This window comes from Pseudomonas sp. KB_12 (assembly GCF_052114545.1).
GTDB lineage: Bacteria > Pseudomonadota > Gammaproteobacteria > Pseudomonadales > Pseudomonadaceae > Aquipseudomonas > Aquipseudomonas brassicacearum.
In genome coordinates, this window is record NZ_JBFREY010000002.1 from 115344 (window position 1) to 224178 (window position 108835).

89 protein-coding genes are annotated in these 108835 nt (G+C 62.1%); 38 read left to right on the plus strand and 51 right to left on the minus strand.

The window, feature by feature from the left end:
* Nucleotides 1-113 precede the first annotated feature (113 nt).
* From AB4Z20_RS01665 to AB4Z20_RS01750, 18 genes are all read right to left on the minus strand, one after another.
* A complete protein-coding gene (locus tag AB4Z20_RS01665; protein WP_442089197.1) occupies nt 114-470 on the minus strand; it encodes an acyl carrier protein in 357 nt (118 codons plus the stop codon).
* Nucleotides 471-1577: an IpaD/SipD/SspD family type III secretion system needle tip protein gene (locus AB4Z20_RS01670; protein ID WP_442089198.1), complete on the minus strand. Its 1107-nt coding sequence runs from the start codon at nt 1575-1577 to the stop codon at nt 471-473.
* Nucleotides 1578-1590: 13 nt separating this feature from the next.
* Entirely contained in the window at nt 1591-2688 is a 1098-nt protein-coding gene (locus AB4Z20_RS01675) for a cell invasion protein (RefSeq protein WP_258690667.1), read from the minus strand.
* A 24-nt stretch (nt 2689-2712) separates the two neighbouring features.
* Nucleotides 2713-4482 (minus strand): type III secretion system translocon subunit SctE, encoded by a 1770-nt coding sequence (gene sctE / locus AB4Z20_RS01680; protein ID WP_442089199.1) that lies wholly within the window; start codon nt 4480-4482, stop codon nt 2713-2715.
* A 2-nt stretch (nt 4483-4484) separates the two neighbouring features.
* Complete coding sequence (gene sicA, locus AB4Z20_RS01685) at nt 4485-4967, minus strand: type III secretion system translocator chaperone SicA (RefSeq protein WP_442089200.1); 483 nt, start codon at nt 4965-4967, stop codon at nt 4485-4487.
* Between the two features lie 338 nt (nt 4968-5305).
* Entirely contained in the window at nt 5306-6340 is a 1035-nt protein-coding gene (locus tag AB4Z20_RS01690) for an EscU/YscU/HrcU family type III secretion system export apparatus switch protein (RefSeq protein WP_442089201.1), read from the minus strand.
* Nucleotides 6315-7118 (minus strand): type III secretion system export apparatus subunit SctT, encoded by an 804-nt coding sequence (sctT, locus tag AB4Z20_RS01695; RefSeq protein ID WP_442089202.1) that lies wholly within the window; start codon nt 7116-7118, stop codon nt 6315-6317. The genes AB4Z20_RS01690 and sctT overlap by 26 nt, the downstream gene beginning before the upstream one ends.
* Nucleotides 7119-7122: 4 nt before the next feature.
* Nucleotides 7123-7377: an EscS/YscS/HrcS family type III secretion system export apparatus protein gene (locus AB4Z20_RS01700; RefSeq protein ID WP_014337351.1), complete on the minus strand. Its 255-nt coding sequence runs from the start codon at nt 7375-7377 to the stop codon at nt 7123-7125.
* An 8-nt stretch (nt 7378-7385) separates the two neighbouring features.
* Entirely contained in the window at nt 7386-8045 is a 660-nt protein-coding gene (locus tag AB4Z20_RS01705; RefSeq protein ID WP_024618104.1) for an EscR/YscR/HrcR family type III secretion system export apparatus protein, read from the minus strand.
* Complete coding sequence (locus tag AB4Z20_RS01710) at nt 8038-8961, minus strand: FliM/FliN family flagellar motor switch protein (RefSeq protein ID WP_442089203.1); 924 nt, start codon at nt 8959-8961, stop codon at nt 8038-8040. The genes AB4Z20_RS01705 and AB4Z20_RS01710 overlap by 8 nt, the downstream gene beginning before the upstream one ends.
* Nucleotides 8958-9854 carry a SpaN/EivJ family type III secretion system needle length determinant gene (locus AB4Z20_RS01715; RefSeq protein WP_442089204.1) on the minus strand — a complete coding sequence of 299 codons (897 nt, stop codon included), beginning with the start codon at nt 9852-9854 and terminating at the stop codon, nt 8958-8960. Before AB4Z20_RS01715 ends, AB4Z20_RS01710 begins: the two co-directional genes overlap by 4 nt.
* On the minus strand, nt 9851-10306 hold the full coding sequence (locus tag AB4Z20_RS01720; protein ID WP_214508857.1) for a type III secretion protein: 456 nt from the start codon (nt 10304-10306) through the stop codon (nt 9851-9853). The genes AB4Z20_RS01715 and AB4Z20_RS01720 overlap by 4 nt, the downstream gene beginning before the upstream one ends.
* Complete coding sequence (gene sctN, locus AB4Z20_RS01725) at nt 10290-11576, minus strand: type III secretion system ATPase SctN (protein WP_442089205.1); 1287 nt, start codon at nt 11574-11576, stop codon at nt 10290-10292. Before sctN ends, AB4Z20_RS01720 begins: the two co-directional genes overlap by 17 nt.
* Nucleotides 11573-11980, minus strand: coding sequence for an Invasion protein B family (locus AB4Z20_RS01730; protein ID WP_442089206.1), 408 nt, complete (start codon nt 11978-11980; stop codon nt 11573-11575). The genes sctN and AB4Z20_RS01730 overlap by 4 nt, the downstream gene beginning before the upstream one ends.
* 14 nt (nt 11981-11994) lie before the next feature.
* Nucleotides 11995-14046 (minus strand): EscV/YscV/HrcV family type III secretion system export apparatus protein, encoded by a 2052-nt coding sequence (locus AB4Z20_RS01735; protein WP_442089207.1) that lies wholly within the window; start codon nt 14044-14046, stop codon nt 11995-11997.
* Nucleotides 14047-14069: 23 nt separating this feature from the next.
* Nucleotides 14070-15176: a type III secretion system gatekeeper subunit SctW gene (gene sctW / locus AB4Z20_RS01740; RefSeq protein WP_258690657.1), complete on the minus strand. Its 1107-nt coding sequence runs from the start codon at nt 15174-15176 to the stop codon at nt 14070-14072.
* Entirely contained in the window at nt 15173-16768 is a 1596-nt protein-coding gene (sctC, locus tag AB4Z20_RS01745) for a type III secretion system outer membrane ring subunit SctC (RefSeq protein WP_442089208.1), read from the minus strand. Before sctC ends, sctW begins: the two co-directional genes overlap by 4 nt.
* Nucleotides 16769-16826: 58 nt before the next feature.
* Nucleotides 16827-17564 (minus strand): helix-turn-helix domain-containing protein, encoded by a 738-nt coding sequence (locus tag AB4Z20_RS01750; protein ID WP_253472798.1) that lies wholly within the window; start codon nt 17562-17564, stop codon nt 16827-16829.
* 180 nt (nt 17565-17744) lie between these two features.
* Between AB4Z20_RS01750 and AB4Z20_RS01755 the strand changes: the two genes are divergently transcribed.
* The 8 genes from AB4Z20_RS01755 to cobA all read left to right on the plus strand — a co-directional run bounded on the left by AB4Z20_RS01755 (nt 17745) and on the right by cobA (nt 29475).
* Nucleotides 17745-18956, plus strand: coding sequence for a CmpA/NrtA family ABC transporter substrate-binding protein (locus AB4Z20_RS01755; protein WP_253472795.1), 1212 nt, complete (start codon nt 17745-17747; stop codon nt 18954-18956).
* A 14-nt stretch (nt 18957-18970) separates the two neighbouring features.
* Nucleotides 18971-19546, plus strand: a complete 576-nt coding sequence (locus tag AB4Z20_RS01760) for an ANTAR domain-containing response regulator (RefSeq protein ID WP_003199539.1) — start codon at nt 18971-18973, stop codon at nt 19544-19546.
* 360 nt (nt 19547-19906) lie between these two features.
* Complete coding sequence (locus AB4Z20_RS01765; RefSeq protein ID WP_253472792.1) at nt 19907-21118, plus strand: nitrate/nitrite transporter; 1212 nt, start codon at nt 19907-19909, stop codon at nt 21116-21118.
* Between the two features lie 9 nt (nt 21119-21127).
* A complete protein-coding gene (locus AB4Z20_RS01770; RefSeq protein WP_258690654.1) occupies nt 21128-22798 on the plus strand; it encodes a bifunctional protein-serine/threonine kinase/phosphatase in 1671 nt (556 codons plus the stop codon).
* Between the two features lie 426 nt (nt 22799-23224).
* Nucleotides 23225-25678, plus strand: a complete 2454-nt coding sequence (gene nirB / locus AB4Z20_RS01775) for a nitrite reductase large subunit NirB (RefSeq protein ID WP_320390104.1) — start codon at nt 23225-23227, stop codon at nt 25676-25678.
* Entirely contained in the window at nt 25675-25992 is a 318-nt protein-coding gene (nirD, locus tag AB4Z20_RS01780) for a nitrite reductase small subunit NirD (protein WP_018605256.1), read from the plus strand. The genes nirB and nirD overlap by 4 nt, the downstream gene beginning before the upstream one ends.
* Nucleotides 25992-28709: a nitrate reductase gene (locus tag AB4Z20_RS01785; protein WP_253472783.1), complete on the plus strand. Its 2718-nt coding sequence runs from the start codon at nt 25992-25994 to the stop codon at nt 28707-28709. The genes nirD and AB4Z20_RS01785 overlap by 1 nt, the downstream gene beginning before the upstream one ends.
* 10 nt (nt 28710-28719) lie before the next feature.
* On the plus strand, nt 28720-29475 hold the full coding sequence (cobA, locus tag AB4Z20_RS01790; protein WP_442089209.1) for a uroporphyrinogen-III C-methyltransferase: 756 nt from the start codon (nt 28720-28722) through the stop codon (nt 29473-29475).
* A gap of 653 nt (nt 29476-30128) precedes the next feature.
* Here the strand turns inward: cobA and AB4Z20_RS01795 are convergent.
* From AB4Z20_RS01795 to ppsA, 8 genes are all read right to left on the minus strand, one after another.
* The gene (locus AB4Z20_RS01795; protein WP_214510862.1) at nt 30129-31163 is read right to left on the minus strand and encodes an OmpA family protein; all 1035 of its coding nucleotides are present in this window, start codon (nt 31161-31163) and stop codon (nt 30129-30131) included.
* A 108-nt stretch (nt 31164-31271) separates the two neighbouring features.
* Nucleotides 31272-31862 carry an RNA polymerase sigma factor SigX gene (gene sigX, locus AB4Z20_RS01800; protein ID WP_003183614.1) on the minus strand — a complete coding sequence of 197 codons (591 nt, stop codon included), beginning with the start codon at nt 31860-31862 and terminating at the stop codon, nt 31272-31274.
* Between the two features lie 91 nt (nt 31863-31953).
* Nucleotides 31954-32778 carry a mechanosensitive ion channel family protein gene (locus AB4Z20_RS01805; RefSeq protein WP_003199523.1) on the minus strand — a complete coding sequence of 275 codons (825 nt, stop codon included), beginning with the start codon at nt 32776-32778 and terminating at the stop codon, nt 31954-31956.
* Between the two features lie 2 nt (nt 32779-32780).
* Nucleotides 32781-33026, minus strand: coding sequence for a hypothetical protein (locus AB4Z20_RS01810; protein WP_003199521.1), 246 nt, complete (start codon nt 33024-33026; stop codon nt 32781-32783).
* 63 nt (nt 33027-33089) lie between these two features.
* A complete protein-coding gene (locus tag AB4Z20_RS01815; RefSeq protein ID WP_214510861.1) occupies nt 33090-34085 on the minus strand; it encodes a zinc transporter ZntB in 996 nt (331 codons plus the stop codon).
* A 25-nt stretch (nt 34086-34110) separates the two neighbouring features.
* The gene (gene rraA / locus AB4Z20_RS01820; RefSeq protein WP_003199517.1) at nt 34111-34602 is read right to left on the minus strand and encodes a ribonuclease E activity regulator RraA; all 492 of its coding nucleotides are present in this window, start codon (nt 34600-34602) and stop codon (nt 34111-34113) included.
* A 126-nt stretch (nt 34603-34728) separates the two neighbouring features.
* On the minus strand, nt 34729-35718 hold the full coding sequence (locus AB4Z20_RS01825) for an alpha/beta fold hydrolase (RefSeq protein ID WP_320390100.1): 990 nt from the start codon (nt 35716-35718) through the stop codon (nt 34729-34731).
* A 182-nt stretch (nt 35719-35900) separates the two neighbouring features.
* Nucleotides 35901-38276 (minus strand): phosphoenolpyruvate synthase, encoded by a 2376-nt coding sequence (ppsA, locus tag AB4Z20_RS01830; protein WP_214510859.1) that lies wholly within the window; start codon nt 38274-38276, stop codon nt 35901-35903.
* A gap of 184 nt (nt 38277-38460) precedes the next feature.
* Between ppsA and ppsR the strand changes: the two genes are divergently transcribed.
* A complete protein-coding gene (ppsR, locus tag AB4Z20_RS01835; RefSeq protein WP_014337326.1) occupies nt 38461-39279 on the plus strand; it encodes a posphoenolpyruvate synthetase regulatory kinase/phosphorylase PpsR in 819 nt (272 codons plus the stop codon).
* A 70-nt stretch (nt 39280-39349) separates the two neighbouring features.
* Here ppsR and AB4Z20_RS01840 read toward each other — a convergent pair whose 3' ends face one another.
* Nucleotides 39350-40195: a type 1 glutamine amidotransferase domain-containing protein gene (locus AB4Z20_RS01840; protein ID WP_258690649.1), complete on the minus strand. Its 846-nt coding sequence runs from the start codon at nt 40193-40195 to the stop codon at nt 39350-39352.
* Between the two features lie 102 nt (nt 40196-40297).
* Between AB4Z20_RS01840 and AB4Z20_RS01845 the strand changes: the two genes are divergently transcribed.
* The gene (locus AB4Z20_RS01845; RefSeq protein WP_258690648.1) at nt 40298-41194 is read left to right on the plus strand and encodes a LysR family transcriptional regulator; all 897 of its coding nucleotides are present in this window, start codon (nt 40298-40300) and stop codon (nt 41192-41194) included.
* Between the two features lie 172 nt (nt 41195-41366).
* On the opposite strand, the gene AB4Z20_RS01850 is transcribed toward AB4Z20_RS01845, so the two are convergent.
* The 4 genes from AB4Z20_RS01850 to AB4Z20_RS01865 form a co-directional block, all read right to left on the minus strand.
* Nucleotides 41367-41594, minus strand: a complete 228-nt coding sequence (locus AB4Z20_RS01850) for an MbtH family protein (RefSeq protein ID WP_079305605.1) — start codon at nt 41592-41594, stop codon at nt 41367-41369.
* 84 nt (nt 41595-41678) lie between these two features.
* Nucleotides 41679-43091 (minus strand): aspartate aminotransferase family protein, encoded by a 1413-nt coding sequence (locus AB4Z20_RS01855; protein WP_442089210.1) that lies wholly within the window; start codon nt 43089-43091, stop codon nt 41679-41681.
* A gap of 214 nt (nt 43092-43305) precedes the next feature.
* Entirely contained in the window at nt 43306-44637 is a 1332-nt protein-coding gene (locus AB4Z20_RS01860; RefSeq protein ID WP_253472761.1) for an ATP-binding protein, read from the minus strand.
* Entirely contained in the window at nt 44634-45314 is a 681-nt protein-coding gene (locus AB4Z20_RS01865) for a response regulator (protein ID WP_013692602.1), read from the minus strand. Before AB4Z20_RS01865 ends, AB4Z20_RS01860 begins: the two co-directional genes overlap by 4 nt.
* A 175-nt stretch (nt 45315-45489) precedes the next feature.
* Between AB4Z20_RS01865 and dsbD the strand changes: the two genes are divergently transcribed.
* The 3 genes from dsbD to dsbG are packed head-to-tail and all read left to right on the plus strand — an operon-like array spanning nt 45490 to nt 48829.
* A complete protein-coding gene (gene dsbD / locus AB4Z20_RS01870; protein ID WP_253472758.1) occupies nt 45490-47217 on the plus strand; it encodes a protein-disulfide reductase DsbD in 1728 nt (575 codons plus the stop codon).
* Nucleotides 47217-48086: a prolipoprotein diacylglyceryl transferase family protein gene (locus AB4Z20_RS01875; protein WP_442089211.1), complete on the plus strand. Its 870-nt coding sequence runs from the start codon at nt 47217-47219 to the stop codon at nt 48084-48086. The genes dsbD and AB4Z20_RS01875 overlap by 1 nt, the downstream gene beginning before the upstream one ends.
* The gene (gene dsbG / locus AB4Z20_RS01880; RefSeq protein WP_253472751.1) at nt 48062-48829 is read left to right on the plus strand and encodes a thiol:disulfide interchange protein DsbG; all 768 of its coding nucleotides are present in this window, start codon (nt 48062-48064) and stop codon (nt 48827-48829) included. Before AB4Z20_RS01875 ends, dsbG begins: the two co-directional genes overlap by 25 nt.
* Before the next feature lie 170 nt (nt 48830-48999).
* Here the strand turns inward: dsbG and AB4Z20_RS01885 are convergent, their stop codons facing one another.
* Nucleotides 49000-49806 carry an alpha/beta fold hydrolase gene (locus AB4Z20_RS01885; RefSeq protein WP_442089212.1) on the minus strand — a complete coding sequence of 269 codons (807 nt, stop codon included), beginning with the start codon at nt 49804-49806 and terminating at the stop codon, nt 49000-49002.
* Nucleotides 49807-49974: 168 nt separating this feature from the next.
* Here AB4Z20_RS01885 and AB4Z20_RS01890 point away from each other — a divergent pair, with 168 nt between their 5' ends.
* On the plus strand, nt 49975-50241 hold the full coding sequence (locus AB4Z20_RS01890) for a hypothetical protein (RefSeq protein WP_024619516.1): 267 nt from the start codon (nt 49975-49977) through the stop codon (nt 50239-50241).
* A gap of 101 nt (nt 50242-50342) precedes the next feature.
* Here AB4Z20_RS01890 and AB4Z20_RS01895 read toward each other — a convergent pair whose 3' ends face one another.
* Complete coding sequence (locus tag AB4Z20_RS01895) at nt 50343-63329, minus strand: non-ribosomal peptide synthetase (RefSeq protein ID WP_442089213.1); 12987 nt, start codon at nt 63327-63329, stop codon at nt 50343-50345.
* Nucleotides 63330-63612: 283 nt separating this feature from the next.
* Between AB4Z20_RS01895 and AB4Z20_RS01900 the strand changes: the two genes are divergently transcribed.
* Nucleotides 63613-64161, plus strand: a complete 549-nt coding sequence (locus tag AB4Z20_RS01900; RefSeq protein ID WP_024619408.1) for an RNA polymerase factor sigma-70 — start codon at nt 63613-63615, stop codon at nt 64159-64161.
* Nucleotides 64162-64306: 145 nt separating this feature from the next.
* Here AB4Z20_RS01900 and AB4Z20_RS01905 read toward each other — a convergent pair whose 3' ends face one another.
* The 3 genes from AB4Z20_RS01905 to AB4Z20_RS01915 form a co-directional block, all read right to left on the minus strand.
* Nucleotides 64307-65320, minus strand: coding sequence for a GNAT family N-acetyltransferase (locus AB4Z20_RS01905; RefSeq protein WP_214510848.1), 1014 nt, complete (start codon nt 65318-65320; stop codon nt 64307-64309).
* 70 nt (nt 65321-65390) lie between these two features.
* Nucleotides 65391-66167 (minus strand): substrate-binding periplasmic protein, encoded by a 777-nt coding sequence (locus AB4Z20_RS01910; RefSeq protein ID WP_320390516.1) that lies wholly within the window; start codon nt 66165-66167, stop codon nt 65391-65393.
* Between the two features lie 117 nt (nt 66168-66284).
* On the minus strand, nt 66285-66911 hold the full coding sequence (locus AB4Z20_RS01915; protein ID WP_253472742.1) for a TetR/AcrR family transcriptional regulator: 627 nt from the start codon (nt 66909-66911) through the stop codon (nt 66285-66287).
* Nucleotides 66912-67091: 180 nt separating this feature from the next.
* Here AB4Z20_RS01915 and AB4Z20_RS01920 point away from each other — a divergent pair, with 180 nt between their 5' ends.
* The 6 genes from AB4Z20_RS01920 to ppnP all read left to right on the plus strand — a co-directional run bounded on the left by AB4Z20_RS01920 (nt 67092) and on the right by ppnP (nt 74963).
* On the plus strand, nt 67092-68924 hold the full coding sequence (locus AB4Z20_RS01920; protein ID WP_258690641.1) for an acyclic terpene utilization AtuA family protein: 1833 nt from the start codon (nt 67092-67094) through the stop codon (nt 68922-68924).
* Between the two features lie 143 nt (nt 68925-69067).
* On the plus strand, nt 69068-70684 hold the full coding sequence (gene atuC, locus AB4Z20_RS01925) for a geranyl-CoA carboxylase subunit beta (protein ID WP_258690640.1): 1617 nt from the start codon (nt 69068-69070) through the stop codon (nt 70682-70684).
* A gap of 33 nt (nt 70685-70717) precedes the next feature.
* Complete coding sequence (gene atuD / locus AB4Z20_RS01930) at nt 70718-71875, plus strand: citronellyl-CoA dehydrogenase (RefSeq protein ID WP_442089214.1); 1158 nt, start codon at nt 70718-70720, stop codon at nt 71873-71875.
* A 134-nt stretch (nt 71876-72009) separates the two neighbouring features.
* Nucleotides 72010-73980, plus strand: a complete 1971-nt coding sequence (locus tag AB4Z20_RS01935) for an acetyl/propionyl/methylcrotonyl-CoA carboxylase subunit alpha (RefSeq protein WP_442089215.1) — start codon at nt 72010-72012, stop codon at nt 73978-73980.
* Between the two features lie 62 nt (nt 73981-74042).
* Nucleotides 74043-74585: an exonuclease domain-containing protein gene (locus AB4Z20_RS01940; protein WP_253472731.1), complete on the plus strand. Its 543-nt coding sequence runs from the start codon at nt 74043-74045 to the stop codon at nt 74583-74585.
* A gap of 93 nt (nt 74586-74678) precedes the next feature.
* Nucleotides 74679-74963 carry a pyrimidine/purine nucleoside phosphorylase gene (gene ppnP / locus AB4Z20_RS01945; RefSeq protein ID WP_014337306.1) on the plus strand — a complete coding sequence of 95 codons (285 nt, stop codon included), beginning with the start codon at nt 74679-74681 and terminating at the stop codon, nt 74961-74963.
* A 236-nt stretch (nt 74964-75199) separates the two neighbouring features.
* On the opposite strand, the gene AB4Z20_RS01950 is transcribed toward ppnP, so the two are convergent.
* Both AB4Z20_RS01950 and AB4Z20_RS01955 read right to left on the minus strand, forming a co-directional pair.
* Nucleotides 75200-76009, minus strand: coding sequence for an MOSC domain-containing protein (locus tag AB4Z20_RS01950; RefSeq protein WP_253472729.1), 810 nt, complete (start codon nt 76007-76009; stop codon nt 75200-75202).
* A 71-nt stretch (nt 76010-76080) separates the two neighbouring features.
* Entirely contained in the window at nt 76081-77004 is a 924-nt protein-coding gene (locus tag AB4Z20_RS01955) for a chemotaxis protein CheV (protein ID WP_003183670.1), read from the minus strand.
* Nucleotides 77005-77486: 482 nt separating this feature from the next.
* On the opposite strand from AB4Z20_RS01955, the gene AB4Z20_RS01960 reads away from it, so the two are divergent.
* The 3 genes from AB4Z20_RS01960 (at nt 77487) to AB4Z20_RS01970 (ending at nt 79740) form a co-directional block, all read left to right on the plus strand.
* Nucleotides 77487-77957, plus strand: a complete 471-nt coding sequence (locus AB4Z20_RS01960) for a hypothetical protein (protein ID WP_253472727.1) — start codon at nt 77487-77489, stop codon at nt 77955-77957.
* A 233-nt stretch (nt 77958-78190) separates the two neighbouring features.
* On the plus strand, nt 78191-79084 hold the full coding sequence (locus tag AB4Z20_RS01965; RefSeq protein ID WP_214510877.1) for a sensor histidine kinase: 894 nt from the start codon (nt 78191-78193) through the stop codon (nt 79082-79084).
* The gene (locus tag AB4Z20_RS01970) at nt 79081-79740 is read left to right on the plus strand and encodes a response regulator (RefSeq protein WP_214510838.1); all 660 of its coding nucleotides are present in this window, start codon (nt 79081-79083) and stop codon (nt 79738-79740) included. The genes AB4Z20_RS01965 and AB4Z20_RS01970 overlap by 4 nt, the downstream gene beginning before the upstream one ends.
* Here the strand turns inward: AB4Z20_RS01970 and yegS are convergent.
* Complete coding sequence (gene yegS / locus AB4Z20_RS01975) at nt 79724-80641, minus strand: lipid kinase YegS (protein ID WP_253472725.1); 918 nt, start codon at nt 80639-80641, stop codon at nt 79724-79726. The two genes, AB4Z20_RS01970 and yegS, sit on opposite strands and share 17 nt — an antisense overlap.
* Nucleotides 80642-80990: 349 nt before the next feature.
* Between yegS and AB4Z20_RS01980 the strand changes: the two genes are divergently transcribed.
* The gene (locus tag AB4Z20_RS01980; RefSeq protein ID WP_250886185.1) at nt 80991-81299 is read left to right on the plus strand and encodes a hypothetical protein; all 309 of its coding nucleotides are present in this window, start codon (nt 80991-80993) and stop codon (nt 81297-81299) included.
* A gap of 59 nt (nt 81300-81358) precedes the next feature.
* Here AB4Z20_RS01980 and AB4Z20_RS01985 read toward each other — a convergent pair whose 3' ends face one another.
* The gene (locus AB4Z20_RS01985; protein WP_253478461.1) at nt 81359-82546 is read right to left on the minus strand and encodes a molybdopterin molybdotransferase MoeA; all 1188 of its coding nucleotides are present in this window, start codon (nt 82544-82546) and stop codon (nt 81359-81361) included.
* 22 nt (nt 82547-82568) lie between these two features.
* Nucleotides 82569-83108, minus strand: coding sequence for a molybdenum cofactor biosynthesis protein B (moaB, locus tag AB4Z20_RS01990; RefSeq protein ID WP_053120541.1), 540 nt, complete (start codon nt 83106-83108; stop codon nt 82569-82571).
* A 78-nt stretch (nt 83109-83186) separates the two neighbouring features.
* Here moaB and mobA point away from each other — a divergent pair, with 78 nt between their 5' ends.
* Together mobA and AB4Z20_RS02000 are read left to right on the plus strand one after the other, a co-directional pair.
* A complete protein-coding gene (gene mobA / locus AB4Z20_RS01995) occupies nt 83187-83789 on the plus strand; it encodes a molybdenum cofactor guanylyltransferase MobA (RefSeq protein ID WP_258690636.1) in 603 nt (200 codons plus the stop codon).
* 75 nt (nt 83790-83864) lie between these two features.
* Complete coding sequence (locus tag AB4Z20_RS02000) at nt 83865-84086, plus strand: YgdI/YgdR family lipoprotein (protein WP_003199454.1); 222 nt, start codon at nt 83865-83867, stop codon at nt 84084-84086.
* Nucleotides 84087-84511: 425 nt separating this feature from the next.
* Here the strand turns inward: AB4Z20_RS02000 and AB4Z20_RS02005 are convergent, their stop codons facing one another.
* From AB4Z20_RS02005 to AB4Z20_RS02015, 3 genes are all read right to left on the minus strand, one after another.
* Complete coding sequence (locus tag AB4Z20_RS02005) at nt 84512-85402, minus strand: pseudouridine synthase (protein ID WP_214510835.1); 891 nt, start codon at nt 85400-85402, stop codon at nt 84512-84514.
* A gap of 71 nt (nt 85403-85473) precedes the next feature.
* A complete protein-coding gene (locus AB4Z20_RS02010; RefSeq protein ID WP_024618375.1) occupies nt 85474-85794 on the minus strand; it encodes a hypothetical protein in 321 nt (106 codons plus the stop codon).
* A 69-nt stretch (nt 85795-85863) separates the two neighbouring features.
* Nucleotides 85864-86115: a glutaredoxin family protein gene (locus tag AB4Z20_RS02015; protein ID WP_253472716.1), complete on the minus strand. Its 252-nt coding sequence runs from the start codon at nt 86113-86115 to the stop codon at nt 85864-85866.
* A gap of 189 nt (nt 86116-86304) precedes the next feature.
* Between AB4Z20_RS02015 and AB4Z20_RS02020 the strand changes: the two genes are divergently transcribed.
* Complete coding sequence (locus AB4Z20_RS02020) at nt 86305-88017, plus strand: cation:proton antiporter (protein ID WP_253472713.1); 1713 nt, start codon at nt 86305-86307, stop codon at nt 88015-88017.
* Between the two features lie 8 nt (nt 88018-88025).
* On the opposite strand, the gene AB4Z20_RS02025 is transcribed toward AB4Z20_RS02020, so the two are convergent.
* Nucleotides 88026-89234, minus strand: a complete 1209-nt coding sequence (locus tag AB4Z20_RS02025) for an ammonium transporter (protein ID WP_442089216.1) — start codon at nt 89232-89234, stop codon at nt 88026-88028.
* A gap of 339 nt (nt 89235-89573) precedes the next feature.
* Between AB4Z20_RS02025 and AB4Z20_RS02030 the strand changes: the two genes are divergently transcribed.
* From AB4Z20_RS02030 to AB4Z20_RS02045, 4 genes are all read left to right on the plus strand, one after another.
* Nucleotides 89574-89888, plus strand: a complete 315-nt coding sequence (locus tag AB4Z20_RS02030; RefSeq protein ID WP_003199441.1) for a DUF883 family protein — start codon at nt 89574-89576, stop codon at nt 89886-89888.
* Between the two features lie 2 nt (nt 89889-89890).
* Complete coding sequence (locus AB4Z20_RS02035) at nt 89891-90280, plus strand: phage holin family protein (RefSeq protein WP_003199439.1); 390 nt, start codon at nt 89891-89893, stop codon at nt 90278-90280.
* Nucleotides 90277-90612 carry a hypothetical protein gene (locus AB4Z20_RS02040; RefSeq protein ID WP_253472708.1) on the plus strand — a complete coding sequence of 112 codons (336 nt, stop codon included), beginning with the start codon at nt 90277-90279 and terminating at the stop codon, nt 90610-90612. The genes AB4Z20_RS02035 and AB4Z20_RS02040 overlap by 4 nt, the downstream gene beginning before the upstream one ends.
* Nucleotides 90613-90814: 202 nt before the next feature.
* On the plus strand, nt 90815-92143 hold the full coding sequence (locus AB4Z20_RS02045; protein ID WP_003199435.1) for a deoxyguanosinetriphosphate triphosphohydrolase: 1329 nt from the start codon (nt 90815-90817) through the stop codon (nt 92141-92143).
* Nucleotides 92144-92382: 239 nt separating this feature from the next.
* Here the strand turns inward: AB4Z20_RS02045 and AB4Z20_RS02050 are convergent, their stop codons facing one another.
* On the minus strand, nt 92383-92511 hold the full coding sequence (locus AB4Z20_RS02050; protein ID WP_258690633.1) for a hypothetical protein: 129 nt from the start codon (nt 92509-92511) through the stop codon (nt 92383-92385).
* Between the two features lie 77 nt (nt 92512-92588).
* Between AB4Z20_RS02050 and AB4Z20_RS02055 the strand changes: the two genes are divergently transcribed.
* The 3 genes from AB4Z20_RS02055 to AB4Z20_RS02065 all read left to right on the plus strand — a co-directional run bounded on the left by AB4Z20_RS02055 (nt 92589) and on the right by AB4Z20_RS02065 (nt 99911).
* Nucleotides 92589-93215, plus strand: coding sequence for a response regulator transcription factor (locus tag AB4Z20_RS02055; protein ID WP_003199430.1), 627 nt, complete (start codon nt 92589-92591; stop codon nt 93213-93215).
* 10 nt (nt 93216-93225) lie between these two features.
* Nucleotides 93226-96846: a transporter substrate-binding domain-containing protein gene (locus AB4Z20_RS02060; protein ID WP_442089217.1), complete on the plus strand. Its 3621-nt coding sequence runs from the start codon at nt 93226-93228 to the stop codon at nt 96844-96846.
* A 116-nt stretch (nt 96847-96962) separates the two neighbouring features.
* The gene (locus AB4Z20_RS02065; RefSeq protein WP_253472702.1) at nt 96963-99911 is read left to right on the plus strand and encodes an HD domain-containing phosphohydrolase; all 2949 of its coding nucleotides are present in this window, start codon (nt 96963-96965) and stop codon (nt 99909-99911) included.
* 125 nt (nt 99912-100036) lie between these two features.
* Here AB4Z20_RS02065 and AB4Z20_RS02070 read toward each other — a convergent pair whose 3' ends face one another.
* Together AB4Z20_RS02070 and AB4Z20_RS02075 are read right to left on the minus strand one after the other, a co-directional pair.
* On the minus strand, nt 100037-100519 hold the full coding sequence (locus AB4Z20_RS02070) for a GAF domain-containing protein (protein ID WP_014337288.1): 483 nt from the start codon (nt 100517-100519) through the stop codon (nt 100037-100039).
* On the minus strand, nt 100516-101406 hold the full coding sequence (locus AB4Z20_RS02075; protein WP_003199422.1) for an ATP-binding protein: 891 nt from the start codon (nt 101404-101406) through the stop codon (nt 100516-100518). Before AB4Z20_RS02075 ends, AB4Z20_RS02070 begins: the two co-directional genes overlap by 4 nt.
* A 163-nt stretch (nt 101407-101569) precedes the next feature.
* Here AB4Z20_RS02075 and AB4Z20_RS02080 point away from each other — a divergent pair, with 163 nt between their 5' ends.
* Nucleotides 101570-103891, plus strand: coding sequence for a response regulator (locus AB4Z20_RS02080; protein WP_442089218.1), 2322 nt, complete (start codon nt 101570-101572; stop codon nt 103889-103891).
* Here the strand turns inward: AB4Z20_RS02080 and AB4Z20_RS02085 are convergent.
* The 3 genes from AB4Z20_RS02085 to msrB form a co-directional block, all read right to left on the minus strand.
* Nucleotides 103875-104336, minus strand: coding sequence for a MarR family winged helix-turn-helix transcriptional regulator (locus AB4Z20_RS02085; RefSeq protein ID WP_057451054.1), 462 nt, complete (start codon nt 104334-104336; stop codon nt 103875-103877). The two genes, AB4Z20_RS02080 and AB4Z20_RS02085, sit on opposite strands and share 17 nt — an antisense overlap.
* Nucleotides 104333-104818 carry a glutathione peroxidase gene (locus tag AB4Z20_RS02090; RefSeq protein ID WP_214510824.1) on the minus strand — a complete coding sequence of 162 codons (486 nt, stop codon included), beginning with the start codon at nt 104816-104818 and terminating at the stop codon, nt 104333-104335. Before AB4Z20_RS02090 ends, AB4Z20_RS02085 begins: the two co-directional genes overlap by 4 nt.
* A gap of 122 nt (nt 104819-104940) precedes the next feature.
* Entirely contained in the window at nt 104941-105333 is a 393-nt protein-coding gene (gene msrB / locus AB4Z20_RS02095; RefSeq protein ID WP_063322309.1) for a peptide-methionine (R)-S-oxide reductase MsrB, read from the minus strand.
* A 220-nt stretch (nt 105334-105553) separates the two neighbouring features.
* On the opposite strand from msrB, the gene AB4Z20_RS02100 reads away from it, so the two are divergent.
* Both AB4Z20_RS02100 and htpX read left to right on the plus strand, forming a co-directional pair.
* Entirely contained in the window at nt 105554-106765 is a 1212-nt protein-coding gene (locus tag AB4Z20_RS02100; protein WP_003199412.1) for a pyridoxal phosphate-dependent aminotransferase, read from the plus strand.
* A 301-nt stretch (nt 106766-107066) separates the two neighbouring features.
* Nucleotides 107067-107954, plus strand: coding sequence for a protease HtpX (gene htpX, locus AB4Z20_RS02105; RefSeq protein WP_003199411.1), 888 nt, complete (start codon nt 107067-107069; stop codon nt 107952-107954).
* The last annotated feature ends 881 nt before the right edge of the window (nt 107955-108835 follow it).

Genomic DNA, 108835 nt, shown 5'->3' on the forward strand with positions numbered 1-108835 from the left:
GATGTTGTCTGCTGAGCGCTCCCCTTCGTCTTGCTCCGAAAAAGTGATTTCGCATAGCTAAATTGGCCTCTTTTTTTTGCAAAACCAGCCTCCCTCATCAGAAACACATGCTCCTACATTCTCAGCGTTTTCCCGCTACAGACTGAGCATCCAACTACAATATCCTGAACCGTCTTCCACTCGCCCACCATTTCCCCAGACAGTTCAATACCAAGCATCTCATTCAACGCCATGACAACCTCAACAAACCCTAATGAGTCAACATATAAATCCTCAACCAACCGCAAACCAAGCTCAATCTTCTTACAATCACTCGAAAAAGCAACCGACAACATTTTTATAATCTGCTTTTCAATATCAAACACACTTGCATCACCCAGCATCCACCCCCCCAAGAAAAAATAATCAATATTGGCAAATATGAACCCATACAAAACATCGTGAGCAATTAGCCGACTTTCTGACATCATTCAAAAATTCAACATCGCCCTCAACATATCCGCAAACTGATTCAAATGCGCCGACAACGTTTTATTAAAATTGTCATGATAAGCGTTGGCATTCGAATACTTCTGCACAAACGACTGCAGCATGTTTTTCATGCGTTCCTCCTGGGCGTTGAAGCCGGTTTGCCAGGCGTTGAATTTGGCGGTATCCCAGGTCACCGTGCCGCCGCCCGACGGTAGACTACTTTTCATCGTTGTCAGTGGCCCGGTGTCGATGACGACACACCAAGGACCGTTCGGGGCGGGATTCTGCTTGAGGCAACTTGCAGGTAGGCCGAGTGCCTTGAGCCAGTTTTCTGCCTCTTCCTTAGTGGCGCCTGTTTCAGGTGGTTTGGGAAAGAGGATGGCAGCGGAGTTGGGTAGGGAATATTTTGCGATCAGTCTATCCAATGCATTGCGCAACGCGCCCACATTCAACGTGACCTCCTTGCCGTCGTTCGCCCCTTCGATCCAGTCCTTCATCATCGCGGTGATTTCGCTGTTGAAGTCGGAAAAGAAGTCCGAATAAGCCGCAATGATGTGCTCGTAGCCGGCGAGGTAACCGTTCTTGATCAGGTCGATCAGTTCGAGCAGTTTTTCAAAGAAGTCATTCGATGAGTTGATCGTCGCATCCAAAGCCTCCGTGATCTCACGGGGCTTGTTCTCTTCCAGATGTTCCTGGAGGGCGCGAAGGATCTTGCTTTGTTCGTCATTGAGCTGCTGGCGCTGGCTTTCATCCAAGAGCCCTGTTTTCTGGCTGTGGGTCATCACGGCACCGCACTGGCGCACCTGCACTGCCCACATTTGCGCTCGGTCACGCTTGGAGTGGATCTGTTCGACGAACTCCGCGACGAGGTGTTGTGCTGTGGTCTCGGCGGCCGTGCCTTCCAGAGGCTTGGCGATGATTGACGGGCACTTGAGCAAATGGCCCAGGCTGCGATTCATTGCGTTCATGGACCTTTCGAGCAAATGCACCGGAGGACTGACCGTTTGGATCTCGACAGGTACCTCCGCAGGCGGCGCGGTATCCGTGACGGCCTTCAGGTTCGGCAACAATGGGACTGGCGAATGAAGGGTTTGGGTGATTTCCATAGATCTGTTCCTCTTATCCCCTCAGGGCACCGATAACTTCGCTACGCGATTGAAAAAGCTGCATCACCATGTCCATCAGTTTCTGCAACAACGCCGCCTCGGCCGCGTCTTTCTGGCCGACCTCATCGCTCAGGCTCTTCTGGCTGTTCTGCGCGCTTTGCATCAACACTTCTTTTTCACGGGCGGCGTGCTCGTTCATGCGCACGATGTTCGCCACCACCTGGCTCATGCTCATCGACATGGCATTGAGCGCGCGGCCGATTTCCAGTTTCTTTTCGATACCCTTGCTGCCCATCTGGCTCAGCCAATCGGAGGTTTGACCGACCTTCTGGGCCTTGAGGATTTCCCCGTCGAACCAGGCCTGCTCCTGGTTCGTCAGTGTCGAGCCCTTGGGTTTGAAGTCGACGGTGGTCGGCCGGGCAAAATCATCGAGGGTCTTGATCTTGTAAGTGGTGTCCGGGCTCCACTCATTGCGATTGCGCTCCAGCTTGAGGTCGCGTTCGAGATTGCCCGCGTCCATGGCGTTGCGGCGATGCAGGTCGATGTCCGCATGCTTCATCGCCTGGCCCTGGAAGGTCTTGACCATGGCGAACCCGGCGATGGCGCCGGACACCACCGCGGCGGTAATGGCGCTGTTCAGCGCCGCCTTGCCGGACTCGATAATGGCCGCGCCTTGGGACTTCGCCGCGTCGGCGGCCATGACGCTGAAGTGGCCGCGCAGTTGCGCATTGGCGACTCGTGCGATGTTCAGGGCGATGATCGCGGCCACCAGTACGTTGGCGTGTTTCTCCCAGGCGCCCGGGTCGAAAACCAGATCGTTGCGCACATCATCGCCGACCATGGACTTGGCTTCAGAGAAGTCCTCCCGATCCGCTTCGGTGGGCTGATAGGCATTGATCCGGCTTTCCAGCTCCGCAGCAGAAGGGGCCGCGAAGGGGCCGTTCTGGAGTATCTGCTTTGCAGCGATCTGGTCGAGGATCGACGCCCCCTCAAGAGACTTGCGCTTTGAAAATTGCTCTTGGGCAATCAACTCGCCCAGCCCGGCGTCATTGATCCGGTCATGGTCAATGACAGGGGATGCGATTGTGGTTGGAACGTGAATAGTGGTCATCGTGGATACCTGTTGTCCGTGATTTCAAACATGCCGAACCATTTGCAGGCTGACGGAATGGCTGCGTTGCATATCGGCAAACACATGCTCTATTTGCCGGGTTCGCTCCTGCATCGCCTGTCCATAGTTCTCGACCACCTGGGTCAGGTAGGCGCTGATTTCCTCACTGATGGCCATGCGTACCCGCACATCGGCCAGATGCACGGCGGCCTGGGCCTGGTGCTGGCCGCTCTTGATTTGCAGCCCACCCTGCACCGCCACGTTGCCGAACTCGGTAACGGCCTGGGCGATCTCCAGGTTGGCGGCGTAACGCGCCAGCAATACCGGATCAGCACCATTGGTGATGAACCCGCGCAACTGGGTGAGCATCTGGGTCAAGGTGTTGCCGACCGAGGTTGCCACTTGCCTCATCGCTTGCATCGCGGCAGGCGTGGCCTGAGCGACCACCGAGGCCAGTTTCGAAGCGATGGCACTGACCATCGGCCCGATGACCTGCACCCCGACCACGGCCACCAACGCGACAGCCGCCAAGGTAGAAGCGATGCCCTGGATCATGCCGGCGATCTGCGCGATTTTCTTGGCCGTGTCTTCATCAACGCCCAGGCCGATCAGCAACTTGGTGTAGATCTCGGTGAACAGCTTGATGGCTTCTTGCATGACAATGGTCAGCGGCTTCATGGCTTCAGCCATGAACGACACGCCGGTTTTGTCCTGGATCACCGAGTCGGCAATCATCACGGCCGCGCCGACCACGCCCACGGCGATGAGCACCGGGTTGGCGGTCAGGACCCCGGCGGCGATGGTTGCGACCGTCAGGATCGCCCCGACGATCTTGCCGATGCAGCCCATGGTTTTTTGCAAGGCCTCGGCCTTGCGCACTTCCTCCAGGTATTTTTCCGACTCACGCTCCATGTGTGCCTGGAGCCTGGCCTGCAACTCCTGGAACAGCTCCTGGTTGAGCTCTTCCTTGTTCTGCGCCGACTCGCCAAGCAGTTCGATGATTTTCAAGCGGTTCAACAACGCCAGCGCACTGCTGCTGAGGGCCTTTTCATCGGTTGGCTTGGGGGTCGAGCTGTTCACGCTGGATGAGACCACTTTCGCGAATACCGTGCCCACAGCCTTGGCGCAGGCGGTGGCGACCTCGATCAGCTTCAGATGCGCATCGGTCGCCACATTGAAGGCTTGGGTATGGTTCGCCACTTCGCCTTTTAGCTGGTCGCGACGGGCCAGCTCCTGTGCATATTCGGGCGATTCAGGGTCCAGTTGCGCCAGCCGCGCCTCGCTTTCATCCAGCAGTCCCTGGAAGTGCAAGACCCGATCGCGCAGTTGTTCGAGGTGTTCCTGGCTGCTGCCGACATTGCCCTCGGCGGCCTCCATCGCCTGGACGGCAGCGGTGTATTCAGCCGAGAGGTTTTCATGGGCCTGTTGCTTGGCGCCAGCCATGCTCTGCAGCATCGCCAGGCGATTTTTCAGTTTCTTGACGTCGACCTCGCCGATCAGCTCGCTGATCATCGCCATCAATAACGTGAACAGATCGCCGCTGGTTTCCTGTTTATTGCCATCGGCCCGCGGTGCTGGCGGGTGCAATGCGGGCCGGCCGGTACTGGCGGTGGACGGGCCGTCGTGACCTTCGTATTTCACCGACATCAGGTCCGCCAGCGCTTTCTGGCCGGCCTCCTGAAAATCCGCGGTCCTGGCGGCCTTGCTGGCCGCTGCGCCGTATTTTTCAAAGGCCTCGCTGCGGCTCATCGCGCCGTGAAGCGCCGGGTTGAAAGCAGTCCTTATTTCACTCATGTTCAGTCCTCCGAACAGTGCTGTTCCATGTGGGCCAGGGTGTCGAGATACACCTTGGCTTGCTCGCGCAGATCGTCTTCCCTGGCCTGCTCGAGCACGTATTCGAAACACAACCGGGCCTTGCCGACCTTGCCCAGGGCCAAGTGACATTGGCCGGTGTACAACATCGGTCGGTAGTCGTTCTTGCCTTGGGCGAAAGCGATGGCATACAGGTCGATTGCTTTCTGGTGGTTTTGCTTGAGTTGGTGCACCGCAGCCAGTCCCATCCAGTAATGGCTGTTGTAGAAGTCGTAGATGCACAGGAAGTGAAAGAACTTCTCGGCATCGTCCAGCCGCCCCTGTTCGTAGAACTGGAAGGCGAAGGCATAGAGACTGCCCATGTGCTCGTCGCTGATGCCTTGCACGTCTTTCAACGCCGCACCACCGAGCATTGCATCGACGACGTCCAGGGCCACCTGCTCGTCTTGTTTGTTATCGCGACTCATCAGCCACACTCCTGAAAAAACGCCAGCGTCGCTGACCGGTGCATTGAGCCAAAACGCCGGCAAGCACGCTGCCAAATTGCGCTCATGCCACTAAAAACCCAGGCCGACGAGACGACTCTTGTGGCAAAGCCGCTTTTGTGGCGAGGGAGCTTGCTCCCGCTGGGGCGCGAAGCGGCCCAAAAAAGCCTGGCGGCACGTTACTTCAGATGGAATGAGTGACCTTTTGGAGGGGGCTGCTGCGCAGCCCAGCGGGAGCAAGCTCCCTCGCCACAGGGTTATTCTTCAATCGAACGGAGTCGCACAATCCTCCTCCCTCGCCACAAGGACCGTGCCTGGCCTCACGCCTGCTCAACCTGCTCAAGCCAGATCAGCAGCCGCAGCACCTCCTCGATTTCCTGCACCTGGAGGAAGCTGTAGCGCTGGTGGGTTTTGAAGATGCGGCGGGCCAAGGTGATGTCGTTGATCACCGGCACCCCCACTTCCTTGGCGTACGCTCGAACCGCCAGGGCGCGCTGGTTGGTTTCCATCAGGGAGATAAACGGCAGCAACGTGATCTCCGGGCGGAAATACACGCCGATGGCAATGTGGGTGGGGTTGGCAATGATCATGCGCGAGCTGCGCACATCGGATTTGACCTGCTCCGACAACAGCTCCATGTGCAAGTCGCGGCGACGGCCCTTGATCTGCGGGTTGCCGTCCTGCTCCTTGTGTTCACGCTTGACCGAATCCTTGTCCATCATCTGGTCTTTCATGAACAACCAGTATTCGCTGAGGGCATCGAGCACGACGATCAGCAGGACGCAGGCCAGGAATGCCAGCACCAACACCAGCAGCAAACGCCCCCAGATCGCGAATAACGCCGGCGCCTGGGCGAACAGTTGGGCGAACAGCAATTGCCGCTGGGTCAGCCAGACAATCCACAGCGCCATGGCGAAACTGCCCAGGTACAACAGCGCCTTGAAGGTGTCCTTGACGGTGCGCAGGCTGAACAGCTTCTTGAAGCCATTGACCGGGTTCAACGCACCCAGATTCAGTTTCAACGCTTCGCTGGCCAAGGCAAAACCGCTTTGCAGCAAGGCCGGCAAGGCACTGGTCAGCACGCACACCAGCAACAACGGCAGCAACGCCTTGAGGCCGACCAGCACCAGCATCGCCGAGTAGGCTTGCAACTCAGTGTCAAAATCGCGGGCGATGATGCGCCGGTAGACCTCCATGATCTCGATCAACGAGCTGTTGAAGACCATGTAGGTGATGCCACACAGGGTCAGGCAGGTGATGACCAGGTCCTTGGCCTTGAACGTCTGTCCTTTGCGCGCCGCATCCCTGAGGCGCTTGGCGGTGGGCTTTTCAGTCTTCGAGGCGCTGGATGACATCTCCGCCCTCCCCGCCATCCAGATACTGCGCCAAGCCGTCGGACAGCATGCCCATGCGCAGCACTTCGTCCGGCAGATGCACGCCGAAATACAGCATCAAGACCACCAGCGCCACCAGGCTCTTGACCGTCAGCGACACCGAAAAAGCATTCATCTGCGGCGCATACCGCGAGAGCAACCCAAGCAGCGCCTCGCTGACCAGCAAGGTCGCCACCACCGGCGCACTGATGACCAGGGTCTTGCTCACCAGTGCATCGAGCAATGAATAGAGTGCAGGCAGGTGCAGCTCACAACTGCTCGCTGGCGCGCAAAGGCGATAACTGTGGCCGACGGTTTCGAGCATCAACAACAGGCCGCCACCTTCGAGATAAACCGCCGCGGCAAACAACTGGAGAAAATTCGCCAACTCCGAGGTGTCGACACCGTTGGCCGGGTCCACCGTGCTGCTGAGCATGGCCCCGCGCTGGTTGTCGATCAGGTTGCCCATGGCATGCAGCACCCAGAACGGCCAGCCCAGCAGCACGCCCAGCAGCACACCAATACCCGCCTCGCGCAGCACCAGACCGGGGAACGCCACGCTGTCGAGGGCTGGCGTAGGCACGCCGACGTAGCGCCAGAAGCCCAGCGCCACCAGCACGATCACCGCCTGGCGCGTGACACCGGTCAGCACGCTGCCATTGAGAAACGGCAACATGAAGAAAATCGGCGCCAGACGCGCCACGCCCAACACCGCCGCAGCGAACCAGGCGTACAGCTCGAAGAACAACGTCAACGACATCGGCCTAACTCAACGCCAGGCGAATGACTTCACGACTGAAATCCAGCAAGGTTTCGCCGTACCAGCCCGAAAGCAGGAACAGGCACGCCGCCACCGCCAACAGCTTGAAGCCAAACGGCAGCGTCTGCTCCTGCAGCTGCGTCACGGTCTGGATCAACCCGACCACCAGGCCGACCACCGTGGCAACGATGATCGGCCAGGCCACCATCAGCAGGATCAGGTACAGGGTTTTGTTGCCGGCATAGACCAGATCGTTCATCGGTGCACCTAGGCCAGCAAGGTCAGGTATTGCTTGACCAGCCCGGTCGACAGCAACGCCCAGCCGTCCAGTGCGACAAACAACACCAGTTTGATCGGCACGGAAATAATCACCGGGCTCATCATCATCATGCCCAGTGCCAGCAGGATGCTGGAGATCACCAGGTCGACGATCACAAAGGGCAGGTACAGATAGAAGCCGATCTTGAAGGCACTTTTGATTTCACTCAGCGCATAGGCCGGCAGCAGCGAAAACAGCGAGGCCTCAACCTCTTCATCGGCAGGCAGGCCCGCGTCGGTTTCAGCCTGGAACGCCTGGGCCCGCTCGAAAAACTGCGCCAGCTCCGGGTCGGTGTACTTGCGCAGGTAATCCTTGTAGCTGCCCAGGCCGTTCTCGGCGAAGTCCACCACCGACGCAATGTCGGTAAAGGTCACCGCCTCGGTCTTGTAGTAGTCATGGCCCTGCTTCATGACCGGCGTCATGACGAAAATCGCCAGCATCAGGGCAATCGCATTGAGCGCCATGTTCGATGGCACCTGCTGCAGGCCCAACGCGTTGCGCACGATGACGAAGACGATGGAGAACTTGATGTAGCAGGTGCCCGCCGCCACCAGGAACGGCAGCAGCGAAGCGAACCCCAGCAGCGCGATCAGCGAGACGTCATTCATCGGCGCCCGCTCGATAGACCTTGAACAACTCGACCCCCAACTGGCCGTCCAACTGCACCAGTTCCCCTTGGGCCACCGGCTTGCCGTTGGCGCGCACCTCGATGTGCCGCGCGGCATCTTCGGCCAACGGGATGAGTTGTCCCTCGATGATGCGCGACAGCGTTGCCAGGTCGGTTTGATGGGTGGCGAGCAGGAATTCCAGGCGCACCGGCAGCGCGCCCAGGTCGATGGCCGCGCCAGACTCCGGCGGCTGCTCTGGATCGGCATCGGTCACAGTCGGTTGCATGTGTAGCCCCTCTTGGGTAAAGGTAAAAGTGCCGAGGCAACGGTCGGCCAGGCAGCACCGTTGAGTGCACTGGACGACGCGCAGGACATCGCCCTCACCCAGGCGTCTGCGGCTGGCAAGACTCAGGTGGCTGACGCCGAGAACCAGTTCCAGGTGCAACGGCAATTCATCCAGCCATGAGTCGGCGTCCAAGCGCTCGCTGGCGAGACGTGCCGGCGGCAGTTGCAGCAACCAAACCCGTCCCCGAGGGGTGTCCAGCCATGGCAGGTCGCGGGTTGGCAATCGCGCCGGGGCGACGCCGTCGATGTCGGACAACGCCCGGTAGTGCAGCTCATCCACCTCCAGCAGCAAGGGACGCGGCGCGGCGCGAAACAATCCGAGGACATTCGTCCACGACGTTTCGCTCGTCAGCAAAGACCGCAACTGTGGAAGCGCGCGATGCAGCCAATCATGGGCCACGATCAGCCCCTGCCACTCGCCGCCGTCACCCTGGGCGCAAAACCGCAAATAGCCGGAGCGCTCTGGCACCTTGCCCAACCCCGCGTCGCGCCCGGCACGCCGCCAGCGTTGAATCGCCTGGGCCTGGGCATGCGCCAAAAGGTCGACCCGCCGTAACTGCAACGCGCTCATGCCGGACGCTCGCCCTGTTCGTCCTGCTCCTCATCCGGCGCCTGATGCGAGCCCTGGCGCGGCTGCTCGCCGCCACTGTCAGCCAGGCGCCAGGCTGGCTCCCGGGCCAGCTCGAAAGGTGCCTTGAGCTGCTCGAGCACCAGGGCATTGCTTGGGCTGAGCGTCAGGTTCCGAGTGGGCTCTTCAGGCAGCCGGCTGATCGTGATCTGTCCACTGGCGGCCCCTCGACTGAACGGTATTTGCAGCAAGCCCCGGCCCGTGTCCGGCAAGGCCTCGACCATGGCCTCAAGCGCTGGCGGCGGCGCTGGCGGTAGCGCTGGTGCAGGCAGCGCCGACGGTGCAACCGGTGACCCATGGCGCGCGCCCTGAAAACTCAACGGCGCTTGGGGCAACTGTTCGTCGATACGGGGGGCCGACCGTGCACGGGGAACAATGACAGGGGCCATTGGTTGCGGCTCGATCGACACCCCATCCCTCGGCACTGTGGCTTTATCGATGACAGCAACAACAGGCTGCAGGCGTTGCGGTAACGGGCGTTGCGTGGGCTCGCTGAACATTGGACCTGCTTGTGGCACAGCCATTGTTTCCCGGGCGGGCAATCGTCTGCCATCGGGTTCAACCGCCCGCGTTTCCCGGGCAATCGGCTGCGCTTCATCACGATCGAGCGCCTGCGTTTCCTGCCCCACGCTCATCGCCTGCCAGGCCGGCACACGGGCGGTTTCCATCGGGGGCCGCTGCTGCCGAACCAGCGCAACCACAAGGTCCAGCACGCCTTGCGGCAGCTCATCCTCCGCCACCGGGATGAGCAGGTCTTGCAGCTCATCCAGCGGGTCTTCGTCGACCGGTTCCAAGGCGTGGACCAGACGGGTTGGTGGCACACAGACCTCTTTCATCGCCGAACTCCAATCAACTCTTCCAGCTCTCGTTCTTCGCGACGCACCGCCTCCAACCGTTGCCCACGCAACAGCTGCTGAACAGCGCGCTCATAGTTGTCGTGTTTGCGTTGCAGCCCGCGCAGTTGTTCGCGCTGCACCTGCAGCTGTTGCTCGACCTGTCGGCGCTGTTGATCCACGCGGTCACGCTCGACGCGCAGCAGATCGATGCGCCGCCGAATGACCGCCTGGGTGCGCAACAGCGCCAACAACTGCCCGTGATCCAGCACACAGTCATTGGCCCGATGGCTGCTCAACAAACGTTGCAGCGCAGCCTCCTGTTCCTCGAAACCGGACTGTTCCTGCAACAGCGGCTGCAACTGACGCTGGACACGCAACAGCGCCTGCTCGCCGCGTTGCCGACGAAACTGACTGAAGGCCAGCAGGCGCCGTCGATCAAGCAATGAGTTCATGCAGGCTCCGCAAGGTTTCATCCGGTTCAACGCATTGATCCGTCGGCTGCCGCAGCCACTGGCTGAGGGCTTCGCGACGTTGCAGCGCGTGGTCATTGGCCGCGTCCACGCCCGGGCTGTACTCACCCATGTCGAGAAACACCTGCAGTTGTTCCAGACGCGCCAGGGTGTCCCGGGTCGCGGCCGCCAGTTGCCGGACCTGTGGCGAGGTGACTTGCGTCGCCACCCGGCTGACGCTGCGCAAGACATCGATGGCCGGGTAGTGCCCCTTGGCAGCCAGGGCCCGGCTGAGGTAGACGTGGCCGTCGAGAATGGAGCGAATCTCCTCGGCGATCGGGTCCGGCTCGTCGTCACTTTCCAGCAGCACCGTGTACCAGGCGGTGATGCTGCCCGACGCGGTCACACCCGGACGTTCGAGCAAGCGCGGCAAGGCATCGAACACCGAGGCCGGATAACCGCGCCGCGCCGGTGCTTCACCGGCCGCCAAGGCCAGGTCGCGGCGAGCGCGGGCGTAGCGCGTCAACGAGTCCAGCAACAACACCACGCGCCGGCCCTGGTCGCGAAAGTACTCGGCAATGGTGGTGGCCTGCAGCGCCGAGTTGCAGCGATCCACCGAGGAAAAATCCGACGTGGCGTACACCACCACGCAACGGGAATGCTGGGGCGACTGGCGCAAATGCTCAATGAACTCGGTCACTTCGCGCCCGCGCTCGCCAATCAGGCCGATCACGAAAACATCCGCGTCGGTGTGTTCGATCAGCATGTTGATCAAGGTGGTTTTGCCGGAGCCGGCGGCGGCAAAAATGCCGATGCGCTGGCCGACACCGCAGGTCAGTAAACCGTCGATGACCCGAATGCCGGTGCGCAAGGGCTCCGCCACCGGGCGCCGTTGCTGGTACGACGGCGGGTCGGCATCCACCGGACAGTCCCGCAAGGCAACCGCTGTCGACGGCGCCAGGCGCTCGACGATAACGCCCTGGGGATCGACCACACTGCCGAGCAAGGCGTCACTGCAGGTCAGTTGCAGGGTCGAACCAGTGGGCACGATCATCGACTCCCGGGACAAGCCTTTCGCCTCGCCCAGCAAACTGAGCAGCACCGCACCAGGCTTGAAGCCGATGACCTGCGCCCGGGCGGCAACCTGGGGCGAACGCCAATGCCGGCGCACTTCACAGATTTCGCCGACCACCACCTCCCGCAGCGCCGCTTCGATCAATGGGCCGCTCAAGCGCAAGGGATGGGCCGCGAGCCGTTCCAGCCGCAGGCTCATCGACGCAGGATGTCCAACAGCCGTTCAATGGCTTGCACGAAGGAATCCAGCGCTTGGGCCAAGTGCTCGGCAGCGTTCAAGGCATAGGCGCTGGCCATAAAACGCAACTCCAGCCGCCCTTCGACTTCGCACAAGTGCAATTGCCCGGTACGGGAAAACGGGTTGCCTTCGAGCAGGAACTGCAGCAGGTCGAAAGCACAATAATTCAATGACGATGGTGTCGCTTCGGCGACCGCTGCCCAGACCCACACATCACCTTCCACCTCAGCCACACTGATATCCGGCAGATTCTTCATCTGCATTTCTATCGTGCTGTGGCTGTCGAAATGCCCTATTTGACTGTCTACGCAGCCGCTGTGTCGCAGCGCTTCGCGTAATAGACCGGCGATATCCGTTGGTACCATTGGCAAAATTTCCTTTAAAGCGTCTTGATGACATTGACCGAGACCGTCTCGGAAACCTCACCGAACGACATCACGTCCAGCTCCCGGAAACGCCCCTCGATCAATTTCTTGATGTAGCGCCGCACATCGACCGAACACAGCAGCACCATGTCCTTGTGGGCGATGTGCACGCTGTCCAGGCCGACACTGAGGCGGTCCATCAGTTCTTCCGATTCGGCCGGTTCCAGGTTGAGGAAACTGCCGCCCGAGGTTTGCCGGATACCCCGGCGCACCACGTCTTCGAACTCCGCCGACAGCAGCAGCACGCGCAGATCGTTGCCCCGGGCAAACTTGTTGCTGATGTAGCGGGCCATGGCGCCGCGAACGTGCTCGACCAGCGCCAGCACATCCTTTTCCCGGGAGGCCCAATGGGCGAGGGTTTCGAGGATCAGCTTCATGTTGCGCACGGAGATGCGCTCGCCGATCAAGCGTTGCAGCACTTCGGCGATCTTCTGCACCGTGACGTGGCGATAGACTTCCTTGAGCAGGTCGGGGTAGCGCGCTTCCATTTCGTCGAGCAGCTGCTTGGTTTCCTGCACGCCGAAAAACTCCTGGATGTTGCGCGCCAGCAGCGTGACCAGGCAGCGATAGCATTCTTCGTCGGCAGGTCGCAGGTGATAGCCCAACTGCTGCACGCGCTCGCGGTCGGCGGCGGTGACCCAGACACCACCGAGGCGATTGCTGTCGTTGCCACGCACCAGGGCAAAGCCCAACGGCTCCAGCTGCGGCGAATAGTCCAGCAGGCGCCAGTGATCGAAATGAATATCGAACTGCTCGGCGCGCACTTCATTGATCAGCACTGCCACTTGATGGGCCGGCAACGCCTCGCTGGCCCGTAGCCGCGGTTCGGGAATGCGCAGCCCGTAATCGACGAAGAACTGGCTGCGAAAGCGCGCCGCCCAACGCTCCTTCTCCAACGCTTGCAGGCGCGCTGGGGGCACCAGTAGCATCAGGGCGATGGTTTCAGTGGCAACGTTGTCGACGTCGTCGAGCAATCCCGATTCACCCTGCGCCGCGCCTGGCTCGGCAGGTTCGCTACGGCTTTCGCCCGGGCTGGCCTGGCGCAAGGACTTGCGGTGGCGCACAAACACCACCAACCCCAGCACACTGGCAATCGAGAGGAAGGTCAGCAGCGGAAAACCGGGCAACAGGCCCACGCCCACCGCCAGCAACGCGGTGACACCGAGCACGAACGGGTTGCCCAGCATCTGGGCAAGCATGTTGCGCCCCAGGTTGCTGTCATCACCGTTGACCCGGGTGACAATGAAGCCGGCACCGATGGCAATCAGCAGCGCGGGGATCTGCGCGACCAGGCCATCGCCGATGGTCAACAGCGTGTAGGTGGACAAGGCCGTGGACATGTCCATGCCCAATTGCCCGACGCCGATAGCCATGCCGCCGATGAAGTTGACGAAGATAATGATGATGCCGGCGATGGCATCGCCCTTGATGAATTTCATCGCCCCGTCGAAAGAACCGTACAACTGGCTTTCACGCTCCAGCACGCTGCGTTTTTCCCGCGCCTGGGCCGCATCGATGGCACCGGCCTTGAGGTCGCCGTCGATACTCATCTGCTTGCCGGGCATGCCGTCCAGGGAAAAGCGCGCCGCCACTTCGGCGACCCGTTCCGAGCCTTTGGTGATCACGATGAACTGGACAATGGTGACGATGGAAAAAATCACGAAACCCACCACCAGGCTTTCGCCGATCACGAAGTCGCCGAACGACGCGATGATCTCGCCGGCATCGGCCTGGCTGAGAATCAGTCGGCTGGTGCTGATCGACAGCGCCAGCCGGAACAAGGTCGTCAACAGCAGCAGCGCCGGGAACGTCGAATAGCTGAGGATCCGTTCGATGTAGAACGAGCCCATGAACACCAACAACGAGATGACGATATTCAGGCCGATAAGAAAATCCACCAGCACCGTCGGCAAGGGGATGATCAGCATGGCGATGATCATCACCATCAAGGTGAGGATCAGCAGTTCCGGGCGCGCGCCGACATTGCGCAAGAACACGTTGAGCATTCAGGCCTGGCTCCGGGACAAGATCATGGGCGGTCACCGGGCAGTCGCTGCTCGATGAGTTCGTGGGCATAGGCGACGTCGGCCAGGCGGGTGAACTGGATGGCCAGGCGTTGCGGCGCCTCTTCATCGGCAAACAGCGGCGTCGGCAATTGCAGGCTGAGCCGACGCACGGCCTGCAACACCGCCGAGCGCTCCCGGTGGGCACTGAGCAACACCCCCTCCCCCAACGCCCCGAGCAACAGCTGGTCGAGGTCATCGGGGTAGGTCAACACGCCGAACATGAACACCAGCCAGTCGGCCTCGTGGGGGTTATGCCGGCAGAGCAGTGCATCGCCGAGCACGGCGCCGATAAACAGCGCATCGGCCGAGCGCAGGCGCTTGAGGTCGGTGACCCGGGTCAACAGTTGGCCGAACTCGATGCGTGAGCAACTGGGGTCCTGGGCGCTGATGTCGGTCAGCAGCGCGGCTTCGATGAAGGCCAGCACATTCGTGCGCTGTGCCGGGCCGTACAGGGCAATCCAGTCCTGGTAGCAACTGAGCGGGCCTTCGTCGGACTCGAGAAAATCCCGGTAGGTCTCGCGCAGCAAACCGGCCCGCACCGCCATGCTCCTGCCGAACATTCTGGCCTTGAGCGCCGCGTTGATCCCGGCGTTCATGCGCTTGGGCGAACCTTGGGCAACCACCGTCTGCAACAGCGTTTCGAGCCGCTGGCGGGTGCGGGTTTCCAGGTTCCGGCGGCGCAACAACGCCCGCAGCACCAGCGCCAAGTCGCTGTCGTCGGGGAACAGGCTGCGCGCCATTTGCAGCAACCAGGCCACGGGCTTGTCCGCCAGCCGCGCCAGGCTCAGCACCTGTCGTGCCTTGGGTACGGTGTCGTCCTCGAGCACGCGTTCGAAGGTGTCGGTCAGCGTCTCGGACTTGAGTTCGAACAAGCGCCGGCCACGGAACTGCGTCAGCGCCGCCGACAGCTCGTCGCTGATCTGCACGATGCGCTGCGCCACCGCCGCCGTTGCGCTGTCGTCCAGCCCCGCCTCGGCGTCGACTTGCGGTTGTGGATGTTCGGCGGCCTTCTCGGCGTTCAGCCGCGCCTGGGCAACCCGGCCACCGCTGGAAACCGTTGGCAGGATCATCGCTCTGACATCCGGAAGTACATTCGACGCACACGTTCGTGCTGCTCGGGAGTCAGCAACGGCATGCCCGTCTCCACGGGTTCAAGGGCGTCGCGGATTTCCTTGGGCTGGATCAGGAACACCCGCACCGTGTTGGCCGAGCGGTCCTGGCGATAGCTGAACAAGCGGCCGATCCACGGAATCGATCCCAACACTGGCACGCGTCCGATCTGCTCGCCATGGTCATCACGGGTGAAACCGCCCACCAGCAGGCTCTTGCCCTGGGGCACCCGCGCCACGGTACTGATGCGCGTGCGTCCGACCGTCGGCAACGCACTCTGTTGCTCACCCCGGCCGGGGTTCTCGACTTCGTTGCCGTCCTCGATATTGAGCGACATCTCGATCTCGTCCGCCTGGGCGAAACGCGGCAGTACGCTGACCAGCGTGCCGTAGGTGATGTGCTGCAGGTCAACGCTGCGCTCCCCCACCAGCGGGGCGTAGAACGTGCGGTTGTTGTCGAAGATCGCCGGCACGTTTTCCTGCGTCAGGATCACCGGTCGCGAGACCACGTTCGCCCGGTGGGTGCGCTCCAGCGCCATGACCTGGGTCACGAACGAGGCGCCGTCGAGGGTGGTGGCCGAACCGGCGTTGAGCGAGGCACTGAATTGCCCGCCGGACTTCACCGCGCCTTGCCAGTTGATACCCAACTGATTGAGTTCATCCTTGTGCAGATCGATGATCCACAGCGACAGCTCGACATGGCGTTTCGGCGTGTCCAGGGCATTGACCAGGTTCTCGATAAAGCGCACCTGCTCGGGCAGCCCCTTGACCAACAGGCTGTTGGTGTCCGGGTAGGCGACCACCCGAATGTTGCCGGCGGCCACCTCGCGCGCAATGATTCGCGGTGCCGTCGGGTCCTGGTCCGAAGAGCTGTTCGCCAGGCCTTCGAGGGGAAACACCGGCATCGCGCCTCGTGGCTGCTGGGTGGAAGGTTGGGCCACCGTTGGCTCGACCTGCTGCTTCTCGCCGCGCAACAGCGCTTCGATCACGGTGGCCAGCCCGGGAATGGTCACCTTGTCGTCGCGCAGCTCATATTTACGGTCGCTGACGAAGGTGTTGCGCACATGGATGACGCCAATCTGCTGCTTGCCCAGCAACAGCTCCGAGCGCTGGTTGTCCATCAACCCGGCCGCTTGCACCACCAGGTCGACATACATCGGCGGACCCGACACATGGAAGGTCCGCAAACCGTCGTGGCGCAGCGGATAACGCGCATCGTGCAAGCCCGAACGCCCCAGGAACGCCTGGAGCTTGGCGACGGTCAGGGTCTGCAGCGACATCATCGCGCTCTTGATTTCCGAGGCGTCATACAAATAGATCGCCTGGCCATCGCTGTACCAGATCAACCCCATCTGCACGCTGACTCGCTCGAAGGTCCGTTGCGGCGTGCGCAGGTCGAACGTACCGCCAATGCGCTTGGCCGCCGCGGCCTTGCTGACGATCACCGGCTTGCCCAATGACCCGGACAGCTCGCTGAAAAAGGTCCGCGCGCTCTGTTCGCGAGCCTCGAAGGTATAGACATCGGCCCTTGCGGCACCGGATGCGAGCAGCATCACAGCACTAAGGCAGACGAATAAAAGGGATGGGGATAACGGTTGGCGGCTCATCGGCTCACTTGCCTGGAAGGTAGGTGATATCCGCCAGGCTGCTGGGTGCGAAACCCACCAGTTCGCGGATCTCCTTGGAAAAATGTGACGACGAAGCAAAGCCGAACTCCAGCGCGACATCGGTCAACGAGCCGTCCTGAAGGCTCATGTTCAACAGCGCCTGGGCCGTGCGCCAGCCACGCAAGGCCGGCTTGGCGGCAGAGCCCAGGGCTTGGCGACAGAGCCTGCGAAAATGCGAAACCGATACGCCGTAGCGTTGCGCCAGCGTGTTCAGTTTTTCGCTGTGGGTGCCTTGCTCCAGAAGGAAACGCACGAGCCCGTAGCTCTCGTGATGACGCAACAGACGAGCAACGGCGTGATAGGCCGCGGCACCGTCCATCGCCTGGCCGATGTACCAGCGTTCGAGCCGTTGCGGCGAACGGACGGTTTCGCCCGCCACCGGCAACAAGGCCCATGGCTCCGCGTGCAGCCGTTGCCCGGCATCCACCAGGACATCGCTCATGTCCAGGAACGCCTGCAGCTTGACCAACGTCGCTTCGCAAACCGGCGTGACATGCAACTCGCCGCCACTCAAGCGTAGCGAATCGCTCTGCACCACCAAACCCTCCCAACCGACGGGCAGGCAGTGACTGCGGCCCAACCGCCCGGCGCTCAGTTGAACCTGGGCCCGGGCCACGCGCAGGTGCAGCACGCGCTCACCCAGATCGGGCAATGCCGTGGCGCGAATTGTTGTGTCCTGCATGCCGTCTCCTTTGCTACGTGGCGTTGGAAGGACCGACAGGATGAAAGACCCGATGCCTGGAATCTTGATGGGAAGGTGATGAGAGCTCGGCTGGCATATGCCTTGCACCATTACTGCTCATCGGCGCCGGTGCCAAAGGCCAAATGAGTGCCAGACTGATTAAGTGGAAGGTGATGCGCGATGAATGAAGTTCCAGCCAACCCCCTGGCCTGGGTCAACGGCAGCGATGCCCCGGAAAAGAGCGCGGTCAACCTCGGGTTCATGGCCTTGAGCGACTGCGCCCCGGTCGTCGTGGCCGCTACCCAGGGCTTCGCCCAGCCCTATGGCCTGACCCTGAACCTCAAGCGCCAGGCGTCCTGGGCCAACCTGCGCGACAAGCTGGTCAGCGGTGAAATCGATGCCGCCCACAGCCTGTATGGCCTGATCTACGCGGTGCACCTGGGCATCGGCGGGGTCGCGGCGAGCGACATGGCCGTGCTGATGGGGCTGAACCAGAACGGCCAGAGCATCAACCTGTCCCATGGCTTGCAGGCCCAAGGCGTGACCAGTCCTGAAGCACTGGAACGGCACGTGCACCAAACTCGCCCGAAACTGACCTTCGCCCAGACTTTCCCCACCGGCACCCACGCCATGTGGCTCTATTACTGGCTCGCCGCCCAGGGCATCCACCCGTTGTCGGATGTCGACAGCGTGGTCGTGCCTCCGCCGCAAATGATCGCGCACCTGCAAGCCGGGCGTATCGACGGGTTTTGCGTCGGCGAGCCCTGGTGCGCCAGCGCGGTGAAGCAGAACCTCGGTTTCACCCTGGCGACCACCCAGACCATCTGGCCCGATCACCCGGAAAAAGTCCTCGGTTGCACCCGCGCGTTCGTCGAGCAATACCCCAATACCGCCCGGGCCCTGGTGATGGCGATCCTCGAAGCCAGCCGCTTCATCGAACAAAGCAGCGAAAACCGTCGCAGCACCGCGCAACTGTTGACTGCGCCCGAATACCTCGACGCCCCGCTGGACTGCATCGAGCCGCGCCTGCTGGGGATTTATGCCGACGGCTTGGGCAACAGCTGGCAGGATCCCCACGCCATGCGCTTTCATGGCAACGGCGAGGTGAACCTGCCGTACCTGTCGGACGGCATGTGGTTCATGACCCAGTTCCGCCGCTGGGGCCTGCTGCGCGAAGACCCGGATTACCTGGCCGTGGCCCAGGGCGTCCAGCAACTCAAGCTGTACCGCGAAGCCTGCGCGGCGCTCGACATCGCGTCCCCGCGCCAGGACATGCGCAGCAGCCAACTGATCGACGGCACCACCTGGGACGGCTCGGACCCGGCCGGGTACGCCCGCAGCTTCAAACTGCACGCCTTGAGCGATGCGGCTCCCCTTCTCGCCAGCCGCTGACAGGAGCCACGACCATGCTGCGTATCCTGCTGATCAACGACACCGCGAAAAAAGTCGGTCGCCTCAAGGCTGCCCTGATTGAGGCCGGGTTCGAAGTGATCGACGAGTCCGGCCTGACCATCGACCTGCCAGCGCGCGTCGAAACGGTGCGTCCGGACGTGATCCTGATCGATACCGAGTCACCCGGGCGCGATGTGATGGAGCAGGTGGTGCTGGTCAGTCGCGACCAGCCACGACCGATCGTCATGTTTACCGACGAGCACGACCCCAATGTGATGCGCCAGGCGATCAAGTCGGGCGTCAGCGCCTACATCGTCGAAGGCATCCACGCCGCGCGCCTGCAACCGATCCTCGACGTGGCCATGGCCCGCTTCGAAAGCGACCAGGCCCTGCGCGCCCAACTCCTGGCCCGGGACCAGCAACTGGCCGAACGCAAGCGCATCGAACTGGCCAAGGGCATGCTGATGAAGATGAAGGAATGCAACGAGGAACAGGCCTACACCCTGATGCGCCGCCAGGCCATGAGCCGCCAGCAGAAACTGATCCAGGTGGCGGAGCAGATCATTGCCATGAATGAGCTGCTGGGCTGAAAGCCTTGTAGCGCCAGCCCTACTAATGATCGTTCCCACGCTCTGCGTGGGAATGCCGCCAGGGACGCTCCGCGTTCCGCTTCACAAGGTGACGCAGAGCGTCACGAGATGCATTCCCACGCAGAGCGTAGGAACGATCATGACAGACCTGGCACAGATCTCGCTTAAGCAAACCCACAGGTAACCAACGGCGGTTGCCCCACCTACGACAAAGACGTCGCACACCCTTCTTGCCTCTCTGGCGATCCGGGTTGCGGCGTTTTTTTGTTTTGGCCCTTCGGGACCGGTGGTGCGACCACAGACGGCGCACTGCTCAAAGCACTGACTCATTTCTCGAGACTTTTACAGCTGAGGTGCGCGATGAATTCAAGCTTCTGGAAATCCGGCCATACCCCGACTCTGTTCGCGGCCTTCCTCTACTTCGACCTGAGCTTCATGGTCTGGTACCTGCTCGGTCCACTGGCGGTACAGATCTCTGCCGACCTGCACCTGACCACCCAGCAACGCGGCCTGATGGTCGCGACGCCGATCCTGGCTGGCGCCGTGCTGCGCTTGTTCATGGGTCTGCTGGCCGACCGGATCTCGCCAAAAACCGCCGGCATGGTGGGCCAGGTGATCGTGATCAGTGCGCTGTTCTGCGCCTGGAAACTGGGCATCCACAGCTACGAACAAGCCCTGCTGCTCGGCCTGTTCCTGGGCGTGGCCGGCGCTTCATTCGCCGTGGCCCTGCCGCTGGCCTCCCAGTGGTATCCGCCACAGCATCAGGGCAAGGCCATGGGCATCGCCGGGGCCGGTAACTCGGGCACCGTGCTCGCGGCACTGATCGCACCGGTCATGGCCGTGGCCTTCGGCTGGACCAACGTGTTCGGCTTCGCGCTGATCCCGCTGGTGCTGACCCTGGTCATCTTCGCCTGGTTGGCCAAGAACGCCCCCGAGCGGCCAAAAGCCAAATCCATGGCCGACTACCTCAAGGCCCTGGGTGACCGCGACAGCTGGTGGTTCATGTTCTTCTACAGCGTGACCTTCGGCGGCTTCATCGGCCTGGCCAGCGCCCTGCCCGGCTACTTCAACGACCAATATGGCCTGAGCCCGGTCACCGCTGGCTACTACACCGCCGCCTGCGTCTTCGGTGGCAGCCTGATGCGTCCATTGGGCGGCGCCCTGGCGGACCGTTTCGGCGGCATCCGCACCTTGCTGGGCATGTACACCGTAGCGGCCGTCTGCATCGCCGCAGTGGGTTTCAACCTGCCAAGCTCCTACGCCGCCCTGGCCCTGTTCGTCTGCACCATGCTCGGTTTGGGTGCGGGCAACGGCGCGGTGTTCCAACTGGTGCCACAACGCTTCCGCCGCGAGATCGGCGTGATGACCGGCCTGATCGGTATGGCCGGCGGCATCGGCGGCTTCGCCCTGGCGGCGGGCATGGGCGCGATCAAGCAAAGCACCGGTAGCTATCAACTGGCACTGTGGTTGTTTGCCAGCCTCGGCGTCCTGGCCTGGTTCGGCCTGCACGGCGTCAAGCGTCGCTGGAGAACCACTTGGGGTTCGGCAGCTGTCACCGCTGCTCGGGTATAAGCTGCAACCATGAGCCTGCAATTGAGTTTCGCCGAAGCCAGTGCCATCGGACCGCGGGAGGAAAACCAGGACGCCCTGCGCCTGGTCACCCCCGCCCCGGCCCTGGCCGCCAGCAAGGGTTACCTGTTCGCCATCGCCGACGGCGTGAGCCAATGCGCCGATGGCGGACTGGCCGCCCGTTCGACCTTGCAAGCGCTGGCCCTGGACTACTACTCCACGCCGCAGACCTGGGGCGTGGCCCAGGCGCTGGACCGGCTGTTGCTGGCGCAGAACCGCTGGCTGCAAGCCAACGGCGGCGGGCAACCGCTGCTCACCACCGTCAGCGCCCTGGTCCTGCGGGGCCGGCGCTTCACCCTCGCGCATGTCGGCGATTGCCGGGTCTACCGCTGGCACGCCGATCACCTGCAACGGGTCAGTGAGGATCACGTCTGGGAACAGCAAGGCATGCAACATGTGCTCAAGCGCGCCCTGGGACTTGATCAACACCTGATCCTCGACTTCCTCGACGGTGAACTGCGCACCGACGAAACCTTCGTATTGCTCAGCGACGGTGTCTGGGCAGTCCTGGGGGACACGGCCATCGCCGGCATCCTGCGCGACCAACCGGACCTGGGCCTGGCCGCGCAAACGCTGGTCAACGCCGCGCACCTGGCCGGTAGCCAGGACAACGCCAGCGCCTTGTTGGTGCGGGTCGATGCCGTGGGTGAAGCCAGCATCGGCGATGCCCTGATCCAGTTGCAGCAATGGCCCCTGCCGCCTGCGCTGAAACCGGGCCAGGTGTTCGAGGGCTGGCAGATCGAAAGCCTGCTCGGCCATAGTCAGCAATCGTTGCTCTACCGGGTACGCGACGGCCAGGGCCAACCCTGGCTGCTGAAAACCTTGCCCGTGCAGCTACGGGACGATAGCCGCGCTGGGCAGGCCTTGCTCTCGGAGGAATGGTTTCTCAAGCGCGTCGCCGGGCGGCAGTTTCCCGAGGTCCATGGTGTTCCCCAGCGCCAGCATTTGTACTACGTGATGCGAGAATATCCGGGTGCGACCCTGGCCGAGCTGTTCCACCAGGCCGGGCCGCTACCCCTGGCCCAGTGGTTGGACCTGGCGCAACGGCTGGTGCGGGCGGTAGGCCTGTTGCATCGAAGGCAGATCTACCATCGCGACATCAAGCCGGAAAACCTGCACCTGGGCGACGACGGGGAATTGCGCCTGCTGGATTTCGGCCTGGCCTACTGCCCGGGCCTGTCCGAGGACCAGGCCAACGTCTTGCCCGGCACCCCCAGCTACATAGCTCCGGAAGCTTTCGGCGGCACCGCACCCACGGCGCAGCAGGATTTGTATGCCGTCGGCGTGACCTTGTATTTCCTCCTGACCGGGCACTATCCCTACGGCGAAATCGAAGCCTTCCAACGCCCGCGCTTTGGCGTGCCGGTCAGTGCCAGCCGCTATCGGCCAGACCTGCCCGAATGGCTCGGGCAAAGCCTGGACCGCGCCGTCGCAGCGGATCCGGAGCAGCGTTTTGAAACCGCCGAGGAATGGTTGTTGCTGCTGGAACAGGGCGAGCGCCGCAGCTTGAGCGTCAGGCCCAGGCCGTTGCTGGAAAGAGAGCCGCTGAAGGTCTGGCGGACGTTGGCGCTGGTGTCGTTGGTGGTGAATCTGGTGCTGTTGTTTCTAGTGTTTCACTCATAACAACCGTGGCGAGGGAGCTTGCTCCCGCTGGGCTGCGAAGCAGACCCAAAAAACAGGCAACCGCTGCGCGCTTGAGCGGGAGCAAGCTCCCTCGCCACAAAAGCTTTCTCGCCAGCCCTTCCACGCTCCATTACCGGGCAACACGCTTTGATACGGTGCAATAAATCCCTCCCCAATCCGCTCAAGCAGCCCGCGGCTCAATAAATCCGCACCTTCGAGCCAGTTGGCACAACCACTGCATACCCCCTATCAACATACATAAGGCAACGCCTCCAACGATGAAGGCGGTGCTTCCCGAGAGAACGGGACCAGGACAAAGGCGTCCTCGCTAGCTTGCTAGCGGGACGCCTTTTTTTGTTTTCGTAAAAATGACCGAGCCAGTCCGATCGCCGTGATAAAGCGGACCTGAGCTTGCGGAGAACCCTGATGAAGAAACTCAAACTGGTGATGATCGGCAACGGCATGGCCGGGGTTCGAACCCTCGAGGAACTGCTCAAGCTGAGCAACGAGCTGTACGACATCACGGTGTTCGGCGCCGAGCCCCACACCAACTACAACCGCATCCTGCTCTCGCCGGTGCTGGCCGGTGAGCAGACGTTCGAAGAGATCGTGCTCAACGACCTGAGCTGGTACCTGGACAACAACATCAAGCTGCTGCTCAACCGAAAAGTGGTGGAGATCGACCGGGTCAAGCGTCGGGTCATCGCCGAAGACGGCAGCGAAGCCGAATACGACCGCCTGCTGATCGCCACCGGCTCCACACCCTTCATCCTGCCGATTCCTGGCAACACCCTGGAAGGCGTGATCGGTTACCGCGACATCGCCGACACCCAGGCGATGATCAATACCGCCAAGACCCACAAGCACGCGGTGGTGATCGGCGGTGGCCTGCTCGGCCTGGAAGCGGCCAACGGCTTGAAGCTGCGGGGCATGGACGTGACTGTCGTCCACATCGGTGAATGGCTGTTGGAACGGCAACTGGACAAGACCAGCGGCCAACTGCTGCAGACCGCCCTGGAAAGCCGTGGCCTGAAATTCCGCCTCAGCGAACAGACCCAGGCCTTGCACGACGCCGGCAATGGCCGGGTCGGCTCGGTCCAGTTCAAAAACGGCGACATCATCCCCGCCGACCTGGTGGTGATGGCCGCCGGCATCCGTCCCAACACCGAACTGGCGGAAAAATCCGGCATCCCGTGCAACCGCGGGATCCTGGTCAACGACACGATGCAAACCTACGACCCGCGCATCTACGCCATCGGTGAATGCGCCAGCCACCGCGGCACCGCCTACGGCCTGGTGGCGCCGTTGTTCGAACAGGCCAAGGTCTGCGCCAACCACCTCGCGCAACTGGGCTTCGCCACTTACAAGGGTTCGGTCACCTCGACCAAATTGAAGGTCACCGGCATCGATTTGTTCTCCGCCGGTGACTTCATGGGCGGCGAAGGCACCGAGACCATCACCCTTTCCGACCCCATCGGCGGCGTCTACAAAAAGCTGGTGATCAAGGATGACGTACTGGTCGGCGCCTGCCTGTACGGCGATACGGCAGACGGCGGCTGGTATTTCCGCCAGATCCGTGAGAACCACGGCATCAGCGAGATCCGCGATCACCTGATGTTTGGAGAAAACGCACTCGGAGACGTCGGCCACCAGGGCCAGGACAAAGCCATGAGCATGGCCGACACCGCCGAAGTCTGCGGCTGCAACGGCGTGTGCAAAGGCACCATCGTCAAGGCGATCCAGGAACACGGGTTGTTCAGCGTTGATGACGTGAAAAAACACACCAAGGCCGCCAGTTCCTGCGGCTCCTGCGCCGGCCTGGTTGAGCAGATCCTGATCAACACCGTCGGCGGTGCGGCGGACGTCAAGCCGAAAAGCGAGAAAGCCATCTGCGGTTGCAGCGACCTCAACCATGGCCAGATCCGCCAGGCGATCCGCGACCAGCATTTGCTGACCATCGCCGGGGCCATGAGCTACCTGAACTGGCGCACCCCCAACGGCTGCGCCACCTGCCGCCCGGCGTTGAACTACTACCTGATTTCCACCTGGCCTGGCGAAGCTCACGACGACCCACAGTCGCGCCTGATCAACGAACGCGCCCACGCCAACATCCAGAAAGACGGCACCTACTCCGTGGTCCCGCGGATGTGGGGTGGCGTGACCAACCCTTCGGAACTACGGCGCATCGCCGACGTGGCCGACAAGTACAACGTGCCCATGGTCAAGGTCACCGGCGGCCAGCGCATCGATTTGCTGGGAATCAAGAAGCAGGACCTGCCCGGCGTGTGGAAAGACCTCGACATGCCGTCCGGCCACGCCTACGGCAAGTCCATCCGCACGGTGAAGACCTGCGTCGGCAGCGAGTTCTGCCGCTTCGGCACGCAGAACTCCACCCAACTGGGCATCGAGCTGGAGCACGACCTGTTCAACATGTGGTCACCGCACAAGGTGAAACTGGCCGTCTCCGGTTGCCCACGCAACTGCTCGGAAGCCGGCATCAAGGACGTCGGCATTATCGGCGTCGACTCCGGCTGGGAGATGTACATCGGCGGCAACGGCGGGATCAAGACCGAAGTCGCGGAGTTTTTCGTCAAGCTCAAGACTGCCGAAGAAGTGCGCGAATACAACGGCGCCTTCCTGCAGCTGTACCGCGAGGAAGCCTTCTACCTCGAACGCACCGTGCATTACATGCAGCGGGTCGGCATGGAGCACATCAAGAAAGCCGTGCTGGAAGATCCGGTTCGACGCAAGGCGCTCCATGAACGCCTGAAGTTTTCCCTGTCGCTGGAACAAGACCCGTGGAAACAGCGCCTGGAACAACCCCAGCTGAAGAAAGAGTTTGAGGTCATTCCCGTGAAAAACCTGGAGGTGCCGGCATGAACTGGCTGGATATCTGCGCACTGGAAGAGATCAATATCCTTGGTTCGCGCATCATCAACGGCCCGAAAGGCGACATCGCGATTTTTCGTACCAGCGACGATGAAGTGTTCGCCCTCGATGATCGTTGCCCGCACAAGGGTGGCCCACTGTCCCAAGGGTTGGTCTACGGCAAGCGCGTGGCCTGCCCGCTGCACAACTGGCAGATCGACCTGGAAAGCGGCCAGGCCCAGGCCCCGGACGTGGGCTGCGCCCATCATCATTCGGCCCGGGTCGAGAACGGCCGGGTGCAGTTGGCACTGCGGGACGCAAGCTGATGAACCGCCAGACCACTGCCTCGACCTGCTGTTATTGCGGGGTCGGTTGCGGCGTCCTGATCGAGCATGACGACGAGCGCATCCTCGGCGTCAGCGGCGATCCCGCCCATCCGGCCAACTTTGGCAAACTGTGCAGCAAGGGCTCGACCCTGCACCTGACGGGCGACCTCGCCGCCCGCGCGCTCTACCCCGAGTTGCGCCTGGGCAAAGGCCTGGCCCGGGCCCGCACCAACTGGGACAGCGCCCTGGATCACGCCGCCAGCGTCTTCGCCGAGACCATCGCCGAACACGGCCCGGACAGCGTGGCGTTCTACATCTCCGGCCAATTGCTGACCGAGGATTACTACGCCTTCAACAAGCTCGCCCGGGCATTGGTGGGCACCAACAACATCGACAGCAATTCGCGGCTGTGCATGTCCTCCGCCGTGGTGGGCTACAAGCGCAGCCTCGGCGCCGACGCCCCGCCCTGCAGCTACGAAGACCTGGAATTGAGCGACTGCGTGATGATCGTCGGCAGTAACATGGCCTACGCCCATCCCATCCTCTTTCGCCGTCTCGAAGAGGCTAAATCCCGCCGGCCGCAGATGAAAATCATCGTCATCGACCCCCGGCGCACCGACACTTGCGACCTGGCGGACCTGCACCTGGCGATCCTACCGGGCACCGATGTCGCCTTGTTCCATGGGATTTTGCACTTGCTGCTGTGGGAAGACTGGGTCGATCGCGACTTCATCAAGGCCCACACCGAAGGCCTGGCCGACCTGAAAAATCTGGTACGTGATTACACCCCGAGCATGGTCGCCCAGCTGTGCGGTATCAGCGTCGAGCAACTGCAGCAGTGCGCCGAATGGGTCGGCACGTCGCCGAGTTTCCTGTCGTTGTGGTGCATGGGTTTGAACCAGTCCACCGCCGGTAGCGCGAAAAACAGCGCCCTGATCAACCTGCACCTGGCCACCGGGCAGATCGGCCGTCCAGGTGCGGGGCCGTTCTCGTTGACCGGTCAGCCCAACGCCATGGGTGGACGAGAAACCGGCAGCCTGTCGAACCTGCTGCCGGGCCATCGTGAAGCCGCCAACCCGGAGCACCGTGCCGAAGTCGCCCACTACTGGGGTGTCGAGCAACTGCCCGCCACCACTGGCTTGAGCGCCATCGAGCTGTTCGAGCAGGTGCGCAGCGGCAAGATCAAGGCCTTGTGGATCGCCTGCACCAACCCTGCCCAATCGATGCCGGACCAGACCGCGGTACGTGAAGCCCTGCAAGCCTGTCCATTCGTGGTGTTGCAGGAAGCTTTCCGGACCACCGAAACCGCCGCGTTTGCCGACCTGCTGCTGCCAGCGGCCAGTTGGGGCGAGAAAGAAGGTTCGGTGACCAACTCCGAACGGCGCATTTCCCACGTCCGCCGGGCCATCGCCGCACCGGGTGAAGCACGTGCGGACTGGGCAATCACCGTGGATTTCGCACAACGCCTGGAAAAACACCTGCGCCCGGGCCAGCCCAGCCTGTTCGCCTTTGAAAGCCCGGCCCAACTCTTCGATGAATACAAACAGCTGACCCGTGGCCGCGACCTGGACTTGTCCGGCATCAGCCATGCCCTGATCGATCAACTCGGCCCTCAGCAATGGCCCTTCCCGGACGGCGCCACGGTCGGGACGGCGCGCCTGTACGTAGACGGGATTTTTCCGACCGACAGCGGCCGGGCACGGTTTGTGGCCGACCCCTATCGCGCCGCCAAGGAACTGCGTGACGCCCGCTACCCGTTGACCCTGAACACCGGCCGCCTGCGCGACCAATGGCACGGCATGAGCCGTACCGGTACTGCCGCGCAGTTGTTTGGTCATGTGAACGAAGCGGTGCTCAGCCTGCACCCCGACGAACTGCAACGCCATCGCCTGCAAGCGGGCGACCTGGTCAGCCTCAAGAGCCGTCGCGGCAGCGTGATCGTGGCCGTGGACAGCGACGACAGCGTGCGTCCCGGCCAGGCCTTCCTGCCCATGCACTGGGGCGACCGGTTCCTCAAGGGCGGCGTGAACACCCTGACGCAACCAGCCTTCGATCCCTTGTCGAAACAACCGGAACTCAAGCACAGCGGCGTGCGCCTGGAACCGGTGAACCTGCCTTGGCAGCTTTTCGCCTTGATCGAAGGCGATGTTCAACAACATCTGGAGGCCCTGCGCCCCCTGTGTGAGGCATTTTCCTACGTCAGCCTGAGCCTGACTGGTCGTGAGCGTCCCGCGTTGCTGATTCGCGCTGCCAGCGCCGTTGCCCCTGAACCGCAACTGCTCCAGGCCATCGACGAACAACTGGGCCTGATCGATGGGCCGGTGCTGGCCTATGACGACCCGCGTCGCGCCATCGGTAAACGGGTGCGCATCGAAAACGGCCGCATCACCGCTATTCGCCTGGCCGGCGAAACCTTGGCCCGCCACTGGTTGCAAAACCTGTGGCTGGAAGGTCGTGCCGATGAACAACTGCGGCGCTGGCTGCTGGCGCCTTTGAGCGCGCCGCCGGGCAACGTCGGCGCCGCAACGGGTGGCAGTAAAACGCTGTGCAACTGCATGAACGTCAGCCAGCGTGCGATCTGCGCAGGCATCGAACGTGGCCTGGACTTGCAGGGGCTCAAACAGGAACTGGGCTGTGGCACGCAATGCGGCTCCTGCGTACCGGAAATCAAGCGCCTGCTGGTTGCCACTGCGCAACCGCTGGCGGCTATCTCGTGAGGAAAACACTATGAACGCAAAAGTCTGGCTGGTGGGTGCAGGTCCCGGTGACCCTGAATTGCTGACCCTCAAAGCCGTGCGCGCCCTGGGCGAGGCCGACGTGGTGCTGATCGACGATCTGGTCAACGCCGCGGTGCTGGAGCATTGCCCCGATGCGCGCATCATTGCCGTGGGCAAGCGCGGCGGCTGCCGCTCCACGCCCCAGGCCTTCATTCATCGATTGATGCTGCGTTATGCCCGCCAAGGCAAATGCGTGGTGCGTCTCAAGGGCGGCGACCCGTGCATCTTCGGCCGCGGCGGTGAAGAGGCGCAGTGGCTGCGCGAGCAGGGTGTCGAAGTGGAGATGGTCAATGGCATCACCGCCGGCCTCGCGGGGGCGACCCAGTGCGATATTCCACTGACCCTGCGCGGGGTTGCCCGGGGCGTGACGCTGGTGACGGCCCACACCCAGGACGGCAGCAGCCTGAACTGGCAAGCCTTGGCGCAAAGCGGCACGACGCTGGTGGTGTACATGGGCGTGGCGAAGCTGAGCGAAATTCGTGAGCAATTGCTGGCCGGCGGCCTGGCGGCGGACACACCCGTGGCCATGATCGAAAACGCCTCCCTGCCCCACCAGCGTGACTGCCGCAGCGACCTGGCCTCGATGGAAGCCGATGCCAGCACCTTTCAACTCAAGAGCCCGGCGATCCTGGTGATTGGCGCAGTGGCCGGCGCTGCCGAACGGGCCGCCTCCCCACCGGCCTGGGCCCAGGTTTCAGCTCTCTGACATACAACCCCTACCAAATGTGGGAGCGAGCTTGCTCGCGATTGCAATGTATCAGCAGCCTGGATGGTGACTGACACACCGCAATCGCGAGCAAGCTCGCTCCCACAATGGGATCGGAGTACGACTGGGAGAGCCAGGTCGGCTGTCAGGCCGCTTTCGCGAGCAAGCTTTGCTCCCACAGATCGGATGGGTGTACGACCGGGAGAGCCAGGTCGGCTATAAGGCCGCCTCGGGGTGGACGTTGATCTGGGGCGCCCCGTTAACCACGCTGGCCGAACGCAGGTATTGCGTAGTGGGCATCCCGGCATGGATGCCGGGATAGCCGCGCTGGGCCATGGATGGCCCTTCGCGGCGGGCCCACGGAGCAATGCCTTCGTTCGGGCATGCCGAGCCTAGGCGAGGCACCGAGTGGTGGGGCAGAAGCGCTTTGGTTACTTTCGCGCTTTTCGAAAGTGACCCGCCGTCAGGGCGGAACCCTAAGCAGCCGTTACCGCAGCAATGGATATGTACTCAAACCAAAAATCCTGGTTAACCGTAAGGCCGCCATCGCGAGCAAGCTCGCTCCCACAGGTTCAGTGATCCAGCCCTGAGTCATAAATCCCAGGCAAAGAAAAGCCCGGCCTAGGCCGGGCTTTTCCAAAGCTGTGGGCTAATTACTTAGCTTGGGCTTCAACCTGCGCTTCTACGCGACGGTTAACTGCACGACCAGCTTCAGTGGCGTTGTCAGCAACTGGGCGGGATTCGCCGTAGCCAACAGACTGAACGCGGGACGATTCAACACCGTACTGGTTGGTCAGAACTTGCTTAACGGCGTTTGCACGACGCTCAGACAGTTTCTGGTTGTAAGCGTCAGGACCGACGGAGTCAGTGTGACCTTCAACAGTGGTGCTGGTGGATGGGTACTGCTTCATGAAGTCAGCCAGGTTCTTGATGTCGCCGTAGCTGTTAGGCTTGACAACCGACTTGTCGAAGTCGAACTTCACGTCCAGCTCAACACGTACGACTTCAGCAACAGCTGGGCAGCCATCAGCGTCAACGGTTACGTTGGCTGGGGTGTCAGGGCACTTGTCGACGTTGTCGCACACGCCATCGTTGTCGCTGTCGGAGCAGACTTCAGCCGGAGCTGGAACTGGAGCAGCAGCAGGCTTGGAGCCGCCACCGAAGTTCACACCGATACCGACGCTTGGAGCCCACTCGGTGTCGCCCTGGTCGATGTTGTACTGAGCTTCAACGCCGGCACGGGCGTAGAAGTTCTCGGTGAAGTACAGCTTGGCGCCGCCACCAACGTTAGCGAAGGTGGAACGGTTACGACCGCTGGAGCCGTTCTGACCGATGCTCTGGTCGGAGAAGCCAGCCGATACGTACGGACGCAGCATGTCACCTGGGTTGTTGAAGTGGTACAGGGCATCCAGAGCGGTGTTGGCGCCCTTGATGTTACGACCGTCGTCGGAACGTGCGTTGTGCACTTCGTCGTAGGCCAGACGCAGTTCAACGTCGTCGGTCAGGAAGTAACCAACCGAACCGCCGAACAGGTTGCCGTTGTTCTTGAAGTTACGAGCGCTGTCGAATTGTTCTTTCTTGGCGAAGCCTTCGATTTCAACTGCGCCTTGGCCTTGTGCCAGAGCGCCGAACGAAGTGGCAGCAATCAAAGAACCAATGGCAAAGCCCAAGGTGTTTTTCAGTTTCATCCGTTAAATCCCCATCTGGTGATTGTGAAGCAGTCCCGCAAACCGGGGGACAACTCGGCGGCAAGTCTATCAGAACTTGCCTACACGTAAGAGATATTTGCGCCGAACTTAAGTTTCAGCAATGCCTGCAAATTTCTCACGCAATTTGTCAAGCGCGCGCTTGTAACGCATTTTTGTCGCGCTCAAACCCATATGCATTATGTCTGCGATCTCCTGGAATTCCAGCTCTGCGACAAATCGTAGCACCAGAATTTCCCGATCGATCGGGTTCACATAGACCAGCCAACGATCGAGTCCCCCCTTCTCCTCGGGCTTGGGCGCCTTATCTTCCGACGCTTCCTCCAGAGGATCCAGGCTCAAAGCGTCCATCAAGCGACGCTTTCGCCGTTCCTTGCGATACTGCGTGATGCATTCGTTGTAGGTGATGCTGTAGAGCCAGGTCTTGAACTTCGATTTCCCCTCGAAGTTCTTCAGCCCATACAGCACCTTCAACATCACCTCCTGACAGACATCGTCAGCATCGCGATCGTTCCCAAGATATCGTGCACAAACGTTAAATAATGTTCTCTGGTAACGGCGCATCAATTCTTCATAGGCGCGCGTTACGTGAAACAGCTCGGTATGCGCGCGCGCGACCAACTCCTCATCAGAGAGATCACGGGGGTCGTAGCGCGTAGATAGCGATTGGGGTTTGTTCAAAACAAGTCGGGCCGACAGTCTAGGTCAATGTGCGCCGCAGCCTGCGATAGCAGGCATTTTGCGGCGGCATACATTAGCAGGGTTTGCCGGGTTAGCGGCTACTCACATGCTGTTCCAGCAGGATCCGATTGGAAAGCGACACCAGCTCGCCCTCCTCGGTCAGCAATGTGGTCTTCACCGTGCCAATCTCTTCGATCTGGCCTTCGACCTCGCCAACACGCACTTGTTGCCCAACCTCATACAATTCACGCACATAGATTCCCGCCAGGATCTGACCGGCGATTTCACGACTTCCCAATCCCATTGCCAGCGCAACCGCCAGACCAACGGTAATCAAAACGATCACGATCACGTGGTTGAGCAGGTCTGTCTTGACCTCCAACTGGCTGATCGCCACCGAAATACTGATGATGATCACCAGGCCCTGGGCAATTCGCCCTACGCCAGCGGCGTAGTCCAGCCCAACGCCTTCGGCCGCGCCGCGCACCAGCCCATTGGCCAGTTGCGCCAGCAGAACGCCGACCAGCAACACCAGCGCAGCACCAAAAACCTTCGGCAAATACAATGCGAGCATATCGAGCGTAGCCGAAACTCGCTCAAGGCCGAGGGATTCTGCTGCCGAAACCAGGAAAATCAGCAATACGAACCAATACACGATCTTGCCGACCAGGGTCGAGATCGGTACCTGGATGCCGCCACGGGACAGCAATTTGGTCAGGCCGGTGCCGCCCATCAGGCGATCGAGGCCCAATTTGGCGAGCAACTTGGACAGCAGCGTGTCCAGCAGCTTGGCCACGACAAAGCCCAACAGCAGCACCACCAGGGCGCCGAAGAGGTTCGGGATGAAGTTAGCTACTTTGGTCCACAACGCAGTCATCGCCGTGACGAGGCTCTGGGTCCAGAGATCAAGTTCCATATTCAATCAGCCTTATCAGCGGTGCGAGTAACAGGTTTACGGCGGGAAACCGGCGAGAGATGGGCCGATCCGTTATTCAGGGCGATCATCAGCGCGGGCAACCAGCGGCCCAGCAGGCTGAACAGATCGCCCGCGCCGACCTGGCGGTTGGCGGTTTTCAGTACACGTCCCAGGCATGCATCGTCGTCCCGGCTGGACGGCGAAGCCTTGAGCATGTCGCGCAAAGACTGTTCAAACGGATCGTGCATACGCACCTCTCGTGATGTCTGTGGAAGACGCGATCAAATTTCGTCGGGTCACATGAAACCCCATCACACCCAGCGCAAACGGCGAAACAACCACCACTGGCCCAGCGCCACGCAGATCATCAGCAGGCAGGCGACCATGAAACCGTAGGGGCTTGCGGAAAACGGAATGCCGCCGACATTGATACCCAGAAGGCCGGTGAGAAAACTCATCGGCAGGAAAATCCCGGTGACGATACCGAAGCGGTACATGGTGCGGTTCATGCGCACCGAAAGACGTCGGTCTTCGGCCTCCAGCACAAGCCCCACGCGCTCTCGAGTCAATTCCAGCTCCTCGAGGTAACGGGTCAGGCTGTTGTTCAATTCGTTCCAGTAGTCACCGTCATCGTCGCAGAACCATGGCAGTTTGAGCCGCGTCATCTGGCCGAAAATGTCCCGCTGTGGCGCCAGGAATCGCTTGAGCCCGGCAGCCCTTCGACGGATGTGCAAAATGGCGTCGTGCTCGGGAGTATACCGTTCGTCGGTATCGAGTTTTTCTTCCTCGCCATCGACGATTTCGGAGAGACAGGTGACCAGGTCCTGCACCTTATTGGTGAGGTATTGCGCCATGTAGAGGATGAGTTCGGACGCCGTCTTCGGGCCCTTGCCCTCGGCCAGCTGCGCCAACAGCTCATCGGTGGCGCGCAACGGACGCAGGCGCAGGGAGATCACCCGCTGGGCGGACGCAAAGATCCGTACCGACACCATGTCTTCAGGTTCGGCGCCCGGGTTGAGATTGATCCCCCGCAGGAACAGCAGCAGCTCGGCATTGGGCAACGGCAACAGCCGCGGCCGGGTGTTTTCTTCGAGCAGCAGGTCGCAGTTGAACTCGCTCAGGCCACTGGATTTGCGCAACCAGGTGTGGGTTTGCGGATGACTGCGATCCCAGTGCAGCCACAGGCTTTCATGGGCCTGCAACTGCAAATCGTCGAGTTCGGTCCGGGCTATGGAACGCGCGCCGCCTTTACCGTCCAGCACCAGGGCATGCACCAGCCCCCACTGCGCGTTTTCTTCCTCGAACATCCTCATCCCTTATGGCTGTACTGCTTCATTCAGGCATTTTCAGCGGGCTTGGCGAGACGATCACGCCGTTATTGTCCGCATAGACATACTCGCCCGGGCGAAACGTCACGCCGGCAAAGGTCACCGGCACATTGAGTTCGCCAACGCCGCGCCGGTCAGTCTTCATCGGGTGACTGGCCAGGGCCTGAACCCCGAGATCCGTCTGGGCAATGATGTCGACGTCGCGGATGCAACCGTAGACCACCAGCCCTTCCCAGCCGTTTTTCGCGGCTTTTTCCGCCAGCATGTCCCCCAGCAGCGCCCGACGCAGGGAACCGCCGCCATCGACCACCAGCACCTTACCGTTGCCCTTGAGTTCAACCTGCTCCTTGACCCGCGAGTTGTCCTCGAAGCACTTGATGGTCACGATTTCGCCGCCGAAGGAATCGCGACCGCCGAAATTGCTGAACATCGGCTCCAACACCTGCACCAGTTCCGGGTAGGCGTCGCACAGGTCGGGCGTGAGGTAATGGTTCATCGAACAACTCCTGAAAGGCTGGAACGTCGGACTGAATGAGCAACCGTTTGTGACTGGAACCGCTTGAAGCGTCATATCTTAGCCGCAAGCCGACCAGAGCGAAATGACCTTGTCAGAGCCTTCGCCTCAAACCGCCTCGGCCAACTGGGGCTGTTCGGCCAGCAAAGGGGCCTGCTGATCCTTGAGCCAACGCGCCACCAGCGGCCAGACCTCAAGGTGCGCGGCCTTGCTGACCAGCATCTCGACGTGACCGAAGTCTTCGGTGAAACCCTGTCCCCGGCCCAGGCAGACAAACTGCTTGTGCTCGGAACCGATCTGATCGAAGAGTTTGCGGCACGCCCAGGTCGGGTCCTGGTGATCGCCTGCGGCACTCACCGCCAACACCGGCAACTGGACATCAGCCAACCCGGCCCACCAGTTCTTCTCGGCATCGCCGAAACGTCCGAACAGGCCGTACCAGCGCATGCTTTCCAGGGCCAGGCCGATGGGCTCGTCCTCGGGGCCGCGCTTGAGCCTTGAACCGGACAATTGGGCAAAACGCTTGAGTATGAAGCGACCGCTCCACTCCACTGGCGGAATCTTCAGCGGCCAGTAGGTACGGCTGACCTGGGTACCAAAAAACGCCGCCGACGCCACCGCCGGCTCGCCCAGGTAATGACCGCCCAGGGCGGCCGCCAGGGTGATGCCCCCCAGGGAGTGACCGATCCAGTGGGGCACTTGCCCGCTCTGCTCACGCACGAAGGCGCCAATGGCCGGCAAGTCGTAGCGGGCGTAGTCGGCCACGCGATTGTGGCGATAGCCCAGGTTGCGCTGGGACAACCCATGGCCGCGCATCTCGGGGATCCAGACATCGAACCCCAGGCGTGCCAGGTACGCGCCCAGGCCCAGGCCCTTGGGGGAATACCAGAAACGCCGGTTGGAAAAACTGCCGTGCAACAGGATCACCGGGACCCCACGGGTCTCGCAGGCATCGGCCATGCCCAGCCGGGTGACGGCCAGTTCGACGCTGGCGTCCGGGCTGTTGCCGGGTTTCAAGCGATAGACATCTTCGCTCAGATCACCGCGCCGCTCGGCGCTGATCAGGGCGACAGGAAAGAGGTTGCTGCTGCTTTGCATGATCTTCTTGCACAAAAAAGGGCGGCATCCTTGTGGAGCCCGCCCTACAACCACAGAACCTGTGGGAGCGAGCTTGCTCGCGATGGCAGAGTGTCAGTCAGCATTAAATTTTGCTGACCCACAGCTATCGCGAGCAAGCTCGCTCCCACAAAGTCAACTCACAGGCTTTAGTCGATCAAAGATCAGACCGCCGCCTGACCCTCAGCCAGGAAGAACCAGGTTTCCAACACGGAGTCCGGGTTCAACGAAACGCTTTCGATGCCCTGCTCCATCAGCCACTTGGCCAGGTCCGGGTGGTCCGACGGGCCCTGGCCGCAGATGCCGATGTACTTGCCAGCCTTGTTGCAGGCGGCAATGGCGTTGGCCAGCAGCTTCTTGACCGCCGGATTCCGCTCATCGAACAGGTGCGCGATGATCCCGGAGTCGCGGTCCAGGCCCAGGGTCAGCTGGGTCAGGTCGTTGGAACCGATGGAGAAACCGTCGAAGAACTCGAGGAATTCTTCAGCCAGGATCGCGTTGGACGGCAGCTCGCACATCATGATCACGCGCAGGCCATTGTCGCCACGGGCCAGGCCGTTTTCCGCCAGCAGGTCGACGACCTGGCTCGCTTCGCCCAGGGTCCGGACGAACGGCACCATGATCTCGACGTTGGTCAGGCCCATTTCGTTGCGCACACGCTTGAGGGCGCGGCATTCGAGCTCGAAGCAGTCGCGGAACGATTCGCTGATGTAGCGCGAAGCACCACGGAAGCCCAGCATCGGGTTCTCTTCTTCCGGCTCGTAGAGCTTGCCGCCGATCAGGTTGGCGTATTCGTTGGACTTGAAGTCCGACAGGCGCACGATGACCTTTTTCGGCCAGAACGCCGCCGCCAGGGTGCTGATGCCTTCCACCAGCTTCTCGACGTAGAAACCGACCGGATCGTTGTAGCCGGCAATGCGCTTGTCGACGCTGTCCTTGATGTCCTGCGGCAGGCCGTCGTAGTTCAGCAGTGCCTTGGGGTGCACGCCGATCATGCGGTTGATGATGAACTCCAGGCGGGCCAGGCCCACGCCAGCGTTCGGCAGTTGCGCGAAGTCAAAGGCGCGGTCCGGGTTGCCGACGTTCATCATGATCTTGAACGGCAGGTCCGGCATGGCGTCCACGGAGTTCTTCTTGATGTCGAAGCCCAGTTCGCCCTCGAAGATGTAGCCGGTATCGCCTTCGGCGCAGGACACGGTCACGCCCTGGCCGTCCTTGAGCAGTTGGGTGGCGTTGCCGCAACCCACCACGGCCGGGATCCCCAGTTCACGGGCGATGATCGCCGCGTGGCAGGTACGCCCGCCGCGGTTGGTGACGATGGCGCTGGCGCGCTTCATCACCGGTTCCCAGTCCGGGTCGGTCATGTCGGAGACCAGTACGTCGCCGGCCTGGACCTTGTCCATCTCCGAGACGTCCTTGATGATCCGCACCTTGCCGGCGCCGATGCGCTGGCCGATGGCACGGCCTTCCACCAGCACGGTGCCGGTTTCCTTGAGCAGGTAGCGCTCCATGACGTTGGCCTGGGTGCGGCTCTTCACGGTTTCCGGACGGGCCTGCACGATGTACAGCTTGCCGTCGTCACCGTCCTTGGCCCACTCGATGTCCATCGGGCACTTGTAGTGCTGCTCGATGATCATCGCCTGCTTGGCCAGCTCGCTGACTTCGGCATCGCTGAGGCAAAAACGCGCGCGCTCGGCCTTGTCCACGTCGACGGTCTTCACCGAACGACCGGCCTTGGCTTCGTCGCCGTAGATCATCTTGATGGCCTTGCTGCCCAGGTTGCGGCGCAGGATGGCCGGACGACCGGCTTGCAGCGTGCCTTTGTGGACGTAGAACTCATCCGGGTTCACAGCGCCCTGCACGACGGTTTCACCCAGGCCGTAGGCGCCGGTGATGAACACCACGTCACGGAAGCCCGACTCGGTGTCGAGGGTGAACATCACGCCGGCGGTGCCGGTTTCGGAGCGGACCATGCGCTGCACACCGGCGGACAGGGCAACCAGCTTGTGGTCGAAGCCCTGGTGCACGCGGTAGGAAATGGCACGGTCGTTGAAAAGGGAGGCGAAGACTTCCTTGGCGGCACGGATGACGTTTTCCACGCCACGGATGTTCAGGAAGGTTTCCTGCTGGCCGGCGAAGGAGGCATCCGGCAGGTCTTCGGCGGTGGCCGAGGAACGCACGGCGACGGCGATGTCGGGATTGCCTTCGGACAGCTTGGCGAAAGCGGTGCGAATCTCGGCGTTCAGTTTCTCGGGGAACTCGGCGTCCATGATCCATTGGCGGATCTGGGCACCGGTCTTGGCCAGGGCATTGACGTCATCGACGTCCAGGGCATCGAGCGCATCGTGGATCTGCTTGTTCAGGCCGCTCAGTTCCAGGAAATCACGATAAGCCTGGGCGGTCGTGGCGAAGCCACCTGGTACCGATACACCGGCACCGGCGAGGTTGCTGATCATCTCGCCCAGGGATGCGTTCTTGCCCCCCACATGCTCCACATCATGGACGCCGAGCTTATCGAGGGAAACTACGTACTCTACCAAGGTGATCTCTCCACTAACTGTGTTGGAAAAGCTCAAGGCACCGGTGGCTCCAGGGGAGCGATGACCGGCGATATGGCCTGGACCTGGAAAATAAGTGAGAATGCGGACCACTGGCGGCCAGCAAATCGCGCCTATCATATCCAAGAATCGTCACTAGCTCACTAGCTTAAGGCCCAAGGCGCAAATGAAACGATCTGCTTTCTTTATCTCCGACGGCACCGGCATTACGGCCGAAACGCTAGGCCAAAGCCTGTTGGCACAGTTCGAAAACATTACCTTCGCCAAGTTCATACGACCGTACATCGACAACGTCGACAAGGCGCGGGCCATGGTACAGCAAATCAATAAAGCCGCCGAAACCGACGGTTTCCGCCCGATTATCTTCGATACCATCGTCAATCAGGACATCCGTGAGATTCTCGCGACGTCCAATGGTTTCATGATCGACATTTTTTCCACGTTCCTGGCGCCCCTGGAACAGGAACTGAGCGAGCACTCGTCCTACTCGGTCGGCAAATCCCACTCCATTGGCCACAACTCCAACTACATGGAGCGGATCGAGGCGGTCAACTTCGCGCTGGACAACGATGACGGGGCCCGCACGCATTATTACGACAAGGCCGACCTGATCCTGGTGGGCGTGTCGCGCTGTGGCAAGACGCCGACGTGCCTGTACATGGCGATGCAGTTCGGCATCCGTGCGGCCAACTATCCGCTGACCGAAGACGACATGGAGCGCCTGCAGCTGCCCAGCGCCCTGCGTGCCCACCAGCACAAGCTGTTCGGCCTGACCATCGACCCGGACCGCCTTACCGCGATCCGCAACGAGCGCAAGCCCAACAGCCGCTACTCGAGCTATGCCCAGTGCGAGTTCGAAGTGCGCGAGGTGGAAAACCTGTTCCGGCGGGAGAATATTCCACACATCAACTCCACGCATTTTTCCGTGGAGGAGATTTCGGCGAAGATCCTGGTGGAGAAAGGGGTGGAGCGGCGGTTCAAGTAAGGTAGAGGCCTTAAGCCAAAACCTGTGGGAGCGAGCTTGCTCCCACAGGGGAATCGGTGGTGGTGCTGGGTCAGCGCTTCAACCGCTCGACCAACACCTGCCCCACCTCCAGCGCCGACGCCGGGTTCTGGCCGGTGATCAACTCCCGGTCCATGACCACATGGGACATCCATGGCGATGTGTTGCTACGGTATTGCCCACCCGCCTGTTCCAGTGCGGTTTGTGGATAGAACTTCATGCTCCCGCCGCCCAGAAGCCCCTTGGCCAGTTCTTCTTCCTGATTGCTGATTACCGTCATCTTGTACCCGGCGTAGATCCAGTCGGCCTTGGCCGAGGCCTGGCCTCTGGCGGCCAACTGGTCGACGAAGCCCCTGGCATCGGGCAGGGTCGACAGCAGCGCTATCGGCCCGTGGCAGACCAGCGCGGTGGTCTTGCCCTTGTCATGAAAATGCGTCAGCACCCGTCCCAGCGGCGCGCTGGTCAGCAAATCCTGCATCGGCGCGTGCCCGCCGGGGATGTACAGGGCGTCGAACCGCTCCAGGCCGATCTGCTCGACACGGGCCAGGCTGATCACCGGTGAGTCCTTGGCCGAGGTGATGTTCAACTGCGCCAGCAACGCCTGGTAGCGCTCCAGCTCCGCCGAGTCATTGTTGAAGTACATCTTGTCCACCGAGGAACGGTCCAGCGTCGGCGCCTTGCCCTCGGGCGTTGCGAACGTCACTTGGTGACCCGCCTCCAGCAACAGTTTCACCGGTTGCAGCAATTCGTTGAGGTAAAAGCCGGTGGAGAAGACCTGGCCATTTTTCAGATCCAGATGATCGGCGTCCGACAGGACCACCAGCACGTTATCGGCATGGGCCGCGACGCTGATGCCTGCCAGAACGACAGACGTTGCCAAGGTAGTGAGCTTTTTCATGATGACTCCAGAACGCTTCGATAAAAGATGGCTCACTGTATTGATGCGTTTACCGGCGATAAACTGGCCACCCGGAACATCACCTGGCCTCTGGAGGCAATAATGGCTCGTCGTTTCGATCATCTGGCGGACGTGGAAGCCTTCGTCACGGTCGTGGAAAAAGGCACCCTCAGCGCCGGCGCCGTGGCGCTGGGGACCACGCCTTCGGTCCTGAGCCGCGCCATCTCCCGCCTCGAAGCCCGGCTTGGGGTGCAATTGTTACGACGCACAACCCGGCGGCTGAACCTGACCGATGCCGGCACGGTGTACCTGGAACAGTCGCGCTCGGCCTTTGCCCTGATTGACGATGCCGAGCGGCGGATCCAGGGCCAGGACGGTGTCCTGACCGGTCGCGTACGCCTGAGCGTGCCGACGACCTACGGTCATTACCGCCTGCCGTCGCTGTTGTCGCGTTTCGCCCAGGCGTGCCCGCAAGTGCGGGTCGAGCTGAGCATCACCAACCGCAATGTCGACCTGGTGGCCGAGGGGTATGACCTGGCGATCCGCCTCGGGCCATTGCCGGACAGCGGGCTGGTCGGCCGCAAGCTCGAAGACGCCCGCCTTTGCCTGGTGGCCGCGCCGCACTACCTGGCACGCGCCGGAACGCCCCGGCACGTCGATGAACTGGCTGCACACGCCTGCCTGCCCTTCGTGATGCCCAGCAGCGGACGCATCGCCCCCTGGCTGTTTCGCGAAAATCATCAAGATCGGGAATGGCTGCCGGTGGGCAATGTGCAGGTGTCCGACGATGTATTGGGCATCGTGTCCCTGGCCCAGGCCGGGATGGGGATCTGCCAGACCTATGAGTTCATTGTCCGGGAGCGAATCGAGCGCGGGGAACTGGTGGCTTTGCTGGAAGACTTCGGCGGACGCAGCCGGCCGTTTTCAATCATCTATCCGCCGCACCGACAACTGCCGGCGGCGGCACGGGCGTTGATTGATTTTTTGATCGCGCAATAGCCCCTGTGGGAGCGAGCTTGCTCGCGATGGCGGAGTGTCAGCAGCATCGATATTGCTGATCCGCCGCCATCGCGAGCAAGCTCGCTCCCACAGGGGTTCTGATGTGACTGCAGGATTTTTATTCTCCCGCAGCCTTCCTGTGGAAGCTTCCTTACTGCCACAAGCTCTGCATTTAGTGAACCGCAGCCGCCTGCTCGTCCATCTTCTTGCGCAGGCTCAGCGGGCGCATGTCGGTCCAGACTTCTTCGATGTAGGCCAGGCATTCCTTCTTGAACCCGCTTTTGCCGACGGTGCGCCAGCCTTCGGGGACGGCCTTGTAGTCTGGCCAGATCGAATACTGTTCTTCGTGGTTGACCACGACCTGAAAGACGATGTCCTCGCGGTCGAATACTGAAGTCATGGGTGTCTCTCCATCTTTGCTCGAGGTTCGCTGCGGCGCATGCGCAGCCAGGATATGAAAGGAACGTACGGGCCCGAGTGAAAATTAGGCCTCGACAACCGCCGCCTGCAGGGCACGCCCGAAAATCTCGGCAACCCGGTCGATTTCCGCCTTTGTGATGATCAGCGGCGGCAGGAACCGCACCACGCCGCCTTGCCGGCCACCCAACTCCAGGATCAGCCCGCGCTTGAGGCATTCACGTTGCAGCCGTGGCGCCAGCCGTGCATGCACCGGCGGATGGCCCAGCGCATCGGGTTTACCCGCCGGGTTCACCAGTTCGACGCCGAGCATCAACCCGCGACCGCGGATATCGCCCAGTTGTGGGAAGTCTCGCTGCAGGATGCGCAGGTGCTCGCTCAAGCGTTCGCCCATGGCGGCGGCGTGGGCCGGCAAGTCGTGCTCCTGCAGATAGCGCATCACTGCGGAACCGGCGGCCATGGCCATCTGATTGCCACGGAAGGTCCCGGCGTGAGCACCCGGCAGCCAGGTGTCGAGCCAGTCGCGATAAACCACCACCGCCAGCGGCAGGCTGCCACCGATGGCCTTGGACAGCACGACCACGTCCGGGATGATCCCGGCGTGCTCGAACGCAAACATCTTGCCGGTACGGCCAAAGCCGCTCTGGATTTCGTCGACGATCAACGCCACCCCCGCCTGCTCGGTGATCCGCCGCAAGCCGCGCAGCCAGTCCAGATCAGCGGGAATCACCCCGCCCTCGCCCTGCACTACTTCGACGATGACGGCTGCCGGCAATTGCACGCCGGCCTCGGGGTCATTCAGCAGGTTTTCCAGGTAATGCAGATTGGCCTTCACGCCCGCCACACCGCCCAGCCCGAACGGGCAGCGGTAATCGTAGGGGTATGGCATGAACTGCACGCCGCTGCTGAGCAAGGCGCCCAAGGGTTTCTTCGGCCCCAGGCTGCCCATCAGGCTCAACGCCCCTTGGCTCATGCCGTGATAACCGCCCTGGAACGACAGCACGGTGCTGCGGCCGGTGGCGGTGCGCACCAGCTTGAGGGCCGCTTCCACGGCGTCAGTACCGGTGGGGCCGCAGAACTGGATCTTCGCCTGGGCGGCCAGCTCTGCCGGCAACAAACCGAACAGGTCCTGGACGAAGCGGTCCTTGACCGGCGTGGTCAGGTCCAGGGTATGCAAGGGCAGCTCATCGGCCAGCACCTGCTGGATCGCTTCGATCACCACCGGATGGTTATGCCCCAGCGCCAACGTGCCAGCGCCGGCCAGGCAATCGATGAAGGTGCGCCCCTCGACGTCCTCGACATACAGCCCCTTGGCACGCTTGAGGGCCAAGGGAATCCGCCGTGGGTAGCTGCGGGCATTGGACTCCTGCCGACTCTGGCGGGCCAGCAGCGGCGACTCATTGAACTGGTAGAGCGTCTCGGCCGGCGCAGGACTGACCCGGGCCGGCTGTGCTTCGATAAGACTGTTGGCGACTGACATCCCTCGACCCCGCAATACACTGAAGTAATGACCCAACGACACACCGCACAGGTGCATCTCCGGTCGGAGCGCACATGCAGGTTTCCTGTTGTGGAAACGCATCAGCAATGCAGGGATTTACTCTCGGGCAGAACTTTCTCCGTCAGCGCGATCAGTGGTTTGTCCTTGAAGCCTGTGGGAGCAAAGCCTTCCTACAGGCCATTGCTAAAGTGAATCAGGCCGGTAACACCTGAACCGGCACAGTCAATTCGACTCGCAGCCCATCCGGGCGCGTGTCGAAATGCAGACCACAGCCGCAACGCTGGACGATGGCCTGGACGATCGCCAGCCCCAGGCCGCAGCCGGTGCTCTGGCCGTTGCGCCAGAAGCGCTGGGTCAGGTGCTGGATGTCGTCGGCGGCGATGCCGGGGCCGTGGTCGCGGACCTGGAAGCGCACGCGCTGGCCGATCATCTCCAGGCTCAGCTCCACATCGGTATCGTCCGGCGTATGGCGCAGGGCGTTATCCAGCAGGTTGCGCAAGGCGGCGATGGAGAGCACCGCCGGCATCTGCACCGGTGCATCGGACAACCCTGGGGACACGTGCAGCCTGATCCGCCGCGAATCACTGCTGGCGGCATCCTGGATCGCCAGCCGGGCGACCTGCTCGGCGTTGCATTGCACGCCATCGTCGAACGACAGGCTGCCTTCGACCCGCGCCAGCAGCAGCAACTGTTCGAGTGTGCGATGCATGCGGTCGGCGCCCTCCTCGGCCCGGGCCAGGGATTGGTCGCGGGCGGCGCCCTCGGTCATGCGCGCCACTTGCAGGTGCGTCTTGATGGCGGTCAGCGGGCTGCGCAACTCGTGGGCGGCGTCGCCGGTCAGCCGTCGCTCGCGCTCGATGGTCTTGCCGATGCGCTGGAACAACTGGTTCTGGGTCTCCAGCAGCGGTCGCAATTCGCTGGGCAGTGGATGGATCTGCAAGGGCTCCAGGGAGTCGGCGCTGCGCCGCATCAGCGCATCGCGAATGCGATTGAGCGGTGCCAGGCCCTGGCCAATACCCAGCCACAACAGGCACAAGCAACCGAGCAACGCCACGCCCACCGGCACCGAGGCGGCCAGCAGTATCGACATGTTCAGGGCTTCGCGTTCGATCTGGCGGTCGGCGGTCGTGACGCGCAAGTCACCCCGGGCCAGGGTGAAGCTGCGCCAGGGCGCGCCGTCGATCATCTGGTCGTGGAAACCCATTTTCTCGGCTTCCAGGGTTTGCTCTGGGGTGCCGTGGCTGCGGGCCAGAATCTCGCCGCGCAAGGAGCTGACCTGACAGGCCATGCCGCCAGGAATGCTCAATTGCTCGGAGCTCAAATGCGTGCCGTCGCCCTTGCTGGGCAACGGTGGCATCTGTTCCAGCAACCCGGCGACCATCCGCGCGGAGGCCACCAGGCGCTGGTCGAGGGAAAACATCATCTGGTTGCGCAGGTCACTGAGCATCCACGCCGCGGCCAGGGCCCAGATCAGGGCAAAGGCCGCGCCGAGGGTCAGGCTCAGGCGCAGTCGCAGGCTCATCACTTGGAAGACTCTCCACCTTCGGCCGGCCCCAGGCGATAACCCAGGCCGCGCACAGTCTCGACAATCCCGTTGCCCAACTTGCGCCGCAGGTGATGGATATGGACGTTGAGGGCGTTGCTTTCCAATTCGTCGTTGAACCCGTAGACGCTGTCCTTGAGCTGTTCGGTGGACAGCACCCGGCCGCGACTGTGCAGCAGCGCCTGCAACAGCGATTGCTCGCGCCGGGACAGATCCACCGGCTGGCCGTCCAGGGTGGTTTCCCGACTGCTGGGGTCGTAGGTCAGGCGACCGTGCTCGATCAGGTTGACGCTGCGCCCCGCCACGCGTCGCAGCAACGTGTGCAGGCGCGCCGCGAGTTCGCGCAGGTCGAAGGGTTTGAGCAGGTAGTCATCGGCGCCGGCCTGCAAGCCGTCGACCCGGTCGGTTACCGAGTCCCGGGCAGTGAGGATCAGCACCGGCGTCTCCAACCCCTGCTGACGCAGTTGCCTGAGCAGCTTGAGACCGTCCTCGTCGGGCAATCCCAAGTCCAGCACCATGACGTCGAATTCCGCCACGCCGACCATCGCCCGCGCCGCCGATGCGGTGGCGACGTGCTCGACAGTCAGGCCCTGCGCCGTAAGGCCGGCAACGATCCCGCTGGCAATCAACTCATCGTCTTCGCAGACCAGTACGCGCATGGTAAGCCCCGTGGAAAAAGGTACATTAGGCCGCCGGCCGATTAAGCCGACATTATGCGACGAGTACAGCCAACATGGGCGATCATTGCGGCCTGCCGGTCGTCGTCGGGTTAATCGACGGTTAATCGCCAGCCGCCATTGTGTTTTCCACTTGCTTCGTTCTAAGGCTTTATCCATGCGTCGATTGTTTTTGCTGTGGCTGTTCCTGATCGCGGGCCTGGCCCAGGCCGCCAATCCCTTCGAAACCAAACCCGATTTCCTGCCGGTGGAAAAGGCGTTCGTGTTTACCTCCGAACGCCTGGACTCCGGTGAAACCCAGCTGTTCTGGCAGATCGCCGATGGGTACTACTTGTACCAGCAGCGGCTCAAGTTCGATGGCCTGGCCGAGGCGCAAAAACCCCAGCTGCCGGAGGGTGAAGCCCACAGCGACGAGTTTTTCGGCGACCAGCAGGTCTATCGCCAAGCGCTGGAGCTGAAGATTCCGGCCGGTGCCACGGGCAAGATCAAGGTCGGCTTCCAGGGCTGCGCCGACGCCGGCCTGTGCTATCCACCCCAGACCCAAGTGGTCGACCTGGGTGGCAGCGCACCGGTGGCGGCCAGCGGCGAGGCGCCGGACCAGGCCCTGGCCAGCGGCCTGCAACAACGGGCCCTGGGCTGGAGCCTGTTGGTGTTCTTCGGCCTGGGCCTGCTATTGGCGTTCACCCCCTGTTCGCTGCCGATGCTGCCGATCCTGGCCGGGTTGGTGGTAGGCAGCGGTGCAGGACCGAGACGCGGCCTGGCCTTGGCCGGCAGCTACGTGATCAGCATGGCCCTGGTGTACGCCGCCATGGGCGTGCTCGCCGCGCTGCTGGGCGCCAACCTCCAGGCGCTGCTGCAACAACCGTGGCTGCTGGGCAGCTTCGCAGCCGTATTCGTGTTGCTGGCGCTGCCCATGTTCGGCTTCTTCGAATTGCAATTGCCGGCCGCCCTGCGTGACCGCCTGGAAAACGCCGGGCGCCAGCGCCGCGGTGGCAGCCTGGTGGGCGCCGGCATTCTCGGGGCGCTGTCCGGCCTGTTGGTGGGCCCGTGCATGACCGCGCCGCTGGCCGGTGCGCTGCTGTATATCGCCCAGAGCGGCAATGCGCTGCACGGCGGGCTGATCCTGTTCACCATGGGCATCGGCATGGGCCTGCCGCTGTTGCTGTTGGTGACCGTGGGCAACCGCTTCCTGCCCAAGCCCGGCGCCTGGATGAACCTGCTCAAGGGTGTGTTCGGCTTCCTGTTCCTGGGCACCGCGCTGCTGATGATTCGCCCGATCATCGACGGTTCGTTGTGGGTCGGCCTGTGGGGCGTGCTGTTGTTGATCGCCGCCTACAGCGCCTGGCGCCAGACCGAAGGGTTCGGCCGCATCGCCTATGTCTGCGGCAGCGCCTCGTTGCTGTTCGGCCTGTGGGGCAGCCTGCTGGTGATTGGCGCAGCGGGCGGCGGCGATGACTTCTTCCAGCCCCTGAAGGTCTACGCCGGCACCGAGGGCCGCGCGACCGTCAGTGCCCACGACGCGTTCGTCACAGTCAGCGAGCCCGCCGCCCTGCAACGGGAACTGGACGCCGCCAAGACCCAGGGCCAGTGGGTGCTGCTGGACTACTACGCCGACTGGTGCGTGTCCTGCAAGATCATGGAAAAACAGGTCTTCGGCCGCAGCGAAGTGCTCGACGCCCTGAGCGGTGTGCGCCTGCTGCGCCTGGACGTCACCGCCGACAGCCCCGCCAGCCGCGAACTGCTGGGCCGTTACCAAGTGCCGGGGCCGCCGAGCCTGCTGTGGATCGGCGCCGACGGTGAAGAACGCCGCAGCCAGCGGATCACCGGGGAAGTCGACGCCAAGGCATTCCTGGAGCGCTGGAACCTCACCCGGGACGCGCGCTGATGCTGACGTTTACCTTGGGCACCTTTGCCATTGCCCTCAACCACCTGTTGCTCATCAGCGCCCTGGCGCTGGCGACCTTCGTCGGCTGGCGGGTGGCCAAGCGCGGTGGCGAAAACCCCGAGTCGGTGCTGTTCGTGCTGTTTCTCCTGGGCCTGCTGGCCGCACGGATCGGCTTCGTCGTCGCCTATTGGCAACATTACCGGGACGACCCGTGGCAGATCGTCGACCTGCGCGACGGTGGCTTCCTGGCCTGGCCGGGCATCGTGGCGCTGCTGATTGGCGCCTTGTTGTGGGCTCGGCGCCATCCACCCCTGCGCCGACCGTTGGGCTTCGGCGTCGGCAGCGGCTTGCTGTTCTGGCTGGTGGCGACCCTGTCGCTGACAATTTATGAACAAGGCACCCGGCTGCCGGACATCACCCTGCGCACCGCCGACGGCGAGACCGTGAAACTCACCGATTACCAGGGCGGCCCCCTGGTGATCAACCTATGGGCCACCTGGTGCCCGCCCTGCCGCCGTGAAATGCCGGTGCTCGAAGAAGCCCAGCAACAGCGTCCGGACCTGACCTTCCTGTTCGTCAATCAGGCCGAAAGCATGCAAAGCGTCAGCACCTACCTTGCCACCCAAGGCCTGAGCCTGGACAACGTGTTGTTCGATGGCAGCGGCCGCCTCGGCCAGGCCGTCGGCTCCATGGCCCTGCCGACCACCCTGTTCTACAGCGCCGACGGTCGCCTGCTGGGCAGCCACCTGGGGGAATTGTCGGAAGCGAGCCTGGCTCGCGCCTTGGAAAACTTCGAAACGCCGGACTCGTCCACGACGCCCCACTCCGCCACAAGGAAAACGCCATGCCCCGCCTCCGCCACCTGCTGACCCTGGCCGTTGCCGCCGCACTGTCGCAGGCCCCGCTGCTCCAGGCCGAAGAATTGCCTGCAGCGATAAAGAAGATCGAAGCCAAGGGCGCAAAAATCATCGGCACCTTCGACGCGCCGGACGGCTTGCGCGGTTATGCGGCGCAATACCAGAACCGTGGCATGGCGCTGTACCTGACCCCGGATGGGCAGCATGTCCTGCTGGGCAACCTGTACGACGCCGACGGCAAGGACCTGAGCGCCGAGCCACTGCAAAAACTGGTTTATGCACCGATGGCCAAGGCCATCTGGGCGAAGATGGAGGGCAGCAACTGGATCGCCGACGGCAACAAGGACGCACCACGCACGGTGTACCTGTTCAGCGATCCGAACTGCCCGTACTGCAACATGTTCTGGGAACAGGCTCGGCCCTGGGTCAAGGCCGGCAAGGTGCAGTTGCGCCACATCATGGTGGGTATCATCCGCGAAGACAGCCCGGGTAAATCCGCCGCCTTGCTGGCGGCCAAGGACCCGGAAAAAGCCCTGGCCGAACATGAAAAGGCCGGCAAGGGCAGCCCGCTCAAAGCGCTCAAGGACATACCGCCGGCCATCCAGGCAAAATTGGACGCCAACCAGCAGTTGATGGACGAGCTGGAACTGTCCGCCACCCCGGCGATTTTCTATCTGGATGAAAAAGGCGAGCTGCAACAGCAGCAAGGCGCGCCGTCGCCGGACAAACTGGTGAAGATTCTCGGGCCGAAGTGACTGGCATCACTGTAGACCCCTGGTGGGAGCGAGCTTGCTCGCGATAGCGGCAGATCAGTCAGCATTGATGTGATAGACACACCGCAATCGCGAGCAAGCTCGCTCCCACATTGGATCTGCGTCGATCACAGGTCCCCTGTGGGAGCGACTTTGCTCGCGATAGCGGTGGATCAGCGACGCAAGAGTCCCAGCAACATCCGATTCACGAATTCCGAGTTCTCCAGATTGGAGATGTGCCCCGCCTCCGGAATCACCACATGGGGGCAACCGATCAACTCGGCCATCTCCAGCGACTCGGACGGTGGCCGCGGTTTGTCCTGGTCGCCAAACATCACCGTCGTGCGCTTGGCGTCCAGTTCATGCAGGCGCGGCAGGATGTCGTCCCGACCGAAAATGATCCGCCCCAGCGGCACGATGCTGTCGCGCAGGCGATCGGTCGGCAGCGCGGCCAGTGTGGCCCGGAACTGCTGGTAGAGCGCCGAATGCGGGTCGATCCCCGGCCGGAAAAAGATCGGCACGATGATGTCCAGCAAGGGTTCGGGAATACTGCCGCTGGCTTCGATCTTGTCGAACAGCGAGAAGTAATACTGGCGGGTCGCCTCCGGCTCGACGCCGACGTAGGTGTCCATCAATACCAGCGACTGCACGCGCCCAGGCGCCGCCAGCGCCAGCCGCGCACCCCACATCCCGCCCACCGAAAGCCCGACCAGGTTGAAGCAGTCGATGCCAAGATAATCCATCGACGTCAACGCCTGACGGGCCAGGTCGTCCAGGGAGGTCATGCCCTCAGGCAAACACCCGGACTGGCCGTGGCCCCACAAGTCCAAGGCGATGACCCGATAATGCGGGGACAACACCTCGATCTGCGGCGCCCACATGGTGTGGTCCCACAGATAGCTGCTGCCCAGCAGCACCACCGGGCCCTGGCCTTGGTCCAGGTAGTGAAGCGGTTGTCCGTCAATGATTGCAAAGGGCATGGGTGACCTCCTTGTTTGGAAATGAATAGCCCAGGGAGACTGACGTGGCGGGTAGTCAGCGTCAACCGCCGGTATTGCGCCGCAACGACCTGTAAGACCTGACAGTAGAAATGCTCAGCCGCTGGGGATAGCTTGAAAACTCGACTACCAACGAAAGGAAGCATCATCATGACAAAAGCTGAGCTTGAAACCTTCGCCCGGGAACAGGTGGTTCTCTTGCAACCCAAAGCGGGCAATACAGAAAAAGCGTCCGGGCAAATAGCCAAGGGAAAGCTTCAGTTTTTTGAGGCCCTGGTGGCCGTCTATGGATCTACGCCGACCCCGGAACAACTCGGCCTGCTGGATGCCGTGAACGATACGATTCAAAAGCTCGGGGCTTTTGGACCCGACGTGACCTTTTTCACCAGGCCCGAGGCTTGTTGCGCTACGTCGTGACGCCTTCGCGAGCAAGCCCGCTCCCACATGGGATTTGTGTCGATCACAAACCCTGTGGGAGCGAGCTCGCTCGCGATGAGGTCTTCATAGACGCCGCAGAACTACATTCCTTCCAATTCCGCCATCAAATTATTCAACCGATCCACCTTCTCCTCGGTAATTTCGCTGGCCGCCAGCCCATCGATGTAGTCGGCCAGTTCCTGCACCGTGCTGCATTCGAACATCGCTCGCAGCGGTACGTTGCGTTGCAGGGCCTTTTGCACCCGTGAGGCGATTTGCGTCGCCAGCAGGGAATGGCCGCCCAGTTCGAAGAAGTTATCCCGCACCCCGACCCGCTCGACTTTCAGCACCTGGGCCCAGATGTCTGCCAGGGTCTGCTCTAGTTCATTGCCGGGCGCCTGGTAGTCCTGGCTTTGCAACTGGCCGATCTCCAGGGCCGGCAAGGCCTTGCGATCAAGCTTGCCGTTGGCGTTGAGGGGCAGGCGCTCGAGCCACAGCCAGTGCAGCGGCACCATGTATTCCGGCAGTTCGGCCCGCAGGCGCTGCTTGATGCGCTCCAGGCGCTCGGCGGGTTTCAGCACCGAGTCAGTGGCGACGAGGTAGCCCACCAGATGCTTGCCATTGACGCCCTCCTGCACGGCCACCGCCCCATCGCGCACTTCTGGCTGTTCATGCAAGCGCGCTTCGATTTCCCCCAGCTCGATGCGGTAGCCGCGGATTTTCACCTGATGGTCGATGCGCCCGACGTACTCCAACACCCCATCGCTACGCCGCCGCGCCAGGTCGCCGGTACGGTACAACCGCTCCCCCGGCGCACCGAACGGATTCGGCACAAAGACCGGGGCAGTGCGCAACGGATCGCTGACATAACCACGCCCGACCCCGGTGCCCGCCACGCACAATTCACCCACCGCGCCCAGCGGCACCAGGTCCAGCGCTCCGTCGAGCAGGTACAGACGATTGTTGTCGGTGGGCGTGCCAATCGGCAGATACGTACCACGGGTCGAGGCCAGGTCGACCCGGAAGAACGCCACGTCGTCGGAGCATTCCGCCGGGCCGTAGGCGTTGACCAGGCCGATGTCCGGGTAACGCAACAACCACTGGTGCGCCAGTTCCGGCGGCATCGCTTCGCCGGTGGGCAGCATCCAGCGTAAGCCGTCCAGCCCGATGCGTTCCTGGGCGAGCATGCCCTGGATCAGCGACGGCACGCTTTCCAGCACGCTAATGCCCTGCTGCTGTACATGCTCCAGCAGCCCTTGCGGGTCGTGGGCAATGGCGTTGGGCACGATGTCGACCCGGGCACCGAACAACGGCGCAGCGAGGAACTGCCAGACCGAAATATCGAAGCTCTGCGAAGCAGTCTGGGCGATCACATCCACCTCGCTCAGCGCCAGGTACGGCACTTTGCTCAGTTGGTTATTGAGCATGCCCCGCTGTTCCACCATCACGCCTTTGGGCAGGCCGGTGGAGCCGGAGGTGTAGATCACGTAGGCGAGGTTATCCGGCCCGCTGTAGACACCTGGGTCTTGCGGTGAAAAGTCGCTGGCCTGGACGGTTTCCCACACCAGCAGTTTCGGTCGCCCGGAACAGGCGAATTCGTCCAGCAACGCCTGGGCCTGGGCCTCGCAGGCCTGGGTGCAGACCAGCAACGGCGTGCGACTCAATTCGATGATGCGGCTCAGGCGCTGGCTCGGCAGGCCGGGATCCAGCGGCAGATAGCCGGCTCCGGCCTTGAAGCTGCCGATGATCATGCCCAGCAACTCGGCATCCCGTTCGGCCAGCAGCGCCACGGGCTGGTCCAGGCCGACACCGGCAGCGATCAGGGCGTGGCCGAGGCGGTTGCTGCGCGCATTCAACTCGGCGTAGCTGTAGCTCGCGTCCAGGCAACTGACCGCAGGGCGGTGGGGATGGGCCGCAACCCGCGCCTCGAACAGCTCGACGTAGCTCTGCTCCAACGGATAGGCATGCTCGCTCTGGTTGCAGCCCTCGATGAGGAAATCCTGTTCTTGAGCACCGATCAGCGGCAGCTCGCTCATGTCGCCGTGCAAGCCCTCCATCAACGCCAGCAGCAACCGCTTGAACTCGCCGAGCAGCCCCTGGACGGTGCTTTCATCGAAGTAGCGCTGGTCGTACGAAAGGTGCAGCCCCAGGTCATCGCCCGGATAGCAGACCGCCGTCAGCGGGAAATTGGTGTGGGTCCGGCCCGAGTCCGAAGTGGCGTTGAGGCTTTGGGCGCGGTCCAGCACCGAGACCTCCACCGGCGCATTCTCGAACACGAACAAACTGTCGAACAGCGGCTGGCCCTTGGGCAGTTCGCTGACCTCCTGGATGCTCACCAGCGGCAGGTATTCGTACTCGCGCAGTTGCATGTTGCTGTCCAGCAAATCGCTGAGCCACTGGCGCACGCTGCAACGCTGATGGTCCTCCGGCATCTGCACGCGCAAGGCGATGCTGTTGATGAACAGCCCCACGGTGCGTTGCATCTGCGGCAGCTCCACCGGGCGCCCGGCCACGGTGACGCCGAACAACACATCGCGGTCGCCGCTGACCCGTCGCAGCACCAGGGCCCACGCCGCCTGGGCGAACGTGTTGACCGTCAGTTGCTGAGCCTGTGCCAGCTCCCGCAGCCGCGCACCGTCCCGGGCATCGAGACGGGTGTAGCAGTCGCCGACGATCATGCCGCCACTGTCACCGGCGTGCTCGCGCAGGAATGGCCGGTCGCCAGGGATCGGGGTGGTTCGCTCGAAGCCTTGCAGGTTGCGCTGCCACCACTGGCGGGCTTCGGCCAGGCTCTGGTGCTGCAACCAGCCGATGTAGTCGCGATAGCGCGGTGGCACGGCCAACTGCGGTTCGCGGTTTTCACCCAGGGCGGTGTAGATCTCGAAGAAGTCGTCCATCAGCAGCGAACGGCACCACGCATCGATGAGGATGTGGTGGTTACTCATCATGAACCAGTAGCGTGCCGCGCCGACCCGAATCAGCCGCAGGTGAAACGGCGCCTGGTTCAACAGATCGAAACCGGCCTCGCGCTCGTTCTTGAGCAGGACCTGGAGCTTGGCTTCCTGGGCGTCTTCGGGCACCTCGGACCAGTCGAGATAATCCACCGGCGTGTTGCCCGGCTTGTGGATGATTTGCAGCATGTCTTCGCCGACGTTCCAGCAGAACGACGCGCGCAAGGCTTCATGCCGGGCGATGACCGCCTGCCAGGCCTGGGCAAAACGCTGCGGGTCCAGTTCGCTGTTGATGCGATAGCGATCCTGCATGTAGTACAGGCCCGTGCCCGGTTCCAGCAAGGTGTGCAACAGCATGCCTTCCTGCATCGGCGTCAGCGGGTAGACGTCTTCGATCTGCCCGGCCGGCAGCGGCAGGCTGTCGAGCTGGCCCTGGGTCAGCTTCGCCAGGGGGAAGTCCGATGGCGTCAGGCCGCCCGCCTCGTCCGTCAGGCAGTGCTCGATCAGGCGTTGCAACTCATCGAGGTAGGCCTCGGCCAGGGTAGCGATAGCCTGACGATCATGCCGTTCACGGCTGAACGTCCAGCGCAGCACCAACTCGCCACCGCTGACCTGGCTGTCGACACTCAGCTCATTGGGCAGCGGCGCAGCGGGATCGTGGATCGCCCCCAGCGGCGCATCCAGCGGCTGGAACAGCGCATCCTGACCGAGGGTCTGGTCGAGCTGGCCCAGGTAGTTGAAGGTGATCGCCGCATGCGGCAAGTTGGCCATCGTCTGGCGAGTCGTCGCGTCGGCCAGGTAGCGCAATACGCCATGGCCGAGGCCCTTGTGGGGCACCGCGCGCAATTGTTCCTTGATGGCCTTGATCGACGCTCCGAAGCCTTCGGCCGCTGGGCTCAAGCGTATGGGATAGACGCTGGTGAACCAGCCGACGGTGCGGGTCAGGTCGATGTCGTCGAACAGCGCTTCGCGGCCATGGCCTTCGAGCTGGACCAGGGCCGATGCGTGACCACTCCAGCGGCACAGCACCCGGGCCAGCGCCGTGAGCAGCAGGTCGTTGACCTGGGTGCGATAGGCGCTCGGCGCCTGTTGCAACAGTTGCCGGGTGCGCTCGGCGTCCAGGCGTACGCTGACGGTTTCAGCATGACGTTCCTGCAGCCCGCCCTCGGGATTCGCGCACGGCAGCTGCACCTGCGCGCCACTCAACTGCGCTTGCCACCACCCCAGTTCTTCGCGCAGGGATTCGCTGCCGGCGTAAGCCTGCAAACGCGCGGCCCAGTCCCGCAATGGGCTGGTCTTGGCCGACAGTTGTACTTCCTGCCCGGTGGTGAGCTGGCGGTAGACGGTTTGCAGATCGTCCATCAGCACCCGCCACGACACACCGTCGACCACCAGGTGATGGATGACGATCAGCAACCGTTGCTGGCCATCGGGTAACTGCGCCAGCACTGCGCGCAGCAATGGCCCGGTTGATAGATTGAAACGGCTCTGCGTCTCGGCAAACAACGCTTCGCAATCCTGCGCGGTGTCCACGGACACGTGCCGCAACAGCGCCGCGTCAGACAACGACTGATGCTCGGCCCGCCAGTGCCCGGCGCTTTCGTCGAAGCCCAGGCGCAAGGCATCGTGGTGCTGGAAGACGCTGCGCAGTGCCTGCTCCAGCGGTTGCGGCGCCAGGGCCGTGGTCGGCGCCAGCACCAGCGCCTGGTTCCAGTGGTGCTGGTTGGGGATCCGGCGCTCGAAGAACCAGTGCTGGATCGGCGTCAGCCCGGACTCACCCTGCAACAGGCCCTGCTCGGCAAGCACCTGCTGGCGGCGCGTGGCAACCGCGGCCAGGGTCCGCACGGTCTGGTGCTGGAACAAGTCCCGGGGAGTGAAATGAATGCCCTGCTGCCGGGCGCGGCTGACCACCTGGATGGACAGGATCGAATCGCCGCCCAGCTCGAAGAAGTTATCGTTGAGGCCCACTTGCCCGACGTTCAGCACGTCGCACCAGATCGCCGCCAGGGTCTGCTCCAGGGCATTGCTCGGCGCCACGTAGTGTTGGCGATTGAGTTCGGGATCGGGCAGCGGCAAGGCGCGGCGGTCGAGCTTGCCGTTGGCGGTCAGCGGCATGCTCGCCAGCAGGATCAGGTGCGTGGGCACCATGTAATCCGGCAACTGTGCCTTGAGGTGGTTTTTCAAGGCTTCGCGCAGGGTCGCTTGTTGCTCGCCGCCCTGTTCGGCGACCTCGGTCACCAGGTAACCCGCCAGTTGCTTGCCCCCCGGCGTGTCGAGGGCCAGTACCACGGCCTCGCGCACCGCGTCATGTTCCAGCAGGCGGGTTTCGATTTCTCCCAGTTCGATGCGGAAGCCGCGGATTTTCACCTGATGGTCGATCCGCCCCAGGTATTCCACCAGACCGTCGGCACCCTGGCGCACCAGGTCGCCGGTGCGATAGAGGCGTCCGCCCTCGGTGGCGAACGGGTCGGCGACGAAACGCTCGGCGGTCATCCCCGGACGCTGGTGATAACCCTGGGCCAGACCGGCGCCGCCCACATACAACTCACCTGTGGCACCTTGGGGCACCAACGCCAGGTCGGCGTCGAGGATGTACGCCATGCGGGCGCCAATCACGCTGCCAATCGGCACACTGGCCGCGCCCTCTTCCAGTCGCTCCGGAGCCAGGCTCGCCAACGGCATGACCACGGTTTCGGTCGGGCCATAGGCGTTGAAGAACAGGCTTGGGTTGAACGCCGCGCGAATGCGCTGCAAATGCTCGCCCGTCAGGGCTTCGCCGCCGGTGATGCACATGCGCACCGGCAAGGTCTGGCCCTGGGTCGCCAGCCACTGCGCCAACTGGCTACCGTAACTGGGCGTGAAGCCAAGGATGTTGATGCGATGCCGGCGAATCAGCCCGCAGATTTCCTCGGCGTCCCATTGGCCCTGGACCCGCAGCACCACGTGGGCGCCACTGAGCAATGGCACCAGCAGGCGTTCGGTGGCGGCGTCGAAGTTGATGGAATAGAAATGCAGCTCGCAATCGTCCGGGCGCATGCCGAAACGCTGGATCACCGCCTGGCAATGCATGGCGATTTCACCGTGGGAGACCACCACGCCCTTGGGTTTGCCGGTGGAGCCGGAGGTGTAGATCAGGTACGCCTGGTGTTGCGGCAGGTTGATCAGCGGCAGCGGCTGATCCGGGTATTGGGCCAGGGCCGCCGAATCATCTTCCAGGCACCAGCAGCCCACGCCCTCGGGTAACGCACCGAGGGCCTGGAACATCGCCCGGTCACTGAGCAGCAGGCTGACGCCGCTGTCCTCGATCATGTAGCTCAAGCGGTCCAGCGGGTATTCCGGGTCCAGCGGCACGTAGGCACCGCCGGCCTTGAGGATCGCCAGCAGGCCGATGACCATTTCCAGCGAACGTTCCAGGGCCAGGCCGACCCGCACCTGCGGCCCGACGCCTTGCTCGCGCAGCATCCAGGCCAGGCGATTGGCGCGGCTGTCCAGTTGCGCATACGTCAGGGTCTGCCCGGCGAACGTCAGCGCTGGTGCGTCGGGACGCATCCGCGCCTGTTCGTCGAACAGTGCGTGGAGGCATTGGTCCAGGCGATGCTCACCGGGCTCGACGCCCAGGCTGTCGAGCAGCTGTTGCTGCTCGCGGGTGTCCAGCAACGGCAGTTCGCTCAGGCGTCGGGCCGGATCGACCAGCAACGCTTCCAACAGATTGCGCCAGTGCCCAGCCATGCGCGCGATGCGCGGCTCGTCGAACAGGTCGGTGCTGTAGGTCAAACAGCAACCCAGGCGCTGATCCAGGTCGGTGACTTCCAGGTTGAGGTCGAACTTGGTGGCCCGGGCGTCATTGACCAGGTATTCCACCGTCATGCCGGCCAGCGTGCGGCTCTGCTGGAACTCCCAGCGCTGCACGTTGCACATCACCTGGAACAGCGGGTTGTACGCCGCACTGCGCGGCGGTTGCAGGGCTTCCACCAGATGATCGAACGGCAAATCCTGGTGGGACTGGCCTTCGATGACGGTGTGGCGCACCTGCTCGAACAGTTCGCCCACCGACATCTGCCCGTCGAGCTGGCAACGCAACACCTGGGTATTGAGGAACGCGCCGATCAGCCCTTCGCTTTCCGGACGGATGCGGTTCGCCACCGGCGCGCCGATGCGCAGGTCGGTCTGGCCACTGTAGCGATAGAGCAACACGGCCAGGGCCGCGGTCATGGTCATGAACAGGGTCAGGCCCTGTTGCGCGTTGAAGGCACGGACCCGCGCCGCCAAATCATCGCTGAGGTCGAAACGGAACAATTCACCGCGATGACTTTGCACCGATGGACGCGGACGGTCACCGGGCAGTTCCAGCAGCGGGTGTTCGCGGCCCAGTTGCGCGGTCCAATAGTCGAGTTGTCGCTGACGCTCGCCGGACTCCAGCCACTGACGCTGCCAGACGCTGTAGTCCAGGTACTGCACCGGCAACGGTTCCAGAGGCGATTCACGATCGTCGATAAAGGCTTCGTACAGCGCGCTCAGTTCACGGGCGAAAATGTCCATCGCCCAGCCTTCGGTGACGATGTGGTGCAGCGTCAGGACAAAGTAATGCTCATGCTCGGCGGTCTTGACCAGGCAGGCTCGCAGCAGCGGTCCGGTTTCCAGGTCGAAGGGCTGGTGGGCCTCGCTGTCGGCCAGTTGCTGCACCCGCTGCTGGCGAATGTCGGCGGCCAGCCTCGAGAAGTCCTTCCAGTCCATGCACAGGCCCGTCTCGCCGTGCACCTGCTGGCGAGCCACGCCGTCGATGCTCGGGAACGTGGTGCGCAGGGTTTCGTGGCGCAGGATCAACGCCTGTAAGGCCGCCTCGAAGCGGCCGACATCCAGCACCCCGCGCAAGCGCGCCATGCCACCGACGTTGTAGGCCGGGCTGTCCGGCTCCATCTGCCAGAGAAACCACATGCGCTGCTGGGAATAGGACAGCGGCACTGGTTGGCTGCGGTCGACCTTCTCGATGGGCGGCTGGCGGTTGGTCTGGCCGCTGGCCTGGATCAAGCGCACTTGTTCAGCGAAGGCTCCCAGCTCACTGGCCTCGAACAAAGTGCGCAGCGGCAGCTCGACGTCACAGGTTTGGCGGGTGCGGGAAATGATCTGGGTCGCCAGCAGCGAATGGCCGCCGAGGGCAAAGAAATCGTCCCGCAGGCCGATGCGCGCAAGGCCCAGCACGTCGCGCCAGATCCCAGCGATTTGTTGCTCCAGGGCGCTGGCCGGCTCGACGTGCTCGCGCACCTGCCACTGCGGTTCGGGCAAGGCACGGCGGTCGAGCTTGCCGCTCGGGCCCAGGGGCATGGTCTCCAGACGCAGCAGTTGGGTGGGCACCATGTAGTCGGGCAGCTCGGCGGCCAGGGCGGTTTTGAGTCGAATGTTCAACGCGTCCTGGTCCTGAGCGACATCCGGGGCGGTGTAATAGCCGATCAACTGCGGGCCGGCCGAGGTGTCGCGCACCAACACCGCCACTTGGGCGACGCCGTCCTGGGCCAATAGGCGCGCTTCGACTTCCTGCGGCTCGACCCGGAAACCGCGCAGCTTGACCTGCTGGTCGAGGCGGCCGAGGTACTCGATCACGCCGTCGGCGTTCCAACGCGCGCGGTCGCCGGTACGGTACAACCGCGCACCGGCCGGCCCCAATGGGTCGGCGACGAAACGCTCGGCGCTCAGGCCCGGACGGCCGAGGTAACCCCGGGCCAGGCCCAGGCCGCCGATGCACAGCTCGCCGGGCACACCGGCCGGCACGAGATTGAGCTCGCTGTCGAGTACCCGGCACAGGACGTTGCCCAGGGGACGGCCGATCGGCGAGCGCTCGCCATCGGCCTCGGTGCAATGCCAATGGGTGACGTTGATCGCGGTTTCGGTCGGGCCGTAGCGGTTGTGCAGTTGCACCGCCGGCAGTTGCGCCAACACCCGGTTGCGCAGTTCGGCGGGCAAGGCTTCGCCACCAGAGAACAACCGACGCAGGCTGCTGCAACGGGCGCTCAGGGGCTCATCGACAAACAGGCTGAGCAACGGCGGTACGAAGTGCAGCGTGGTCACGCCAAACTGCTGCACCAACTGGGCGATGCGGTGCGGGTCACGGTGCTCTCCGGGGCCAGCCAGTACCAGTTGGCTGCCGCTGATCAGTGGCCAAAAGCACTCCCAGACCGACACGTCAAAACTGATCGGCGCTTTTTGCATCAGCACATCACTGGCATCCAGCCCGTAGGTCGCTTGCATCCATTGCAGGCGCTCGGCCAGGGCCGCGTGAGTATTGCCGACGCCTTTGGGCTGGCCGGTGGAGCCGGAGGTGTAGATCACGTAGGCCAGCTGGTCGCCGTGCAGGTGCAAGCCCGGCGGATTGCTCGGCCATTGCTCCAGGTGCAGGGCGTCCATGGCGATGACACTGACACCGTCGCAAGCCGGCAAACGCTCGAGCAGCGCGGTTTGGGTCAGCAGCAAGTCGACGCCACTGTCGTGGAGCATGTAGGCCAGGCGTTCGACCGGGTAGTCCGCATCCAGCGGCACATAGGCACCGCCGGCCTTGATGATGGCCAGCACACCGATGAGCAACTGCGGCGAACGCTCGGCGGCAATCGCCACGCACACGTCCGGGCCAACGCCCTTGTCCCGCAGGTAATGGGCCAGGCGATTGGCCTGGGCGTGCAGCTCGGCATAATCGAGTTGACCACCGTCCCAGCGCAACGCAGTGCGTTGCGGCGTGCAGCGGGCCTGTTCGTTCAACAGCTCCGGCAGCCATTGGCTGGCCGGCGCGCACGGGGCCGCGCTCCATTGCTGCTGTTGGCTGTGTTCATCGGCGCCCAATAACGGCACATCGCCGATGGCTTGCTGCGGATCGGCACAGACCGCCCGCAGCAGGTTGCAATAATGCGCCGCCAGCCGCTCGATGGTTGCCGCCTCGAACAGTTCGTCGGCGTAGTCGAACGACAACGTCAGCCGGCCGTTGCGATCTTCTTCGCTGTGCAGTTGCAGGTCGAACTTGGCTTCGCGGCTGTGCCACGGCAACTCCTCGGCCAGCAACCCCGGCAGGCGCCGCAAGGCACTCAAGTCACGCTGCTGGTGGTTGAACATCACCTGGAACAGGCCTTGTTCACGCGCCTCGGGAAACGCTTCGAGCAATTGTTCGAACGGCAAGTCCTGGTGGGCCTGGGCACCGAGTGTGGCTTCTCGGGCCTGGGCCAGTAGCGCAGCGAATGGCTGACGTGAATCGACCTGCCCACGCAGCACCTGGGTGTTGATGAAGAAGCCGATCAGGCCCTGGGTTTCCAGGCGCGGACGGTTGGCGTTGGGCACGCCGATGCGAATGTCGGATTGGCCGGTGTAACGCTGCAACAGCGCCTGGAAGGCTGCCAGCAACAGCATGAACGGCGTTGCGTCGTGAGCCTGGGCCACTTGGCGCAAGGTATCGCCGAGGCCCTTGTCCAGGCGCAGGCTATGCCGTGCGGCACTGCGCTGGCGTTGAGCGCTGCGCGGGTGATCCGTGCCCAGCACCAGGGCCGAATGTTCCGCGCCCAGTTGCTGCTTCCAGTAGCTCAGTTGGCGCTCGGCCTCGCCCTGGGCGAGCCACTGGCGCTGCCAACTGCCGTAGTCGGCGTATTGCAAGGACAACGGCACCAGACCGGCGACCTGGCCTTGGGATGCAGCGGCGTACAGCCGGGAAAACTCTTCGACCAACACGTTCATCGACCAGCCATCGGCGATGATGTGATGCAGTGTCACCAGCAGCTGATGGTCATCCTCGTCGAGACGCAACAGGCTGACCCGCAGCAGCGCCCCCTTCTCCAGATCGAACGGCGTGGCCGCTTCGTCTTCTCGAACCTGCCGCGCCCGGGCTTCGCGCGAGTCGGCAGGCAGGTCGCCAAGGTCGATGACACGCAGCTTGAATTCACCGGCCGGATCGACCTGTTGCAGGGCCACGCCATCACGCTCCAGGAACCGCGTGCGCAGGGACTCATGACGCTCGATCAATTGCTGGAAGCTGGTGCGCAGCGCGTCTTCGTCCAGCTCGCCGCGCAGGTGCAAGGCGCCGGGAATGTTGTAGGCATGGCTCGCCGGATCGAGCTGCCAGGTAATCCACAAACGGTTCTGGGCCAGGGATTGCGGCAACGCATCGTCGCGCGACAATGCGCTGATCGCGCCTTGAGGCTGGCCGCCGTCCTGTTGCTGGTTCGCCACCGCTGCGGCAAACGCGGCCAGGGTCGGGGCTTCGAACAGCAGGTGCAGGCTCAATTCCAGCCCCAGGGTTTCCCGTAGCCGTGCGATCACCTGGGTGGCGGCGATGGAGTTGCCGCCCAGCAGAAAGAAATGATCGTCAGCCTGGACGTGTTCGACCTGCAGCTGCTCCCGCCAGATTTGGCCGATGAGCGTTTGCAGCTCGGATGACGGCGCAGATTCGTCAGCGACTTCTGCCTCGGCTGACGGGAACTGTGCATAACTGTCCAAGCTGCCGTCGGCCAATCGACTGCGGCACGCCGAGCGTTGCAACTTGCCGCTGGAGGTCTTGGGCAACGCGCCGGGATTGAGCAGCACCACCACGCTCGGGGCTTGCTGGCAGGCCTCGGCCACGGCCTGGCGAATGGCTTTGATCAAGGCTTCGGGCGGGAGGATTTTCTGCACGCTGCGGCTGATTTCCGCAGCGATGCCAATACCTTCCTCGCCGCTATCGTTGACCGCGAACGCGGTCACGCGGCCTTTGCGCACCACCTCCACTTCGCGCTCGATGGTTTGCTCGATGTCCTGGGGATAGAGGTTATGCCCGCGCACGATCAGCAGGTCTTTCAGGCGACCGGTGATGAACAGTTCGCCGTCGCGCAGGAAACCCAGGTCACCGGTACGCAGCCAGGTCCGGCCATCGTGCTGGACAAAGGTCTGGGCGCTGGCTTCAGGGTTGCGCCAGTAACCCAGGGCGATGCTCGGGCCAGCAGCCCAGACTTCACCGACCTGATGGTCGGCCAGCGGCTGCAACGTGGCGGGCTCGACCACCAGCAGCGCGTGCCCAGGCTGGCTGACACCACAACTCATCACCGCACTGCCCCGCCCCGGCTCGGCACGGTTTTGCGCCAGGGCCGCATCATCCACCCGCAGCGAAGGAATGCCGTGGCGGCGTGGCGTGCCGGCGACGAACAGCGTCGCTTCGGCCAGGCCGTAAGAGGCCATGAAATTGTCCGGCGTGAAGCCGCACGGGGCGAACTTCTCGGCAAACCGCTCCAGCGTGTCGAGGCGGATCGGCTCGGAGCCGGAATAGGCCACGCGCCAGCCGCTCAGGTCGAGACGTTGCAGGGCCGAATCACTGACCCGTTCGCTGCACAGCCGATAGGCGAAGTCCGGGCCACCGCTGATGGTGCCGCCGTACTCACTGATCGCTTCGAGCCAGCGCAGGGGTCGGGCCAGGAAGTAGGCCGGCGACATCAATACGCAGGGGACGCCGCTGAACACCGGCTGCAACAAGCCACCGATCAAACCCATGTCGTGGTACAGCGGCAGCCAGCTGACGATGACGTCATCGGGGTTCAGGTCGATGCCGAACCCATGACGGATCAGCAGTTCGTTGGCCACCAGGTTGCCGTGGCTGACCTGCACGCCCTTGGGCAACGCGGTGGAGCCGGAGGTGTATTGCAGGAAGGCAATGTCGTCGTCCTGCAGCGTCGGCATCCGCCATTGCCCGGCGTGGGCCGGGTCGAGGGTATCGACGCACAACACCGGCGGTGCCGATTCGATGGCTTGCAATGGCTCGCGCAGATCGCTGCTGGTGAGCAACAGGCGCGGTTCGGCGTCTTTGAGGATCGACAGCAAACGCTCCTGATGGTGGCGACGGGCGGACTCCGGCGGATAGGCCGGCACGGCAATCACCCCGGCGTAGAGGCAGCCAAAGAACGCCGCGACATAATCCGGGCCGCTGGGGAACAGCAGCACGGCGCGATCACCCAGCGCGGCCTCGGCCTGCAAAGCGCCGGCGATGGTCCGGGCGCGCAGGTCCAGGTCGCGATAACTCAACACCACACCCTGCCCAGGGGTGTCGGCGAGGAAGCGCAGGGCCACCCGGTCCGGCGTCAACGCGGCGCGGCGCTGGAGGGCATGAGCCAGGGTGATGGGGAGTTCGAACGCGTCGGTCATGGGGGGTTCCTGCCTGGATTCGGCTTGCAAGTTGTCACCCATGGGAACGGATAGTCCCGACAAATAATTAGTCGAGGAGCCTACTCACCGAAGCAGCGCACYGAAGCATCCGACGGCCACGCGTCGCGGCAATGGGTCGCAGCACCGAGGCTGGACTTCATTACATCAATAATTCTTCTTCTCAATTGACAATCATTATCATTAAGCCTAATTTGGCGCTCGATGTGTAGGACGAGTGCGGCATCCGGACGTCCCGCTAACTTTTTGCAGCAAGGTGAATTCCATGACGGAACAAGTATCCACAAGCAGGTGCGACTCACCGTTACTCCAGGCATTCGTGGACAACCGATTGATCCTGGTCAAGATCGCGGCACGCATTACCGGCTGCCGATCCCGTGCGGAGGATGTGGTGCAGGACGCGTTTTTCCGGCTGCAATCGGCGCCGCAGATCACCTCCTCGTTCAAGGCGCAGCTCAGCTATCTATTCCAGATCGTGCGCAACCTGGCGATCGACCACTACCGCAAGCAGGCGCTGGAACAAAAATATTCGGGGCCGGAAGAGGAAGGGTTGAACGTGGTGATCCAGGGTGCTTCGCCAGAAACCTCCCATATCAACTTCTCCACGCTGGAGCACATCGCCGACGCGCTGACCGAGCTGCCCAGCCGCACCCGTTATGCCTTCGAGATGTATCGCCTGCATGGCGTGCCACAGAAGGACATCGCCAAGGAACTGGGCGTCTCGCCGACCCTGGTGAACTTCATGATCCGCGATGCCCTGGTGCATTGCCGCAAGGTGTCGGGGGTTCGGGGGGATACCTTCGCCCGGCGGTGATATGTCAGTTCCGGCCCCATCGCGGGCAAGCCTTGCTCCCACAGGTTTTTCTGGCAGGCAGATAGTGTATGAAGCCCGGGGCCTGTGGGAGCAAGGCTTGCCCGCGATGGCGGCCTGATAACCACCACCTGCCTCATGCCAAACCTCACATCAACCCACACCGATCAAAAAACCGCTCACGCCCCAGGATCATCAGCGCCGCGCGCTTGTGGGGGAAATCGAATTCCTTTTCACAATGGAAGCACTGGTTGTGCAGGTGCCCGATCATCCGGGCATTGTCGGCCCGGGGCTCGGCGACCACGCGCTGGGTGCGCGGATCGTCCAGGAACAGGTAATGCACCAGCGCCGACAACCAACTGGCCACCTTGTGCGGTCCCCGGTGTTGCTCTTCACCCACCAGCATGTGGATGCCGCGATCGTAGTTGCCGGCGTCATAGAACGGCGCGATCCGATCCTCCTTGGCCCAATAGGCTTCGAAGTAAGCGAACGGCTGGTCATCGAAACAACCGATCAGGGTCAAGACCCGGGGATCGGCCTGCAGCTTGCCCAGGTACTCGCGGTGCTGTTCCAGGCTGCCCTCCTCCTGCCAGAAACTCGCCACCCGCGGGCTGTTCTGCCAGCGGTTGAAACGCGTAAGGTCCTGCTCGATTTCCAGGGTGCGCAAGGACACCCAGGCCCCCAGCCGCGCATCGAAACGCCGGTACACCTCGCCACGGGGCTTGATGGGCCGGCGTGGATGGCGCTGGCCATCGGTGATGGTCATGTGTTGCGGGTAGCTGCCGTTGAACGACACTCCCAGCCAGGGCTGCGGCAATTGCCAGAACATCGTGCGCTCGCAGATGTATTCACCGGCACGTTCAGTGGCCGTCAACAAACCGCTGAGCAAGGCTTCGCCGGGGCGCTCGTCGAGGTGCCAGGTCAGGCGCTGGCAATCGGGGTCGCGAGCAAACAGCCAATAGCAGGCCGCCCACAGCGCCGGGCCGACCGGTCGGTCGTTGATTTCCTGCAAGTGCACGTGCAACTCGGGACCGCGCGCAAGGCGCAGCCGGATCAGCGGGGCACCTTCGAGCATCAGGCTCAGGTGGCGTTCGGTTTCATCGGCGCCGAGGCGACGGCCGCCGGGCAAGGGCAGCGTCGTCGGGTGGTTGAGGTTGGACATGGGAGGGGCTCGCGTATTCGTCGGTAGTCAACGAGGGACGTGAGCCAGGAAGGGAAATTTAGTGGCGCATTCAATGGGAATGCGTGGGCACCAGATGAATCTGGTAGGGCTGGAAAATCTTCAGCAACTGACCGTTATCCCGCAACATTTGCAGCAACTGCGCAAACGCCTCACTGGAAATGGGCGCCTGCGGGCGGATCAACGCGTAATGGTGGTAAACCTGATCGATGCGTTCAGACACCAGCAATTGCGGGCCGACTTCGGGATTGCGCAACACGTAATCGTTGAGGTACGAACGGGTCACCAGGGCGATATCCGCACGCCCACGCAAGACCATCAGCAGGTTGCTGTCGTGGGAATACGTCAGCGTGGCGTTGTATTGGCCGGCGAGGAACTTGGGGTCGGCGTTGAATTCGGCGAAGGCGTAGTGATAGCCGCTGAACAGGGCCAGGCGCTTGCCCCTGAGGTCGGTGAAATAACTTTGCGTGCGATCCGGCTCGCGCTGCGCGACGAAGACTTCCGCATCCTCCAGGCCCATGTCCACCGAGGTGTGCGGCACATCTTGCCAGCCCCACTCGGGGTTCTCGAAGATCGCCATGTCGACCCGGCCCTGCTTGAAATCATTGAAGCGGCGCGGGATCGATGTCGGCACCAGCACGAACTGATAGTCGGTTTGCGCCTGGTTCAAGGCCTCCACCATTTGCGGCAGCAGGCCGGTGTCGGCGCCGTTTTCGGGACGAACGGTATAAGGCGGAAAATGCGCCGCGCCGATCCGTACCAGTTGCGCTGCCTCGGTCGGCAGCGCCAGGAAAACGGCCAGAACAGCCAGCAGCAGACGCGAGGTCATCCCCATCGGCGAAAACGTCAAGATAACCCACTCCCCAAAAGTCCCATCAATAACAATCAAGCTAGGCGGTTTCAGCCACTTAGCCAGCCACACACGGTCATTCAAGGCATTGCTCGATTATTGTTTTTCTTCAAGCACCAGGATCAGGGCTTGCTCGGCCAGCTCATCGAGACTCAGGCTGCCTTCGGCGCGAAACCAGGTGGTGGTCCAGGACAACGCTCCCGTGAGGAACCGCCGGGTAATGGACACGTCTCCACGAATATACCCGGCCTCCTTGGCCTGGCCCAGGACCTCGAGCCACAAGTCTTCATAAATATCACGCAGGGCCAGCACGTGCCGCTGTCCGTCCTGCGATAGCGAACGCCATTCATAGACCAGCACCGCCATGGCCTCGCCGGTGCCGCCCATGATCGACTGCAATTCGCAGCGGATCAGCGCCAATACCCGCTCACGCACGCTGTCGGCCTCGGCCAGGGCGGCGCGCATCAATGCGGTGTTGTAGCAGATGGTTTCTTCCATCACCGCCCGCAGGATTTCGTCCTTGCTCTTGAAATGGTGAAAGATGCTACCCGACTGGATGCCCACGGCACTGGCCAGGTCACGCACCGTGGTGCGCTCGAAGCCTTTGTTGCGAAACAGGTGGGCGGCGGTCTGGAGCAGTTTGCCGCGAGCACTGTCCGGGTCGGTCAGTTGCCCGTTGTCGACCAGCTCCCGCATCACGCTCAGGGCTTTTTGCTCGTCCACCCATTATCTCCTACAGTCGATCAACCCACGCGCGAGCATTGCACATCAAACCATCAGTGGCGCGGGCAATTTAAGCTGACCGAGGCAACCAAGCAAGCGCTCGGCCAGAAGAACCAGCGGTCGTTTACAAACCAAGCGCTTGCTTGGTAGTCTCGAGCCACCTTTGTCGGAGGGAACGCCATGCCCAAAACGATCCGTATCGGTTGCGCCAGCGCCTTCTGGGGCGATACCTGTACTGCGGCGGCGCAACTGGTCGAGGGCGGGGCGCTGGATTACCTGGTGTTCGATTACCTGGCCGAGGTGACGATGTCGATCATGGCGGGAGCGCGGCTGAAGGATTCTTCGAGCGGCTATGCCACGGACTTCATCGAGGTCCTCACACCGCTGCTACAGCGTTTGCAGGACGACGGCATCCGCGTCATCAGCAACGCCGGCGGGGTCAACCCCCAGGCCTGTGCGAAGGCCCTGCAAGCGGCCTGCGATCAGGCGGGCGTGCCGTTGAAGATCGCCGTGCTGCTGGGCGATGACCTGCAACCGCAATTCGAACGGCTCGCCGCCCAGGGCATCCGTGAAATGTTCAGTGGCGAGCCCCTGCCCTGCGCGTGCGTGTCGATCAACGCCTACCTTGGCGCGCCCGGCATTGTCGAGGCGTTGCGCCTGGGGGCCGATGTCGTGATCACCGGTCGAGTGGTGGACAGCGCCGTGGTCAGCGCCGCCCTGGTGCATGAATTCGGCTGGGCCTGGGACGATTACGACCGATTGGCCCAGGCCGCACTGGCCGGGCACCTGATCGAGTGCGGCGCCCAGTGCACGGGCGGCAACTTCACCGACTGGCAGCAAGTGCCGGATTATGAGCACATCGGCTTTCCCATCGTCGAGGTCAGCGCCGACGGCCAATTCACGGTTACCAAAACCGAAGGCAGCGGCGGATTGGTCACGCCATTGACCGTCGGCGAGCAGTTGCTCTACGAAATCGGCGACCCGCAAGGCTATCTGTTGCCGGACGTGATCTGTGATTTCAGCCACGTCAGGTTGATCCAGCAAGGCAAGCACGCCGTGCGCGTCCACGGCGCCAAGGGCTTGCCGCCCACCGATCAATACAAGGTCAGCGCCACCTGGCCGGACGGCTGGCGCTGCACCGCCACCTGCCTGATCGCCGGCATTGATGCGGTGGCCAAGGCTGAACGGGTCAGCCAGGCAATCGTCGCCAAGACCTCACAGATTTTCAGCCAACGTGGCTGGGCGCCCTACAGCGAAGTGAACATTGAACTGCTGGGCAGCGAAGCCACTTACGGCCAGCACGGCCAGCGCCGGGACAGCCGTGAGGTGGTGATCAAGCTGGCGGTACGGCACCCGGACAAACAGCCGCTGGTGCTGTTTTCCAGGGAAATCGCCCAAGCCGCCACCGGCATGGCGCCGGGGCTGACGGGTCTGGTCGGCGGTCGGCCGACGGTGTCGCCGTTGATTCGCCTGTTCTCGTTCCTGATCGACAAAACCACTTGCCGGCTCGACATCGAACTCGACGGCCAGCGTCACCCTTGCCCCCTGCCCACTTTCGAACCGCTACGCACCGTCGATCTGCCGGTCGCCCCGGATGTGCCCAAACCCCAGGGCCGGGCCGATGCCAGCGTGCCGCTGGTCAAACTGGCGGTGGCGCGCTCCGGCGACAAGGGCAACCACAGCAATATTGGCGTGATCGCCCGGGAACCCGAATACCTGCCCTGGATCGCCGAAGCGCTGACGCCGGAGGTGATGGTCGATTGGATGAGCCACGTGCTCGACCCGCGGTTGGGCCGGGTCGAACGCTGGTATCTGCCGGGCACCCACAGTTTGAATTTCCTGCTGGAAAACGCCCTCGGCGGCGGCGGTGTCGCCAGCCTGCGCATTGATCCCCAGGGCAAGGCGTTCGCCCAGCAGTTGCTGGAAATCCAGATTCCGGTGCCGCAACACATTGCCGACCGGGTCAACGCCTCCCCACACCGCCCTGATGCATGCCTGACCCGTAGGAGCTGACGAGTGCAACGAGGCTGCGATCTTGTCCCGGACAATTGAGTCGCGAGCGAAAGATAAAAATCAAGATCAAAAGATCGCAGCCTTCGGCAGCTCCTACAGGGGGGGCGATTTTGCGCTAATCCGTTCGAGCAAGAGGAATCCTCATGCCAATCTTCGAATCGCACCTTGATCCCCACAGCGCTGACTTCACGCGCAACCACGCGGCGATGCTGGCCGGTGTCGAACAGTTGCGCCAGCTCGAACAGGCCGTGCTGGAGAAAGCCGCCCAGGCCCAGGGCAAGTTCGACCAACGCGGCCAACTGTTGCCGCGCCAGCGCCTGAACCTGCTGCTCGATCCTGGCGCGCCGTTCCTCGAACTGGCGAGCCTGGCCGGCTACAAACTCCATGACGACAAGGACGGTAGCCAGGCCGGCGGCGGCCTGATCGCCGGGATCGGCTACGTGTCCGGGGTGCGGGTGCTGGTGGTGGCCAACAACAGCGCAATCAAGGGCGGCACGATTTCCCCCAGCGGCTTGTACAAGACCCTGCGCCTGCAACAGATCGCCATGGAAAACAAACTGCCGATCATCACCCTCGCCGAAAGTGGTGGCGCCAATCTCAATTACGCCGCGCAGATTTTCGTCGAAGGCGCGCGCTGCTTCGCCAACCAGGCACGCATGTCGGCCATGGGCCTGCCACAGATCACCGTGGTGCATGGCTCGGCCACCGCAGGCGGGGCTTATCAGCCAGGATTGTCGGATTACGTGGTGGTGGTGCGCGACAAGGCGCGGCTGTTCCTGGCCGGGCCGCCGTTGCTCAAGGCCGCGACCGGCGAAGTGGCCAGCGAGGAGGATCTGGGCGGTGCGCAGATGCATGCGCAGGTGGCGGGCACCGCCGAATACCTGGCCGAGAACGACGCCGACGGCGTGCGCCTGGCCCGGGAGATTCTCAGCCTGCTGCCCTGGAATGCGCAACTGCCACCGCAGCCCGAACGGAGCTGGACGGAGCCGCTCTACCCTGCCGACGAATTATTGGGACTGGTCCCCGACGACCCGAAGAAGCCCTATGACGTGCAGGAAATCATCGCCCGCATCGCCGACGGCTCGAATTTCCTGGCCTTCAAAAGCGAGTTCGACGCCCAGACGATTTGCGGTCACTTGCACATTCGCGGCCACGCCTGCGGCCTGATCGGCAACAACGGACCGATCACGCCGCAAGGTGCCAGCAAGGCCGCGCAGTTCATCCAGTTGTGCGACCAGAGCCGCACGCCGTTGCTGTTTTTGCACAACACCACCGGGTTCATGGTCGGCACCGAGTCGGAGCGACAGGGGGTGATCAAGCATGGCGCCAAGATGATCCAGGCCGTGGCCAATGCCCGAGTGCCCAAGCTGACCGTCGTGGTGGGCGGTTCCTACGGCGCCGGCAATTACGCCATGTGCGGCCGTGGGCTGGACCCACGCTTCATCTTCGCCTGGCCCAACAGCCATACGGCGGTGATGGGCGGTGCCCAGGCCGGCAAGGTCCTGCGCATGGTCACCGAGGCCACGCAGATCAAGAACGGCCTGACCCCCGACCCGAAGATGCTGGACCTGCTCGAGCAAACCACCGCGCAGAAACTCGACAGCCAGTCCACCGCCCTCTACGGCAGCGCCAGCCTGTGGGACGACGGGCTCATCGACCCGCGCGACACGCGCACTTTGCTGGGCTTGCTGCTGGACATCTGTCACCAGGCCGAGCAGCGGCCACTGCAAGCCAACAGCTTCGGCGTGGCCCGTTTCTGAGGACGCTCCACGGCTCACAGGAGAACACTAAAAATGATCTTCACCCAGGAACACGAAGCACTGCGACGCACCGTTCGCCAGCTTGTCGAGCATGACATCAACCCTTACGTCGACGAATGGGAGAAAGCCGGGCGTTTTCCCATCCACGAGGTTTTCCGCAAGGCCGGCGAGCTGGGCCTGCTGGGCATTTCCAAACCAGCTGCCTTCGGCGGCATGGGCCTGGACTACAGCTATTCGATCGTCGCGGCCGAGGAGTTCGGCACCATTCATTGCGGCGGCGTGCCCATGTCCATCGGTGTCCAGACCGACATGTGCACGCCGGCCCTGGCCCGTTTCGGTTCCGATGAGTTGCGTGAAGCGTTCCTGCGCCCGGCCATTCGCGGCGAACAGGTGGGCTGCATCGGCGTCTCGGAGGTTGGCGCCGGCTCCGACGTCGCCGGGCTCAAGACCACGGCGCGCAAGGACGGCGACGACTACGTCATCAACGGCAGCAAGATGTGGATCACCAATGCACCCAGCGCCGATTTCATCTGCCTGCTGGCCAACACCTCGGATGACAAGCCCCACGTCAACAAATCGCTGATCATGGTGCCGATGCACAGCCCCGGCATCAGCCTCGGCCAGCACCTGGACAAACTCGGCATGCGCAGCTCGGAAACCGCCCAGGTGTTTTTCGACGACGTGCGAGTGCCACAACGCAATCGCATCGGCCAGGAGGGCGCCGGGTTCATGATGCAGATGCTGCAGTTCCAGGAAGAACGCCTGTTCGGCGCGGCCAACATGCTCAAGGGCCTGGAGCATTGCATCGACAGCACCATCGAGTACTGCAAGGAACGCAAGACCTTCGGCGCGGCCCTGATCGACAACCAGGTGATCCACTTTCGCCTGGCGGAGCTGGCCAGCGAGATCGAATGCCTGCGGGCGCTGGTCTACCAGGCCACCGAGCAGTACATCAATGGCCAGGACGTCACGCGGCTGGCGTCGATGGCCAAGCTCAAGGCCGGACGCCTGGCCCGGGAAACCACCGACAGTTGCCTGCAATACTGGGGCGGCATGGGCTTCATGTGGGACAACCCGGTCGCCCGGGCGTATCGCGACGTGCGGCTGGTGTCCATCGGTGCCGGCGCGGACGAAATCATGCTGGGCATCATCTGCAAACTCATGGGGATTTTGCCGGGGAAGAACAAGTGAGTACATCGCCTGCCAGACCGCCATCGCGAGCAAGCTTTGCTCCCACAGGTGAATTCAATCACCGGGCATTGTGGGAGCAAAGCTTGCTCGCGATGAGGCCCTAACAGACACCGCAAAACGCCAGGAATAACCCCATGCCCGCCTTCAGCAAAATCCTCATCGCCAACCGCGGCGAAATCGCCTGCCGGATCCAGCGCACCGCCCAGACCCTGGGCTATCGCACGGTGGCGGTGTTCAGCGAGGCCGACGCCGACGCGCTGCACGTGCGCATGGCCGATGAAGCGGTGTTGATCGGCCCAGCCGCGGTGCAGCAGTCCTACCTCAACCCCTCGGCCATGCTCGATGCAGCCCGGCGCTGCGGGGCCGATGCGATCCATCCCGGCTACGGCTTTCTTTCGGAAAATGCCGGGTTCGCCAAGGCCTGCGAAGCGGTCGGCATCGTATTCATCGGCCCCAGCCCCGAGGCCATCGACCTGATGGGCAGCAAGCGCCGGGCAAAAATCGCCATGATTGAAGCCGGCGTTCCCTGCATCGCCGGTTACCAGGGCGCCGCCCAGGACGACGACACGCTGCAGCGCGAAGCCGGGCGTATCGGCTACCCGTTGATGATCAAGGCCAGCGCCGGTGGCGGAGGCAGAGGCATGCGCCTGGTCCAGCGGGCCGAGGACCTGCTGGAGCAGTTGCGCAGCGCGCGCTCGGAGGCCCTGCACGGTTTTGGCAGCGACGAGTTGATCCTCGAACAGGCCTTGATCGATCCGCGGCATGTGGAAGTGCAGGTTTTCGGCGACCACCATGGTCATCTGATCCATTTGGGCGAACGGGACTGTTCGATCCAGCGGCGCCACCAGAAAGTCATCGAGGAAGCGCCCTGCCCGGTCATGACCGCCGACCTGCGCCAGGCCATGGGCGACGCAGCACTCAAGGCCGGACGCGCTGTGAATTATGTCGGGGCCGGGACCGTGGAGTTCCTGCTCGCTGCGGACGGTCGGTTTTACTTCCTGGAGATGAATACGCGCCTGCAGGTCGAACACCCGGTCACCGAGTTGATCACCGGCCTGGATCTGGTGGCCTGGCAATTGGACGTCGCCGCCGGCAGGCCGCTGCCCCTGCGCCAGGAGCAGGTGACGCTCAGCGGCCACGCCATGCAAGTGCGGCTGTACGCCGAGGACCCGGCGGCGGATTTCCTGCCCCAGACCGGGCGGTTGATCGGTTGGGAGCCGCCCATACTGGACGGCGTGCGAATCGACCATGGCCTGCTGGAGGGCCAAGCCATCACCCCGTTCTACGATTCGATGCTGGGCAAGCTCATCGTCCACGGCGCCACTCGCGAGGAGGCCCGACGCAAATTGTTGCGAGCGGTGGAAGATTGCGTGCTGCTTGGCGTCCAGAGCAACCAGCGATTGCTCGCCGGGTTGCTGGCACACCCGCGGTTCATCGACGGTGACTTCGGTAACGGATTCATCGGGCAACACTTTGCCGATCATGCGGCGCTCCGGCCCCTTGAGCCCTCAGCCGAACAACTCGCCATCGCCACGGCGGCGTTTTATCAGGCCTCGCAAGCACGGCATACTCCGGGCCTGCGCGGATGGCGCAACAGCATCGGCGCGGCGCTGCACTACCGGATCGGCGTCGGCGAGCACGACTGGACGCTGAGCCTGGTGGCCAAAACCGACGGCACATTCAACATCCGCAGTGCCGGGTGCTTGATCGAACTGAGGCTGCTCGACGCTGCCCCCCATGGCGCAACACTGGTGATCGATGGGATTCGCCGGCGGCATGCGTGGCGCCTCGATGGCAACGATCTCTGGCTGTCCACCCGACCCGGCGGCCTGCACCTGCAGGACCGAACCCATGCCCCCATCGCCGCCAAGGCCAGTGCCAACGACGGCATGCTCAAGGCGCCCATGGACGGTGCCATTGTCGAGCTGCTGGTCAGCGAAGGCAGCACGGTGCGCCAAGGCCAACTGCTGATGGTGCTCGAAGCGATGAAAATGGAGCATCCACTCAAGGCAGGCATCGACGGGGTGGTCAGGCAATTGCAGGTCACGCGGGGTGACCAGGTGAAAAATCGCCAGGTTTTGTTGCGCGTTGAAACAGCCCACTAGTCGGATGCCGAGGGTTTGACTACGCTCAAACCCATCAGCACGCCGATACCGGGAACCCTGCAATGCCTCACTGGCTGGTGATTGATCTGGAGGCCACCACCGATGAAGGTGGCTGGCCGGTAACCGAAATGGAAATTATCGAAATCGGCGCCACGCTGGTGAATCGTGACGGCCGCGAAGTGGATCATTTCCAGCGCTTCGTGCGGCCCCTGAGGCGGCCGCTGCTCACGCCCTTCTGCCGCGAACTGACCCACATCACCCAGGCCAATATCGACAATGCCGCGCCCTTGACCGAGGTCTGGCCGGCGTTCGAGCGCTGGCTGGCGCCGTATCAGTCGAAGCTGGAAAGCTGGGTCAGTTGGGGCGATTACGACCGCAAGCAACTGCTTCAGGAATGGCAGCACCAGCAGTTGCACAGTGTCCTCGGCCAGGTGCCGCACATGAACCTCAAGCAACGCTTCGCCAAGGCCCGGCGACTGGAGCGACCGCTGGGGCTCAATGGCGCGCTGCAACTGGCTGGCCTGCAATTCTGCGGTCAACAGCACCGTGCGCTGGAAGACGCACGCAATACCGCGCGGTTGTTGCCCCTGGTGCTTGCGCGTTGAGCGGCAGCCACCTCCCAGTGTGGCAGATGACGAATGTTGCGGCCTTGTGCATACTGGCCGGCCTTTTTCAGCCCCTTTTTCGAGGAATCGCCCATGTTTAAAGTCAACGAGTACTTCGACGGCACCGTCAAGTCGATCGCTTTTGGCACTGCCGAAGGCCCTGCGACCATCGGCGTCATGGCACCGGGCGAATATGAGTTTGGCACGGCCCAACGGGAAATCATGCACGTGGTCTCCGGCGCCCTGACCGTGAAGCTGCCTGACAGCACCGACTGGGAAACCTTCGAGGCCGGCAGCCAGTTCAATGTTCCGGCCAACAGCAAATTCCAGCTCAAAGTGGCCGTCGATACCGCTTACCTGTGTGAGTACCGCGGCTGATTCGGCGAACCACCAGAGCTGCTCCCCTTTTGGGGGCATGGTTAACCCTGTGGCGAGGGAGCTTGCTCCCGCTGGACGCGCCAGCGTCCCCTACGATGTGATGACTGGAATGCAGGGGCTGCTTCGCAACCCAACGGGAGCAAGCTCCCTCGCCACAAAAGCCTACAAAAAATGCTTGCGTGATAAACAAAAATGCCCGTGTCCAATGACACGGGCATTTTTGTTTACGGATTTTTTTATTCGAGCACTTCAACCGGCATGCCGACTTCAAGCCGACCGTTGCTGTCGTTGACCAGGTTCTGGCCGAACATCGCACCGTCCGGTGTCGAACGGTAATGCTGCAACGTGGCAAAGGGTTCGCGATTCGGATCGCGTTCGCCGGTTTGCGGATCGACCGTGGTCATGATGCAACGTGAGCATGGCTTGACCAGCCGGAACTCAACCTCGCCGATACGAATGCGCTTCCAGCCGTCCTCGGCAAACGCCTCGCTGCCCTCGACCACCAGGTTGGGGCGAAAGCGCAACATTTCCAGCGAACGACCGACTCGGTTCGACAGATCCTGCAAGGACGCCTGGCCAATCAGCAGCAGGGGGAACCCATCGGCAAAGGCAACCTTGTCGTCATCCTTGCCATAACCGGCGGCGGTGGTACGCGCCAGATCCACCGGCACATGCACCAGGCGGGTTGGATTGCCGATGAATTCGCTGACCCAGGCCGCGGCCTCGTCACCGGCATCCGGCACACGCAAGGTGTCACGCCAGATGGTCACCCCGCGCCGCTGTTCTTCCACCACGGGCGGCAGCGGCACGTCGATGGCGCCATGGCCCGGCGCGCTGAGCGTCAGGCCACCCGCTTCGTTCCACAAGGCTGAGAGCTGGCTCATCTTCGCCACGGCTCGCTGGGTCAGGAAACGCCCCGTGCCCTCATCCACCAGCATCCAGCGCCGGTCACCGTCCAGCCCGAGCTTGTCCAGGCCGATCCCTTGCAAGGGCTGACCCTTGCCGGACTTCAACGGATACCGATACAGCGCGCTCAGCCGCAACATGGTCAACTTCCCTGGTGGCGAAAAAATGCCACCTTATACGAGCCGGCCATTGAAGCAAACCACCATCGGTTTCAGTCGAGCATCAGCCGCTGGCGCACCACATCGACCAGCTTGTCCGGCTGGAATTTGGAGAGGAAGTTGTCGCAACCGACCTTCTTGACCATCGAATCGTTGAAGCTGCCGGACAACGAGGTGTGCAGTACGACATAGAGCCCACGCAAGCGCGGGTCGTTGCGGATTTCAGTGGTCAGCCGGTAGCCGTCCATTTCCGGCATTTCCGCGTCGGTGAAGATCATCAGCAATTTATCGGTCATCACCTCGCCGGTATCGGCCCAAGCCTTGAGCATGTTCAGGGCCTTGAGGCCGTCGCTGGCGATGTGCATTTTCACGCCCAGTTGCCCCAGGGTATCGCGCAGTTGCGAGAGCGCGACGTTGGAGTCGTCCACCAGCAACACTTCGCGACCACGGGCGCGCTCCAGCACCGGGTCTTCGAGCTTGTCCCGGGAGACCTTGGCGTTGTACGGCACGATTTCGGCCAGGACTTTTTCCACGTCGATGATTTCCACCAACTGATCGTCCACCTTGCTGATGGCCGTCAGGTAGTGCTCACGGCCAGCGCTTGTCGGCGGTGGCAGGATGGCTTCCCAGTTCATGTTGACGATGCGGTCGACACCGCCCACCAAAAATGCCTGAACCGAGCGGTTGTACTCAGTCACGATGATGGTGCTGTTGGGGCCCGGCACCAGCGGACGCATGCCAATGGCCTGGGACAGGTCGATCACCGGCAACGTCTGGCCCCGCAGATTGACCACGCCGCACACGAACGGGTGGCGCTGCGGCATCAGGGTCAGCTTCGGCAGCTGCAGCACTTCCTGGACCTTGAACACGTTAATGGCGAACAACTGTCGACCCGCCAGGCGGAACATGAGAATTTCCAGGCGATTCTCACCCACCAGTTGGGTTCGTTGATCTACTGTGTCGAGAATGCCGGCCATCGATGACTCCTGGGCTTGTTCGGATGAATCCAATGAATGAGATATCGGCTGCGCGAACCGAATCTTGACCCCCGGATAAAATACAATCACGGGGTATTGATGTCACATTAACATCATGTTTTACTGACTTCATGATTTCATCTGCACCTTTTCTCTGCCGCGCGACCCAGGTTTGCGTGCAAAGTTCCCCTGCCTAAGGGATTCCCCTAGGCACAATCAGGTCCAACCTGATATTCCCGTTATCCAATAGCCATTAATGTGACGCCATTCTCATTGCTGAACGGAGTCAGGCTTTTGTGCGCGACCAAAGGTCATCGGACCTCCAGTCTTTCGGCCGATCCCACCCGTGCAATTGTTTGCGAATTCGCTTTCGCTGAACGGCAGGGATGTGTCGCCGTGCGTCCGACCGCGGCCGACCTTGAGATCCAGCCGTTCGCCATAAGCGGTTTTCTTTCGCCTGACATGATGTTGTGGAGATAAGCATGCCGAACGATCGTAGGAACTGGACTCAGCGTCTTCCCGAGCTTCTGATCGAGGCCGAGACGCTGTTGGCCAAGTCGGAGGAATGCCTGAGCCATCTGCAATTGATCAACAACGACAAGGACGCCATCGATTGCATGCTCAGCACCTTGCTGAAACTGTCGAACAAGGCCAATGCCCTGGCGCTGGAAGCCGTTTCGGAGTTTTCACTGCATATCCATGGCTTGCTCAGTCACGCGCAAAACCACATGGAGTTGCATGACCGAGCCTTGGACGCCCTGAAGGATTGTTTAACCCTGATGGCCTGGCAATTGGAACTGGTCGATCACACCACCGGCCAGTTGGGCCTGGACAGCAGTGAACAGATTTCGTTGATCGAGGCATTCGCTTTCCAGGTAGGCCAGAGCCCCGGCCAGGCATCGGCAGCGTCAAGTCCGCTGGCGTTGGTATCCTACCCCCAGAAACAAGCCTGAGACGATGATGCCGGCTCAGTGCTGCGTGCCAGGTACGTAGCGCTTTCACCGCGCCATGCCGAGCGCGACCAACGATAGGTGAAGTGGTACTATCTCGCGCGTCAGCCACTTCAAGACAGCGCCGTAAAGCCGCCGACCGAAGCTGCCCTCGACCTGAAAACGTTTACCCGACCGGGCCTGTCAGATGCGCTGACCGGCCAGCCCGCAGCGAACATTCATTGGCTCCATCCGCTATGTACGCCAGCCTCAAGTCATTCATCACCTGGCCTCCCTCCCGAGAAAACGCCCGTCGCTTCACATTATTATTGTGTATCTGCTCGACCCTCGGCTGCCTGCTGGCCTACCTGTACGCCTACACGGTGCCGTTGAGCCTGCTGGTACTGAATGTCGCAGCCATGACTTGTGTTTGGATCCACCATCGGTTGTCACGCAAATCCATCAAGTTCCAGCCTCAGGAACTGGCCGACCGGTTGCTTGAGGTCCAGGAAAACGAGCGCCATCGCCTCAGCCGCGAATTGCACGACGACATTGGCCAGTTGCTGACCGCAGCGAAACTGCAAGGCGAATGGCTCAAGCGGCGGATGCCGGAAGAATTGCAAGGCCAATGCGCGCTACTCTGCGAGACCCTGGACGAAACCCTCAACAAGGTCCGCGACGTATCGGCGATCCTCAACCCCCGGCAACTGACCAGCCTCGGACTGGAGGCCAGCCTGCGGGCGCACCTGCTCAAGACCCTGGCCAATGCCCCGGTGAAGTGGAGCCTCGATTGCCAACAGCGCATGGCAGGCATCCCGGAGGAAATGTCGGTCGCGGTGTTCCGGATCACCCAGGAAGCGGTCACCAACATCTTGCGTCATGCCCGGGCGACGAATCTGCTGGTACGCTTGCAACGCCTGCCTGACGGCCTGACCCTGCTGATCAGCGACGATGGCCAGGGGTTTGTCCCCGCCACCCACCCCGCTCGCGAAGGCCAACGGGGCATGGCCGGCATGTCGGAGCGAGTCGAACAGTTGGGCGGCACCCTCAAGGTCATCAGCGAGGCCGGCAAGGGCACGCACATCGAAGCACGCTTTCCCTGGGCGCCGCGAGCCCTGGAACGAGCCAGTAAGAATAAGGTTCTCCTTTGATTTGTAATTTGCTCCTGGTAGATGACCACTCCCTGATCAGGGCCGGCGTACGCGCGCTGGTCATGGATATCCCGGGCTATGCCGTCATTGGTGAGGCCAGCGATGGCACGCAATTGGTCGAACTGGTCGAACGGTTGAACCCCGATATCGTGCTGCTGGACATTTCCATGAAGGACACCTGCGGCCTGGACGCCTTGCAACAGCTCAAGCGGGTGCGCCCCCACAGCAAGGTGCTGATCCTGTCCATGCATACGGATCCGGCGCTGATCATGCAGGCGCTGGAATCAGGAGCCCATGGCTACCTGCTCAAGGACACCACCGCCAATGAGCTGAAACACGCCTTGGAGGCGCTGCGCAACAACGAACGCTACCTGAGCCCGGCCATCGCCCATACCGTGATCAACCAGGCGCTGACTCGCGTCCAGAAGCATCAGTCGGACCCCGCCCGGACTCATAACCTGACGGCACGCCAGCTGGAAATACTGCGGCTGATCGTGCGCGGCAAGTCCACCCGGGAAATAGCCAACGGCCTGAACCTGAGCATCAAGACCGTGGAAACCCACCGGGCGCAAATCATGAAGCGCCTGCAGATCCATGACGTGGCCGGCCTTGTGCTGTTCGCGGTGCGCGAACAGATCATCAGCCTGGACGATTGAGCGCCGTCGCGCCGCCCAACAGCGGCGAATCGGACGGCAGGTGCACGCGCAGTGCTTTTGGGCGGACAGTGAAACGCAGGGCGTCTACCTGCAACGGCTCGCCATCGAGATTGATATCCAGGCCTTGCGCGACCTTGATCTCCACCCATGGCAAGCGCGCGCGGACAAACATGTTGTCGATGCCCAGGCCACCCGCCAGCAAGTCCTTCAATGTACTGACCACCTCCTGAGGCGCCGGCAAGATGCTGATGTCCAGCAACCCATCATTGGCCAACGCCTGCGGGCACAGCACGTGGCCACCCCCCGCCTGACTGCCATTGCCGATACCCAGCGCGAGCAAATCGCCCTGCCAGTGGAAATCGGGGCCCTGCAACTCACCATAGGCGGCACTCAGCTCACTGAATCGTGACAGGCCGGTGAACAGGTAGGCCGCGCCCCCCAGGACTTTCTTGAGGTCCTCGGAAGTGTTCGCCGTCACCTGGCTGCCAAAACCGCCGGTGGCCATGTTCAGGAAAATCCTGCCGCAGACTTCACCCACATCCACGGCCTGCGGCGCAACGTCGAGCAAATCCAGGGCCTGCGCAGGCTCCAACGGAACGCCAGCCGCCCGGGCGAAATCGTTGGCAGTGCCCAGCGGCAGCAGTACCAGGCTGGCATCACTCGAATGGAGGACGATCGCTTCGGCGATATCACGCAAGGTCCCATCACCGCCGCCGGCGATCAGCCGCGTATAACCGGCCTCCAGCGCCTCATCGACGCATCGTTGGGCATCACCCGCCTCCCAGGTCAACCGTACCGCCAGGTCCCAGCCCTGCTCGCGCTTGAGCATCACTGCCGTGCGAACCTCTTCGTTGAGCGCTTGCTTGCCATGCAAAATCAACAGCGCCTTGCCTTTGCTCATCGTCGTCTCCGTCATTGGAAGGTTCAGGAAATGGGACCGCTCATTCGAGCGAAAAAGCCCGAAATATCTCAATTTATTAAAAAAGCAGGAAGGCTTGCCCCCCCGGGAGAAAACCCGCAGGGCAGCTCGTTCGACCGGGACGTCTTGATTCGAAGAGTTTTCTTACAAGATCTGGCGAATCAGCTCAATTGACCCTCTAGCGGTATTGAGACACCTTGGCCTTCTGTTTTGCTGGAACGCTAAAACCCTCTTCACACAAGGAAGCACTTACCCATGGATGGATACGTCACGGCCCGCTGGGGCCGGATCAGTCGTTTGAACAGTTATGGCCAAGGGGATGAACCGTCCCATGCATAACCGTGAATACAAGCTGTTGCCCCAGCAGCGCGCGCCCCTTGGAAGCGGGCGGGCCGATACTCGGAACGAATGCAAAAGTTGCAGTAATCCCGTTGGAGGAATTGATTTGGAACCGCGCGTCGTTGAACTGGAAACCCACCTCAAATACATCCGCAAAGACATGGATGAAATTCGCACCGACGTAAAGGTGATCCGCCACAGGCTGGCCTATTCGGCTGGCGCTGCAGCGGTGGTGCTCGGCCTGCTGGGCTGGATTGCGAACAATCGATTCGATCAGGTGGTGATGCTGCTCACACGATGAAGGTGAGACGCGTGAAGGCCCGAGGATCCGGCTCGGGCCGCAGAACACCTGCCACAGTGCTAGCCCAGGACTTCGCTCAAGGGAATGAAACCCACTTCATCGCCCTCCACCAGCGTCCGGCCCTCGAGCACTTCGACCAGCCCTTCGGCCCAGGCGGCGCTGCGCAGGACACCCGAGCTTTGATTCCGGTAGATGATCGCTCGACCATTCTCCATGCGGCCTCGCAAGTATTCTCGTCGACTGCCTGCCTTCGGCCAGGCGAAACCGGCCGGCACCTTGAACTTGAGCGGCGCCACCGACTGAACGCCCTGGCGTCTTAGCAGGTAGGGCCGTGCCAGCAGTGCGAAAGTCACGAGGGTCGAGGCAGGGTTTCCAGGCAAGCCTATGACCGGCACGCCACGGTAATGCCCGAACGTCAGCGGTTTACCCGGCTTGATGGCGAGTTTCCATAGCGCCAGCTCGCCGTCCTCGCGCAAGGCGATGCCCAGGAAATCCGCCTCCCCCACCGATACGCCACCGGTGGACAGGATCAGATCGACATCAGACAACTGCGCCAAGCGCTCGCGGGTGGCCGATAAATCGTCGGGCAGGATACCCGCGTCAATCACGTCACAACCCATGCGTTGCAGCCAGCTACACAGCAGCACGCGGTTGCTGTTATAGATCTGGCCTGGGCCCAACGCCTGCCCGGGCTCGACCAGCTCATCCCCCGTGGACAGGACTGCGACGCGGACTTTGCGCACCACTTCCAGCGATGCACAGCCCAAGGAGGCGGCCAGCCCCAGCTCGATCGGCCCCAGGCGAGTGCCGGCAGAGAGCACTTGCTCGCCGACGGTGGTCTCCTGCCCCTGGGGGCGAATGTTCTGCCCGCTGACCATACGCTCGGTAAAGCGCACCCGCTGGTCGTCTTCAACCACGGCATTTTCCTGCATCTCGACGCAATCGGCGCCAGCAGGGACTGGCGCCCCGGTGAAGATCCGCGCGCACGTGCCAACGGCCAGCGGCTCTGGGGCCTGCCCGGCAAAAATCCGCTGGCTGACCTTCAATGGCTCGCCGTTCCAGTCAGCCAGCCGCAAGGCATAGCCGTCCATGGCGCTGTTGGGCCATGGCGGCAAATCTAGGGTCGACACCAGATCCCCGGCGAGCACTCGCCCTAACGCCGCGGCCAAAGGCAAATGCTCGCGCTGGACAATCGGCGTGGCCGCCGCCATCTCGAGCAGTCGTTCCAATGCGACCTCAACGGCCATCAAGGCCCCGGCCTTGCCCGGTTTACCCACGGGATTCACAAGGCGCTGCCTGTTTCAAATGAGCCACGAAGTTGCACGGCCGATGCCGCACATCCAGCTGTTCGGCCAGGATGCCATCCCATCCGGTACGCACCGCGTTGGTCGAACCCGGCAGGCAACACACCAGCGTGCCATTGGCCAGGCCTGCCAGCGCGCGGGACTGCACGGTGGACGTGCCGATGTCGGCCACGGATATCTGTCGAAACAACTCGCCAAAGCCATCGACCTGCTTGTCCAGCAGGCACGTGACGGCTTCCGGCGTGCTGTCACGCCCCGTGAAACCGGTGCCGCCGGTGATCAGCACCACCTGCACCACGTCTTCGGCAATCCAGGTCGCGACTTGCGCCCGGATCTTGTACAAATCATCTTTGAGCAGGACCCGCGCCGCCAGGTTGTGGCCAGCCGCCGTGAGCCGATCGACGAAGACCTGTCCGGACGTATCGGTTTCCAGGGTACGGGTATCACTGACAGTCAGCACCGCGATATTGAGCGGCACGAAAGGTACATCAGCCTTGGCTTTCATAGGCTCGTCCAGTTGTGAAGGAAACAGCCCGGTGTTATATCACAGCGCTTCATTTTTTCGCCCGCGCGGAGACACGCCATGACCCCGAACACGCCGCTGCCATCCTGCTCCATCCTGCTCTTGGCGGGTGGTCGCGGACAACGCATGGGCGGCCAGGACAAAGGCCTGGTGCAGTGGCAAGGCGAACCGCTGATTGCCCATCTGCATCGCCAGACCCGCGCCATGAGCGATGACCTGATCATCTCCTGCAACCGCAACCCGCAACATTATGCGATGTATGCCGATCAGTTGGTGCATGACGAGGAAGGCGACTTTCCCGGGCCCCTGGCAGGTATCCGGGCAGGCCTCAAGGCTGCGAAGCATCCGTATTTGCTGGTGCTGCCGTGTGATGTGCCGCAAATCGACGCCAACCTGCTCGATAACATGCGCAGGATGGCCAGCCAGCACCCCGACAAACCGCTGATGGTGCGCCACGGCGAGCACTGGGAGCCGCTGCTGTGTGTCATCCCATTGGCCCTGGCAGCGAGCTTCGAACAAGCCTGGCGCGAAGGCGAACGCAGCCCCGGTCGTATCATGCGCGCACTGCACGCCGTTGCCTTGCAATGCCCAGCCGACGATCCCCGCCTGGCAAATCTGAACACACCGGAGTTACTGGCCCGGCACAAAGGCGTGTCAGATTGACACTAGCCAGGAACTTGCGCGCGATGTATACGTCTGAAGGTCAGTAACTTGAAGAATCCATTTCGGAGAAACACCATGACACAACGGACCCTCGCCACGTTCATGCTCGCTCTGGGCCTCGCCACCCTTGCCGGGTGTGCTTCGCCAACAGTGATCACCTTGAATGACGGTCGCGAAATCCAGGCCGTCGATACCCCACATTACGATGAAGAAAGCGGCTTCTACGAATTCGAGCAACTGGATGGCAAGCAGACTCGTGTGAACAAGGATCAGGTTCGTACCGTTAAGGATTTGTAATCTGTAACGCTGCTGCCCTAAGTCGCTAGAAAAAACGGCGCTTCCTGAAGAGGGAGGCGCCTTTTTTTTGGGCTTGGTTTTGGGTTTTGGGTTTTGGGTGTATATCCGTTTCTTCGGTAACGGCCACTGGCGGTTCCGCTCTTACAGCGGGTCACTTTCGAAAAGCGCGAAAGTAACCAAAGCGCTACATGCCCCACCACTCGGTGCCTCGCCTAGGCTCGGCATGCCTGAACGAAGGCATTGCTCCGTGGAGCAATGCCGGAGTGAGGGCACACCGAGCCTAGGCGAGGTGCCGAGTGGTGGGGCAAGCCTTTTTTGCTTACTTTTTTTGGCGTTTGAAAAAAAGTGAGTCGCCGTAAGGGCGAAACCATAAGTAGCCGTTACCGAAGAAACGGATATACACACCATTCCCCCTTAACAAAAAACTACCACTGCAACGAAATACCGCTCTCAAACACACGTTCCAAGCCAGTAACCGGATCAACAAAACGCAACCCTTGAGCCAGCAGCTTCAAAGGATTCGAGTAATCATCCTCAACATCCCGAAGCACATCAGGATAAAACGGATCATTGCAGATCCCCGCCCCAAGGGCATTCATGTGAACCCGCAACTGATGCTTCTTACCCGTAACCGGATACAAGCCATAGCGCCACAACTCGCCGTTCCTTTCCAGCACTTCGATGGCCGTTTCGGTATTGGGCTCGCCGGGCCCTTCCTGCATTCGGAAGAACGGTTCGCCATCGATCATCCGGCTTTTATGCACCCGTGGAAAGGTCAGCCCGGGCAATGCGCGGGCAATGGCCTGGTAGCGTTTTTCGATCTGCCGCGTCGGGAATAACGACTGATACGCCGAGCGGGTGTTCGGGTTGGCCGAAAACAACACCAGCCCGGCCGTATGCCGGTCGATGCGGTGCAGAGGCACCAGATGAGGATTGTCCAACCGCCGGATCAGCCGTCGCAACAAAGTTTGCTCGACGTATTCGCCCGCTGGGGTGACAGGCAGAAAATGCGGCTTGTCTGCCACCACCAGGTGTTCGTCGGCGTACAGGATCGACTCCACCACCGGGATTGTCTTCTCGTCGGGCACTTCGCGGAAGTAGTGGATGCGCAGGCCTTCGCGGTACGGCAAGTCGACCTGGATCGCCTTGCCCTCCCCGTCCAATACCCTGCCCCGAGCGATCCGGTCCAGCCACTGTTCGCGACTGATGGCGCTGAAATGCTCGCACAGGCACTCCAGCACCGTCTGCCAGGAACCGGGCGGCAGGTACAGCGTACTGGCCTGATGATGAGCGGCGGAAAACGACGAACCGGACATTGAAAACTCTTAGGCATTTTTGCGAGGCGGTATTATCCGCCAGTCGCACAGGCCAGCCCAGCAATGATTGCTCACGCGGTGACTGACGTCGATTTTGCCGCCGCTTCGGTGAACTCTTTCAACCAGCGCAGCACTTCCACCGCCTCCCAGCGACCTGGATCGTACAGCGCGTACAGCAAGCCCTGGTAACCCACCACATCCAACTGTTTGTGATAGCCGGCACGCTGGAACAACGCTTCAATCTCGGCGAAACAGGTATTGAAATGCAGTTTATTGAAGGGGGTCTTGCCTTCGGTAACCAAGCCATCCAGGCGCAGTTCCAGGACTGCCTCGCGCACAACGTCCGCGGACATCCTGTTCACGCTGTTTTTCAGTTGTTCGACATTGACCAAGGGGACGCACTCCAGATAGCTGTATGGACATACAGTAACCGAAGCACACTACTTTCGCCAACCGCAGTATCAGGAACTGACGGACGAACGGAGGAATGTCACGATCTGTTCAGCCTCGAAGGGCCAGTCCAGTTCCGCACCGGTATCCAGCCTGCGCAGCACGGGAATCCGCCACCCATAGTCCTCCACCACGTCTTCGCGATCTGAAATGTCCACCAACTCCACCAACAATCCATGTTCGACGAAAGGCATCAGTTCAGCTTCGGCTACTTCGCAAAGATGACACCCCAGGGTGCCGAACAACTGGCATTCAGGAAGCATGGCGGGTAGACCCAAAAAAGATAGACGGTCATTCTAGGCCCACCTCGGAAAACCGTCGAGTCGCAGGCTCGCTTCAGCGTGTTTCAGTAAAACGCTGATGCAAATCACTGAGCGCCAATGCTTTTCCAGCGACGCTTGTCGCATTTTCCCCTCTACGCTGTGCGTTGTAGCCTTGAAACGGAGTTCCCCTTGTTTGCCAACCTGCTGATCATCCTTGCCTCGTCCCTGGTGGTCATCGCCTTGTTCAGGCGGCTGCGCCTGCCACCCGTGCTGGGTTATCTCTGCGTCGGGCTGGCGGTCGGGCCCACCGCGCTGGACTGGGTCAACGACAGCGAAGAACTGCCAGACCTGGCCGAACTCGGGGTGGTGTTCCTGCTGTTCTCGTTGGGGCTGGAGTTTTCCCTGTCGAAAATGCTCGAACTGCGTCGGGTCGTGTTCGGCCTCGGCAGCCTGCAGGTGCTGTGCTCGGGGGCGGTCCTCGCGGGATTGCTGGCAGTGTGTGGCGCGCCGATAATCGCCGCGTTGTTGCTCGGCGCAGGACTGGCCTTGTCCTCCACGGCCATCGTCAGCAAGGAGTTGACCAGCCTGGGCGAGATCTTCAGCAGCCACGGCCAGAACGCCATCGGCGTGTTGTTGTTCCAGGACGTTGTCGCGGTGCTGTTGTTGACCCTGGTGCCGGTATTCGCCGGCAGCAGCGACCACCCGTGGTACTGGGCGCTGCCCTTGACCTTGGGCAAGACCCTGGTTCTGTTCGGTGGCCTGCTGCTGGCCAGCCGACTGCTGTTGCCCCGGCTGTTCCATGAGGTGGCGGCGTCCCGGTCCGCGGAATTGTTCGTCCTGCTGGCCCTGGTGATCGTGTTGCTGACGGCATGGCTGACCCACCTGCTCGGTTTGTCACCGGCCCTGGGAGCTTTCCTGGCGGGCATGCTGCTGGGGGAAAGCCACTACCGGCATCAGATCGAAGCCGACATACGCCCGTTCCGCGACATCCTGCTGGGGCTGTTCTTCGTCAGCATCGGCATGCTGATCGACCTGCAGCTGTTCCTCGATGACGGCTTGTTGATCCTGGGGTTGACCCTCGGCCTGATGCTCATCAAGGGCTGCGTGGTCGCCGTCCTGGTGAAATGGCGCGGCAGCGACGTTGAAACCGCCTGGCGCAGTGGCCTGGCGCTGGCCCAGGGCGGTGAATTCTGCTTTGCCCTGATGGCCCTGATGCAGCAGAACCGCCTCATGCCCGCTGACATCAGCGGCCTGCTGCTGGCCGCGACGTTCTGCTCGATGCTATTGACCCCGCTGTTGCTGCGTGCGGCGCCACGCATCGCCGCGCGCCTGCATCGCAAACCCAACGAAGAGGCGCAACTGGACCAGATCAGCGCACTCAATGCCGGCTTGTCGGGCCATGTGGTCATTTGCGGCTACGGGCGCGTCGGTCAATCCATCGGGCGGTTCCTGCGCCGCGAAGGCCAGGCGTTCGTCGCCCTGGATGACGACCCGGTGATCATCCAGGAAGCCACCGTCGGGGAAAACTGCGTGCATTACGGGGATTCACGACGAGGTGACCTGCTTGCGGCCGTTGGCTTGAGCCGCGCCAGGTTGCTGGTGATCGCGGTAGACAAGACCGACATCGCCATCACCGTGCTCAAGGCGGCCCGCCAGGTCAATCACCAGGTACCGATCCTGGTGCGCACCCGTGACGACAGCCAACTGGCCGAGTTGCAGGCTGCCGGGGCCAGCGAAGTGGTCCCGGAGCTGCTGGAGTCGAGCCTGATGCTGGCCTCCCACGCCCTGATCATGCTCGGCCTGCCCGAGCAGCAGGTCCGGCATCACGTGGATCAGGTTCGTCACGACCGCTATCGCCTGCTCCATGGCTTTTATCCTGGCAACCAGGACAAGGAGCCATAGTGCGACGCTCAGTCCTGGCTGACCGCGCCGATCTTGTGAATCGACAGGTCGGCGCCGTAATACTCTTCTTCCTGTGTCAGGCGCAGCCCCAGCACGGCCTTGATCACGCCATAGACCGCAAACCCGCCTGCCAGGGCGACGACAATTCCCAGCGCCGTGCCAATCAATTGGCTGATCAGGCTGACCCCACCCAGGCCGCCCAGGGCGCTCTGGCCAAAGACGCCACAGGCGATGCCACCCCAGACACCGCACAGCCCATGCAGCGGCCAGACGCCGAGCACATCGTCGATCTTCCACTTGCCCTGGGCCGCGGTGAAGCACCAGACAAACAAGGCACCGGCAATGGCCCCCGTGACCAACGCACCGACCGGGTGCATCAGGTCGGAACCGGCACAGACCGCCACCAAACCGGCCAGCGGGCCGTTGTGCAGGAAGCCTGGGTCATTGCGTCCGACAATCAATGCCGCCACGGTACCGCCCACCATGGCCATCAACGAATTGACCGCCACCAGCCCGCTCACCCCGGGCAAGGTCTGGGCACTCATCACGTTGAAACCGAACCAGCCGACAATCAGGATCCACGAACCCAAGGCCAGGAATGGAATGCTCGAAGGCGCGAACGCCACCAGGCGACCGTCCCGGTATCGGCCGTTACGCGGGCCGAGCAAGAGCACGGCAGCCAACGCCAGCCAGCCGCCCATGGCATGCACCACCACGGAGCCGGCGAAGTCATGGAAACTGGCGCCGAACCGGGCTTGCAGCCAGGCCTGCAGGCCAAAATTGCCGTTCCAGACCACGCCTTCGAAAAACGGATAGACAAACGCCACGATCAGCACCGTGGCGCACAACTGCGGGACGAACCGGGCACGTTCGGCAATACCGCCGGAAATGATGGCCGGGATTGCAGCGGCAAAGGTCAGCAGAAAGAAGAACTTCACCAGGCTATAGCCATGATCGGCGCTGAGCACCGCCGCCGGTTGCAGGAAGGTCACACCGTAGGCAATCCAATAGCCTATAAAGAAATAGGCCAGGGTCGAGACCGCGAAATCGCTGAGGATTTTCGACAGCGCATTGACCTGGTTCTTTTGCCGGACCGTTCCCACTTCAAGAAACGCAAAGCCGGCATGCATGGCCAGGACCATGACTGCGCCGAGCAGGATGAACAGCGTGTTGGAGCTGTGGACCAGAGCGTCCACGGCACTTTGCATATTTTCCATGGTATTGGCAGACCTGAAAAAGTTGAAAAAAGCACCAAACCGGTTCGCCTGCCTTGCGAACGCACCAAGTTGAAACGGCTCATTGGCCGTACGCAGGCCGATGAACCGCTTTGGTGCGCAAGAACGGTCAAAACGAAATCCCGCTTGGAGGTGCTTCGCGGGTTTTGATTATTTGGGTTAAGGTTTTTCGGGCTTTCGCCCAGCTTCAGCGCACTGGCGCAGGCTGATGCACCAGTACATGGCAAAAGCCTGAGCAAAAGTTGTACCAGTCACTTGTACTGAACCTTCCGGCAAGGCTCATACTCGAACGTTTCAGACGTCACTTACGGAGATTCACCAATGGCCAGAACCCAGGCAAAGACTGCTCAAGAAACCCTGATGGAAGATTTCCAGACGCTGGTCAGCGACACGGAACGGTTGCTCGATCACACCGCGACGCTGGCAGGCGATCAAGCCGATGCACTGCGCAGCCAGATTCACGAAACCCTCCTGCGCGCCCGCGAAACGCTCAAGCTGACGGAAGATTCCATGCGCGAACGCGGCCAGGCTGCGGTGGTCGCCACCGAGGAATATGTACAGGCCAACCCTTGGCAATCCGTGGGCATTGCGGCAGGCGTTGGCTTTCTGATTGGCCTGCTGGCGACACGGCGCTAATGATGGGTATCGACGAATCCGGCTCGTCCGAAGCGGGCACACAACCGACTGCTCGTCGCCTGGGCGCGGCGTTCCTTGGCTTGCTGCATAGCCACGTCGAATTGTTCGGCATGGAGTTGCAGGAACAGAAAGCACGCACCGTCAGCCTCCTGCTGTTCGCCGGCCTTGCGCTGGTGTTCGGCCTGCTGCTGTTGGTCGGGCTTTCGGCGCTGGTACTGATCCTGGTATGGGACACTTATCGTCTGGCCGGCATTATCGGCCTGTGCCTGTTTTATCTGCTGGCGGCGCTGTTCTGCGGGCTTCGGCTCAAGGCAGCGATCTACGACGAGTCGTCTCCTTTCCACGCCACCCTCGAAGAACTGGCCAACGACCGGGAGCGCCTGTTGCCATGAGCCTGCCTGATATTCCTCAAGCCCGGACACGACAGGAAATGCGCAAGGCGCTGGTGCGTCTGCGCATGGAAATGCATCGCCAGGAAATCCGTCAGGAAACACGCCAATTACTGCAGCCCTTGCAACGGGCACGCAGCTTGACGCAAAGCTGGCACGAAGGCTTCGGCATCAAGCACGCGCCACTGTGGGGCGTGGCGGCAGTGTCCCTGCTCGGTTTCCTCACCGGCAAACGGACTCGCCACGGTGGTGGCGGTGGCTTGACAGGCCTGATCCGCCTGGCAACGACATTGCTGCCGTTGGTCAAGCTGGCCAAAGACCTGCGCAAACCCTGAGGACCTGCACACCGTGGCGAGGGAGCTTGCTTCCGCTGGACTACGAAGCAGGCCCATTTTTGTGGGTGCTTCGCACTCAAGCGCGAGCAAGCTCCCTCGCCACAGGGTTATGTATCGAGTCGGTGCAGGCCTATAGGCCTTGCAGGGCAGCCCACGAACCGGGAAGCTAGGACACCGACATCATCGAACGGAGCAACCAGCCTTGGATTGGCACACCCTGCTGACTCGCGAACGCCTCGGAAAACCGCTGCACAGTCCGCAAGAACTGGGCCGCAGTCCTTTCCACAAGGACCACGACCGCATCATCTTTTCCGGCGCCTTCCGCCGCCTCGGACGCAAGACGCAAGTGCATCCGGTCTCCAGCAACGACCACATCCATACGCGCCTGACCCATTCCCTGGAAGTCAGCTGCGTCGGGCGCTCCCTGGGCATGCGCGTGGGGGAAACCATCCGCAATGCCCTGCCTGACTGGTGCGAGCCAAGCGACCTGGGCATGGTGGTGCAATCGGCCTGCCTGGCCCACGACATTGGCAACCCGCCGTTCGGTCACTCCGGCGAAGATGCTATCCGCTATTGGTTCCAGCAGGCCGCCGGCCGTGGTTGGCTCGATGCAATGAGCGAAGCCGAGCGCAACGACTTCCTCAACTTCGAAGGTAACGCCCAAGGATTCCGCGTCCTCACCCAACTTGAATACCATCAGTTCGACGGCGGAACGCGGCTGACCTATGCCACCCTCGGCACCTATTTGAAATACCCCTGGACTGCCCGCCACGCGGACTCGCTGGGCTACAAGAAGCACAAGTTCGGTTGCTACCAGAGCGAACTGCCACTGTTGGAGCAGATTGCCCACAAACTCGGTTTGCCACAGATCGAGGATCAACGCTGGGCACGGCATCCCTTGGTGTACCTGATGGAAGCCGCCGATGACATCTGCTACGCGCTGATCGACCTGGAAGACGGCGTGGAGATGGATCTCCTGGAATACCCCCAGGTGGAATCGCTGCTCCTGGACCTGGTGGGCGATGATCTTCCGGACACTTACCGGCAGCTGGGGCCGCTGGACTCGCGGCGACGCAAACTGGCGATCCTGCGGGGCAAGGCCATCGAACACCTGACCAACGCCGCCGCCCGGGCTTTTGTCGAACAACAGGAAGCCTTGCTTGCCGGCACATTGCCAGGGGATCTCGTGGAACATATGCACGGCCCGGCAAAACGCTGCGTGTTGAATGCCAAGGACATGGCGCGCCGGAAAATTTTCCAGGACAAGCGCAAGACCCTGCATGAAATCGGCGCCTACACCACGCTGGAAATCCTGCTCAACGGATTTTGCGGGGCCGCCCTTGAACAGCATGGGGGCCGCACGCCTTCGTTCAAGAATCGCCGCATTCTCGACCTGCTGGGGAATAATGCGCCGGATCCCAACGGCCCTTTGCATAGCGCTTTCCTGCGAATGATCGATTTCATCGCCGGGATGACTGACAGCTACGCCAGCGAAATGGCCCAGGAGATGACCGGCCGCACGCGCCAATAAAATGTGTGCTGCGCCTGGCACAAAACCTGTGGAAGCGAGCTTGCTCACGATGGCGGTGGATCTGTGCGCATCAATGCAGGATGTGCCACCGTCATCGCGAGCAAGCTCGCTCCCACAGGGATTGGCGGTGAATGTGAATTTTGTAGCGCTGCGCCACAAGGAGTTTGAAGTAGATAAATAACTGTATGGTTTACACAAACCGCGGTTAAACGCTTCTTTTGTTTGCACAAACAACACTATCAAAGAAATATCCCTTCACACACTGCCAACACATCCCCCTCTTGTTGTCGTCCACCGACTAAAAAACCGATTACATCGTAATATCTTGCCTCTTTTTTTGTAGGAAACTTCTGAAATTGAAGTTGCATGCCCGTCTCTTCGTACGGCCCTGGTTGTAAGTGGGCTAAGGTGCGCGCTTTATTCAAGTTCGCAGGGTAATTTATTCATGAACTCCGTTTTCATTGTCGACGATCATCCGGTCATCCGCCTCGCTGTACGCATGCTTCTGGAGCATGAGGGCTATAAGGTCGTAGGAGAAACTGACAACGGCGTCGACGCGATGCAAATGGTGCGCGAATGCATGCCAGACCTGGTTATCCTGGACATCAGCATTCCCAAACTCGACGGGCTGGAAATCCTCTCGCGCTTCAACGCCATGACCACTCCGCTCAAGACGCTGGTGCTCACGGCCCAGTCGCCGACGCTCTTCGGCATTCGATGCATGCAGTCCGGTGCCTCTGGTTACGTTTGTAAACAGGAAGACCTCAGCGAACTTGTCAGCGCAATCAAAGCGGTATTGTCCGGCTACAACTACTTTCCCAGCCAGGCGCTGAATCCGGTACGCCCGGATGACCCACGCAGTATCGAGCTGGACCTTTTCAAAAGTGTCAATGATCGGGAACTGATGGTGCTGCAACTTTTTGCCCAGGGCCGTACCAACAAGGAAATAGCCAAGGGAATGTTTCTAAGCAATAAGACCGTCAGTACTTATAAGAAGCGGCTGATGCAGAAGCTCAAGGTCAAGTCCTTGGTCGATCTGATTGAAATGGCGAAGCGCAACGCGCTGGTGTGAGAAAAACAGGATGCTCAGACGCATAACCGAATGTCTTCTGCTGATCAGTGCGGCGTTATATACAGGAATGCCCGCGGCGGCAGCGCATGCGCCCGAGCAATACACCCTGCTGGGCCGCTCGTCCATGGCCCATGCCGAGGTCAAGCTGGATGATGTTCACCGCGCCTGGCTACAGGATCGGCAAGCGCTGGTCCTGGGAACTTCCGCCCCGGATTACCCGCCCTTCGATCTCTCCACCAGCGGACACGACTACGAAGGCCTGACGGCCGATTACGCCGACATCATCGCCAAGGCCACCGGCCTGCCCATGACAGTCCTGCGCTTCGACTCCCGCGAGGCGGCCATGGCCGCACTCAAGGACGGGCAAATCGATATGCTTGGCACCGCCAACGGTTTCGAGGCGCGCAACCCCGACATTGTGCTGTCGACGCCGTACGCAGTGGACCAGCCCGTTCTCGTCACCCGAACGAATGAAAGCCGATCCCTGACTGACGATCTCGAAGGGTTGCGACTGAGCATGGTGTATCACTACCTGCCGCTGCGGGAAATTGAAAAACTCTACCCCAAGGCACTCATCACCACCTACCCGTCCTACCAGAATGCCATTAACGCCGTCGCCTTCGGCCAGGCCGATGTATTTCTCGGCGATACCCTTTCCACCCACTACATGATCAACAAGGGCTACTTGAGCAATATCCGCATGGCCAGCTTCGGCAAACACGAATCCCATGGGTTCGGTTTCGCCGTACGACGTAGCGACACCCGCTTGTTGGAAGTCATCAACGCTACGCTGAGCCAGGTCTCCATTGCCGAGCAAGCCACCATCTCCAAGCGCTGGAGTGCAGGCAGCGACCTGTATCTCACGGACCACAGGATACAACTGACCGACCGCGAGCTACGCTGGCTGGCGAGGCATCCGGTGGTCCGGGTGGTGGTGAACGAAACCTCCGCGCCCTTCACCTTCTTCGATGCGGACGGGGACTTTCGCGGCATCAGTGCCGACCTGCTGGAACTGATCCGGCTGCGCACCGGCCTGCGCCTGGACATCCAGCGCCGCCAGAGCGACAGCGAAATGATTGCTGCGGTCCTCAACGATCAAGCCGACATGATCGCCGCACTTTTGCCCAGCCGTGAACGACAACTCCAATTGAAGTTCAGCCGCCCCTACGTCGACAGCTCGTTCGTCCTGCTGACCCGCAAACAGTCCGACACGCCCACGACACTCGATCAGTTCGGCCACGCCAGCCTGGCAATCGCCAAAGGCAATCCGGTCATTGAATGGCTACGCAGCCAGTACCCAAACATTCAAATCATCGAAACGGACGGCCCCTTGCACGCCGTGGAAATGCTCGCCCATGGCCAGGTCGACGGCAGCGTGAACTCGCAGGTGATGGCCAACTACTTCATCTCTTCCCATGCGTGGCGCGACAGGTTGCAAATCAGCAGCACGGTGAGCACCCAACAGGCCATGTTCGCGCTGGCCACGGCAAAAAACGCCACCGAGCTGAACGCCATCCTCGACAAGGCCCTGACCAGCATCGACCCTGACGAACTGGGCGTCATCAACAACCGCTGGCGCGGTTACGTCTCGCCCACGGAACACACCTGGCGCACCTACAACCGCCTGTTCCTCCAGATCGTCGCGGGCGTTGGCCTGTTGTTGCTGTTTTCCCTGGCGTGGAACGCCTACATGCAGCGCCAGATCAGGCAACGTCAAAGGGCGGAACTGGCCCTCAATGATCAACTCGAATTCATGCACGCACTGCTCAACGGCACCCCCCACCCCATCTACGTGAGGGATCGCAACGACATCCTGCAAAGCTGCAACGACAGTTACCTGCAAACGTTCGACGTCAAACGCGAAGACGTCATCGGCAAGAGCCAGATGCCAGGATCCATGAGCAACGCCTTCGAAGCGCAGGAGTACCAGGCGGACTACCAACGCGTCATGGCCGAAGGCACCGCCCTGATCGTCGATCGGCCCCTGCACATCGGGGACAGGCAACTGACGATCTATCACTGGATCCTCCCCTACCGAAACTCTGCCGCCGAAGTGCAAGGCATCATCGGCGGCTGGATCGACATCAGTGAGCGGCGCCAGCTGTTCGAGGAACTGCGCGCGTCCAAGCAACAGGCCGATGACGCGAACCGCGCCAAAAGCACGTTCCTGGCAACCATGAGCCATGAAATCCGCACCCCCATGAACGCGGTGATCGGCATGCTTGAACTGGCCCTGAAACAGGCCGAAAAAGGCCGTGTGGACCGTTCGACCATCGAAGTCGCGTACGAATCGGCCTCAGGGATGCTCGAGCTGATAGGCGATATCCTGGACATCGCCCGTATCGAATCCGGTCACCTGAGCCTGACCCCCGAACGCGTCAATCTCAGGGCCCTGCTGCAATCGCTCATTCGGGTATTCGAGGGCGTGGCCCGGCAGAAAAACCTGGCGTTGTCCTTGCAGTTCGACGACGCCGAGGGCAGCCCTGACGTGTTGATGGACCCGTTGCGGTTCAAACAGGTGCTGTCGAACCTGATCAGCAATGCCCTCAAATTTACCGAGCAGGGCCAGGTAGTGATCAAGGTCCGGCTGCTTCCAACCGACCGGGACGACGCTCTACAGCTGCACCTGGAGGTCAACGACAGCGGCATCGGTATTGGCCCGGCGGACCTGCAACGTTTGTTCGAGCCGTTTGCCCAGGTCGATAACACCAGCCGGATGGCCCGCAACGGCGCGGGGTTGGGGCTGGTGATCAGTCGCAACCTGTGCCGGATGATGGGCGGCAGCCTGCACATGAGCAGCCAACTCGGCGTCGGTACCCAGGTCCAGGTCCGCCTGCAACTGACCGTCCTATCGACGGCGCCGGTTCGCCCCCCACCTGAACCGGTCATCGAAGCGGCCCAGGCCACCCTGAACGTCCTGATCGTGGACGATCATCCCGCCAACCGCCTGCTGATGTCGCAGCAACTGGAATACCTCGGCCATCACTACCAGGTCGCCCATGATGGTGCCCACGGGCTCGAGGTCTGGCAAAAGAACCATTTCGATCTGGTCATCGCCGATTGCAACATGCCCATCATGAGCGGCTATGAACTGGCCCGCTCGATTCGCCGCGATGAGTCCGAGCAGCAACGGCCACCTTGCACCCTCCTGGGGTTCACCGCCAATGCACAACCGGAGGAAAAACAACGTTGCCAAGACGCCGGGATGGACGACTGCCTGTTCAAGCCGATCAGCCTGAGCGCCTTGAGCCAATGGATCAAAGCGGTCAAACCCGCCGGCCGCCCAGCGGTTTTCAGCATACAAAGCCTGCAGGCATTGACTGGCGGCAACCCTTCGTCCAACCAGCGCCTGCTGGCTGAATTACTCAGCAGCAGCCGCTCGGACCGCCAGGAGTTGCTCGACGTCGCCCGCGGCGCAAACCGGCAAGCGCTGACCGAAATAGCGCACAAGATAAAAGGCGTCGCCCGCATCGTCCAGGCGACCTCGCTGATCCAGCGGTGCGAGGCATTGGAGCACGCTTGTCACCAGGCGCAGGCACCTGGGCGGATCAGCGATTGCATCGACGCCCTCGACCGCGCCATGAGCGAACTGGAGCGGGCCCTCGAAACGGAGATCGCCAAGGCAAAATAATCCAGCGTTTACTATGCTATTCGCTCAGCAGTGCGTACCTGGGGGGTTCTCGATCGGTTTCCCTTGCACGCGGGAACACTCATCGAGAACGCCCCCTGACACTTGGAGTGACTGCAATGCCCAGCGCACCGCGTCCGGACAAACGCCGGTTCCCCCTGCACGTCCACATCAGCGTGATGTTTACCCTGCTTTTGCTGCTGACCGGGGTGGTGCTGGGGATTTTCAATTACCGGCAAACCACGCAAATCATCCTCTCCAGCAGTGAAAAACTGTTCAACCGTATCGAACAGGACGTGCGCCTGGATCTGTACGACACCTACGAACCCATCCGCCATCTGTTGAGCCTGCTGGCCGACTATCCGGCGACGCGCACGCCCCAGCTGGCGCAACGCCTGACCCTGCTCGTGCCCTTCAGCCAGGCACTGCGGGACAACCCGAACCTGGCGTCGTTGTACCTGGGCGATCATCAAGGCAACTTCATGATGGTCCGGCCATTGCGCACCGCGGCCCTGAAAGCCGCCCTGCAGGCACCGGCCCAGGCGGCCTACCAAGTCTGGACCGTGGAGCGGGCAACCGAACAAGGCCCGATTCATTCCCAGTCGCTGTTCTACGACGAGACGCTGACGCTCATCGGGCGCCGGGACATTGCCGACGAAACCTACGACCCCCGCAGCCGCAGCTGGTTTCGCAGCGCCGCCGGCAGCACCGAGCAGATCACCACCGAGCCCTACGTATTTTTCTCCACTCATAACGTCGGCACCACCCTCGCCCGGCGCAGTGGCGAGCAGGCGGTCATCGGCGCCGACCTGACCCTGGCGGCCCTGTCCCAGACCCTGGCCAAGCATAAGGTGACCACCGGCACCGAAGTCGTCTTGCTCGATCCCAAGGGCAACGCCGTAGGTTATCCCGACAGCAGCCGGCTGCTCGCCGACGTCCAGTCGGCGCGCCTGATCAAGGCCCGCGACCTCAGCCCGGCCATCGCCGCCGCGCTCGATGACAACACCGACACCACGCGCCTGGAAGCGGACGGACGCCAGTGGATCGTTTCTCGCAGCCACATGCAGGAAGGCGGCCCCCAGGGCCTGGAACTGGCGTTGCTGGTCCCTGAAGATGAGCTGCTGGACAATGCCTATCGCATGCGCTGGCAAGGCGCGCTCATCACCCTCGCCACCCTGCTGCTGTGCCTGCCCCTGGGTTGGCTGACGTCCAGGATCCTGGTCAAGCCTTTGCGCGAACTGGTGCAGGAGGCCGATGCCATTCGCAGCTTTGACTTCAACTACCCGGTGTCCCGTCGCTCCCCGGTGCTGGAAGTCGATCAGTTGAGCGTGTCGATGGCGCGCATGAAAGAGACCCTGGCGAGTTTCTTTGAAATCACCGCCAGCCTGCGCGCCGAAACCCGCTTCGCCCCGTTGCTGGAACGGGTGTTATTTGAAACCGTAAAAATCGGCCAGGCCCAGGCCGGCATGATCTACTTGCGCGAGAACGACGACAATCGGGTCAAGCCGTACGGGTTGGTAATCAATGGAACGCCCAGGGACCTCGACACCTTCAAGTTGCGCAGCCATGAGCTACAGGCTGGCGATAGCCCACAATGGCTCCAGCAACTGGCCACCGCGGACAACCTCGTGGCCTCCCTGGGCTTCGAACAGGCGGCCGATCTGCAGAGCGTCCTGCAAGCACTGGACTCGCCACGGGTCCACTTGATCGGTATTCGCTTGCGCAATCGGCACCAGGAAACCGTCGGGGTACTGGTACTGCTGATCACCGACAGCGGCACCGAAGCCGACCTGGAAAAACTTCAGCCCGACCGCATCGCCTTCCTGCAGGCCGTGTCCGGTGCCGCCGCCGTGAGCATCGAGGGCCAGCGCCTGCAAGCCAGGCAAAAGCAGTTGCTGGACGCCTTCATCCAATTGCTGGCCGGCGCGATCGATGCCAAGAGTCCCTACACTGGCGGCCATTGCCAGCGGGTGCCGGTCCTGACCCTGATGCTCGCCCAGGCGGCCGCCGCCAGCCAGGCACCGGCATTCGACACCTATCGGCCCACGGAGGACGAATGGGAAGCCCTGCACATCGCCGCCTGGCTGCACGATTGCGGCAAGGTCACCACCCCCGAATATGTGGTCGACAAGGCCACCAAGCTGGAAACCCTGAACGACCGGATCCACGAGATACGCACCCGCTTCGAGGTGCTCAAGCGCGACGCCTGGGTCGATTACTGGCAGGCCGTGGCAAGCGGCGGCGAGCCGTCATCCCTGGCGCAACAGCGCGACGCGACATTGACGGCCCTGGATGACGACTTTGCCTTTGTCGCCCGCTGCAACCTGGGCGCCGAAGCCATGGCCGAGGCCGACCTGCAACGCTTGCAACAGATTGCCCAACGCCCATGGACCCGGACCCTCGACGATCGCCTGGGAGTTTCCTGGGAAGAGAACCGGCGCCAGGCCCGCACGCCCAAGCCGACTCTGCCGGTCAGCGAGCCGCTGTTGGCAGACAAGCCCGAGCACCTGCTCGAGCGCCACGCGGCCGAACTGATCCCAGCGGACAACCCGTGGGGCTTCCAGCTCGACGTACCGGCCTGGAAATACAACCGCGGCGAGCTCTACAACCTGAGCATCACGCGCGGCACGCTGACCCGCGAGGAGCGCTACGTCATCAACCATCACATGGTGCAGACGATCCTGATGCTCAGCCAGTTGCCCTTCCCCAGTCACCTGGACAACGTGGCGGAGATCGCTGGCGGTCATCACGAGAAAATGGATGGCAGCGGCTATCCCAAGCGCCTCAAACGCGAAGAGATGAGCCTGCCGGCGCGCATGATGGCCATTGCCGACATTTTCGAAGCGCTGACGGCGGCCGACCGCCCCTACAAGAAAGCGAAGAAACTGAGCGAGGCCCTGGGCATCATGGCCACCATGTGCCGTGACGCCCATCTCGATCCAGAGCTGTTCGGGCTGTTCATCGAAGAAAAAATCTACGAGAGCTACGCCAACCAGTTCCTCGACCCGCACCAGATCGATGAAGTCGATCCCCACGGTCTGCTGGTCAAGGCAGGGTTGAAGGCATGAAAGCTATCCCTGTAGGAGCTGACGAGCGAAGCGAGGCTGCGATCTTTCCCCTGACGCTTGAACCTCAAGCGAACGATCAAAAGATCAAAAGATCGCAGGCTTCGCCAGCTCCTACGCAAAGCGAGTCAGCAATCCGTCAGGCGCAGGAAGATCGCGGCCAACTGCTCGATGCCGGCTTGATCATGTTCGGTAAAGCGCGCCAGTTTCGGACTGTCCAGGTCGAGCACGCCGATCAGGCGCCCGTCCTTGACCAGCGGCACCACCAGTTCGCTGTTCGACGCGCTGTCGCAGGCGATGTGCCCGGCGAAGGCATGGACGTCTTCGACGCGCTGGGTCTGCCGGGTCGCGGCCGCCGTACCGCACACGCCGCGGCCAAAGGGGATCCGCACGCAGGCGATCTGGCCCTGGAACGGCCCCAGGACCAGCTCTTCGTTGCGATTGAGGTAGAAACCGGCCCAGTTCAGATCATCCAGCTGACTGGACAGGAAAGCCGAGAACTGCGCGGCGTTGGCGATGAAGTCACGCTCATCGGCCAGCAAGGATTCCAGCTGTGCCGATAACAACGCGTAGCCGTCAAGGCCGACTCCGGTGCCCTTCAAATCGATCATGCCTTGTGCTCCAACAATTTCAGGCCTACCCAATAACGGGCAAACTGATAGGCGCAACGTCCGTTGCGGTTGCCGCGACCGGTTGCCCAGCGCACCGCCAGTACATCCAGCGCTTCGTCGCGCTGCCAGGCCAGTCCGGCCTTGGCCGCCAGTTCGCCGATCCAGTGCTCCACCACGTTGAGGAAATGCTCCTGGGTAAACGGATAAAACGACAGCCACAGGCCAAAGCGGTCGGACAAGGCGATCTTGTCCTCTACCGCTTCGCTGGGGTGAAGTTCGCCGTCGACCCGTTTCCAGTTCTCGTTGTCGCTTTCCTTCTCCGGCACCAGGTGACGACGGTTGGAAGTGGCATACAGCAACACGTTGTCCGGCGCCTGCTCCAGGGATCCATCCAACACGCTCTTGAGCACGCGGTAATCGCCTTCACCGGATTCGAACGACAAGTCATCGCAGAACAACACGAAGCGCTGGGGCAGTTTCGCAACCTGCTCCACCACCCGAGGCAGATCGGCCAGGTGATCGCGCTCGATCTCGATCAAGCGCAGGCCATGCGGGGCATGTTCAGCCAACAGGGCGCGTACCAGGGACGACTTGCCGGTGCCACGCGAGCCCCAGAGCAAGGCATGGTTGGCGGGCATGCCATCGATGAACTGCCGGGTGTTGCGGCCCAGTTGTTCGACCTGGCGGTCCACGCCGATCAGGTCCGACAGGCGCATGTCGAGGCTGACCTGCAGCGGCAGCAGGTAGCCGCTACGGCCGTCACGCTGCCAGCGGGCGGCCAGGGTCTGGGTCCAATCGATGGTGGGCCGGGGCGCCGGCAGCAAAGGCTCGATCCGGGCCAGCACGGCATCGGCACGCTCAAGAAAAGCATTCAATCGCGAGTCCACGTCTTCTCCTCGGACAAGTTCACAGCAATGATGGCGCTCGATCTACGAAACGCCGTATCCATTGGCGGGTCTACTTCACACAATACACACCGGCTGCACCGGTATTCAGAGATGATCAGCTATGCTTGAGCGGCGAAGGGAAACGTAAGTGGTTCAGCACTCAATGGACATCAGATTCACTCAACGGCTTTCCTATAAGCAGGCCCGCCTGACCGTCCTGGTGGGCTTCGTGCTGGGCACCTTGCTCAGCCTGATGCAGATCGGCATCGATTATGCCAGCGAAGACGCGTCGATCAACCGTGAAATCCTCTCGCTGCTGGAAATCAGCCACAACCCGGCCTCGCGCATCGCCTACAACATCGACGCCGAGCTCGCCCAGGAGCTGTCCATGGGCCTGTTGCGCTCACCGGCCATCATCGGGGCCGAGCTGATCGACAACAACAATACCGTGCTCGCCAGCGTCAAGCGGCCCGAGCTGCAAAGCAGCTACCGGTTCATCAGCGACTTCCTGTTCGGCGCCCAGCGTCAGTTCGAGGACCGCCTCTACTTGGACCACCTGCCCGGTGAATCCCTGGGCATGCTGCGACTGGACGTCGACACCTATGCGTTCGGCAGTCGTTTCCTGCGCCGTGCCGAAGTCACCTTGCTCAACGGCTTCGCCCGCAGCCTGATCCTGACCGGCCTGCTGCTGGCGCTGTTCTACGTGATGCTGACCAAGCCCCTGGTGCGAGTCATCCGTGAGCTGAGCAGCCGCGACCCGAGCAGCATTGAACAGAATCGCCTGGAATGCCCTGCCGGCCACCAGTCCGATGAAATCGGCGTACTGGTTTCCGTCGCCAACCAGCAGTTCGAAAACATCTCCACCGAAATCCAGCAGCGGCGCACGGCCGAAAATCGCCTCACCGAATACCTCGCGCAACTGGAGAACATCGTCTCGGCACGCACCGCCGAACTCAAGGCCAGCAATGCCCGCCTCAGCCAGTCCAACGAGGAACTGGAAGTGGCTCGGCGCACGGCCCTGGACATGGCCGAGGCCCGCTCCGCCTTCCTCGCCAACATGAGCCACGAGATCCGCACACCACTCAACGGCCTGCTGGGAATGATCGCCCTGTCCCTGGACGGCCCCCTGACGGCCGAACAACAGCAGCAGCTATCGATTGCCCATGACTCGGGCAAGGTATTGGTCGAACTGCTCAACGATATCCTCGACCTGTCGAAATTCGACGCCGGTCAACTGGAACTCGAACGCATCCCGTTCGACCTCGGCTCCCTGGTGGAGGATACCGCCAACCTGCTTTCCCAGAACGCGGCACCCAGTGTCGAACTGGCCTGCCTGATCGACCCACAGTTCCCGGCTCAGGTACTCGGCGACCCGACCCGGGTGCGTCAGATCGTCAGCAACCTGCTGTCCAACGCACTGAAGTTCACGCGCTTCGGCCGGGTCGACGTGAAGCTGAGTCATTACGAAGGCGGCGTGCGCATCGAGGTCTGCGACACGGGCATCGGTATCCCCCAGGAAGCCCAGGCGAGAATCCTGCAGCCGTTCACCCAGGCCGGCGCCGGGATTACCCGCCAGTTCGGTGGCACCGGGCTGGGCCTGGCACTGACCTACAACCTCTGCGAAGCCATGCAGGGCCGGTTGACCATCAGTTCCGAAGCCGGCTTTGGCAGTCAGTTCTGTGCCGACCTGCCCCTGCCCTGCCATCTCCCGGCAACGCCGGTCGAACCGTTGCGCGGCAACGTCGTCGCCATCACCGCCAGCAGCAGCGGCCTGGCCGAGTTGCTGGGCATGCTGTTGCCGGGATGGGGACTGGATTATGTGCAGCGCTCCATCGACGACGGGTTGCTGGGGCTCACACCCGACGTACTGATTACCGACTGCCCGGAATGCCTGTTCAACCTGCGGCCAACCTTTGACGCACCGATCCTGCTGGTGACCGCCTATGGCAGCTTCATGCCCAGCGAAGAAGCCGCCGCCCTCGCCCCGCTGATACAACAGGCCCGGCCGCTGGCGCGCCACGCGCTGTACCAGATTCTGCGGCGCGCCATGCAAAGCGAGGCGACCGTCATCAATGACGCACAGATCGAAGCCCTGGCGCCGTCCAGGCGTGGAAGGGTGCTGCTGGTGGAGGACAACCCGGTCAACCAACTGGTGGCCAAGGGGATGTTGGTAAAACTGGGCTGCGAAGTCACCGTCGCAGCCCACGGCGGCGAAGCCCTGGATCAACTGGAACAGCGGGTGTTCGACCTGGTGTTGATGGACTGCAACATGCCGGTGATGGATGGCTACGAAGCCAGCCGACAGATCCGCCAAAGCGGGCGCTGGTCGGACCTGCCGATTGTCGCCCTGACGGCCAACGCAATGCCCGAGGAACGCGAGCGCTGCCGTGCGGCCGGCATGAACGATTACCTGTCCAAGCCGTTCCGCCGCGAAGAACTGGCGGCAGTGCTGGACCAGTGGGTGCCGACTACGTCAGCGCTTTGATCTGGCCCAACAGGTGATCGAGACCGTCTCGCAACGTTCCGAGGCGGTCCAGGTCGATACCGCTGTCGCACAACAGGCGGGCCTTGAGCGGGCCGACCTGTTCACGCAAGGCTCGCCCTGCAGTCGTCAGGCTCAAGTGCACCTCCCGCTCGTCCCGGGCCGAACGCTGGCGCTGGACCAGGTCCAGCTGTTCCAGGCGTTTGAGCAGCGGCGTCAGCGTGCCGGAATCCAGCAGCAAACGCTCACCCAGGGCCTTGACCGTCGGCTGTGGCGGGGCCGTGTCCTGCCATTCCCACAGCACCAGCATCGCCAGGTATTGCGGATAGGTCAGGCCGAGTTGATCGAGCATCGGCTTGTAGCCACGGATCACTGCGCGCGAAGCAGCGTACAGCTTGAAGCACAACTGGCTGTCGAGCTTCAGCGAATCGACTGACAGGTCATTCATTTGAGCAGCGCTTCGATCTCACCGGTCAGGTCCTGGGGCTTGGTGGTCGGGGCAAAACGCTTGACCACTTGGCCGTCCTTGCCGATCAGGAACTTGGTGAAATTCCACTTGATGCCTTTGGACCCCAGCACGCCGGGCGCTCGCTGTTTAAGCTGGACGAACAGGGGATGGGCGTTGGCGCCGTTGACCTCGATTTTCTTGAACAGCGGAAAACTCACACCGAAGTTCAGCTCGCAGAAATCGGTAATCGCCCCCTCGTCGCCCGGCTCCTGCTTGCCGAACTGATTGCAGGGAAAGCCCAACACCACCAGGCCCTGGTCCTTGTAGGTCTGCCACAACGCCTCAAGCCCCTTGTACTGCGGAGTAAACCCGCACTGGCTGGCCGTGTTGACCACCAGCACAGCCTTGCCGGCGAAATCGGCGAGGGTCTTTTGCTCACCCTTGATGGTGGTGCACGGGATGCTCAGCAGGTTGTCGCTCATGGCAAAGGCTCCGGAAAATTCATAGGACAGGCGGCGAAGATAGCGAACGATTCAATTGTGTGCAATTTAATTGTCCGACCCATGCCCTGTGGAGCCCACAGGGGAGTTGGGATGAACAGTCTCTACCGGGGCACCAGGTCCAGGCACACCGAGTTGATGCAGTACCGCAAACCCGTGGGCGGCGGGCCGTCGGGGAAGACGTGGCCCAGGTGGGCGTCGCATTTGGCGCAGACCACCTCGGTGCGAATCATGCCGTGGCTGACGTCCCGCACCTCCACCACCGCGCTGCCCTCGATCGGCGCGTAGAAACTCGGCCAGCCACAACCGGAATCGAATTTGGTCTGCGAATCGAACAACGGCTCGTTGCAGCAGATGCAGTGATACACGCCGTCGGTCTTGGTGGCGTTGTATTTACCGGAGAATGGCCGTTCGGTGCCCTTCAGCCGACAGACGTTGTACTGCTCCGGGTCGAGCATGGAGCGCCATTCTTCAAGGGTTTTTTCCAACTTTTCCATCGTCCTACCTCGGCAATTGAAAAAGCCCGATCCGACGCTTTTCCGCAGATCGGGCGGCACGTATGATTGCGCCTCGTCAGACGCCAGTCTGGCAGTCACGTCATGCGCATTCAAACGGATTGTGGCGCCTATACCGCGTCAGGCCTGGGCACAGACGCAGGATTCCCAGTACGGTAGTTCATACGCCGCCTGGATCGTTCATTTTCGGGAACACATCGCCATGCAGGTCAGCAAATCGAACAAGCTCGCCAACGTCTGCTACGACATTCGCGGCCCGGTGCTCAAGCACGCCAAACGCCTGGAAGAGGAAGGCCATCGCATCCTCAAGCTGAACATCGGTAACCCGGCCCCCTTTGGTTTCGAAGCGCCCGATGAAATCCTCCAGGACGTCATCCGCAACCTGCCGACCGCCCAGGGCTACAGCGACTCCAAGGGCCTGTTCAGCGCCCGCAAGGCCGTGATGCAGTACTACCAGCAGAAGCAGGTCGAAGGCGTCGGCATCGAAGACATCTACCTGGGTAATGGCGTGTCCGAGCTGATCGTGATGTCCATGCAGGCCCTGCTCAACAACGGCGACGAGGTGCTGGTGCCGGCGCCGGACTATCCGCTGTGGACCGCTGCCGTGAGCCTGTCCGGTGGCAACCCAGTGCATTACCTGTGCGATGAACAGGCCAACTGGTTTCCCGACCTCGCGGACATCAAGGCCAAGATCACGCCCAATACCAAGGCACTGGTGATCATCAACCCGAACAACCCGACCGGCGCCGTGTATTCCAGGGAAGTGCTGCTGGGCATGCTGGAACTGGCCCGCCAGCACAACCTGGTGGTGTTTTCCGACGAGATCTACGACAAGATCCTCTACGACGACGCCGTGCACATCTGCACTGCATCCCTGGCACCGGACCTGCTGTGCCTGACCTTCAACGGCCTGTCCAAATCCTATCGGGTAGCGGGTTTCCGTTCAGGCTGGGTCGTTATTTCCGGTCCCAAGCATCACGCCCAGAGCTACATCGAAGGCATCGACATGCTGGCCAACATGCGCCTGTGTGCCAACGTGCCGAGCCAGCATGCGATCCAGACGGCGCTGGGCGGCTACCAGAGCATCAACGACCTGGTCCTGCCCCAGGGCCGGCTGCTGGAACAGCGCAATCGAACCTGGGAACTGCTCAACGACATTCCCGGCGTCAGTTGTGTCAAGCCGATGGGCGCGCTGTATGCCTTCCCGCGGATCGACCCGAAGGTCTGCCCGATCCACAACGATGAAAAATTCGTCCTCGACCTGCTGCTGTCCGAGAAGCTGCTGGTGGTCCAGGGCACGGCGTTCAACTGGCCATGGCCGGATCACTTCCGCGTCGTGACCCTGCCGCGGGTCGATGACCTCGACCAGGCCATTGGCCGGATCGGCAACTTCCTCAAGTCCTACCGTCAATAAGCCAGACAGCGTGCGGGGAGCCCTCGCCTCGCACGCTGTTTGATTCAGCAACATATCCGTTCTGCCGACTCCACCACGCCTTCTACACTAGGGGTTGGGCAGCCAACGGGCACCCCGGCTCAATGTTCACGGGGGGCAGGCGCCATATTTTTTTCCCCAGTCACTTTCAGAAAAGTCTTTCAAACATTTAGGACGGCTGTAGGACACAGTTTGAAATAGTCGGCGAGTTGAATAGCCTGCGGCGGCACCTTATATACCCCGCATAACGCTACATCTTTAGCACGAGGAGATTTTCACAACCATGATGCGCATCCTGCTGTTCTTGGCCACTAACCTGGCGGTCGTGCTGATTGCCAGCATCACCCTGAGCCTCTTCGGCTTCAACGGGTTCATGGCGGCCAATGGGGTTGATCTCAACCTCAATCAGCTGCTGATTTTCTGTGCGGTGTTCGGTTTCGCCGGTTCCCTGTTCTCGCTGTTCATCTCCAAGTGGATGGCGAAGATGAGCACCAGCACCCAGATCATCAGCCAGCCGCGCACTCGCCACGAACAATGGCTGCTGCAAACCGTCGAGCAGTTGTCCCGCGAAGCCGGCATCAAGATGCCCGAAGTCGGTATATTCCCGGCCTACGAGGCCAACGCCTTCGCCACCGGCTGGAACAAGAACGACGCACTGGTCGCCGTCAGCCAGGGCTTGCTCGAGCGCTTCTCGCCCGATGAAGTCAAGGCCGTGCTGGCCCACGAGATCGGCCACGTCGCCAACGGCGACATGGTGACCCTGGCACTGATCCAGGGCGTGGTGAACACCTTCGTGATGTTCTTTGCCCGGATCATCGGCAACTTCGTCGACAAGGTGATCTTCAAGAACGAAGAAGGCCAGGGCATCGCCTACTACGTGGCGACCATCTTCGCTGAGCTGGTACTGGGCATCCTCGCCAGCGCCATCGTCATGTGGTTCTCGCGCAAGCGCGAGTTCCGCGCCGACGACGCCGGCGCACGCCTGGCCGGCACCAGCGCCATGATCGGTGCCCTGCAACGTCTGCGCGCCGAGCAAGGCTTGCCGGTGCACATGCCCGACACCCTGAATGCCTTTGGCATCAACGGTGGCATCAAGCAGGGCCTGGCTCGCATGTTCATGAGCCACCCGCCGCTGGAAGAACGTATTGACGCACTGCGTCGTCGGGGTTGATCGCTGGGCTCAAAAAAACCGCAGTAATGTTGTTCACTTAGAAAAAACGGCGCTTCTTTCAGAAATGGGAAGCGCCGTTTTTTTTGGTTTTGTTGTTTTGGTGTGTATATCCGTTATTTAGGTAACGGCTGCTTATGGTTCCGCTCTTACAGCGGCTCACTTTTGAGAAGCGCAAAAGTAAGCAAAACGCTTCTGCCCCACCACTCGGTGCCTCGCCTAGGCTCGGCATGCCTGAACGAAGGCATTGCTCCGTGGGCCGCCGCGAAGGGCCATCCATGGCCCAGCGCGGCTACCTCGGCATCCATGCCGAGGTACCCACTGCACAACACCTTCATTCAGCCAGCGTGGTTAACGGGGCGCCGAGATCAACGTCCACCGCGAGGCGGCCTGATAGCCGACCTGGCTCTTGGTAAGATCGTGTTCCTCCTGTGGGAGCGAGCCTGCTCGCAAAAGCGGAGGGTCAGTTTGCAGTGATGTTGGATGTGCCGGCCCCATCGCGAGCAAGCTCGCTCCCACAGGGGGGCGCTGAAGATCCAGTGTGGGAGCGAGCTTGCTCGCGATAGCGGTCGCTCAGCCACATAGATGCTGGCATGAGCCCTGCTCTTGCTCTTGCTCTTGCTCTTGCTCTTGCTCTTGCTCTTGCTCTTGCTCTTGCTCTTGCTCTTGCTCTTGCTCTTGCTCTTGCTCTTGCTCTTGCTTTGGATCTTGATCTGAACGCCCCGTTAAACCACGCTGGCCGAACGCAGGCATTGCGCAGTGGGCATCCCGGCATGGATGCCGGGATAGCCGCGCTGGGCCATGGATGGCCCTTCGCGGCGGGCCCACGGAGCAATGCCGGAGTGAGGGCATGCCGAGCCTAAGCGAGGCACCGAGTGGTGGGG

Coding starts and splice junctions, on each gene's coding strand:
- AB4Z20_RS01750 (WP_253472798.1), bottom strand. CDS start 17,564: ATGCAGGACACAACAATTCGCGCCACGGCATTGCCCGATCTGGGTGAG.
- AB4Z20_RS01890 (WP_024619516.1), top strand. CDS start 49,975: ATGACAAAAGCTGAGCTTGAAACCTTCGCCCGGGAACAGGTGGTTCTC.
- AB4Z20_RS01795 (WP_214510862.1), bottom strand. CDS start 31,163: ATGAAACTGAAAAACACCTTGGGCTTTGCCATTGGTTCTTTGATTGCT.
- dsbD (WP_253472758.1), top strand. CDS start 45,490: ATGCGTCGATTGTTTTTGCTGTGGCTGTTCCTGATCGCGGGCCTGGCC.
- AB4Z20_RS01730 (WP_442089206.1), bottom strand. CDS start 11,980: ATGGTACCAACGGATATCGCCGGTCTATTACGCGAAGCGCTGCGACAC.
- yegS (WP_253472725.1), bottom strand. CDS start 80,641: ATGAGCAAAGGCAAGGCGCTGTTGATTTTGCATGGCAAGCAAGCGCTC.
- AB4Z20_RS01735 (WP_442089207.1), bottom strand. CDS start 14,046: ATGCTCAACGTGTTCTTGCGCAATGTCGGCGCGCGCCCGGAACTGCTG.
- AB4Z20_RS01920 (WP_258690641.1), top strand. CDS start 67,092: ATGCCCAAAACGATCCGTATCGGTTGCGCCAGCGCCTTCTGGGGCGAT.
- AB4Z20_RS01940 (WP_253472731.1), top strand. CDS start 74,043: ATGCCTCACTGGCTGGTGATTGATCTGGAGGCCACCACCGATGAAGGT.
- AB4Z20_RS02000 (WP_003199454.1), top strand. CDS start 83,865: ATGACACAACGGACCCTCGCCACGTTCATGCTCGCTCTGGGCCTCGCC.
- ppsR (WP_014337326.1), top strand. CDS start 38,461: ATGAAACGATCTGCTTTCTTTATCTCCGACGGCACCGGCATTACGGCC.
- atuD (WP_442089214.1), top strand. CDS start 70,718: ATGATCTTCACCCAGGAACACGAAGCACTGCGACGCACCGTTCGCCAG.
- AB4Z20_RS01855 (WP_442089210.1), bottom strand. CDS start 43,091: ATGTCAGTCGCCAACAGTCTTATCGAAGCACAGCCGGCCCGGGTCAGT.
- AB4Z20_RS01765 (WP_253472792.1), top strand. CDS start 19,907: ATGAATTCAAGCTTCTGGAAATCCGGCCATACCCCGACTCTGTTCGCG.
- AB4Z20_RS02005 (WP_214510835.1), bottom strand. CDS start 85,402: ATGTCCGGTTCGTCGTTTTCCGCCGCTCATCATCAGGCCAGTACGCTG.
- nirB (WP_320390104.1), top strand. CDS start 23,225: ATGAAGAAACTCAAACTGGTGATGATCGGCAACGGCATGGCCGGGGTT.
- AB4Z20_RS01785 (WP_253472783.1), top strand. CDS start 25,992: ATGAACCGCCAGACCACTGCCTCGACCTGCTGTTATTGCGGGGTCGGT.
- sctE (WP_442089199.1), bottom strand. CDS start 4,482: ATGAGTGAAATAAGGACTGCTTTCAACCCGGCGCTTCACGGCGCGATG.
- AB4Z20_RS02070 (WP_014337288.1), bottom strand. CDS start 100,519: ATGATCGATTTGAAGGGCACCGGAGTCGGCCTTGACGGCTACGCGTTG.
- nirD (WP_018605256.1), top strand. CDS start 25,675: ATGAACTGGCTGGATATCTGCGCACTGGAAGAGATCAATATCCTTGGT.
- AB4Z20_RS02085 (WP_057451054.1), bottom strand. CDS start 104,336: ATGAATGACCTGTCAGTCGATTCGCTGAAGCTCGACAGCCAGTTGTGC.
- AB4Z20_RS01895 (WP_442089213.1), bottom strand. CDS start 63,329: ATGACCGACGCGTTCGAACTCCCCATCACCCTGGCTCATGCCCTCCAG.
- AB4Z20_RS02040 (WP_253472708.1), top strand. CDS start 90,277: ATGAGCCTGCCTGATATTCCTCAAGCCCGGACACGACAGGAAATGCGC.
- AB4Z20_RS01875 (WP_442089211.1), top strand. CDS start 47,217: ATGCTGACGTTTACCTTGGGCACCTTTGCCATTGCCCTCAACCACCTG.
- AB4Z20_RS02025 (WP_442089216.1), bottom strand. CDS start 89,234: ATGGAAAATATGCAAAGTGCCGTGGACGCTCTGGTCCACAGCTCCAAC.
- AB4Z20_RS01710 (WP_442089203.1), bottom strand. CDS start 8,961: ATGAGCGCGTTGCAGTTACGGCGGGTCGACCTTTTGGCGCATGCCCAG.
- AB4Z20_RS01665 (WP_442089197.1), bottom strand. CDS start 470: ATGATGTCAGAAAGTCGGCTAATTGCTCACGATGTTTTGTATGGGTTC.
- atuC (WP_258690640.1), top strand. CDS start 69,068: ATGCCAATCTTCGAATCGCACCTTGATCCCCACAGCGCTGACTTCACG.
- AB4Z20_RS01825 (WP_320390100.1), bottom strand. CDS start 35,718: ATGCAAAGCAGCAGCAACCTCTTTCCTGTCGCCCTGATCAGCGCCGAG.
- AB4Z20_RS01955 (WP_003183670.1), bottom strand. CDS start 77,004: ATGGCCGGCATTCTCGACACAGTAGATCAACGAACCCAACTGGTGGGT.
- AB4Z20_RS02100 (WP_003199412.1), top strand. CDS start 105,554: ATGCAGGTCAGCAAATCGAACAAGCTCGCCAACGTCTGCTACGACATT.
- AB4Z20_RS02080 (WP_442089218.1), top strand. CDS start 101,570: ATGGACATCAGATTCACTCAACGGCTTTCCTATAAGCAGGCCCGCCTG.
- AB4Z20_RS01770 (WP_258690654.1), top strand. CDS start 21,128: ATGAGCCTGCAATTGAGTTTCGCCGAAGCCAGTGCCATCGGACCGCGG.
- AB4Z20_RS02030 (WP_003199441.1), top strand. CDS start 89,574: ATGGCCAGAACCCAGGCAAAGACTGCTCAAGAAACCCTGATGGAAGAT.
- AB4Z20_RS01910 (WP_320390516.1), bottom strand. CDS start 66,167: ATGACCTCGCGTCTGCTGCTGGCTGTTCTGGCCGTTTTCCTGGCGCTG.
- AB4Z20_RS01670 (WP_442089198.1), bottom strand. CDS start 1,577: ATGGAAATCACCCAAACCCTTCATTCGCCAGTCCCATTGTTGCCGAAC.
- sicA (WP_442089200.1), bottom strand. CDS start 4,967: ATGAGTCGCGATAACAAACAAGACGAGCAGGTGGCCCTGGACGTCGTC.
- AB4Z20_RS01805 (WP_003199523.1), bottom strand. CDS start 32,778: ATGGAACTTGATCTCTGGACCCAGAGCCTCGTCACGGCGATGACTGCG.
- AB4Z20_RS01980 (WP_250886185.1), top strand. CDS start 80,991: ATGCATAACCGTGAATACAAGCTGTTGCCCCAGCAGCGCGCGCCCCTT.
- AB4Z20_RS02090 (WP_214510824.1), bottom strand. CDS start 104,818: ATGAGCGACAACCTGCTGAGCATCCCGTGCACCACCATCAAGGGTGAG.
- AB4Z20_RS01815 (WP_214510861.1), bottom strand. CDS start 34,085: ATGTTCGAGGAAGAAAACGCGCAGTGGGGGCTGGTGCATGCCCTGGTG.
- AB4Z20_RS01985 (WP_253478461.1), bottom strand. CDS start 82,546: ATGGCCGTTGAGGTCGCATTGGAACGACTGCTCGAGATGGCGGCGGCC.
- cobA (WP_442089209.1), top strand. CDS start 28,720: ATGAACGCAAAAGTCTGGCTGGTGGGTGCAGGTCCCGGTGACCCTGAA.
- AB4Z20_RS01700 (WP_014337351.1), bottom strand. CDS start 7,377: ATGAACGATCTGGTCTATGCCGGCAACAAAACCCTGTACCTGATCCTG.
- mobA (WP_258690636.1), top strand. CDS start 83,187: ATGACCCCGAACACGCCGCTGCCATCCTGCTCCATCCTGCTCTTGGCG.
- AB4Z20_RS02060 (WP_442089217.1), top strand. CDS start 93,226: ATGCTCAGACGCATAACCGAATGTCTTCTGCTGATCAGTGCGGCGTTA.
- AB4Z20_RS01965 (WP_214510877.1), top strand. CDS start 78,191: ATGTACGCCAGCCTCAAGTCATTCATCACCTGGCCTCCCTCCCGAGAA.
- sctN (WP_442089205.1), bottom strand. CDS start 11,576: ATGAGCCTGCGGCTGGAACGGCTCGCGGCCCATCCCTTGCGCTTGAGC.
- htpX (WP_003199411.1), top strand. CDS start 107,067: ATGATGCGCATCCTGCTGTTCTTGGCCACTAACCTGGCGGTCGTGCTG.
- AB4Z20_RS01865 (WP_013692602.1), bottom strand. CDS start 45,314: ATGCGCGTACTGGTCTGCGAAGACGATGAGTTGATTGCCAGCGGGATC.
- sctC (WP_442089208.1), bottom strand. CDS start 16,768: ATGCTGCTCGCATCCGGTGCCGCAAGGGCCGATGTCTATACCTTCGAG.
- sctW (WP_258690657.1), bottom strand. CDS start 15,176: ATGATCCTGCCAACGGTTTCCAGCGGTGGCCGGGTTGCCCAGGCGCGG.
- ppnP (WP_014337306.1), top strand. CDS start 74,679: ATGTTTAAAGTCAACGAGTACTTCGACGGCACCGTCAAGTCGATCGCT.
- sctT (WP_442089202.1), bottom strand. CDS start 7,118: ATGTCGTTGACGTTGTTCTTCGAGCTGTACGCCTGGTTCGCTGCGGCG.
- AB4Z20_RS01675 (WP_258690667.1), bottom strand. CDS start 2,688: ATGACCACTATTCACGTTCCAACCACAATCGCATCCCCTGTCATTGAC.
- AB4Z20_RS01885 (WP_442089212.1), bottom strand. CDS start 49,806: ATGCCCTTTGCAATCATTGACGGACAACCGCTTCACTACCTGGACCAA.
- AB4Z20_RS01960 (WP_253472727.1), top strand. CDS start 77,487: ATGCCGAACGATCGTAGGAACTGGACTCAGCGTCTTCCCGAGCTTCTG.
- rraA (WP_003199517.1), bottom strand. CDS start 34,602: ATGAACCATTACCTCACGCCCGACCTGTGCGACGCCTACCCGGAACTG.
- AB4Z20_RS01715 (WP_442089204.1), bottom strand. CDS start 9,854: ATGAAAGAGGTCTGTGTGCCACCAACCCGTCTGGTCCACGCCTTGGAA.
- AB4Z20_RS02065 (WP_253472702.1), top strand. CDS start 96,963: ATGCCCAGCGCACCGCGTCCGGACAAACGCCGGTTCCCCCTGCACGTC.
- AB4Z20_RS01850 (WP_079305605.1), bottom strand. CDS start 41,594: ATGACTTCAGTATTCGACCGCGAGGACATCGTCTTTCAGGTCGTGGTC.
- AB4Z20_RS01935 (WP_442089215.1), top strand. CDS start 72,010: ATGCCCGCCTTCAGCAAAATCCTCATCGCCAACCGCGGCGAAATCGCC.
- AB4Z20_RS01845 (WP_258690648.1), top strand. CDS start 40,298: ATGGCTCGTCGTTTCGATCATCTGGCGGACGTGGAAGCCTTCGTCACG.
- msrB (WP_063322309.1), bottom strand. CDS start 105,333: ATGGAAAAGTTGGAAAAAACCCTTGAAGAATGGCGCTCCATGCTCGAC.
- AB4Z20_RS01905 (WP_214510848.1), bottom strand. CDS start 65,320: ATGTCCAACCTCAACCACCCGACGACGCTGCCCTTGCCCGGCGGCCGT.
- moaB (WP_053120541.1), bottom strand. CDS start 83,108: ATGAAAGCCAAGGCTGATGTACCTTTCGTGCCGCTCAATATCGCGGTG.
- AB4Z20_RS02015 (WP_253472716.1), bottom strand. CDS start 86,115: ATGCTTCCTGAATGCCAGTTGTTCGGCACCCTGGGGTGTCATCTTTGC.
- AB4Z20_RS01705 (WP_024618104.1), bottom strand. CDS start 8,045: ATGAATGACGTCTCGCTGATCGCGCTGCTGGGGTTCGCTTCGCTGCTG.
- AB4Z20_RS02050 (WP_258690633.1), bottom strand. CDS start 92,511: ATGCAACTTCAATTTCAGAAGTTTCCTACAAAAAAAGAGGCAAGATAT.
- AB4Z20_RS01755 (WP_253472795.1), top strand. CDS start 17,745: ATGAATGAAGTTCCAGCCAACCCCCTGGCCTGGGTCAACGGCAGCGAT.
- AB4Z20_RS02055 (WP_003199430.1), top strand. CDS start 92,589: ATGAACTCCGTTTTCATTGTCGACGATCATCCGGTCATCCGCCTCGCT.
- AB4Z20_RS01950 (WP_253472729.1), bottom strand. CDS start 76,009: ATGTTGCGGCTGAGCGCGCTGTATCGGTATCCGTTGAAGTCCGGCAAG.
- AB4Z20_RS01810 (WP_003199521.1), bottom strand. CDS start 33,026: ATGCACGATCCGTTTGAACAGTCTTTGCGCGACATGCTCAAGGCTTCG.
- AB4Z20_RS01720 (WP_214508857.1), bottom strand. CDS start 10,306: ATGAACTCATTGCTTGATCGACGGCGCCTGCTGGCCTTCAGTCAGTTT.
- AB4Z20_RS01760 (WP_003199539.1), top strand. CDS start 18,971: ATGCTGCGTATCCTGCTGATCAACGACACCGCGAAAAAAGTCGGTCGC.
- AB4Z20_RS01840 (WP_258690649.1), bottom strand. CDS start 40,195: ATGAAAAAGCTCACTACCTTGGCAACGTCTGTCGTTCTGGCAGGCATC.
- AB4Z20_RS01900 (WP_024619408.1), top strand. CDS start 63,613: ATGACGGAACAAGTATCCACAAGCAGGTGCGACTCACCGTTACTCCAG.
- dsbG (WP_253472751.1), top strand. CDS start 48,062: ATGCCCCGCCTCCGCCACCTGCTGACCCTGGCCGTTGCCGCCGCACTG.
- AB4Z20_RS02035 (WP_003199439.1), top strand. CDS start 89,891: ATGGGTATCGACGAATCCGGCTCGTCCGAAGCGGGCACACAACCGACT.
- AB4Z20_RS01690 (WP_442089201.1), bottom strand. CDS start 6,340: ATGTCATCCAGCGCCTCGAAGACTGAAAAGCCCACCGCCAAGCGCCTC.